The sequence below is a fragment of the Ligilactobacillus sp. Marseille-Q7487 genome, from assembly GCF_949152225.1.
In the GTDB taxonomy this organism is placed as follows: Bacteria; Bacillota; Bacilli; order Lactobacillales; family Lactobacillaceae; genus Ligilactobacillus.
Genome location: NZ_CASCJC010000001.1, coordinates 320,001 through 427,500 on the forward strand (window position 1 = coordinate 320,001; position 107,500 = coordinate 427,500).

The following is a 107,500-nucleotide window of genomic DNA, read 5'->3' on the forward strand; positions in this document are numbered from 1 at the left end:
AAGTCGACGGATGTTGCACAAGAAATTGATCGGATTATCGGTCAAGGTTCTTTGAAGTCAGAAATCACTGATTACTTGCCTTATTCTCCTCGTACTAAACGAATTTTAGAACGTGCAAGTACACAAGCGTTAGCATTTGGTAATAAATTGATTGGAACAGAGCATATATTAATTGCAATTTTGGAAAATCAAGATACATTAGCTGCGAGAATTTTGCTGAATTTAAATGTTGATCCTAAAAATGTTAAACGCTCACTTTATCGTAACTTAGAACGCACTAGATTGCTTAATACAAAGCAAAGACAGCAAATACAAGAGCTACGCAAACAAAAATTAAATGCACTTCCAAAGTCACAAACTCCATTATTGGATGAATTGGCAAGTAATTTAAATGAAATGGCACGTGCAGATTTAATTGATCCAGTGATTGGACGTGATAAAGAAATCAAACGCGTGATTCAAATTTTAAGTCGTCGCACCAAAAATAATCCAGTTCTTTTAGGTGAACCTGGTGTTGGTAAAACGGCAATCGCAGAAGGGTTGGCACAACATATTGTGCGTGGCGAAGTTCCTGAAAATTTAGAACAAAAGCGTGTTATGGTTTTGGATATGGGGACGCTTGTAGCTGGCACTAAGTATCGTGGTGAATTTGAGGATAGATTGAAAAAGATTATTGCTGAGGTAATCAAAGATAGCAATGTTATTTTATTCATTGATGAATTACACACGTTAATTGGTGCTGGTGGAGCAGACGGTGCTATCGATGCTTCTAATATTTTAAAACCAGCACTTGCAAGAGGTAAAGTACAAGTAATTGGAGCAACTACCTTAAATGAATATCAAAAGTATGTTGAAAAAGATCCAGCATTAGAACGTCGCTTTGCTAGCATAATGGTGGAAGAACCGAGTGAACAGCAATGTTTAGAAATTTTACAAGGTATTCGTTTTAAATACGAAAAACATCATAATGTAATAATTGAAGATGAGGCATTAAAAGCAGCTGTTCAGTTGGGAAATCGTTATATTACAAATCGCTTTTTACCCGATAAGGCTATTGATTTAATCGATGAAGCTAGTGCGCGAGTACGCATTCAAAAAATGCCTAAAAATCAGGAATTAGTACAAATTAAACAAAAATTATATAGCGTACAGCAAGAGAAAAAAGCAGCTTTTGCAAATGAAGATTTTACGTTAGCAGCTAAGTTACGTAAACAAGAAAAAGATTTGCAAGAAGAAAAAGAACTCTTACAAGTTAAGCAACTTAAAAAGAACAAAAAAACCAAGCAAGCGAAAGTCACATTAAAAGATGTTGCCGAAGTTGTCGGAAATTGGACTGGGATTCCAGTTAGCCAATTATCTAAAAGTGAAGCCCAAAGACTATTAAATTTAGAAAAGGTTTTACATCAACATGTGATTGGCCAAGACGAGGCTATCAAGGCCGTAGCAAAGGCTTTACGGCGTGCACGCAGTGGGTTGAGTGATCCTAACCGCCCAATAGGCTCGTTCATGTTTTTAGGGCCTACAGGTGTAGGTAAGACGGAATTGGCTAAGACGCTGGCAAATGAAATCTTTGGTTCACCTGAAGCGATGATTCGAATTGATATGAGTGAATATATGGAAAAATATAATACGAGTCGTTTGATTGGTGCTCCTCCAGGTTATATTGGTTATGACGAAGGCGGGCAGCTTTCAGAAAAGGTTCGCAATCATCCTTACTCGGTGGTTTTACTTGATGAAATCGAAAAAGCGCATCCTGATGTCTTTAATTTATTATTGCAAGTTTTAGATGATGGATATTTGACTGATTCTAAAGGACGCAAGATTAATTTTAAAAATACGATTATCATCATGACATCTAATTTAGGTGCGACAGCTTTACGTGATGAAAAAACGGTTGGTTTTGGTAAAGGCGATTTATTGGCAGATCAAGCAGCAATGGAAGTTAAAATCAAAGAGGTTTTGAAAAAGACGTTTAGACCAGAATTTTTGAATCGTATCGATGAAACTGTGATTTTCCATACTTTAGACGAAAAGCAATTACAACAAATTGTTAAGTTACTAAGCCAACAATTGGTTGCTAGATTAGCCAAGTTAGATATTAAATTAAAGATAACCAATGCAGCACTTGTGGCAATTGCTAAAGCTGGCTATGATCCAGAATATGGTGCAAGACCGTTACGCCGGGCCTTACAAGAACAGGTTGAAGATAAGTTGAGTGAAGCTTTGTTAGCTGGCGAGATTACCGGGGGGCAAACGGTGACACTTGGAGCTAAACAAGGTAAGATCATTTTAAATAGTAAATAACTTTTGAAAGTCAGTGTATGAAAATACGCTGGCTTTTTTGTAAGTGTAAGGTTGACATTTTTGCTTAATCTTGGTAAAATACTTTCAGTATAAAACTGTGAATTTATAAATCTGTGTGATATATTGTCCACACAGACTGGTAAAGAAGCAAAAATAGTGAATGTTGGTGACTCAACTGAATCTGTTTTTGGTTTTTTTTTGCCAAAAATTCACTGAAAAGTACTAGAAAATTGTTTTGTAACAAAAATGTAATATTTGTTTTTTTCAGTAACTTTCAGACTTCACAGAAAAATTTTTGAGAGGTGAACAACTTGGCAGGACACATAGTAAAATACGGTAAGCACCGTGAACGTAGAAGTTATTCTCGTATCAAAGAAGTTCTTGATCTGCCCAACTTGATTGAAATTCAAACAGACTCTTATAATTGGTTTTTAGATGAAGGTTTAAGAGAAATGTTTGAAGATATCATGCCAATTGAAGACTTTGCAGGCAACTTATCTTTGGAATTTGTTGATTATAAATTACTTGAAGCTAAGTATTCGGTAGATGAAGCACGTGAACATGATGCTAACTATTCAGCACCATTACACGTAACATTACGTTTAATCAATCATGAAACTGGAGAAATCAAGTCGCAAGATGTTTTCTTTGGTGATTTCCCATTAATGACACGTCAAGGTACTTTTATTATCAATGGTGCTGAACGTGTTATTGTTTCCCAGCTTGTTCGTTCACCAGGGGTTTATTTTAACTCTGAATTAGATAAGAACGGACGTGAAAACTACGGTACAACTGTGATTCCAAACCGTGGTGCATGGTTGGAATATGAAACAGATGCTAAAAATATTGCCTATGTACGTATTGATCGGACACGTAAGTTACCATTGACCGAATTGATTCGTGCTTTGGGCTATGGTAGCGATAGTGAAATCATCGAAATGTTAGGTGAAACTGACTGCTTGATGAATACTTTAGAAAAAGATATCTATAAAAACACAGATGACACACGTGTTGAAGAAGCATTAAAAGATATCTATGAACGTCTACGTCCAGGTGAACCAAAGACTGCTGAATCTTCAAGAAGTTTGTTAACAGCACGCTTCTTTGATCCAAAACGTTATGATTTAGCACCAGTTGGCCGCTACAAAATTAACAAGAAACTTGATTTGAAGACACGTTTATTGAATACGCGTGTTGCTGAAACTTTAGCTGATCCAGATACAGGTGAAATTTTAGTTCAAAAAGATGAAGTTATCGATAAGCATGTAATGGAAAAATTAGCACCATACTTGAAACGTGATGACTTCAAGACCGTAACTTTCCATCCAGCAGAAGATGGGGTAGTTACAGAACCGATGACAATTCAAATCATCAAAGTTTACTCTGAAAAAGATCCTGAAAAAGTAATCAACATGATTGGTAACGCTAATGTTGATATTAAATATAAACACATTACTCCAGCCGATATTATTGCATCTATTAACTACTTCTTAAATCTTCAAGAAGGTTTTGGTAGCACAGATGATATCGATCACTTAGGAAATCGTCGTATTCGTTCCGTTGGTGAATTGTTGCAAAACCAATTCCGCATTGGTTTGACAAGAATGGAACGTGTCGTACGCGAAAGAATGTCAATTCAAGATACTATGACGGTGACACCACAACAATTGATTAATATTCGTCCTGTTGTAGCAGCTATTAAAGAATTTTTCGGTAGTTCCCAATTGTCCCAATTCATGGATCAAACCAATCCGTTAGGTGAATTAGGACATAAACGTCGTCTATCAGCCTTAGGGCCAGGTGGTTTAACGCGTGATCGTGCCGGTTACGAAGTTCGTGACGTTCATTACACACACTATGGTCGTATGTGTCCGATTGAAACACCTGAAGGTCCTAACATCGGTTTGATTAATAATTTGGCTTCTTATGCACGCGTTAATAAATATGGTTTTGTTGAAACACCATATCGTCGTGTTTCTTGGGAAACGCACAAAGTTACCGATAAAATTGACTATTTGACGGCTGATGAAGAAGATAATTATGTTGTAGCGCAAGCTAATTCACCATTAAACGAAGACGGCTCATTCGTAGATGAAGTTGTTATGGCACGTCATCGTGATGACAATATCGAAGTTTCAATTGATAAAGTTGACTACATGGACGTGTCACCTAAACAAGTTGTTGCGGTTGCGACAGCATGTATTCCTTTCTTAGAAAACGACGACTCTAACCGTGCTTTGATGGGTGCTAACATGCAACGTCAGGCTGTGCCTTTGATTCAACCACATGCACCACTTGTTGGGACGGGGATTGAATACAAAGCTGCACACGACTCTGGGGTAGCTTTGATTGCAGATCATGATGGAATTGTTGAATATGTGGATGCACGTGAAGTCCGTGTTCGTCGTGAAGATGGTACATTAGATAAGTACAAATTAATGAAATTCCGTCGTTCAAACGGTGGTAAGAACTACAACCAAACACCGATTGTACGTGTTGGTGAAAGAGTTGAAGCAGATAGTGTCTTAGCCGATGGTCCATCCATGGAACAAGGTGAATTAGCCTTAGGTCAAAACCCATTGATTGCATTTATGACTTGGGATGGTTATAACTTCGAAGATGCGATTGCTATTAATGAACGTTTAGTTAAAGAAGATGTCTATACTTCTATTCATATTGAAGAACATGAATCTGAAGCACGTGGTACTAAATTAGGACCTGAAGAAATCACACGTGAAATTCCAAATGTCGGTGAAGATGCATTGAAAGACTTAGATGAATTTGGGATTGTTCGTGTTGGGGCAGAAGTTAAAGACGGTGATATTTTAGTTGGTAAAGTTACTCCTAAAGGTGTAACTGAATTGACAGCAGAAGAACATTTATTACACGCAATCTTTGGTGAAAAAGCACGTGAAGTTCGTGATACATCATTGCGTGTACCACATGGTGGTGGCGGTATTGTTCAAGCTGTTAAGATTTACACACGTGAATCTGGCGATGAATTAGCACCAGGTGTTAACCCAATGGTGCGTGTTTATATCGCACAAAAACGTAAGTTGCAAGTTGGCGATAAGATGGCTGGACGTCATGGTAACAAGGGGACTGTTTCTGTTGTTATTCCAGAAGAAGATATGCCATTTATGCCAGATGGTACACCAATCGATATTATGCTTTCACCAATGGGTGTGCCTTCCCGTATGAACATTGGACAAGTTTTAGACTTGCATTTAGGGATGGCGGCACGCAAATTAGGTATCCATGTTGCATCGCCAGTTTTCGATGGTGCACGTGATGAAGATATCTGGGGTGCACTAAAAGAAGCTGGTTTACCAAGTGATGGTAAGACTGTGCTTTATGATGGTCGTACCGGTGAAGCCTTTGATAATCGTGTAGCTGTTGGTGTGATGTATTACATGAAACTCGCTCACATGGTTGATGATAAGATTCATGCTCGTTCAATTGGACCTTACTCCTTAGTTACTCAACAACCACTTGGTGGTAAGGCACAATTTGGGGGCCAACGTTTCGGGGAAATGGAAGTTTGGGCCTTGGAAGCTTATGGTGCTGCTTATACATTGCAAGAAATCTTAACCTACAAGTCAGATGATGTTGTTGGACGTGTTAAGACTTATGAAGCAATTGTTAAGGGTGAACCAATTCCAAAACCAGGCGTACCAGAATCCTTCCGTGTGTTAGTCAAAGAATTACAAGCTTTAGGCTTAGATATGAAAGTTCTCGACAATGCTCATCAAGAAATCGAATTACGCGATATGGATGATGATGACGATGATACTAAAACTGTAAAAGATGTTGTTAAACAAGTCCAAGAAAGCCTAGAAGAAGCTAAAAAGACTACTACAACCGAAGAAACAACTGTAGAATAAGAAGAATTTAGAAACTAACGTCAAGAAATCTTATAAAGGAGGTCGGTCCTTTGATCGATGTCAATAAATTCGATAGTATGCAAATCGGTTTGGCTTCACCAGATAAGATAAGAAGTTGGTCTTATGGAGAAGTTAAAAAACCAGAAACTATTAACTATCGTACATTGAAACCAGAAAAAGACGGTTTGTTTGATGAACGCATTTTTGGTCCAACTAAAGATTGGGAATGTGCCTGTGGTAAATATAAACGTATTCGTTATAAAGGAATCGTTTGTGATCGCTGTGGGGTTGAAGTGACTCGTGCTAAAGTTCGCCGTGAACGTATGGGACATATCGAATTAGCAGCACCTGTAACTCATATTTGGTATTTCAAAGGAATTCCAAGTCGAATGGGCCTAGTATTAGACATGAGTCCACGTGCCTTAGAAGAAATCATTTACTTTGCTTCATACGTTGTTACTGATCCAGGTGATACACCACTTGAAAAGAAACAATTGATGACAGAAGCTGAATATCGTGACAAGCGTGCAGAATATGGACAAGGCTTCAAAGCTAGCATGGGTGCTGAAGCCATTAGAACTTTATTGCAAGATATTGATCTTGAAAAAGAATGTGCTGAATTAAAAGAAGAATTAAAGGAAGCAACTGGTCAAAAAAGAACTAAAGCAGTTCGCCGTTTAGACATGTTAGAAGCCTTTTTATCTTCTGGTAATGATCCAGCATGGATGGTAATGGAAACAATTCCTGTTATTCCACCAGATTTACGTCCAATGGTTCAATTAGAAGGTGGACGTTTTGCAACTTCTGACTTGAATGATTTGTATCGCCGTGTTATCAACCGTAACAATCGTTTACAACGTTTGTTAGAATTACATGCACCAGGTATCATCGTTCAAAACGAAAAGCGGATGTTGCAAGAAGCTGTTGATGCATTAATTGATAATGGACGTCGTGGTCGTCCGGTTACAGGACCGGGTAACCGTCCACTTAAGTCTTTATCACATATGCTTAAAGGTAAGCAAGGACGCTTCCGTCAAAACTTGTTAGGTAAGCGTGTTGACTATTCTGGTCGTTCGGTTATCGACGTTGGTCCTAAGCTTAAACTTAACCAAATGGGTATTCCACATGAAATGGCACTTGAATTGTTCAAACCATTTATGATGAAAGAATTAGTTTCGCGTGAAATGGCATCAAACATCAAGAATGCTAAACGCAAGATTGATCGTCGTGATGAAGATATTTGGGATGTTTTAGAAGATGTTATCAAAGAACACCCAGTATTATTAAACCGCGCCCCTACGTTACACCGTTTAGGGATTCAAGCATTTGAACCTAAACTAGTTAATGGTAAGGCTATGCGCTTGCATCCATTAGCATGTGAAGCTTATAACGCCGACTTTGACGGGGATCAAATGGCTATTCACGTTCCTTTGTCAGCTGAAGCTCAAGCAGAAGCACGTTTATTGATGTTAGCAGCGCACCATATCTTAGCACCAAAAGATGGTAAGCCAATTATCTCACCATCACAAGATATGACGATTGGTAATTACTATATTACTTTAGAAGAAGACGGACGCGAAGGCGAAGGTATGATCTTCAAAGACGTCAACGAAGTTCGAACAGCTTATCAAAATAACTATGTTCATTTGCATACACGTATTGGTTTACAAGCATCTTCATTGGCTGCTAAGGGAACACCATTTACTGATTGGCAAAAAGAACGTATCTTGGTAACGACTGCTGGTAAGGCAATCTTTAATGAAATCTTGCCACCAGATTTCCCATATTTAAATGAACCTACCCAAGAAAACTTGCAAGTCAAGACACCTGATAAATACTTCTTAGAACCAGGACAAGATATTCATGAATTCTTGGCAAATCAACCATTAGTTGGTCCATTTAAGTCAGGATTCTTATCCGATATCATTGCTCAAGTTTATAAAGACTACAAGGTGACTGAAACTGCTGAGTTATTGGATAGAATGAAAGATTTAGGTTACTATGAATCAACTAAGTCAGGTTTGACGGTGGGGATTGTCGATGTGACTGACTTGGAAGAAAAACCAGCCATCATCGAACAAGCGCATAAAGATGTTGCAACGGTTGCTAAGCAATTTAGACGTGGGTTAATCACAGAAGATGAACGTTATAACCGTGTAATTGCTATTTGGAATAAGGCTAAAGACGATATCCAAGGCAAATTGATTGAAAAGATGGATCCATCAAACCCAATTCAAATGATGAGTGATTCGGGTGCACGTGGGAACATCTCTAACTTTACACAGTTAGCCGGTATGCGTGGTTTGATGGCTGCGCCTAACGGTAAGACGATGGAATTACCAGTTATCTCAAACTTCCGTGAAGGTTTGTCTGTGATGGAAATGTTTATTTCCTCACACGGTGCTCGTAAAGGGATGACCGATACGGCCTTGAAGACAGCTAACTCTGGTTACTTGACTCGTCGTTTGGTTGACGTTGCACAAGATGTAATCATTCGTGAAGTTGATTGTGGAACCGATCGTGGTTTAGATGTAACTGCAATTCGTGAAGGCAATGAAATGATTGAACCATTGTATGATCGTATTTTAGGACGTTATACGATGAAATCAGTTGTTGATCCAAACACTGGTGAAGTAATCGTACCTGCAAATACTTTGATGGATGAAGAAATGGCTCAAAAAGTAATCGATGCAGGCGTTGAAATGGTAACCATTAGAACAGCATTTACATGTAATACACGTCATGGTGTTTGTGAACGTTGTTATGGTCGAAACCTTGCAACTGGTGATGATGTTGAAGTCGGTGAAGCAGTCGGAACCGTGGCTGCTCAATCTATCGGTGAACCTGGTACTCAATTGACGATGCGTACCTTCCATACCGGTGGGGTTGCTGGTGGAGATATCACGCAAGGTCTTCCTCGTGTGCAAGAGTTATTTGAAGCACGTAATCCAAAAGGTCATGCAGATATCAGTGAAGTAACTGGGACTGTTGTTTCGGTAGAAGAAAACTCAGCTGAACGAGTTAAACGTATCAAGATCCAAGGTGAAATCGAAGAAAAGACTTACGATTTACCATTTACAGCTGTGTTGAAGGTTAAAGAAGGCGATCAAATTCATCGTGGTGAAGCCTTGACAGTTGGTTCAATCGATCCAAAAGAATTAATTAAGGTACGTGATGTACTTTCAACAGAAACTTATATTTTGGCTGAAGTTCAAAAAGTTTATCGTATGCAAGGGGTAGATATCTCTGATAAGCATATTGAAATTATGACACGTCAAATGTTACAAAAAGTGCGGATCATGGATCCAGGTGATACTTCGATGTTGCCAGGTACATTGATGGATATTAGCGAATTTACAGATCGCAACAAAGATACCTTAATTAGTGGTGGTATTCCTGCGACAGCACGTCCTGTTTTACTTGGAATCACCAAGGCTGCTTTGGAAACAAACAGTTTCTTATCAGCTGCTTCCTTCCAAGAAACAACACGTGTCTTAACTGATGCTGCTATTCGTGGTAAGAATGATCCATTAGTTGGCTTGAAGGAAAATGTTATTATCGGTAAGATTATTCCAGCCGGTACTGGTATGAAGAAATATCGTGATATTGTACCAGAAACAATTGGACATTCCGCTAATAGTGTTCGTTCAACTGAAGATGTAGCTAAAGATTTTGATCCAAACACTAAATATACAGTAGAAGATAAATAACACAAAAAAGCCTAGGTTTTAACCTAGGCTTTTTTGTGTTAACTAAAACGTAAGTAAAACAAAAGCAATAATAAGGCGCTACTTAAAAATGGAATAAAAGCAATTTGGTGTTTGTGTTGCCAAAAGCAATAGCACACGGCTAAAATACAAGCTAATAATAACAAGTAAATAGTATAAAAAAAGCCAAGTAAGCAAGCGATAATTAAGATAAAAAAGACATCTGCACTTCCAAGTTTGCCTAAGTAACTCAAAGAGCCTAATAAAACAATTAAGATTAATAGTAAGGACCATTGCGTCTGTAAGCTAAAATAACAATATTTGATACCACAAAGCAAAATAAAGCAGCCACCAAAATACAATAGCTCACTAGCAACGGTTTGAGTATAGTAATCTTGCAAACTCAAACACAAGCACCAAAAAAATAAAGCTAATAATAAAGGCCAATGAATGTAAGCTAGTTGATTTCCTAAAAACGCAAGTGTTAGTCCGCAAAATAATTCCCAAAAAGTGCTTAGCTTAGAAATTTTAGCGTGACAAAAATGACAATGTCCCCTCTGTAATAAATAACCTAGTATCGGAATGAGTTGCCAAAAGGTTAAACGATGATGACAATTATCACAATAAGAAGGGGGATTTAAAATAGAAGTATTGGTAGCATAGCGCTTAGCAAAACAACAAGCAAACGAAGCAAGACAGCTACCATATAAGAATAAAAAACAACTTTTGATCAACATAAAATCACCTCTAGACATAAGTACGAAAAAAATGAAATAATTTTTGAAAAGTGTTTGACATTTAAGGTTAAAACATGTTACTCTGTTTAAGGTGCTTTATGTGAACAGTTCTCTTGAAAAATTCAAGATCGTGCTGGCTGTGAGCAGGTTAGCACACGTAAAACGTACATTGGGACGTTATTTTTTTAAACGAAAAAATGAAACTCCTGGATGTGTGTACTTAAAAACATTATGAAATAAGGAAGGAGGAAGCTTTAGATGCCTACAATTAACCAATTAGTTCGTAAAGGTCGTAAATCTAAAGGTTCAAAATCTAATTCCCCAGCTTTAAACTTTGGGTATAACAGTTACAAGAAAGTTCAAACAAACAACGCTGCACCTCAAAAACGTGGGGTTGCTACTCGTGTTGGTACAATGACACCTAAGAAACCTAACTCCGCTTTGCGTAAGTATGCTCGTGTTCGTTTGTCCAACTTGATCGAAGTTACAGCTTACATTCCTGGTATCGGTCATAACTTACAAGAACATAGCGTTGTTCTTATCCGTGGTGGTCGTGTAAAAGACTTACCTGGGGTTCGTTACCATATCATTCGTGGTGCTTTGGATACAGCCGGTGTTGATGGTCGTTTACAAAGTCGTTCCAAGTATGGTGCTAAGAAGCCTAAGAAATAATTAGACAAAAATAACACTAAATAAATGAGAAAGTAACAAGTATTTGAGGAGGTCATTTTAGATGCCAAGAAAAGGTGCCGTTGCAAAACGTGAAGTACTTCCAGATCCAATTTATAACTCAAAATTGGTTACTCGCTTAATCAACCGTTTAATGTTAGATGGTAAGCGTGGGACAGCTTCAAAAATTTTATACGATGCATTTGATATTATTAAGGAAAAAACAGGTAATGATCCATTAGAAGTGTTTGAAGAAGCAATGAAAAACATCATGCCTGTACTTGAAGTTAAGGCTCGCCGTGTTGGTGGTTCTAACTACCAAGTGCCTATCGAAGTTCGTCCAGAACGTCGTACAACATTAGGTTTACGTTGGTTAGTTAACTACTCACGTTTACGTGGTGAACACACAATGTCCGAACGTTTAGCTAAAGAAATCATGGATGCAGCTAACAATACAGGGGCATCTGTGAAGAAACGTGAAGATACACACAAGATGGCTGACGCCAACCGTGCATTTGCACATTATCGTTGGTAATTTGTTAAAAGATGGCTGTTATATGGTTGCAATAATCCTATAATGGTCATTTTTTTGAATAAAGCCAAAAGAAAAGGTGCTATTTTTTAGCGCAACTCTGTAATATAATAAAAGTGAACGGTTTATAACCGGGTCGCTTATCAATATAGGTATTTAAAATTGGAAGGAGAGAAATTCTCAATGGCAAACAAACGTGAATTCCCATTGGAAAAAACACGTAACATCGGGATCGTAGCTCATATCGATGCTGGTAAGACAACTACAACCGAACGTATCTTGTATTATACAGGTAAGATCCACAAGATTGGTGAAACACATGATGGTGCTTCCCAAATGGACTGGATGGAACAAGAACAAGAACGTGGTATCACAATCACATCTGCTGCTACAACAGCTCAATGGAAAGAAAACCGAATCAACATCATTGATACCCCAGGACACGTTGACTTTACAATCGAAGTTGAACGTTCATTACGTGTTCTTGACGGTGCGGTAGTTGTTTTGGATGCGCAATCCGGTGTTGAACCACAAACAGAAAACGTATGGCGTCAAGCTACAACATACGGTGTTCCACGTATCGTTTTTGTTAACAAGATGGATAAGATGGGTGCTAACTTTGATTATTCATGTGACACAATCAAGGATCGTCTTCAAGCAAATGCTGTGGCAGTTCAAATGCCTATCGGTTCTGAAGAAGACTTTGAAGGTGTTATTGACTTGATTGAAATGAAAGCCGATCTTTATGATGCCGATGAATTAGGAACAGAATGGGAAACTGTTGAAATTCCTGAAGAATACAAGGAAGAAGCAGAATCTCGTCGTGAAGCATTGATCGAAGCAGTTGCTGACGTTGATGAAGAAATCATGGAAAAATACTTGGGTGGCGAAGAAATCTCTAAAGAAGATTTGAAAGCAGCTATCCGTCGTGCAACTTTGAACCTTGATATGTTCCCTGTTTTTGCAGGTTCTGCTTTCAAGAACAAAGGTGTGCAAATGATGCTTGATGGGGTTAACGATTACTTACCATCTCCATTAGATGTTAAGCCATACGTTGCTACAAACCCTGACACAGATGAAGAAATCGATTTGATTGCTGATGATGAAAAACCATTTGCTGGTTTAGCATTTAAGATTGCAACAGACCCATTTGTTGGTCGTTTAACATTCTTCCGTGTTTACACAGGTACTTTAGAAGCTGGTTCATATGTCTTGAACGCAACTAAAGGCAAGCGTGAACGTGTAGGTCGTTTATTGCAAATGCACTCTAACCATCGTAACGAAATTCCTGAAGTATTCTCTGGGGATATCGCTGCTGCTATCGGTTTGAAAGATACAACAACAGGTGACTCTTTAACAGATCCTAAGAACCCATTGATTCTTGAATCTATGGAATTCCCAGAACCAGTTATCCAAGTTTCTGTTGAACCAAAATCTAAAGCAGACCGTGACAAGATGGATGTTGCTTTACAAAAACTTGCTGAAGAAGATCCATCATTCCGCGCTGAAACAAACCCTGAAACTGGTGAAACATTGATCGCTGGTATGGGTGAGTTGCACTTAGATATCATGGTTGATCGTATGAAACGTGAATTCAAGGTTGAAGCTAATGTTGGTGCACCTCAAGTTGCTTACCGTGAAACATTTACACAACAAGTTTCCGCTCAAGGTAAATTTGTTCGCCAATCTGGTGGTAAAGGTCAATACGGTGATGTTTGGATTGAATTTACACCAAACGAAGAAGGTAAAGGCTTCGAATTTGAAGATGCAATCGTTGGTGGTGTTGTTCCTCGTGAATACATCCCATCAGTTGAACAAGGTTTGAAAGAAGCTATGCAAAACGGTGTCTTAGCTGGTTATCCATTAATCGATGTTAAGGCTAAGTTATATGATGGTAGCTACCATGATGTCGATTCTAGTGAAGCTGCCTTCAAGGTTGCTGCTTCCTTAGCATTACGTAACGCAGCTCCTAAGGCTGGTGCCGTAATCTTAGAACCAGTGATGAAAGTTGAAATCATCGCTCCAGAAGATAACTTGGGTGATGTTATGGGTCATGTAACTGCTCGTCGTGGTCGTGTTGAAGGTATGGAAGCCCGTGGTAATACACAAGTTGTTAATGCATTTGTACCATTATCAGAAATGTTTGGTTATGCAACAACATTACGTTCTTCTACACAAGGTCGTGGTACTTTCACAATGACAATGGATCATTACGAAGCTGTGCCTAAGTCAATCCAAGAAGAAATCATCAAGAAAAATGGTGGCAACGCCTAATTTTTGAGATAAATTAAAACTATTAAAGTCCTCTTTGCTGGAATTTCTAGTAAAGAGGACTTTTTGTTTAGAAATTAGCCGGTAAGGTGTTAGGCTAAAAAAGTTTGGGAAATCGGCTTATTACTAATTTTTGCTATAGCTTTGAGATAACTAAAAAGCGTTGGCACTTGACCAACGCTTTTTAATTAGATAAATTCTTTGCTTAAGGTAATAAATTCTTCGATGTCTTTGACAATCATATCAATACCGGCTTGCCAGAAATCGGGTTTGGTTAAATCGACATTTAGATGTTTTTTAGCTAAATCTTCAGTGTTCATGCTAGCCGTGTCGCGTAACAAGGCGATGTATTGGTCTTCAAATGAAGTTTCGCTTTGTAAGGCTTTAGCATAAATTCCCAAACTAAAGAGATAACCAAAAGTATATGGGAAGTTATAAAAGGCAACGTCATCAATGTAAAAATGTAACTTAGCAGCCCAAAATAGTGGATGATAGTTGGCTAAGCTGTTAGCATAGGCTTGCTTTTGAGCTGATACCATCATTTCATTTAATTCATCGGCAGAAACAAGGCCTTGTTGACGAGCTTGATAGAAGTTGTTTTCAAAAATGTAGCGTGCATGGATGTTCATAAACATTGCAATAGCATTTTGAATTTTAACGTCTAATAAATTGAGCTTTTCAGCCGGACTAGTTGCTTGTTTTAAGGTGGCATCGGCAACAATCAATTCAGCAAAAGTACTTGCTGTTTCAGCAACATTCATTGCATATTGTTGATTGAGATGCGGTAAATCCCACATCACGCTACTGTGAAAGGCATGACCTAATTCGTGTGCTAGGGTTGCAACTTCATTGACGGATTCGCCATAAGTCATGAAGATACGCGATTCTTTTGTTTCAGGTAAGCCAGCACAATATCCACCAGGGCGCTTGCCAGGGCGATCTTCGGCTTCGATCCAAGCTTTTTCAAAGGCTTCTTTTGCAAAAGAGGCCATCTTAGGACTAAATTTAGCGAAATTTTCAATGATAAAGTCAGCGGCTTGATCAAAACTATAGCGTCTAGTTGTAAAATCACCAACTGTCACAGGCGCATCTTGGTCTTGCCAGCACATTTGTTCCTTGCCTAGAAGTTTAGCCTTGCAATTTAAGAAGTCTACGAAAGGTTGCTTGTTTTGTGCAATTGTTGCCCACATTTGATCTAAAGTTGCTTGACTTAAGCGGTTATACTCACGGGCCTTTTGTAAATGATCCGAGACATTGTGAAGTTTGTAGTCGGATAGTCTAAATCCATCGATATGATTAAGAGTATCGGCAAATAACGGAGCATAGTTTTGCCAAGCGGCTTCCCATTTGTTGAAAAGTTCTTGACGTAAGGCTGAATCATCAGAACTCATCATCAAGTTAAAGGCTTGCCCAGCTGATAATTGGGTTTCTTGACCATCAAGTACAGTAGTAATCTTGATTTGGGCCACGATGGTATCATAATGTTGACTCCAAGCTTTTAGGCCATCTAGACTCAAGGTATTGATGATATTTTCTTGTTCACTTGGCAATAAATCAGCACCATCTTTGCGGATTTCGTTTAAGCGAAAGGCGATTTGACTTAGTGCACCAGAAGTTAAAGTTTCCCATGTATCTGCTTGAATTTGACCTAGTTTGGTAGCTAAAATGTTGGCTGCTAATTGATAAGCGGGTAATTTAGCAGCCAAAGTACCGGTTAATTGTTTGGCTTTTTGATCTGCGGTGTTAGCAGAATTTAAAGCTTCGATAAAGGTACCACATTGTTCAAGTCCGCCACTGATTTGTTCATCTAAAGAGATGATTTCTTGTAAGGCGTTAACATCTGCCAAAGCGGCATCAAAAGCATTGACTGCCGTAGTAAAAGTAGCAATTTGTTCATCCAACAATTCTAAGCGTTCTTGTAGCTTAGTTGAGGCACTGCCACCAGGGAAAATAGTATCTAGATTCCAAACTAAAGAATAACTCATAAAAAAACTCTCCTTATTATATAGACTAAATGCTCTGGGCTCCTAAAGCATTTTGGAAGTGTCTAAGCGCCCATTGATGACCATCTGGGTCAAAGCTAGCAATTCCATCTTTTGGAATTACTAGTTGATAGTTTAAGTTATACGCGCTAATTGCGGTATGTAAAACGCAAATATCACTGCATACTCCAGTCAAACAAAGTTCGTTGACCTGGCGTTCACGCAAAAAGTTATCCAGGTTAGTATTTTGAAAACTTGAATAACGGTTCTTATCAAAATAGTAGACTTGTGGACTATCTTGGTGTTGCGCAAACCACGTGCCGATTTTACCGTAAAGTTGTTGTCCTTTAGAACCTTGGAGATTATGTGGGGCAAATAACTTTGTTTCGGGATGATAAGGATCATTAGCTTGATGACAATCGGTCGGAAAGATGACATAATCGCCATTAGCAAAGTATTCTTCAATTAAACTTAAAATTTTATCTTCAATTTCTAATCCGGGCTGACCACAAGATAAAGCCCCATCTAATGCGATAAAATCGTTAGTATAATCGATAACCAATAATGCTTTTTTCATAATAAATTAAAAACTCCTTAGATTTCACTTGGTTTATAGTAATAATAGAATATAAAGTCTGGTAGGTAAAGAGAATTTTCTGAAAAAAAGTTAGAAAATCTTATTGGCATATAATTCAAGATTCAAGAAGCTTAATATAACGCTCTTTTTTTGAAAAAAAACTAAAAAAGTTCTTGCATCTAAAATCAGTTTGCGGTATTATGGATAAGTACCTGTGCAAGGGACAGGTGCATGATTTAGTTGTTTAACTTATTAATAAGCTATGATGTGGAAGGTTGCGACACACCCGGATGCTTTGCCACGAGCGTATCGGTAATTTCCACGGAGCTAGTCTTATTTTTAAAATAGACGAAGGAGGTAACAAGATGGCAAAACAAAAAATTCGTATCCGTCTTAAAGCATACGAACATCGCATTTTAGATCAATCCGCAGACAAGATTGTGGAAACAGCAAAGAGAACAGGTGCTCAAATTTCTGGTCCAATTCCTTTGCCAACAGAACGTACTTTATATACAGTTATCCGTTCACCACATAAGGACAAGGATTCTCGTGAACAATTTGAAATGCGCACACACAAGCGTTTGATTGATATCGTAAATCCAACACCTAAGACAGTTGATGCTTTGATGAAGCTTGACTTACCATCTGGTGTAGATATCGAAATCAAATTATAATATTAAACTAAAAAATAAAATTAATTGGAGGTGTACTCATGACCACTAAAGGAATCTTAGGAAAAAAAGTAGGGATGACTCAAGTCTTCACTGAAAACGGGGAATTAGTTCCTGTAACAGTTGTTGAAGTTGGTACTAACGTTGTTTTACAAGTTAAAACTGTGGAAAACGACGGCTACGAAGCTGTTCAATTAGGTTTCGACGACCAACGTGCAGTCAAAGCTAACAAACCTGCTAAAGGTCATGCAGCAAAAGCAAATACTGCTCCTAAGCGCTTCGTTCGTGAAATCCGCGATGTTGAGCTTGGAGAATACAAAGTCGGTGACGAAATCAAGGCTGATATTTTCGAAGCTGGCGACAACGTAGACGTAACAGGTACGTCTAAAGGACATGGTTTCCAAGGCAATATCAAACGTTGGGGACAAAGTCGTGGACCAATGGCTCACGGTTCTCGTTACCATCGTCGACCTGGTTCAATGGGTTCAATCATTAACCGCGTCTTTGCTGGAAAAGTGTTACCTGGACGTATGGGTGGCAATCGAGTAACGATCCAAAACTTGGAAATCGTTAAAGCTGATACAGAAAATGGCGTACTTTTGATCAAGGGTAACGTACCTGGCGCAAACAAGTCATTCGTTACAATCAAGAGTACAGTAAAATAATAGAGGAAGGGAGGAAATTTAAACATGCCTACAGTTGCATTATTTAAACAAGATGGTAGCAAGAATGGTGAAGTTACATTAAATGACGCTATTTTTGGTATCGAACCAAACAACAATGTAGTATTTGACGCAGTGATCATGCAACGCGCATCATTACGTCAAGGTACACACGCTGTTAAGAATAGAAGTGCTGTGCGCGGTGGTGGCCGCAAACCATGGCGTCAAAAGGGTACAGGTCGTGCTCGCCAAGGTTCTATCCGTTCACCACAATGGGTAGGTGGCGGTACCGTATTTGGTCCTACACCACGTTCATACGCATACAAACTTCCACGCAAAGTTCGTCGTTTGGCTATCAAGTCTGTCCTTTCCCAAAAGGTCTTAGATGAAAGCTTAGTAGTTGTTGATGCATTGAGCTTCGAACAACCAAAGACAAAGGCATTTGCAGAAGTTTTAAGTAACTTAGATGTTAAATCCAAAGTTTTAGTAGTTCTTGAAGATGACAACAAGTTAGCTGCTTTAGCTGCACGTAATTTACCAAACGTAACAGTTATCCCAGCAAAAGGCTTGAACGTTTTAGACGTTGTTAACAACGACAAGATGGTCATCACTCAAGGAGCTCTTTCTCAAGTAGAGGAGGTTCTTGCATAATGGAAGCACGCGATGTAATCTTACGTCCAGTTATCACCGAAGCATCTATGGCTGATATGGACAACAAACGTTACACATTTGACGTTGACACACGCGCAACAAAGTACCAAATCAAAGATGCTGTTGAAGAAATCTTTGGTGTGCAAGTTGCTAAAGTTAATGTTATGAATGTTAAAGGCAAAAAGAAACGCATGGGTCGTTACGAAGGCTACACAAAGAAGCGTCGTAAGGCAATCGTTACTTTATCTGCTGATTCTAAAGAAATTACATTATTCAACGAAGAATAATTATATCTATCAATAGGAGGGAAACATAGTGGGGATCAAGAAATTCAAACCAACCTCTAACGGTCGCCGTAATATGACAGGTTCTGACTTTGCTGAAATCACAAAGACAAAACCTGAAAAGTCATTGCTTGTATCTCAAAGCAAGACAGCTGGTCGTAACTCATACGGCCGTATCACAGTACGTCACCGTGGTGGTGGTCACAAACGTCAATACCGTTTGATTGATTTCAAACGTGTTAAAGATAACGTTCCTGCAGTCGTTAAAGCAATCGAATATGATCCAAACCGTTCAGCTAACATCGCTTTAATCGTTTATGCTGATGGTGTGAAATCATACATCATTGCACCTAAAGGTCTTGAAGTTGGCCAAACAATTCAATCCGGTAAGGATGCAGATATTAAGGTAGGTAACTGCTTATCATTAGCTGATATTCCTGTCGGTACAGTTATCCACAACATTGAATTAAAACCTGGTAAAGGTGGACAATTAGTTCGTTCAGCTGGTACATCAGCTCAATTACTTGGTAAAGAAGGCAAGTACGCAATCGTTCGTTTAACTTCTGGTGAAGTTCGTATGATTCTTGTTACATGCCGCGCAACAATTGGTGCTGTTGGTAATGAACAACACGAATTGATTAACATCGGTAAAGCTGGTCGTTCTCGTTGGGCTGGCAAGCGTCCACAATCTCGTGGTTCTGTAATGAACCCTAACGATCACCCACACGGTGGTGGTGAAGGTAGAGCTCCTGTTGGTCGTCCAAGTCCAATGTCTCCATGGGGCAAGAAGACTTCTGGTAACAAGACACGCTCTAAGAAAGCTCGTTCTAATAAATTTATCGTACGTAAACGTAACAAGAAATAATCACTTAGCCTTTGCCGCTTAGTGGTTTGATCCGAAAGGAGGACAAACTTTGAGTCGTAGTTTGAAAAAAGGACCTTTCGTCGATGCTCATTTGATGAAGAAGGTTGAAGCACAAGCTGATCAAGAAAAGAAATCTGTTATTAAGACATGGTCACGTCGTTCCACGATCTTCCCTAGTTTCATTGGCTACACGATCGCTGTATACGATGGTCGTAAGCATGTTCCTGTTTACATCCAAGAAGATATGGTTGGCCACAAATTAGGTGAATTCGTACCAACACGTACATTCCATGGTCATGCTTCTGACGATAAGAAGACAGGTAGAAAATAATACTAAGGGAGGAAAATACCAATGGCTGAACAAATCACATCAGCAAAAGCAACTGCTCGCGTAGTTCGAATCCCTGCACGTAAAGCCCGTCTTGTGATCGATCTTATCCGTGGCAAGAGTGTTGCTGAAGCATTAGGGATCTTGGCTTATACACCAAGATCTGGTGCATATCTTATTGAAAAAGTTTTAAAATCCGCGATCGCAAACGCTGAAAATAACTTTGACTTAGATGTTGAAGATTTATATGTAAGCGAAGCTTATGTTAACGAAGGACCAACTTTGAAACGTTTCCGTCCTCGTGCAAAAGGTTCTGCTTCTCCAATCAACAAACGCACAAGTCATATCACAGTAGTTGTATCTGTAAAATAAGGAGGGATAACGCGTGGGTCAAAAAGTAAATCCAACTGGGTTACGTGTCGGAATCATTCGTGATTGGGACTCCAAGTGGTATGCAGAAAAAGATTTTGCTGCAAACTTACACGAAGATTTGAAAATCCGTCAATATATTCAAAAGAAATTAGCCGACGCTTCTGTCTCTATCGTAGAAATCGAACGTGCTGCAAAGCGTGTTAACGTTTCTATCCATACTGCAAAACCAGGTATGGTTATCGGTAAAGGCGGATCTGAAGTAGAAAAACTTCGTAAAGAATTGAACAACTTAACAGGTAAGAAAATCCACATCAACATTGTGGAAATCAAGAAACCTGATTTGGATGCAAAATTAGTTGGCGAAAGCATCACACAACAATTAGAAAACCGTGTTGCATTCCGTCGTGCTATGAAACAAGCAATCCAACGTACAATGCGTGCAGGCGCAAAAGGTATCAAGGTTCAAGTTGCTGGCCGTTTGAACGGTGCAGATATGTCCCGTGTAGAACGCTTCTCAGAAGGAACTGTTCCATTGCATACTTTACGTGCTGATATTGATTACGCATGGGAAGAAGCAATCACAACTTACGGTAAATTAGGCGTTAAAGTTTGGATCTACCGTGGTGAAGTTTTACCAGCTAAGAAAGAAAATAGCAAAGGAGGGAAATAATCTATGTTAGTACCAAAACGTGTAAAGCACCGTCGTGAATTCCGTGGTAAAATGCGCGGGGAAGCAAAAGGCGGTAAGGAAGTAACATTCGGTCAATACGGTTTGCAAGCAACTGAATCTCATTGGATTACAAACCGTCAAATCGAAGCTGCTCGTATCGCTATGACTCGTTACATGAAGCGTGGTGGGAAAGTTTGGATTAAAATTTTCCCTCACAAATCATACACAGCTAAAGCAATTGGTGTTCGTATGGGTTCCGGGAAAGGTGCTCCTGAAGGTTGGGTAGCTCCTGTTAAGCGCGGTAAAGTTATGTTTGAAATCGCCGGCGTTTCAGAAGAAGTTGCTCGCGAAGCTTTACGTTTAGCTTCCCACAAGCTCCCAGTGAAGACTAAGTTCGTAATACGTGAGGAAGTAGGTGGCGAATCAAATGAAGGCTAAAGAATTAAATGAATTAACCACTGCTGAAATGCTTGAAAAAGAAAAGCAATATAAAGAAGAATTATTCAACTTACGCTTCCAATTAGCTACCGGTCAATTAGAAAATACTGCTCGCTTGAAGGAAGTTCGTAAATCGATTGCACGCATCAAAACAGCGTTGCGTCAAGCAGAATTAAACAAATAAGAATACGAAAGGGAGGCTAATCGCGCATGAGTGAAGGTCGTAACCAACGCAAAGTCTATCAAGGACGTGTCGTTTCTGACAAGATGGATAAAACAATCACAGTTGTTGTTGAAACTTATGTCAACCACAAAGTTTACGGCAAACGTGTTAAGTATTCCAAAAAATACAAAGCTCACGATGAAAACAACGAAGCAAAAGTTGGAGATATCGTAAAAATCATGGAAACTCGCCCATTGTCAGCTACAAAACGTTTCCGTTTATTAGAAATCGTTGAAAAAGCAGTTATTCTTTAATCTAAAGGATAACATTTTGCACTGATTCGTATTCTGATCTAATAACGAAAGGAGGACACATACTGTGATCCAACAAGAAAGTCGTTTGAAAGTCGCTGATAATTCCGGTGCTCGTGAAATCTTGGTTATCAAGATTTTGGGTGGTTCCCGTGTGAAGACTGCAAATATCGGTGACATCATCGTTGCTACTGTTAAACAAGCAACACCAGGTGGCGTTGTCAAAAAAGGCGATGTAGTTAAAGCTGTTATCGTTCGTACAAAGTTTGGTACACATCGTCCAGACGGTTCATACATCAAGTTTGATGAAAATGCAGCCGTAATTATCGGTGAAGACAAATCACCTAAGGGTACACGTATTTTCGGGCCAGTTGCTCGTGAATTACGTGACGGAAACTTCATGAAGATCGTTTCCTTAGCACCTGAAGTATTATAATAACCATCTATCTGGCAAGGAGGTGCACATAAAGAATGTTCGTTAAAAAGAATGACAAAGTTAAAGTTATCGCAGGTAAAGATAAAGGTAAAGAAGGCATTGTAGAACAAGTCTTCCCAGCAAAAGACCGTGTGATCGTTAAAGGTGTGAACATCGTTAAGAAGCATCAAAAGCCAACTAATGCAAATCCTAATGGTGGGATTGTTGAAGTTGAAGCACCAATTCATGTTTCTAACGTTATGCTCATCGATCCTTCTAACAACGAAGCAACTCGTGTTGGCTTCAAGGTAGAAGATGGTAAGAAAGTCCGTGTTTCTAAAAAAACAGGTGAAACTTTAGATAAGTAGTTAGGGAAAGGAGGATACTTTCTTCATGGTTAACCGTTTAAAAGAAAAATATGAAAAAGAAGTCGTTCCATCATTAATGGAAAAATTCAATTACACATCTATCATGCAAGCACCAAAGGTTGATAAGATTGTTATCAACATGGGTGTGGGTGATGCTGTAAGCAACGCTAAGAATTTGGATGAAGCTGTTGAAGAATTGACATTGATCTCTGGTCAAAAACCAGTTATCACAAAAGCTAAAAAGTCAATCGCTGGCTTCCGTTTACGTGAAGGTATGCCTATCGGAGCAAAGGTTACATTACGTGGCCAACGCATGTACGAATTCTTAGACAAGTTGGTTTCTGTATCATTACCACGTGTGCGTGACTTCCACGGTGTAAGTAAGCGTGCCTTCGATGGTCGCGGTAACTACACTTTGGGTGTACGTGAACAATTGATTTTCCCTGAAATCGATTTTGATAATGTTAATAAAGTTCGTGGTATGGATATCGTAATCGTTACAACTGCAAATACTGACGAAGAATCCAAAGAATTATTGACACAGCTTGGAATGCCATTCGCTAAATAAGAGGGGGTTACACACTTGGCTAAAAAGTCACAAATTGCAAAGAATAAGCGTCCTGCTAAGTTCTCAACACAAGAATATACACGTTGCGAACGTTGTGGCCGCCCACATTCTGTATATCGTAAGTTTAAGTTATGCCGTGTTTGCCTACGAGATCTTGCTCATAAGGGTCAAATCCCTGGCATGAAAAAGGCTAGCTGGTAATCCAACAATAGACATGTAAAGGAGGCAAAAACATGGTCATGACTGATCCAATTGCAGACTTCTTAACACGCGTGCGCAATGCTAACATGGCAAAGCACGAATCAGTAGAAGTACCTGCTTCAAAAATCAAGCGTGACATCGCAGAAATCCTTAAAAATGAAGGTTTCGTACGCGATGTTGAATATATTGATGATAACAAGCAAGGTATCATCCGCGTATTCTTGAAATATGGAAAGAACAATGAACGCGTAATCTCTGGTATTCGTCGTATCTCAAAACCAGGTTTACGTTCTTACGTAAAAGCAGATGCAGTTCCTAAGGTTTTAAATGGCTTAGGTATTGCTATCTTATCAACATCTGAAGGTGTTATGACAGATAAAGATGCTCGCGCTAAGAAAATCGGCGGCGAAGTTATCGCTTACGTATGGTAATATAATTTAACCGTAAGGAGGTGTCCATCTCGTGAGTCGTATTGGTTTTAAAGTAGTTGAATTGCCTGCTGGCGTTGAAGTTAAACAAGACGGCAACGTAGTGACTGTTAAAGGTCCTAAAGGCGAATTAACTCGTGAATTCTCTGACAAGATTGCAATCAAAGTAGAAGGTAATCAAGTAACATTTGAACGTTCTGCTGAAGATAATAAGACAAAAGCATTACATGGTACAACTCGTGCTAACTTCCATAACATGGTAGTTGGTGTATCTGAAGGCTTCAAGAAAGAACTTGAACTTCGTGGTGTTGGTTACCGTGCACAAATGAAGGGTAGCACACTTGTATTAAACGTTGGCTACTCCCATCCAGTTGAATTTGCTGAAGAAGAAGGCGTGAAGTTTGAAGCACCTTCTGCAACATCAATCATCGTTTCTGGTATCAGCAAAGAAGTTGTTGGTGACGTTGCTGCGCGTATTCGTGCAACTCGTGCACCAGAACCTTACAAGGGCAAAGGTATTCGCTATGTTGGTGAATTTGTTCGTCGTAAGGAAGGTAAGACTGGTAAATAATAAAAACGCAGCGTAACTCGCTGATAAAATTAATCTAAGAGGTGAAAATTGTGATTTCAAAACCAGATAAGAATAAGACACGTCAAAAACGTCATACACGTGTCCGTGGTAAAATCTCTGGTACTGCTGAGTGCCCACGCTTAAATGTTTATCGTTCAAACAAAAACATCTACGCTCAAGTTATTGATGACGTAGCGGGTGTGACGCTAGTTAGTGCCTCTACTTTAGACAGTGAAGTAAGCGGCAGCACAAAAACTGAACAAGCTGCTTCAGTTGGTGCTGTTGTTGCAAAGCGTGCTTTGGACAAAGGTATCAAAGAAGTTGTATTTGACCGTGGTGGATACCTTTATCATGGACGTGTGTTAGCTTTAGCTGAAGCTGCACGCGAAAATGGTTTAGACTTTTAGGAAAAGGAGGAAATAACGTTTATGGCTTTTATTGATCCAGCTCAATTAGATTTAGAAGATCGCGTTGTTGCGATTAACCGTATCACAAAAGTTGTTAAAGGTGGACGTCGCTTGCGTTTTGCCGCTTTAGTGATTGTCGGTGACCACAATGGCCACGTAGGTTTTGGTACTGGTAAAGCTCAAGAAGTTCCAGAAGCTATTCGTAAAGCCGTTGATGCTGCTCGTAAGAACTTAATCGAAGTTCCAATGGTTGGAACAACACTTCCTCACGAAGTTATCGGTCAATACAGCGGTAGTCGTATCATGTTGAAACCAGCTGAAGCCGGTTCTGGGGTTGCTGCTGGTGGCGCGGTTCGTGCCGTTATGGAACTTGCAGGTGTTGCTGATGTGACAAGTAAATCATTAGGTTCAAACACACCAATCAACGTTGTACGTGCTACAATGGATGGTTTAACACAAATGAAGAGTGCAGAACAAGTTGCTGCTTTACGTGGCGTAACTGTTCAACACTTAGCTAAGTAAGGAGGACAATTTCATGGCTAACTTAAAAGTTACTTTAGTTCGTTCTGTCATTGGACGTCCTCAAAACCAACGCGACATCGTTAAAGGCTTAGGTCTTGGACGTGTAAACAGCTCTGTTGTCGTTCCTGACAATGCAGCTATGCGTGGTGTGATCAGAAAAATCAATCATTTAGTGGACGTTGAATTGGCTAAATAGTCAATATTTAGTTTAATAAGGAGGTGCCAACCTGATGAAATTACATGAATTAAAACCAAGTGAAGGTTCACGCCAAGTACGCAACCGTGTTGGTCGTGGTACTTCATCTGGCAACGGTAAGACTGCTGGCCGTGGTCAAAAAGGTCAAAAGGCTCGTAGCAAAGTACGTTTGGGCTTTGAAGGTGGACAAATGCCATTGTTCCGTCGTATGCCAAAACGTGGTTTCAACAACATCAACCGCAAAGAATATGCGATTGTTAACCTAGACACATTAAACAAATTTGAAGATGGTGCAGAAGTAACACCAGCATTGCTTGTAGAATCTGGTCTTGTTAAAAATGAAAAAGACGGTATCAAGATTTTGGGTAATGGTGAATTGAGCAAGAAACTTGTTGTGAAAGCTCATAAGTTCTCTGCATCTGCAAAGGCTGCTATCGAAGCAGCAGGCGGACAAGCTGAGGTGATTTAATAAGATGCTTAAGACAATGAAGAATGCCTTTGCTGTAAAAGAGATCCGTCAAAAAATCTTATTTACCTTAGGTGTCTTGATTGTATTTCGCTTAGGCACTTATATCACCGTCCCTGGGATCAACGCTAAGGCTTTGACTAGCGTTGCATCTTCAGGGTTAATTAGTATCTTGAATACTTTTAGTGGTGGCGGTTTAACAAATTATTCCGTTCTTGCGATGGGAGTTTCTCCATACATTACCGCTCAAATCATTGTCCAATTGTTACAAATGGACATCGTGCCACGTTTTGTGGAATGGAGCAAGCAAGGGGAAGTTGGTCGTCGTAAACTTAATCAAGTGACAAGATATTTGACGATCGTGCTCGCGTTTATACAATCAATCGGAATCACTGCTGGTTTTAACACTTTAAGTAGTTTGAATTTAGTTAAAGATCCAAGTGTACAAACATACGTGACTATCGGTATCATTTTGACGGCCGGTACGATGTTTACAACATGGCTTGGTGATATGATTACCGAACGTGGTTTAGGTAACGGGATTTCAATGATTATTATGGCCGGAATCGTTGCACGTATTCCAACAGGCATTCATAAGATTTTCAACGAACAATTTTTAGGAGTACCAACTGCTGAATTATGGAAACCAATCTTGTATTGTGTAGCATTGTTTGTAATTATCTTAATCATCGTAACCTTTGTTACCTATGTACAACAAGCAAGCTATAAGATTCCAATTCAATATACAAGAAGATTAGCCGGTGCTAGCGAAAACTCATACCTTCCATTGAAGGTCAATGTAGCTGGGGTTATTCCAGTTATCTTTGCTAGTTCGTTTATTGCAACGCCACAAGCTATCTTGATGGCCTTTACACAAAGTCATAGTGCAGATACTTGGTATCAAGTAATGACTAAGATTTTTAACATGCAAACAGCACCTGGTATGACATTGTATACTGTATTGATTATCTTGTTTACATTCTTCTATGCTTTTGTGCAAGTTAATCCAGAAAAATTATCTGAAAACTTACAAAAACAAGGTAGTTATATTCCTTCGGTTTGGCCGGGTAAAGAAACTGAAAAGTATGTAACAGGTTTGTTGATGCGTTTAAGTTCAGTAGGTTCTTTGTTCTTAGGTTTAGTGGCTTTAATTCCGCTATTAGCTGCAGCAATTTGGGGCTTGGATGAATCCATCGGTTTAGGTGGTACAAGTCTTTTGATTGTTGTGGGGGTAACCTTAGAAACAATGCGTCAAATTAACGGTATGATGATGAAACGTGAATATGTAGGTTTTATCAGATAAAACTTTTGAAAGTTGGTTTAAACAATTTGTTGTTTGAACCAACTTTTTTTGGTTGTTGTAGCAAATTTAAGGTATAATATAGTAGTTATTATTATAAAATATTTGGAGGATGTTCATTATGGCAATGAATCTCATGTTAATGGGACTACCTGGTGCAGGTAAAGGCACACAAGCCGAAAAAATCGTGGACGAATACAAGATTCCACATATTTCAACCGGAGATATTTTTAGAGCTGCAATTAAAAATCAAACTCCAATGGGTATAGAAGCTAAGAAATATATCGATAAAGGTGAATTGGTACCCGATGAAGTTACTAACGGAATCGTTAAGGAACGCTTAGCACAAGATGATGTTAAAGATGGTTTCTTATTAGATGGTTTCCCACGTAACATGGCGCAAGCACAAGCTTTAGAAGAAATTGGTGCACAATTAGGCAAACCATTAGCTGGTGTGATTAACATTCATGTTGATCCTGAATCATTGATGGAACGTTTAACAGGTCGTTATATTTGTCGGGATTGTGGGGCAACATATCACAAGGTATTTAATCCAACTAAAGAAGAAGGTACCTGTGATCGTTGTGGTGGTCATGAGTTTTATCAACGTGAAGATGATAAACCAGAAACAGTTAAGAACCGCTTGGATGTTAACATCAAGATGAATACACCATTACTTGATTTTTATGCACAAAAAGGTATTTTAAATGAAGTAAATGGTAATCAAGATATCGATAAAGTTTTTGCAGATGTCAAAGCAATCTTAGATAATCTAAAATAATAAAAAAACAACCTGAATTAGCATTTTTTAGCAATAAGGCTTGTAAAAACGCCTTGGCTATGGTATGATAATTCAGGTTTATCTTTTCAATAGGCCCAGTTTGCCCTTTTTTAGGACAAGCGGACTTGCGGAAAAAGGTGGGACTCCGTAAAAGCTTCTCACATTTTTACGTGTAAAGTTTTCAAACCAATTTTTAAGGAGGTACTTTTGCGTGGCGAAAGATGATGTGATTGAAATTGAGGGTACGATCAAAGAAACGTTGCCAAATGCGATGTTCAAAGTTGAACTCGAAAACGGGCATGAAATTCTAGCACACGTTTCCGGTAAGATCCGCATGAATTATATTCGTATTCTGCCCGGAGACAAGGTTACTGTTGAAATGTCCCCTTACGATTTGACTAAGGGTCGCATTACCTATCGCTTTAAATAGATTGTACTTCAAAACTATTTAGGAGGTATAATTCATGAAAGTAAGACCATCAGTTAAACCAATGTGCGAACATTGCAAAGTAATCAAGCGCAAAGGTCGCGTTATGGTTATTTGTGATAACCCTAAGCACAAACAACGTCAAGGATAATAATTAATTAGGAGGTGTAATTGTAATGGCTCGTATTGCAGGTATCGATTTACCACGCGACAAGCGTATCGTAATCGGATTAACTTATATTTACGGAATCGGTAATTCCACAGCTAAGAAAGTTTTGGCTGAAGCAGGTGTTTCTGAAGATGTTCGCGTTCGCGATTTAACAGCAGATCAAGAAGATAAGATCCGTGCTGTTGTTGATAAGATCAAAGTTGAAGGTGACTTACGTCGTGAAGTTTCCTTAAATATCAAGCGTCTTTCAGAAATTGGCTCTTACCGTGGTCTTCGTCACCGTCGTCACTTGCCTGTTCGTGGTCAAAATACCAAGAACAACGCTCGTACACGTAAAGGCCCAGCAATTTCAATTGCAGGTAAGAAGAAATAATTTTATTGTAAAAGGAGGTTAGCTATTTCATGGCAGTTAAGAAAACACGCAAGCGTCGTGTGAAAAAGAATATCGAAAGCGGCGTTGCACACATTCATTCAACATTTAACAACACACTTGTTATGATTACAGACGTTCATGGTAACGCCGTAGCATGGTCATCAGCAGGTGCTTTAGGCTTCAAGGGCTCTCGTAAGTCTACTCCATTTGCTGCTCAAATGGCTGCAGAAGCAGCTGCTAAAGGCGCAATGGATCATGGCATGAAGACTGTAGAAGTTGCAGTTAAAGGCCCAGGTTCTGGTCGTGAAGCAGCAATTCGCGCTCTTCAAACAACTGGTCTTGAAGTTACATCTATCAAGGATGTTACACCAGTTCCTCATAATGGATGCCGTCCTCCAAAACGCCGTCGTGTTTAATGTGGGTCAGTTTTCATTTTGAGAAAGAACTCATAATGTTTTCACCAGATTGCACGTTACGTTTTGAAAGGGGTAAAGATAAGAATGATCGAATTTGAAAAACCAAAAATTCACAAAATTGAAGAAAATGAAAACTACGGTAAATTTGTCATCGAACCATTAGAACGTGGTTACGGTACAACTTTGGGCAATTCTTTACGCCGTATTTTGCTATCTTCTTTACCAGGTGCTGCTATTACAGATGTCCAAATTGATGGAGTGTTGCATGAGTTTTCCACTGTGGAAGGCGTTTTAGAAGATGTAACAGCTATTATTTTGAATCTGAAGAAGGTTGCCTTAAAGTTAGATTCTGAAGATGCTCAAACATTAGAAATTGATGTAACTGGTCCTATGGAAGTAACAGCTGGCGACATTCAAGTAGGCAGCGGTGTTGAGGTTCTAAATCCGGATCTTTACATCTGTACAGTAGCTCAAGGAGCTTCTTTCCATGCTCGGATGACTGCTAACAAGGGTCGTGGTTATGTTTCCGCAACAGAAAACAAGGCTAAAGCAGACGATATGCCAATCGGCGTTTTAGCAATCGACTCTATTTATACCCCGATCGAACGTGTCAACTACCAAGTAGAAAAAACACGTGTTGGTCAAAAAAATGATTATGACAAATTAACACTTGATGTTTGGACAAATGCTTCAATCACACCAAGCGAAGCAATCAGTTTATCTGCAAAGATCTTGACTGAACATTTGACTTTATTTGTTGATTTAACCGATGAAGCTAAGAATGCTGAAATTATGGTTGAAAAAGAAGAAACTCATAAAGAAAAGATGCTTGAAATGACGATTGAAGAGTTAGACTTGTCTGTTCGTTCATACAACTGCTTGAAGCGAGCGGGTATCAACACTGTACAAGAATTAACTAATAAGTCCGAAGCTGATATGATGAAGGTTCGTAACCTCGGACGCAAGTCTTTAGAAGAAGTTAAGAACAAGTTGGAAGCTTTAGGGCTATCCTTACGTCATGATGATTAATATTTTCAACTAAAGGAGGGAATCTGTTCATGGCTTACCGCAAATTAGGTCGTACAAGTGCACACCGTAAATCAATGTTACGTAACTTAACAACAGACGTTATTGTTAACGGTAAAATCGTTACAACAGAAACTCGTGCTAAAGAAGTACGTCGTTTCGTTGAAAAAATGATTACTTTAGGTAAAAAAGGTGATCTAGCTTCTCGTCGTCGTGCTGCTGCATTCTTGATGGATGTTGTTGCTGATGTTAAAGAAGATGATGACAAAGTTGTTGTACAAACAGCTTTACAAAAATTATTCGATGACGTAGCTCCTCGTTATAAGGAACGTAACGGTGGTTACACACGTATCCTCAAGATGGAACAACGTCGCGGCGATGCAGCTAAGATGGTTGTGCTTGAATTAGTAGACTAATCCAATAGCTAAATAAAAAAATTGTCACTTTCATGGCGATAACGGGGCGTTACGATGTTGGGTAACACCGAGTCTAGTCCTAAGTACCGTGTCCAGCGGGGAACGGGAACACTTCGTCATGGAAAGTGATTTTTTTATCTTCAAATAATCGTGGGTATAAAGTGAAAAGATAGGTATTCGTAAGTGAATACCTATCTTTTTTTGTAAATAAAAGTACTTTTTTATTATTTTAAGTTAATCAGACAGCTGAATATGGTATGATAAAACTATTAGACTATGGAAAGGTACAGATGAGATGAGTGCAATAATTGAAATCAAGGATTTATGCTTCAGCTATCCTAAAGCACCTAAAAAAACCTTAAATAATATTAATTTACAGATTAAAGCAGGACAATGGGTCGCTTTGATTGGACATAATGGTAGTGGCAAATCAACATTGGCTAAGGCAATTGACGGGTTGTTGGTGCCGCAAAGTGGTCAAATCTTTGTTGATGGACAACTACTCGATGCGCAAAGTGTTTGGGAGATTCGAAAAAAGATTGGGATGGTCTTTCAAAATCCGGATAATCAATTTGTTGGCGCAGATGTCGAGGGCGATATTGCCTTTGGCCTAGAAAACCAAGGGATTGAACGCTCTGAAATGGTTAAACGCGTAAATGAAGCGTTAAAAGCGGTTGATATGCAAGCTTTTGCCAAACACGAACCGGTCCGCTTATCTGGTGGCCAAAAACAACGGGTGGCGATTGCGGGAGTCTTGGCCTTACAGCCTAAAATTGTGATTTTTGATGAATCGACGAGTATGCTTGATCCTAAGGGACGCCACGAGATTATCGACTTGATGCGTAAGCTCAACCAAGAAAAAGGTTTTACCGTGATTTCGATTACGCATGATATCGATGAAGCAGCCTTGGCCGATCGAGTTATCGTGTTAGATGACGGGGTGATTGTGGCAGACGATCAACCGGCTAAGATTTTTGCGCGTGGCCAAGAGCTAATCGAGCTTGGTTTAGATGTGCCGTATCCCGAAAAATTAAAGCAAGCCTTGAAAAATAACGGGGTCGAGGTTTTAGAGCAGTATTTAGATGAAGAAAGAATGGTCGAATGGATATGTCAATTAGTCTTGAAAAATTAAGTTATACCTATCAAAAAAATACGCCATTTGAACATGTGGCGTTAAAAGAGTTGTCTTTAGAGATTAAAGAAGGCAGTTATACGGCAATCATCGGACATACTGGAAGTGGCAAATCAACGTTACTTCAGCATTTAAACGGGCTTTTAAAGCCAACAGACGGTAGCTTAAGCGTCAATGGTAGACGGATCGATGCGCAAACCAAAAGTAAAGAGCTAAATGCCCTGCGCAAAGAAGTGGGCTTTGTTTTTCAATTTCCCGAGGCTCAGTTGTTTGAAGAAACGGTCTTAAAAGATATTGCCTTTGCTCCTAAAAATTTCGGTTTAAGCCAACAAGAGGCAATAGACATTGCCAAGCAAAAGGCGGCTTTAGTGGGATTACCCGCAGAAGTTTTAGAAAAATCACCATTTGAGTTGTCAGGCGGACAGATGCGCAGAGTAGCGATTGCAGGTGTTTTGGCAATGGAGCCAAAGGTTTTGATTTTAGATGAACCAACGGCCGGGCTAGATCCGGTTGGTCGTTTAGAGATGATGGAAATGTTTGCTAAGTTGCATCGTGAACAGCAACTCACGATTATTTTAGTCACGCATCAGATGAATGATGTGGCCGATTATGCCGACCATGTGATCGTCTTAGAAAAAGGGCAGCTCATCGCAGATACGACTCCTAAAGAATTGTTTAGCAACCCTAGCTGGTTAACCAAGCACCACTTGAATTTACCGCAAACGACCCAATTTGCCTGGAAGCTCCAACAACACGGCTTGGCGTTAGACCAACTACCGCTTAGCGCCGAAGAGTTGGCTAAACAATTGGCAAAAATGATTTTAGGAGAGAAAAAGGCATGAGTAAATTAATTTTAGGACGCTATATCAATGGCGATTCATTGGTGCATAAGTTAGATGCACGCGGTAAAATCTTTTTGAGTTTTTATTTTATCGTGATCGTTTTTTTGTGCAATAACTGGCAGTCATATACTTTTTTGTTAGCTTTTGTGTTAGGATGCGTAGGGCTTTCTAAGATTAAACTAGGCTTTTTTATCAAGGGACTTAAGCCGTTGATTTGGTTAATCTTGTTTACGGTTATTTTGCAGTTATTTTTTGCCACGGGTGGCAGTGTTTATTGGGAATTTGGACCGTTAAGAATCACGAGTTTTGGTTTGGTAAATGCCGTCTTTGTATTTTGTCGGTTTGTCTTGATTATTTTCATGTCAACACTCTTGACTCTGACGACGACACCACTCGAGATTGCAGATGGAATTGAGGCTTTAATGATGCCGTTAAATAAATTAAAGGTTCCTGTTTATGAAATTGCCTTAGTGTTATCGATTGCCTTGCGCTTTGTACCAACGTTGATGGATGAAACAGAAAAAATCATGAACGCCCAACGTTCGCGAGGAGTTAATTTTGGCGAAGGAAGTTTGTTGCAACAGATTAAAGCTGTGATTCCGTTATTGATTCCACTGTTTGTAAGTTCATTTAACAGGGCAGAAGATTTAGCAACTGCGATGGAAGCGCGCGGCTACCAAGGCGGAGCAGGCCGGACCAAATATCGTCAAATGATTTGGTCTGTTAAAGACACATTTGCGCTAATAGTATTTTTACTCGTAACCGTCTTATTAGTTTGGTTACGAAAATAAGAAAGGAATAACAGATGACGAAACGTTATATGATAACGCTCGCCTATGATGGCTCAAATTTTGCGGGCTTTCAAGCTCAACCAAAGCAACGTACGGTGCAATCGGTTTTAGAAAAGGCCGTCAACAAGATGAGCAAAGAAGATGAATATATTACGATCTATGGTTCGGGAAGAACCGATGCCGGGGTGCATGCTTTAGGGCAGGTCGTGCATTTTGATTTTCCGCATGATATCTCAGCACAAGGAATGCTAAGAGGCTTAAACAGCATCTTACCGCTTGATTGTGAGGTAGTCGACTGTCAGATCGTGCCAGCTGATTTTCATTGTAGATATGCTGCACATTCAAAACGCTACATGTATCGCGTGAGTCGGGGCTGGTATACGAATCCTTTTAAGCGTCTTTACACCGGACATTACAAATATCCACTCGACGTAAAACGAATCGAAGAAGCTTTACCTGATGTGGTGGGGACCCATGATTTTTCAAGCTTTGTGGCCTCAGGTAGTCAAGCTAAAAATCACGTTCGGACGATTTATGAAGCGACTGTGCGAGAAGATAAAGAAAATGATGAGATAATCTTTGAATTTTGTGGCAATGGTTTTTTGTATAATCAAGTCAGAATCATGGTGGCAGTTTTGTTAGAGATTGGCAATGGACGGCGTGATGTCCATGATTTCTTGCGTTTATACGAGGTGCGCGATCGGAATCAAGCACGCCAAACTGCCCCGGCCAGTGGCCTATATTTAAAAGAAGTTTATTACGGTGATCTGTCACAAAAAGTCGAAGAATTTCAGGAATAGTAATTGACTATTTGCTAGAAAAATCGTAATATAGTATTTGGTATTGTTTGCCCCACAGTAAGCCCCGTTAAATCTTATTGTTTGTCAAACATGCATATAAAAATGGAGGAAATTAAACGTGCGTACAACATATATTGCAAAACCAGGCGAAGTAGAACGTAAATGGTATGTAGTTGATGCTACAGATATTCCTTTGGGACGTCTTTCAGCAACAGTTGCATCTATCTTACGCGGCAAGAATAAACCAACATTTACACCAAACGTTGATACAGGTGATTTTGTTATCGTCATCAACGCGGAAAAGGTTGCTTTGACAGGTCGCAAAGCTACAGATAAGATCTACTACCATCATTCCAATCATCCAGGTGGTTTGAAAGCTCGTACAGCTGGTGACTACCGTGAAAATGACCCTGAAAAATTGATTGCAATGTCCGTAAAAGGCATGCTACCAAAGGGTACTCTTGGTCGTCAACAAGCTAAGAAGTTACATGTTTACCGTGGTGCAGATCACAAACATGCAGCTCAACAACCAGAAGTATTGGATATCACAAACTTAATCTAGGAGGAGATCGAAATTGGCTCAAGTTCAATATAGAGGCACAGGTCGCCGTAAAAACTCTGTTGCTCGTGTTCGCTTAGTACCGGGTACAGGTAAGATCGTGATGAACGGCAAACCTGCAGAAGAATACATTCCATTTGCAAACTTACGTGAAGTTATGGTTCAACCATTTGTTGTAACTGAAACAAAGGATCAATATGATGTTTTAGTTAACGTAAACGGTGGCGGCTTCTCCGGTCAAGCTGGTGCAACTCGTCACGGTATTGCACGTGCTTTGCTTGAAGTAGATCCTGATTTCCGTGGTGTTTTGAAGCGTGCAGGCTTATTAACTCGTGATGCACGTATGAAAGAACGTAAAAAACCAGGTCTTAAGAAAGCTCGTAAAGCTTCACAATTCTCTAAGCGTTAATATCCTTTATATATCAACGTTTCTGGCACTTTCCGATTTTGGGGAAGTGTCTTTTTTTGTACGCTTAGGTACGAAAAAATGTACGAGATTTTGAATTGGCTGTTTTTAAGACCTAGGTCGGACACTATATAATCGTTCTTTTTAGTTTGTTTGATTGTTATTTTAAATAGTTATTTATTTTGCTTTTCGAGCTTCATCTAGGCGTTTCTCGAATTTTTCATAAGTGGAAAGATCGACAACATTTGGGGTATTAACGTATATTTCTGTCGTTTTGATATCCGAATGGGTTAAGGCTTGAGAAATTTGCGCCATTGTTGCACCGCCTTCACGAGCTAACGTACTAAAGGTATGGCGTAGTTTGTGAGGGTTTGTCTGAACCAGTTCCTCATGTCTTCGGCGAATGGATTTTAGCCGATAATTTAAGTAATCCACATGAACCGGAATATTTACTTCGCCACTTCGATTGGCATAAGTGAAAAGAAATTGTTCTTTCGTCTGTTTAATGCCCAACTGTAGCAGTTCTTCCTTTTGTTTTTGCTTCCATTCTTTCAATAGTTTAATAAGGAATGTCGGAATCTTGAACTTCGTGGCTTTGCGCCCTTTTGTGGATTTTAAATTGCCAAACTTATCCTTACTTTGAATCAAACTGACATAACCATTTTCAAAATCAATATGCTTCCACTGAAGGGCATAGGATTCGCTCTTGCGGTCCCCTAGGTTCAACGTTAGCATCAAGAGAACATAGTCTTGCATGATTAGAGAACCATTGCTGTAATCCTCATTCGCTGCGTCTAGCCAATCAATCAATTCTTCGGCTGTCAGTGCTTCACCGTTTAGCTGACGTTCCGCCTTTAGTTGCTGTTTCTTAGGATCACCCACATACCGAATCACTTTTTCAATCCGATTGTATTCGATATACTCTAATAGCTCCGCAATATCAAAAATCTGGTTGACGTAACTTTTGATGATTTTGATATTGGCATAAATTTGGGACTTTTTCATCAAAGCACGAAGCACAAAGTCTTTATTGTCGTTTAAGAACTTGATGGAATATTCACCAAACATCGGTAGAATATGAAGACGGAAGACATCTTTCGTATTGCTAATGGTTGTGGCAGTTGGTATTTGCCTAGATCGTCCAGTAGAACCAGCGATATACATATCCAACCAAACTGTTTCATAAAACTCTTTGAATTTGATATGCCCGTTTAATTCAAATGAACGAGCACTCTTTTCATTAAGCACACGTTGAATTTTTTGAGACAGGTCTTTTTCAGCTTGTTCCGCTTCTTTTTTCGTCCTAAATGTTTTGCGGTAGCGTTCGGTAGTGACACCTAGAATTTGTCGCACCTCCTTGGGGTAAAACACCTCCAATTTGTAGTGGTTGTTTTTCAGTTTAGTAATTGCCATGTTCCTTCCTACTTTCTTATACGCAAACCAGAACGTAGGAATGACTACGTTCTGATTATAAACCGCTTCTAGCGAGTATAGCAATGGAGCCATTCGTCTATAGCTTGCCGATCAAAACGCACAACACCTTGAATCGTGATTTTTGGCAGTCCTTGTTCGACCCATTTATCCAAAGTGTTGTTCGCAATATGGAGATATTGGCAAGTTTCTTTCTTGGTTAAATAGCGTTTGTCGATCGCAGTATCTTGTCGTACTTGATTCACATTGTTTAGAAGAAGTGTGTAAACACTATTTCCTAGCTGTTTCATCTGCTCATCGTTCAGTAAAAATTGAACTTCGTGCATAGGTAACCTCCTTTCTCTAGTAAGAATCTTCATTTTCCAATTCCAGTATTTTTTGTTCGATAAAGGTCTGATCTGTTTCCGTGAATTTTTCTTTTCTTTTGGCTAGTAATTCTCTCAAATAAACTTCTGCTTGTTCTGGGCCATAGGCTTGTAGAAAAGCTTCATAAATCATGGCGAGCGATTTCGAAGTGGCATTTTCTAACCATGCTTTCTTCTTGGAAAAGGTTGGCTTTTCACGAACTACACGTAAGGGGATTTTGGGAATACCCCCCACAAATTTATCCCACCATTTCATGTTCGGCCAACGAGCTTTGTTGTGATAGTTGACGGGGCCTTTGGGTTTGGTCTTGAAGCTGTAGTGGGAAGCTAAAATGCCACGAATTACCGTATTGAGTGGTATTCCTTTCGCAAGCTTTTTTACGGCTTGCCGAGCTTTTTGATCGGTTAACTCCAATTCCCAGCGAACCCACTCGTTGACTTGGGCAATTTCTCCCGTTTTATCGCGTATTTCTTGCTTTTTGTCATAAATCCGCAGTAGTTGTGGCTGAGCGCCAATGTAAAGCGTATGACCAGTCAGAATGCCTTCCTGTAGTTGCCCACTGTTTACTTCCCGAAAGTGGCGGCTTTGAGAGCTGAGTTGGCCGTTCCTCACGTATTTTTGCAAAGTAGATACAGGAGGAGAGGAGCCGTCAAATAAATCCATTGCCAAGTCGGCACGAGTAATGGTTCCTTTGGCTTTTAAAATGGTGGCTAAGAATTTCTGCCAATGCCAACCCTCCACACTAGACATATATTCTTCGTATTGGCGACACCCTTGACCCGATAAGTTTACTAAGAGATTGTGGTGGTGGTCACTTTGGTGAATGATAATATCTGCAAAGGAATAGTGAGAATCGTAAGTGGGAAAAGGACTCCCTTTCTTTTCTGAAGTAAAGTCAGAAAGGGCAATTCCCAGTAAGTCCGCAACTTTTTCCATCGAAGCATCCGGTAATGAAAAACGCAGAAAATCGATCAGACATTCGTTACTTTGCCGGTGTGTTTGGTTCATTCACTTCTCCTAGTTGATAGGAGGTGGCACTGATTTTCAATGCTGCAAATTGCCAGGTGTCAATCATTGGTTGACCTTCTCCCACAAATGACTTTTTCTGAATTTTTCGGGGATAGACATTTAAACCATTAAAACGAATGGGAATCAACTCGCCGTCTTCATAGTTATCTAAAATGGGTAATTCTTCTTGATGCTCGACCACAATGGTAATCGGGGAGCCGAGTTCTGTTCCGCCGTTATTCAGAACCAGTTCGACAAAAGCCCGATCATAGACTTTGAAGGTGAGGGTCATTAGCCCGGTTTCTACACGTTCGCCCACATGGTTCTGTTCACGTTCCATCCGCATTTGAATATCACTTTTGGCTACAACAAAACGTTGCGGGAGTTTGAATTGTTTGAGATCGAAACGTAGACTGGCTAGATTGACAGTTTCTGAATCGTTGAGTGAGATACTGGTTCCTTTTTGGATCATTAATTTTTTTGACATGTGTATTTCTCCTTTGATTTTGAATTTAGTCTTTGTTTTAATTGGTTGAAACAAAGTAGAGTGGGTGCACGAATCAGTTGCATAAAATTTCCTCCCTTCACTAACAAGAACAATTTGGAACCCCCTATTTTCCAAAAAATGTGGAATTTCTCATAATTTTCTTTATGGATGATTTCTCTTCCATTACTACTACAATCTGAGTAGGGCAATTTTTCGAAACAACAGGCAATTGAATTAACTTGTAAGAGATTCTTAAACTATTTGCTCCTTAATCGCCTCATTTCGAAAAAGTTTCTTTTTTGATAAAACACAAAAAAGACGTGTAAACGAACTCGGCTCTGCCGCTGGCAGCCGGTCCGTTCACACGTCTTTTGGTTTTTTATTTAGCTAATTTTGACAAAAATCGAATCTTTGAAGAATGCTCGTGAAGCCTTTTGTAGCAACCATCAGAGGGATTTCCAATGAGTTTGGTACCCCCGTGTTACTAGCGGGGGGAGAAACGTTGCGAGATTGATTGGATTTAGTTAGAAAAAATCTTTTTACTTCTTACTATATTTTTTGTCTTTTTGAATTATTTCTTCAATGTTTTTCTTCGTAACAACTGTTTTTCGAACTTCGCTATCGTACTTAGAGTCAGGATGTGAAATTGAATATCTTACTATATCTAAGTAGCTGTTAACTTGAATTTTTTCACCCTCAAGAGTGTTAATTTCTACACCATCTCCTGAAAGATAGGAAATATCTGCAACATTATTTAGATTAATTTCTTTATTCTCATCACTATAAAACTGAAAGTAGAACTTAAAACCAGAAAACATAATAATCATCGATAAGATTATCTCTCTAATGACAAATCAGATTATGATAATGCAGATAACTTGTATTTTCAAAGTTATTTGAACAAAGAAAAGTATAATACTGTTCAATTAAAACAAGGTAAACAAAAACCACAACCTTAATTGATTGTGGTTTTGCTTTTTTCTTTAAAAGAAGGTTGAAATGAGTGCTAAAATTGCTAAACCACCTTGGGTTAGAATAATTTTTTTATCACTTGTAATACTGCCATATAATGCCACTAAAATAATATAAATTAATAGTAATCTACTAATTTCTATTGGATTACTTGACAGAAAAACACTGTATAATAACCCCACACCAATCAAACCATTATAAATCCCCTGATTTTTAAAAAGCGTGTTTAAAGCTTTGCTTTTCAACTCTTCTTTTGTCATGTTAAATACTCGACTTGTAGCGTCTGAAGTTGTAGCAAACGTTTCTAAATATAGTATATAGAAAAATTCCAAAGCTACTAAAACAATCAATACTGTTGATAAAATTGACATTCTTTCTCCTTTCTTAACTATTTCTTTTGATTACTATCCAACTATACGTTATTTTAAGTGAGTTGTAAAATATCTTGTAACCACCAATTTAATCTAAGGGATTGAACTCGCCGATTGTAAAATTAAGCTAGACAGTTGAAAAAAGCCATTTGTGCTACACTCAAAATAGTTCCGTCGAAAGAATTATAAGGAGTGAGCACAAATGGCCTACACCCATCTTACACCAGACGAACTCGTATTGATAGAGTCTTATTTCCATATACACCAACCCGCTTCCAAAGTCGCGGGACTTCTAAAACGCTCTCGACAAACGATCTACAATGTCTATCACGCATTGGAACAGGGAAAGAATGCGCTGGATTACTACAAACAATACAAGCAAAACAAATCCCGCTGCGGCAGACGCCCCATTGTCTTGCCTGATGATCAAACAAGATACATTCAAAAGATGGTCAATCAAGGGTGGCCACCAGATGTGCTCATCGGTCGTGGCGAGAAAATAATTGATTGCTCGGCGCGCACTTTGTATCGGAAGTTCAAAAACAATGAGTTCAATATTTTGGATTTGCCAATGAAAGGGAAGCGTAAACCCAATGGACACCAAGAGAAACGTGGTAAGCAAGCTTACAAAAGAACGATTCACGAAAGAAACGCCCGCTATCAGAATTTCGATGAAGAATTCGGTCACCTTGAAGGTGACACAATTGTTGGAGTGAAGCACAAAAGTGCTGTGATTACGCTAGTGGAGCGCCTATCCAAAGCAATCATTACCTTAAAACCCGCTGGTAGACAGGCAAAAGACATTGAACTTACATTGAATCATTGGTTTCAAACTTTTCCACCACACCTTTTCAAGACCATCACTTTTGATTGTGGCAAAGAGTTTTCCAACTGGAAATCGATCAGCAATACTAATGATATCGAGATCTTTTTTGCTTATCCCGGAACTCCTTCCCAACGCGGGCTGAACGAACATTCAAACGGGTTGCTTCGTAAAGATGGGCTTCCTAAGTCAATGGACTTCAGAGAAGTCCCCGAATCATTCATTCAGAGTGTCGCTTCTAAAAGAAACCATATTCCCAGAAAATCACTGCATTACAAGACACCATTGGAAGTATTTTTGAGTCATGTGCGTCAGGACGATTTGTCTAGCTTAATTTGACATTTGAGAAGCTTTAATTACTTTAAACTACTATGTAATCAAAAAGGAGTACTTTTATACAGAAAAAATTGATATGAAGTCGCTTTGTATCAGCATTTTATTAGTAAGCAACCTCTAAGGAGTCGTAGGGTATGAATGATGACGAACATTATATAAAATACACCACGAAAATTGAGCGAGAAAAACTTCGAGATACTGCTTTGGCATACTCAGCATTAGATGCAGCAATGCCTTCCGAAGATACGATGAAATTAGTAGAAGAATATGTAGATGGAAATATTGAAATTATTGAGATATTAAAAATAGTCATTGAGAAATATCGCTCGTCTGAATTTGAACGCGAATGAGATATGATGTTGTTCACGGTGACAGTAGATATTCCTAGGTACGATATGTCAAATATAAATAATTGTTGATTTGTTATTTATGTTGAGTAGTCTTGTTCTGGTTTGCGTATTTTTTTGATGTACGTTTTGATGTGCGAGTTGCTTGAAATCAGTTGAAATTGATTGATATAAAGATTTTTAAAAAATCTATAAAACCCTTTAGATTAAACGATAAACAATCGATTTGTGTTATTTATAAGCAAAACCAGGTCTTAAGAAAGCTCGTAAAGCTTCACAATTTAGTAAGCGTTAATCGTTGTTATATCAACGATTTAAAGCACTTCTTGTTTTCAAGAAGTGCTTTTTTTGTTTTTTGGTAATGATTTTGGTAATGACATAGTTCTGGATAGGTAACAATATCGTCATTGGTATAGCTGATAACCGTAAAAGAAACTTAGTTTATAAATTATGGAAATAAACGATACTACAGGATTATTTTTAGTTATTGTAGCATCTCTTTTGCTATAATCTATAAGAAGAAAAGCTTTTGAGGTGATGTATAATGAACGAAAAAAATATTCAAGTAACAGTAAGCGATCAGTTAAAAGCGGAAGCAGAAGAAATTTTAGCCAAGCAAGGACTCACACCAGAAGAAGTTATCAAGATGTTATATAGAAAAATAGTAGTTAGGGGAACTTTGCCAACAGAGTTACTATTAACAGCAGAGGAAGAAGATATTAGATTTTCTAAACTAACAGAGAAAATACCAGTAGAAAGATTAAATACTTACGAAGAAATCGAAGCGTGGTTAAATGAAGAGTAAAAAATTATTAGTAAAAGGAGGTATTTGATGAAGTTGAATGACGTTTTGTATAGACGACAGTATAAAATAGTATTATCTTCTGATATTCCAAGTTTAGATTTGTCTTCTTTAAACAGTCTAGGAATCTGGAGTAATCCGAAAGATAAACATTATGTTTTGACGTTGAAAAATAATGATGACCCTTACAAAGATCCTGCAGTATTTGAAGAGGAGTTTAAAGAAATTACAGGATTAGGTTCGAAAGATTTTAACTTAGAAACAAAGAATGGACCACTTACTTTACAAGGTGCTGTCGATTCTAGTTGGTTTTGAAAACTTATAAATTTTCATTAATATATGAAAAAGATAACCAGTTAAGCTAAGGATATGAACTTTTCATCAATTTAAATTGATAAAATTCCCAAATTTTAATCTTTGAGTTCTCTTTACTGGAGTTTTCCAGTGAGGAGGGCTTTTTTACTATTTATAATACTAATTTGAGGAGATAAAATAAAAAATATTATTTTTAATTAGCGACTCATATATAATTTAAGTAATCAATTTTAGGGAAATTATTGATGACTAGTTAGAAGAAATATATTTAAAAATTGGGGATAGCGGTTGTTGTTAGATTTTTTATAGGTGATTAAAATATTAGGGGAAATTTCAATGTCAAAAGTAAACCAAGAAAATATTATGAATGATGTTTGCAATTTGATTTTAGATATTAATACGCGGCCTGAAGAACGCGAAATTTTGGCGGATTTTAAAAACCAAATGGGAGCTAAAAATGCTTATTTTCCAAAAGAATTATTAAATGTATCGCAGAAATTATAGCAATTAGCTATTAAGAGTTTATCTTAAAGAAGAAAAAATGAGTCCAGCAGTGGGGGAATTTTATCAAAAAATTGCTCATTATGGTCAAATAAACCTAGCTTGGAGCCTAGGAATATTAAAAATATAATAAAATGATTTCAATGAAAACTAAAAAAGAAAGTCTATGAAAAAATTTTTTCGTAGGCTTTCTTTTTGATTACAAACTAAAAGTACCTTAAGCATCTTTTATGAAATAAAAAAAGCCCAAAGTAAGTAACAAGACAAAAGGCAGATAAAGTGCTTGAAAATTTTGCATGACAAACATACAACTTAAGGTTACAAATAATATAAAACTCCCACGCTTTTTTCTTAATTTTACAAGCAAAGGATGATTTCTAAAGACTTTTGAAATTATAAAACCTAGTAATAAAATTAACGCTAAAATTATAAAGCGTATAAAGTTTTCTCCCTAAAAAGTTACGTTATGGAAAACTAAACAAGCTTAACTACATGTAGTTGTTAACATTAAACGTCACGACATATCTGAATTTTTTAATCATTATTAAATTAAAAAAATAGTACGTATCAATTCTTTAAAAAGTACTTAACATGCTAAAAATCAAAAAAGATGACGCCTTAAGACGCCATCTCAATAGTATTATTTAACGATAAAACTTACTTCATAGTCTTTAGTTGCATCGATACGATAAGGAGCTGTGACATCGGTTCCCCAACTATCAATCCCCCCGACACCGCGGACTTTAGCGTAGACGCATAAAACGGTGCGCCGAGCAGGCGGGAGTTCTTCTTGGTGCGTTGCAAATTCGAGTTCTTCGGCTTTATAAGGAAGCGCTGAAAAAGCAAATGGTGCTTGATCTTGCAAGATTTCTAAGCTAAATTCATTTTTTGTTTGATCGGCATTATTTAAAGTTTGCTCACGCACGATTTTTACAGCTTTGCTTTGCATATGCATGCCACATTCTTGCGGAACTAGATAAGGGGTGACTGGCAAGCCTGCGATACGATAAGTGCCAGGGATGCCACCGGCTAAACGATCGGGATAAGTTTCACCGCTCAGTCCTTCGTATTCAAAGTATTTAGCGGGTGTAGGCATGATGAAACGCACTCCGAGTGCAGGTAATTCGGGTAAGCCTGCTTGACCAAAGTAGTGCATGCTGACTTTCATTTCAGCTTGAGCATTAATCGTATAGCTGATAACAACGCTTGTTTGAGGCACTGTATTGATTGCTAATGTAAAAGAGATGGTTATCTCCTCAGCTGTTTCAGCGTTACTGTAGCGATTGTTAGTAGGGGCTGTGGGCAATTGAATTGATTGTCCATCGATTGTGACCGTTGTTTTGCTTAGCTTTTGTTTCAAACTGGCGCCTAACCACATGTTAGACTGAAAATCAAAGCCACAGCCACGGTCATTATCGGTCATAGCACGCCAAAAAACGGGTTTAACTTCCCGATAAAGCCATTCTTTGCCGCCTTTGTTTAAAGATTCGAGGCCGCCTTTCACATAAGAAAAGATATAATGAGTATCTTTGGCCTTAACTCCAAGCGTGTAATCGCCAAAGATAAGGCTAAGTTTATTAGTAGTTGCGGTATTTTCCATAGTAGTACTTGACCTCCTGCATTGCTGGTTTAGCTTGTCCATCGGCAAAGACGATCCCGTTACCAGAAAATTCATAGTCACTTGGCCGATCGTCAAAGTCACCACCGTAACGTAAAACATCTTGTCCGGTGATTTCATCTTTAACGAAGATCGCTTGGTCTTTAAAGTCCCAAATATAGCCACCTTGATACATTTCGTATTTATCGAGTAGTTGCATATAATCATTCATCCCGCCTAAAGAGTTCCCCATGTCATGCATGTATTCGCACAAGATAAACGGTTTTTTAGCCTTAGTCGTCAGATATTCTTCGATAGCTGCAGGATGAGCATACATACAACTCTTGATGTCTGAGATGCAATCTTCAAATTCAGGATTGTTGAAGTTACCTTCATAATGCACTAAGCGTGAAGGATCGACTTGTTTGAAATACTCATTCATCAAGCGTAAGCCTTCTTGGGCATAAGATTCATTGCCTAATGACCAAAAGAGGATACTTGGATGATTTTTAAAGGTTTCAAAGTTGGTTTTAGCACGATCTAACACGGCACCAAACCACTGTGAAATATTTCCCGGAACATTATAAGAAGGCTCGATGCCGACAGGTTTTTGCCAGGTACCGTGCGTTTCAAGGTTAGTTTCTGCCATCAAATGGATGCCGGCTTGGTCGCATAAGAAATACCATGGAATTTGGTTAGGATAATGCGATGTGCGGACACCGTTGATATTAGCTTGCTTGATAGTTTCCAAATCAGCTTGCATATCGGCTAAATCAATCGCGCGGCCTTTGGTGGGATGCCATTCGTGGCGGTTGACACCATTGATGATCAGCCGCTTCCCGTTTAGATACATCACTTTATCTTTTAGACAAATTTCGCGAAAACCAAAGTCATATTCGCTGTATTCGCAAAGTGTCTGGTCTGCGGTGAGCATCTCTAATTGAAGCTTATAAAGATTAGGCTGATAATGATCCCAAAGCAAGATATCGCTAAATTCGCCAAAGTCAAGGGTCGTTTCTTTAGCGAGACCTTGGGTAAGTTGTGTTAAAAGCTGGCCGGCTGGCGTAAGGACGCTAGCTTTTACGACGGCATTTGGTGTGATGTTGTCAAACTTGAGTTGTGCGCTAAGTCGCCCGCTGCGATAATCGGAATTGACAGTTGGTTTTAGCCATAAGTCAGCGAGATGGTTTTGACCAAATGCTAGCAAGCTGACGTTACGAAAAATCCCAAAGAATCTAAAGAAGTCTTGATCTTCAAGGTAAGCGGCCGTACTTCTTTGATAAACCGCCACGGCTAAATGATTGGCCCCATCATAATTAAGATAAGACGTTAAATCAAATTCGCTTGGGGTAAACGAATCTTCGGCATAACCGATGAAGTGACCATTTAACCAGAGATAAAAGGCTTGTTCGACCCCTTCAAAGCGAATAAGCACATTTTTAGTGCGCCAGGATTGTTTTAAGGTAAACTCTTTGCGATAACAGCCGATATGATTATCTAAAGCTTGCGCAAATAAAGTTACTTGGTTTTGGCTGGTAAAAGGAGGCCGTCTGAATTCATGACCTTCCCAAGGATACATCGTGTTGATGTAGTGAAGTTTATTGAAACCAGCCATTTCGATATGCTGGGGAACGGTTATTTGTGTAAAGTCAGTTAATGCAAAATCAGGTTGTTCAAAACCAGTAGGATAAGTGCGGTAATTTTGAGCATAATAAAAATCCCACAGACCGTTTAATGATTGGCTAAGCGATGAGCCCTCAGTTACTTCTTGTTTAGTAGCATACCAGCTATGGTCACTGTGGGCAGGCAGTTGATTGACCCGAAACACTTGCGGATCATCTAGCCATTGTAAGTTAGCTTCCATGTAAGATACCTTCTTTCGATGCGAGAAATCGGCTAAAAGAAAACGGTTTTAGCCATACTTAGTGTATACATTCTTTTGGATGGGTTTGTCAAGTTCTTTTTGTTTAGCATAACAAAAAATCCTCTATAAAAAGAGGCTTTTGTCTTTAGAAACTAAATTCAGGTGCAAAATCACCTTTGTAAGGAACATGTTCTACATAAACGGTTGTTGGTTGGCCATCAAGCCCGGTACCCATTCGTTTATAAGTAAATTTTTGTGGATTAAATTCGGTTAATTCTAAGACTGCACCATATTTGTTTTGACCTAAAGAAACATGGGCACGAATCTTGTTGTTAGCAAGGACTGCAAAGTAGCCGAAGTCGCCTTTAGATTGACCGGTTTGTGGGTTGAAAAATTCATACTTGTTGGTTTTAGCATCAAACTTAGCCAAGCTGATGAATTGTTGGTTTTGTGCGGTCACATCATTGCCATCTTGATCGACAACTTTTTGGCCTTGCCAGAGTGTTTTAGCCAATAAAGCAGCACCGTCAGTCTTTTTTACAATCTTACCGGTTTTAGCGGTTAATTTTTCTTTTGGTGTGCTAAATTTCAGCTTGGTTTTGGTGTAAGGCACGTGTTCGACAAAAACTTCGGTAGGTTGCCCGTTTTGATCTTTGCCCATCCGCTTGTAGGTGAACTTCTTAGCCGAAACTTTGGTCAAATCAACGACGGCTTGATAGTTTTTGGTTTGTGAAATCAAGATGCGTTTCTTACCATCGGCAGTTATAAAGAAGATGCCAGCATCACCGCGCGCTTGTTTGGTCTTCTTGTCGAAAAATTCGTAACGACCGCTGACCTTGTCGTATTTGTCCAGGCCGATAAATTCTTGATTTTCTTTGGTTAAATCGTGGTGTTGCTTGTCATAAACCTTAGTTCCTTGCCAAGCTGTACTTGTTAAAATGTTGGTCTTTTTTTGACCTTGAGTCAGTGTTTTTTTGGCTTGAATTTTATCCGTACCAAATGTCAAAAATAAGCCAACGACACTTAAAAGTGTAATAAATGTTAAAAAATATTTTTTCATTTTTATCCCATCCCTTTATTTTTGATACATTTAGCATAACAGGTTAAAATAAACTTGAACTGGCTAAAAAATGAACAAAAAATGAATAATGAGTTATAGGGGGAGTAAAATGACGATTAAACGGCGGTTTTTGTTGACGTATGTAGGGGCAATTATAATCACGTTAACATCAATTGTGGGAATTTTAGCTTTAAGCTCATATACAACTTTAGGTAAGGTGCCAACATTGACACAAGCCTATAAAATGTTAACGCAACAGCGTGATATAAGTCCTAAAGAAGAAAAAAGTTATGCTGAACTAGTTAAGTTAGCGCAACAAACGCCGACAATTTTAGTAGATCCTCAGGCGGCTAAATTACAAGAAAAATTGGCTGAAATCGAGCAAAAAGGTTTGTTGGTGGCGTTACGCAAGCAGAATCATTTTTCATATTATTCACCGGAATTGGTGGAAAAATCTTTGTATGTCCATGCACCGGCTTATGAATTAAATAATCTGCATCCGACCGGAACTTTAGATAATGCTGGGCGACTGTATCGCTACTTGAAATTTGACTTTCGTTATCCCGACCAAAGTAAGGGGAGCATTTTTATTTTGAAGCGTGAAAGTAATTTGTTTGAGTTTTTTACGCGCTGGGGCATCTGGGTGATTATCACGATTATTGCCTTAGGAATTTGGGCGGCCTGGTGATTAAACCGGCGCTTACAAAAATCAACGATTACGCCGCTAGAACAACTCGGACGGGCCAGCCAAGAGTTTCGGCCCTTGGAATTTGCGCCTAAACAAAAAGTTTCTTATGAAGTCAAACAACTCCAAGAAAGTTTTAATCAATCGTGGTATGAATTACAAGCAGCGGCTAGACAACAAGAACAATCGGAACAAAAGAAAAAAGAATTGCTGGCCAATATCTCGCATGACTTAAAAACGCCGATGACTTCAATCATCGGTTATGTCGAAGGTTTGCTTGATGGAGTGGCCAACACCCCGCAAAAGCAACGACACTATTTAGAAGTCATTCATGCCAAGAGCTTGAGTTTAAATGAGTTATTAGAGGAATTGTTTTTGTATACTAAGCTTGATAGTGGTGAAATGTCGTTAAAATTAAAGAAACTCGATTTGAGTGAACTCGTCAAACAAACGCTGACGCAAGCCGCAAAGGAGCAAGATTTTGAACTACGATTGGTAATCTTAGCTCAACCATTGAATATCTTAGGGGATGCTTTTCAATTGAAGCGCGTCTTGACTAATTTGTTACAAAATAGCTTGAAATTTGCAGATCCTACCAAAGAAAAGTGCTGCATTACGGTGAAATTAAGCCGGGCTGATAAGTTGGCGCGCCTAGATTTTAGTGATAACGGCATAGGAATTGCTAAAGAAGAGTTGGACTATGTTTTTGAAAGATTTTATCGAGTAGATAAGGCACGCAGTATCAAGGGCAGCGGGCTAGGTTTAAGCATTGTCAAACAAATTATTGATAAGCAACAAGGAAAAGTAGAGTTAACCAGCCAATTACATGTTGGAACGACGGTAAGTATTTATTTGCCGTTAGTAAAAAAGGAGGGGACAGATGAACGCTAAAGTATTAATAATTGAAGACGATACAAGCATTGCGCAACTGCAACGTGATTATTTAGAGATTAATGGTTTTACCGTTGAATTGGTAAACGATGGGCAAAGTGGCTTGAATTTGGCTTTAAAACAAGAATTTGATCTGATTATTGTTGATGTCATGTTGCCAGGGCTTGATGGCTTTGAAATCTGTCGGCAAATTCGCCAACAAAAACAAACGCCAATCATGATTGTTTCGGCTAAAAAAGAAGATATCGATAAGGTGCGTGGACTAGGGCTAGGAGCTAATGATTATTTAAGCAAACCATTTAGTCCAAATGAATTAGTGGCGCGTGTCAAAGCGCATATCACGCGTTATCGCAGCGTTACTACAGCTGTTAGTGCCCCCATTTTAGAAAATAAGGAACTTAAAATAGAGCTAGCGGCCCATAAGGTTTTTGTTTTAGAAAAAGAAATCACCTTAACGACTAAGGAATATCAATTGCTGGTCTTTTTGATGCAACATCCTAATCGGGTCTGGCAAAAAGAACAATTATTCGAACAAGTCTGGGGGATGGATTCGTTGGATACAGAAGTGTCGACCGTGGTCGTGCATATCAAACGGATTCGTGCAAAGTTAAGGCAAGCAGGCTTAAATGAAGGGCCAATCGAAACCTTGTGGGGCAGTGGCTATCGTTTTAATAAAGAGGTGTGAAGATGAATTATCAAGATATAAATGCAAAAGTAATCGATAAATGGTGTAATGAAGGCTGGCAATGGGGTCAAGCTATCAGTCACGAACAATATGTAGCCGCTAAAAACGGCCATTGGGAGATGTTATTGACTCCCACCAAACCGGTTCCACACGAATGGTTTGGCGATTTAAAAGATAAAGAAGTCTTTGGTTTGGCAAGCGGTGGCGGTCAACAGATGCCAATTTTTGCCGCTTTAGGTGCTAAGTGTACTGTTTTAGATTATTCAAAACAACAATGTCAAAGTGAACAAGAAGTTGCACAACGTGAAAACTATGAGATTAAGATTTTGCAAGCCGATATGACTAAACCATTGCCATTTGCCGATGAGAGTTTTGATTTAATTTTTCATCCAGTGTCAAACTGTTATGTCAAAGAAGTTAAGCCAATTTTTAAAGAATGCTATCGAATTTTAAAGCCGGGTGGGATCTTTTTAGCCGGCTTGGATAATGGAATTAATTATATTTTTGATGAGCAAGAAGAAAAGATTAAATATAGTTTGCCATTTGATCCGACAAGTAACGAACAAGTCTATCAAGATAGTCTGAAAAACGATTGGGGAATTCAGTTTTCCCATACGCTAGAAGAACAAATTGGCGGTCAGCTCGAAGCCGGCTTTGTCTTGACTAACTTGTACGAAGATACCAACGGTGAAGGAAAATTACACGAACATAATGTACCATCATTTGTGGCAACAAGAGTGGTGAAAAGATGATAAGTTTATTGAAACTCAAATATTTTGTTGATGTAATTGAGACTGGCAGTTTTACTAAAGCAGGTAAGAAAAATCATATTGCTCAAACAAGTGTTACACAGCAAGTCAGAGAAATTGAAAAGTATTTCCAATGTACTTTAATTAATCGGAATGTTTTACCTGTTAGACCTACTAAAATAGGTGAAAGTCTATATCTTGAAGCTAAAAAGTTATTATTACAATATGAATTGCTAGAAAAACAAATGCAAGAAAAGCTGAATCAACAAGGCCCATTGAAAATAGCATATACTTCGGTAATCGATATGCAATTATTAAATAAGCTTCTCACTGGAAAAAATTCAGCAGAGCCATTGATGCTTCAAAAAGTTAAATTGGAGAATGCAGCGCGTGGTTTATTACAACGTGATTATGATTTTGTGATAACTTTTGATTCAGAATTTTACGATGAAGAAAAAATTACAACTTATGAATTAGCGGCTGGTAAATATGTAATAGGTGTATCTATTGATCATCCATTGGCAACAAAAAAAGAAGTTACTTTAAAGGATGTATATAAGTATCCTTTGATTATGCTAAATAAAGAAACTATCGGGAAATCTTATGATATTATGTTAGAACGTTCACAAAAAATTGGTATAAAACCGCAAATTGTTCAAACAGCAGATGATGTGGAAAGTGAAATTTTCATGATTGAGCATCAAAATTTAGTGGGTTTTTTCCCTGAAAATTATCCTTTGAGTAGCGATAAAAAAAGTTTGATATTTGTTCCTGTTGTTGATACACCACATGTTTATAAGATTGTTTTGGCTTATCTAAGAGAAGAGCTTTCAAGTAAACAACAAGCTTTTTTACAGCATATTCATCAGATATAGGTTTTTCCTATACCTAATCAAAAACCGATATTTCTATTTGTGTTAAATTTCACATATAATATAAATATAATTTGAATATCTGGAGGTATGTTGAAATGACTAAAGTAATTTTAACTGGTGTTGATGGTAATTTAGGGAGCCAAGCTGCTAAGGATTTATTAGCGATTGCTCCAAAAGAACAATTGATTTTTGTAGGTTATGCAAAAGAAAGTTTAGAGCCATATGCTAAACAAGGAATAGATGTGCGTCAAGCAAACTTTAATGAGTATGCTGGTTTACCAGAAGCATTTGCTGAGGGCGATGTTTTAGCGTTAATTTCAATGCCTTTCGTAGGAGCTAAACGCCAAGCAGCACATCGCAATGTAATTGATGCAGCTAAGGCGGCTGGAGTTAAAAAGATTATCTATACTTCATTAGTCAATGCTGCTGATCCAACTAATCCAAGTGTTGAAAAAATTGATCATGCCTACACTGAAAAGTATATTGAAGAAAGTGGATTAGATTATATTTTCTTACGGAACTCTCAATATGCAGAAGCGATGATTACTAATTATTTTACTTATGTTAAACTTGGTAGCCCGCTAACTAATAATCAAGGTGCAGGCAAGATGGCGTATATTTCGCGTAAAGATTGTGCTAAAGCTGTAGCTTATGCGTTATTAGCAGATGATGTGCATCAACAAATTTTAAATATTAACGGTGCTAAAACAATGACGATTGCAGAATTTATTGAAATTGGTAATCAACAAACAGGAAATCATGTAACCTATCAAGAAATTAGCGATGAAGAAAATTATGCTGTTTTTGATGCGATGGGGGTTCCAAGAACAACTGATGGTGAGTTTAAAAAAGGTTCAGAGGCACCGTACAGTTCCGAAGGAATGGTAACTTTTGGTCAAGCAATTCGTGAAGGTAAGATGGACACATGGACTGATGATTTTAAAAAGTTAACTGGTAGTGAACCAATCACCGTAGATTATATGTTTGCACATAATGAAGATTTTCAGGTTGGTGAAAGACATTCATTAGATAAATAAGAAAGAAATGATGTGTACCTAGTTTTCTAGACGCGTTAAAATTTAATAAATTATTCCATGGATGTTTCCCTGTGTTTTACAGGAGGCATCCATTTTGTTTTGTCTTGAATCCTTTTGTTTGTAGTAATCGATATATTTTCTCTAACTCTTACAACATTATCTTTATTTATCTTAAAGTAATAAGTAGGTAAGTAGTGCATAAAAATTCCCCCTCCTTAATGGAGTGTCCAGTAAAGAGGGAAAATATTAAAAGACTTGAGAGTTTTTTATATGCAAATTTATTTTGTATTAATGATTTTTTGAAGTAAATGGTATACTTATATTATCTAAAATCTACATAGAGGATATGCAAAAATGACAATTGAAAAAAAGTTGATGCAAGGGTTTAAAAATTCACAAATTGATAGAAGTCAGTATCAAGGTAATTTAGCTTACGAATCTCAATTTATCTCAAACGATCCCACAAAGGGGACAAAGGTATTAAGTGTAATTGAAAGTGGTTTAAAGAATTGTAAAGAATTTTATATAAGTGTAGCATTCATAACAATGAGCGGGTTAGCTCCGTTACTTCAGGTTTTAAAGGAGCTAGAAAGAAGAGAAATACCCGGTAAAATTTTAACGACTGATTATTTAAATTTTAGTGAACCACGAGCATTAAAAAAACTTAGTGAATTAAAAAATCTTGAAGTTCGTCTGTATGAAACGAGTGGACAAAAAGAAGGTTTCCATACTAAAGGATATATTTTTAAAAAAGAAGAATTGTATCAAATTATTATTGGCAGTTCAAATATGACACAACAGGCCTTAACCATTAATAAAGAATGGAATACTAAGATTGTTTCTTTAAAACAAGGTGGTATTGCTCAAGATGTATTAGGCGAATTTAATGATTTATGGAATTCTTCAAAAACAAAGTACTTAACTCAAGAGGTTCTGGAACAATACAAATTACGTTATCAAGTTATTCAAGAACAAAAGAAAAGCATTGCTAGTTCGAGAATTCCTGATCTAATGGCTTATCGCTTAGAACCAAATTCGATGCAGATTCATTTTATCAAAAATTTAGAGCAACTAATAATGAATGCTCAAGATAAAGCATTGTTAATTTCGGCAACAGGAACTGGGAAAACATATGCATCGGCATTTGCGATGAGACATTTAAACTTTAAAAGAGTTCTGTTTTTAGTTCATAGAAATCAGTTAGCTAAACAAGCTAAAGTATCATATAGTAAAGTTTTTGCAGATAAAGTTACGTATGGTTTAGTTGATGGTAATCATAAGGAATTTGATAAAGACTATATTTTTGCGACTGTACAAACTTTAGGACAAAATTTGCAACGTTTTTCACCCACACATTTTGATGCGATTATTTACGATGAAGCACATCATGCATCAGCTACAATGCATCGTAAGATAATGGATTATTTTAAGCCTAAGCTTAGTTTAGGGATGACAGCAACTCCGGATAAGCGTGATATGCGCAAGGAAAATGATATTTATGAATTATTTGATCATAATATTGTTTATGAAATTAGGTTGCAAGAAGCGATGAAAGAAGATTTGTTGTGTCCATTTCATTATTTTGGAATTGCAGATGAACCACATGTTGCAGATTTAGGCATGGAAGATAAAGAAGTTCCATTTAGATATCTAACTTCGGATGAACGTGTTAAACATGTTATGCAGCAGGCAAACTATTATGGATATAGTGGTGAACGAGTAAAGGGGTTAATTTTTTGTAGCACGATTGCTGAAGCAAACGAATTGTCTGTAAAATTTAATCAAGCAGGTTGGAGGACTGCTGTTTTAACTGGGCAAGATTCTGATGTAATTAGAATGCAAACGATTGAGAGATTAGTGAAAAAACAAGGGCCGGATACCTTAGATTATATTTTATCGGTGGATGTTTTTTCTGAAGGAGTAGATATTGTCGAAATCAATCAAGTGATAATGTTACGCCCTACAGAGTCCCCAATTGTTTTTACGCAACAATTAGGACGTGGTTTGCGCAAAGATGATGATAAGGAATTTTTAGTTGTATTAGACTTTATTGGTAACTATAAAAATAATTTTATGATACCGATTGCTTTATCTGGGGATCGTAGTTATAACAAGGATAATATTCGAAGATATTTATTGGAAGGGACACGAGTTGTTCCAGGTTGTTCGACAATTCATTTCGATGAAATTTCTAAGAAACGGATTTTTACAGCAATTGACAATGCTAATTTTAGCGACTTGAAGTTACTCAAACAAAACTATTTCAATTTAAAGGATAAGCTAGGTAGAATTCCACATTTACAAGAATTTGATGAATTTGGGGAAATGGATGTTTTGCGTATTTTTGATAATAATTCCTTAGGTTCTTATTATATGTTTTTAAAGAAATACGAGCCTGATTTTAAAGTAATTTTACCAGATGACGCAGAGGAAATGTTAAGATATGTTTCTAAGAAATTTGCTAGTGGTAAAAGAGTTCATGAACTTGAGTTGTTAAGAATTATGCTGGTAGAAGAGCATAATTTATTGGCTAAATTAACGTTGGCATTAAAAGAACAATATCAATGTGAGATGGATGCTAATTGTCGGGTCAACATTATTAATCAGATGACTAATAATTTTTTAACAGGTACGGGAAAAAACACCTATACGCAGTCTATTTTTATCGAACCAGATGATAAAGATCCGCATGATTATCAGATAGCAAAACAATTTAAGCACTTATTAGAGGATCAAGTTTTCTATAATTTGATGAAGGAACTGATTGATTTTGGTATTGCGCGTTATGAACAAAATTATAGTGAAAGGTATCAAGATACCAATTTTGTTTTATATCAAAAATACACATATGAAGATGTTTGTCGCTTGTTAAATTGGGAATTCAATGAAGTGTCTGTCAATATTGGTGGTTATAAATTCAATGAAAAGACGAAAACATTCCCTGTTTTTATTAACTATGATAAGGAAGAGGATTTAACGGATACAACTAAATACGAAGATCGATTTTTGAGTGCAAATCATTTAATCGCTATTTCAAAAAGTGGCCGGACATTGGCATCAAACGATGTGCAGAAATTTTTGAACTCACAAGAAGAAGGAATAAGCGTGCAACTTTTTGTTCGTAAAAATAAGGATGATAAAATTTCAAAAGAGTTTTATTATTTAGGGAAGATGACCCCTACGCAATTTGTAAAAGAATTTACGATGCCTAATACGACAAAAACAGCGGTGGAAATCGGATGGCATTTAGAAAATGAAATTCGTGAAGATTTATATGAATATATTACAAGCAAATAGGAGCTAAAAATATGAAAACAATCAATGTAGTTGCAGCAATTTTAATTCATGAGAAAAAAGTTTTTGCAACGCAAAGAAACTATGGTGAATTTAAAGGTGGCTGGGAATTTCCAGGCGGGAAAATTGAACCAGGTGAAGCCCCACAAGCTGCTTTACGTCGTGAAATGAAAGAAGAATTAGCACTAGAGATAAGCGTAGGTGAATTGATAGATACTATTGAATATGATTATCCTAATTTTCATCTTTCTATGCAGTGTTATCTTTGTAAAATTCAAGCAGGTAAGGCAATATTATCTGTACACGATGAAATTAAATGGTTAGATGAAGAGAATTTATATAGTGTTGATTGGTTACCTGCGGACGTAGGTTTACTGCCTAAGATAAAAAATTATCTTGATTAAGAACAAAACCCAAGCTTACATTTGTTGGCTTGGGCTTTTTTATAGATAAAAGACTAAAAAAATTTAATAAAATATTATAGTAAAGGCTACCAACATTACTTTATTGAACTTTTTATGTGAATTTGATATCAATCTAAAATTGTTTTATATGGGTATAAAAAGAATGTAATTCCGTTTGCTTGTGATAAATATTACAATCTTAATGTAAACAGAAGAAAAGGAGCGAAAGTTATGTATTCAATAAAAATGTTTGGTGTCAGAGAAGAAGAAATTACCATTGCACAAAACTGGGCTGCAGAAAATAATATTAAGCTTAGTATGACAAAAGAAATTTTGACGATGGATAATTTAGCAGAAGTTAATGGCTTTGATGGGATTTCCTTGAGTCAAGTAGGACGTTTACCAGATGAAATCTATCCAAAATTAGCACAGATGGGAATCAAGCAGCTCGCTCAACGTAGTGCTGGAGTAGATATGTATAACCTTGAATTGGCTAAAGAAAATGGCATCATTATTACTAATGTGCCAAGCTATTCACCAGAATCGATTGCTGAGTTTACAGTGACGACGGCTTTAGAATTGATTAGACGCACAGAAAAGATTCGCCAACGCGTGGCTAGTCATGATTTTTCATGGGAACCGATTATTCGGGGCCGTGTTTTAGGTAATATGACTGTAGCTGTGATTGGTACTGGACGAATCGGACAGATTACAGCCAAACTTTTTAAAGGTTTTGGTGCTAAGGTAGTCGGCTATGATTTGTATCCAAACAAAGAATTAACAGATATTTTAGAATATCAAGATACTTTAGTAGATGCCGTAAAGCAAGCTGATGTGATTTCTTTACACATGCCAGCCGTTAAAGAAAATTATCATGCTTTTGACTATGCAATGTTTAAAAACTGTAAAAAAGATGCGCTTTTATTAAATATGGCGCGCGGTTCATTAGTTGATACAAAGGCCTTACTACAAGCCTTAGATGAAGGTTTATTGCAAGGGGCAGGTATTGATACGTATGAATACGAAGCACCTTACATGCCAAAAGATTTCAGCTCAAAAGAAATTACAGATGAACTTTTCTTGGCATTAATTAATCATCCTCAAGTCATTTATACACCACATATTGCTTATTACACCGATGAAGCTGTTAAAAATTTGGTTGAAGGTGGCTTGGATGCAACATTAGAAGTTTTAAACACAGGAGACGCTAAAACCCGCGTTAATTAAGGAGTCGTTATTATATGAATCAGCAAATTAAAGGTAAAGATTTTTTAATGAATATTTTAAACGGTCTGGCAATTGGGACCGTAGTAGTTTTGATTCCAGGAGCTTTATTATCAGAATTATTTAAGGCACTCTTGCCAGCAGCACCATATTTAGGTGTGGCGATTAATGCTTTAACTATGTCAAATTCCATGATGGGATTAGTTGTAGGGATTATGATTGGAATGAACTTTAAGTTTAGTCCAATCCAATCTGCTAGCGTTGGAATTGCAACGATTTTTGCTAGTGGTGCAGTACAATTTAACAATGGTCAGATGATTTTATCCGGAACGGGTGATGTTATTAACATGGGCTTGACAGCTGCAATGGCTGCGTTAATTATCTTATTGTTTGGAAACAAATTAAAGTCTTATACAATTTTAGTTATTCCAGCACTAGTATTAATGGTTGCCGGAACAATCGGGTATATGATTTTGCCTTACGTTAAAATGATTACAACTTTAATCGGGCAAGGTGTAGCACATTTATTAAACTTACAACCAATTTTGATGTGTGTCTTATTAGCCGTTATTTTTTCAATCTTGATTGTCTCACCAATTACAACGGTCGGAATTGCCTTGGCAATTTCTTTGGCTGGAGTTGGCTCAGGTGCAGCTAATATTGGTATTTGTGCAACTGGCTTTGGTTTTGCAATTATGGGGTGGCACGTTAATTCTAAAGGTACTAGCTTAGCGCATTTTATCGGTTCACCAAAGATGTCGATGGCCAATGTTGTTAAAAAACCCCTGATCTTACTACCAATCATTTGTTCAGCAGCATGTTCAGGGGTAATCGCAGCACTTTGGAATATTCAAGGAACACCAATGTCAGCTGGCTTTGGATTTAGTGGATTAGTTGGTCCAATTAATTATATTAATTTAGCTAGTGGTGGCTGGAGTGCATTTAATATTATCAAGGCAATCATTGCTTTTGCGCTAGCTCCAATTTTCTTTAGCTTCGTGTTCAAATATCTTTTCACTAAGGTTAAACCAATTTTAAAAGAAGAAGATTACTATTTAGATATTTAATTTTGTTTAATACACGTAATAAAATCACTCACAGCCGAGGAACAGACGTAATTTTTACGCAAGGCGATACCGATAGGATAAAAGTTATTCTTATCATCAAGCTTAAGCCAAGTTACGTCTGGAACTCGGCTTGATTTTTGCAATTCGCTAGGTAAGATACAAATTGTATTTAGTCGTGTTAAACTGTGAACTAAAACTTCCCAATCGCTGTGTGTAAATAAGATGTTAGGTTGAAAACCCAAGGCAGAAGTTGGATTTTCTAAGAGACGGCCTAACATGTAATCATTTGTCAATGAACTAAATTTTTGTCCTTCGAGTTCTTTAAAAGAAACGGAGGATTTTTTGGCTAAAGGGTTAGAATTAGGGACAACAACACTGACAGAATAACCATTGACGGTTGTTTGCAGAGGCTCAATTTCAATATCTTTTTCAATTAATGGAAAAGATAACAACCCAATATCGATAACTTCACTTTGTAAAAGTTTTTGTAAGCGATGAGAACCTTCTTGAATTAAGCGTAATTCGACATTTGGATGTGTTGCAATAAATGTTGAAATTTCTTGCATAAATTGGATCGCAAATAAAACTGTTAAACCAACCTTAATAGTTTCGTGTTGTTTTTTAGTATGACTCTTAATTTCATCTAGCATTTGGTCAAATTGCTCGACTATTTCTGTTCCGCGCTCATATAACAGTAAACCAGTGGTTGTTAAGTTGAAAGTTTCATTTGTTTTTTGAATCAATGGTGTTTCGAGTTCTTCTTCTAGCTGTTTGATTGTATATGATAAAGCTGGTTGTGTGATAAATAAGTTTCGAGCCGCCGCCGAGAGATTTTTAGTGTTGGCAACTTCGATAAAATAACGTAATTGACGGATATCCAAGCTAAAACGCTCCTTTAAATTTTTTTAATAATGTATCTGTCTAAAAAGTTTCGTTTTTATCTTAACATATTTATCCATGAACTTCTAAAAATATTCTGAATACCATAAAACTTCTTGATTTTCAGTAATTGTGCTTTGTGATATAGTAGATAAGAAAAGTAACGGGAGGAAAAGTCAATGTCAGAATTAAGATATCGCAGTGTCTTTGACATTATTGGACCAATCATGATCGGTCCAAGTAGCTCACATACTGCCGGAGCGGCACGTATCGGTAAGGTTGTAGGGAGTATTTTTGGTGAAAAACCAGATAAAGTAGATATTTATTTGTATGAATCGTTTGCTAAAACTTACCGTGGTCACGGAACAGATATTGCTTTGGTTGGCGGTTTACTTGGAATGGAGCCAGACGACAATCGTTTGCAAGATTCTTTAAAAATTGCACATCAACAAGGAATCGAAGTCTTCTTTATTCCTAAAAAAGAAAAGGCGCAACATCCCAACTCGGTGCGCTTTGTGCTGACAAAAGGCGACAGAAAAATGTCAGTTACCGGAATTTCGATTGGTGGAGGTAATATTCAAATTTCGGAATTAAATGGTTTTAAGATTTCTTTGACAATGGGTACACCAACCATTGTAATTGTGCAACAAGATGTGCCAGGTATTATCGCTAATGTGTCACAGATTTTGTTTGAAACTAATACTAATATTGGTACGATGACCGTTACCCGTGAATCCAAAGGTGAAAAAGCAATTACGATTATTGAAGTAGATTCACCGCAAGTAGAACAAACACTCAAACGTTTGCGTAAGCTTGCTAATATTTATAGTGTCAATTACTTTGATTAGGAGGAAATTAAGATGTTTTATACGATTGCAGATTTACTTGCACAAGCTAAAGATTATCCTTCGATCGCTGAAATGATGATTGCCGTTGAAATGGAAAATACGGGGCGGAGTCGCACAAAAATTTTAGAATTGATGGAAAAAAATCTTGCTACTATGGAACAATCAGTGGCTAAAGGTGTAGCGGGAGTAACTTCAATTACGAAGTTAACCGGTCAAGATGCGCCTAAATTAGATCGTTATTTAAAAGAAGAAAAGCCCTTATGTGGAGAAACTTTGTTAAAGGCAGTTAGAAATGCAATTGCTGTTAATGAAGTTAATGCTCAAATGGGGCTGATTTGTGCAACACCTACTGCAGGTAGTGCTGGAGTAGCTTCTGGGGTTTTGATGGCAGTACGTGAAACGTTAAACTTAGATCGCAAACAACAATTAGACTTCTTGTTTACTGCTGGTGCATTCGGCTTGGTAATTGCTAATCAAGCTTCAATTAGTGGAGCAGAAGGTGGTTGTCAAGCCGAAATAGGTTCAGCTAGTGCGATGGCTAGTGCAGCACTTGTTTGTGCTAAAGGTGGAACTAATGAGCAAGCAGCTCAAGCAGTTGCAATAACCCTAAAAAATATGATGGGGTTAATTTGTGATCCGGTTGCAGGTTTAGTGGAGGTTCCATGTGTTAAACGTAATGCTTTAGGGGCTTCACAGGCAATTGTTTCAGCTGAAATGGCTCTAGCAGGTATTACTAGTGTAATTCCACCAGATGAAGTGGTCTTAGCGATGCATCGTGTGGGGATGCAGATGCCATCAATCTTTAAGGAAACCGCAGAAGGTGGATTGGCTACGACACCAACAGGTTTGCGCTTAGCCAAAGAAATATTTGGTGAAGAAAATCAAAAATAAGAAGGTTTTAAAATGCAAAAGACATATACTGTTGAAGGTATGAAATGTGATGGTTGTAAGGAAAACGTCATTAAGCTATTGAGTCAAGTGGCAGGCGTTGATGAAGTTCAAGTGGATTTAAAGACCAAAAAGGTAACTGTTAGTGGAACAGCAACTAAAAAAGAGCTAAGTCAAGCCCTAGAAGGTAGTAATTATCATTTTAAACGTGGTTTGTTTGGCTAAAATTAATTAACAAAAAAGCAGTAACTCATCTTTCAAAATGAGTTACTGCTTTTTATTATTTCAAAATATCTTTTGGATTTAAAATCATTTTTTGATCGACTACAGGAATACGACGTTTCTTTAAGAACAATGGAACCTTTTCAACTTTAACATCACTAAACTCTAATCCAAACCACTGAACTGGAGTGGTAGTGTGATTTTGTAAGAAAATACGTGCCGAGATTAAAGCACGTTTCCAAGCTGGAAGCAATGTGTTTGGTGAAAGCAATTCGCGAATAACCACGAAACAAAAATCACCGATATTACGTTTGCCCATCGTCGTATATTTTTGTGGTTGTTCATCGATAATATCTTGATCCATCAACTCTTGCACGATTTGACGCAAGTATAAGTTGATACTGTGATCAGTTTTAAAACCAAGGAACAATTGTAAGTTAACAATGTTACGTGTTCCCATCATGTTGACAGTATAGTAATTCGTATAAGGTTCATTAGTAGTATTGACTGTTACAAACCAATAAACATTTGCACGCTTAGGTTTCTTATCTAAGATTGAATATAAGATTTCACGTTTAATCGAGTAATCTTTTTTAACTTTAGCTAGCATGACTAAATTACTCATATACAACGGAACAGATTCATCTTTTGATAGTTCTTGTAATTGATCTTTGTAATCAAGCAAGGATACTGTTTCAGATTCATCCAATAAATCATCACGAATTCTATTACCGTAATACCAGATAACCATAACAGCGACGATTGCTAAAGTTAAGATAACAGTCACAAATCCACCGTGTAGGAATTTGACTAAACTTGTGATTAAAAAGATTGTTTCGATGCATCCAAAGAAAATAACTGTCAGTAATGCTACCGCTTTTGGTACTAAATCAGACAAGTATTCATAAAGCAACATAGTAGTCATTAACATTGTTAACGTAATTGCAAGCCCATATGCAGCTTCCATATGATGAGAGTTTTGGAAGTAAAGAACAATCATGATGGTTAATACACAAAGTAACCAGTTGACTTTAGAAATATAAACTTGACCTTTTAAGATATTTGGATGTTCAATACGCATTCTTGGTAAAATCTTAAGCCCAATTGCTTCTTCAACCAAGGTAAATGAACCGCTAATTAACGCTTGTGAAGCGATGATAGCTGCTAAAGTTGCTAAAACAACCCCAAATAAATAAAAGCTGTTTGGTAACATATTGAAGAAAGGATTGAAGTTTGTTGATAATTCGTGACCTTCATACATCTTTTTAATCAGCCAAGCACCTTGTCCAAAGTAATTAAGAATTAGGGAAGTAAATACGATTGGCCAAGTTAAATAAATGTTATTTCGTCCAACATGTCCCATATCAGAATACAAAGCTTCAGCCCCAGTAGTAGCAAGGAAAATACTACCTAAAATAAAGATTCCGACTTTATTATGTGGATCAAACAAGACTTCGATTGCATAAACTGGTGAAATTGCTCGTAAAACAGTCCAATCATGGCTCATGTTATAAAGTCCAAAAAGACCAATAAAGCCAAACCATAAAATCATGACAAAGCCAAACATTTTACCGATTGAACTTGTACCAAATCTTTGTACTAAAAATAACACTAATAAGATGGTAACAGTACAAATGATAACGGCGCGTTGATTTGGAATAGGAATACTATTTCCAAATTTAAGTCCTTTTAATCCTTCGATAGCTGTCGTTACTGTAACAGCAGGTGTCAAAGTTCCATCAGCTAATAAGGCAGCCCCTCCGACTAAAGCGGGAATAATTAACCATTTTTTCTTTTTACGTACTAATGCATATAACGCAAAAATACCACCTTCACCGTGGTTTTCAGCACGTAAAGCAATTAAAACGTATTTTATTGTGGTAATAATAATTAATGTCCAAAAAATTAAAGATAAACAGCCTAAAACATAATTTTCAGTGAGCTTATGGACGCCACCAGCGTCTCCAATCAAGGCGTTCATGGTGTAAAGCGGTGAAGTACCTATATCTCCATAAACAATCCCCAAGGTGATGATCATCTCTAAGAGATAATTCTTCTTTTGAGGTTTCAACTATATGTTCACTCCTTTTATTAGTAGCGTATTAATAAATTATATAGTAGACTTAATCGATGATTTTTTCAAGCATAGAATACTATTTAGTGAAAAATTTAGCATATTTTTTAGTAAGAATGAGTATTAAAGAAAACCTAGCAAGAAAATTTTACTAAGAAAAAAGAAAGAAATTTTAGTAAAGTATACAATATTTCCCAGGAAATATTGTTAATTACTTCGTTTTGACTTACAATCTAGATAAAATGATATACATATAAAGAGGGAAATAAGAATGACAAAAAAACAAGTACAGTTGGTAACATTTGGTTTGTTGTTAGCTTGTGCTATGTCTGGGCTAGATGGAACGATTATTAACACCGCATTACCAGCTATTATCAGTGATTTACACGGTATTGAATACATGGGGTGGCTTGTTGCAGTATTTTTGTTAGGAATGTCGGTTTTTACACCATTGTGGAGTAAGTTAGGCGAAAAATTTGGTAATAAGTTAGCTTTCCAATTGGCGGTTACCTTATTTATTATCTCATCATTTTTACAAGCTTAAGCTACTAATATATGGTTTTTTATCATGGCTAGAGCGCTTATGGGAATCGGTGCTGGAGGAATGGGGGCCATTCCATATATTATTTTGGCTCAACTCTATCAAGATATTCAGCAGCGTTCACGTTCTTTGGCGTATGTCTCAGCCAGTTTTAGTGTGGCCTCCATCATTGGGCCACTTGTTGGAGGAATATTAGTTGATTGGTTTAGTTGGCATTGGGTTTTTTATATTAATATTCCTTTAGGATTGATTTCAATAGGAATTGTACAATTCTTCTTTAAAGAAGAGTTTATTAAAAAAGCAGCGCGTTTTGATGCGTTAGGTTCGACATTATTAATTGTTAGTTTACTGTTGATTTTAACCGCTATTCAAATGTCAACACTACTTTCTAAAATCCAAGTTGGTTTGTTATTTTTAAGTGGCATGGTATTACTAGGTCTGTTAATAACAGTAGAAAAACATGCTAAAGATCCAATTTTGCCGGGAAGTATCTTCAAAAATAAGTTATTAGTCTTTGATTTTGTTGTTTTTTCTTTGATTTGGGGTTCACAAATTTGTTATAGCATCTATGTTCCAATGTGGGCTCAAGGATTATTGGGCACGATCGCTTTAATTGGAGGTTTAACCCAAATTCCAAGCTCAATTTTTGATTTTATTGGTTCACAATCAGCTAATTTTTTGAATGAACGTTACAAATCAGTTAATTTAACTGTTGCAATTGGTGGTTTAGCAATTTTAGTTGCAATTTTGATTTTAAGTTTAGCCTCAGTTAACTTAGCTTATTTTTGGTTGCTATTTTGTGGGATTTTCTATGGCTTTGGTGTTGGTTTAGTCTTTAACGCTTTACAAATTAAGGTGCAAGAAGATGCTGGAACAAAAGATTTAGCAGTAGCGACTTCATTTAGCTTTTTGATACGGATTATGGCTCAAACCTTGATGTCGGCAATTTATGGATTGACATTAAACCAAGCATTGTTGTCTGGTGTTAAACAAACAAAAGGGCAGATAAGTATGGCGATGCTTAATAAATTAAGTGATGCGGCGACTAGTGTAGAATTACCAAGTAAATTATTACCAACGATGCGTCGAATTTTACATCAAGGAATTCATAATATTATGTTACTAGCAGCATTGTTACTAGTAATATCATTATTGTTATTGATTTGGGCACATAAAAAAGAACAAATTAAAAACCTTGATAAATTAACTGATTAGGTTAATTTATCAAGGTTTTATTCTTCATCAAGTTCAGCTTTTTTAACCTCAGGTGCGTATAATTCATAGACCCGATTATCAGCCTCATCAAAGACACTTACCGGTAAATTATTCACAGCACTGATACGTAGATGATAACCATAATTATCTAAAAAGACTAATTCATTACTATCGAGCTGTTCAACTTTTCCTAATAGTTGACGTCCATCTAGAGCAATGGTTAATTCGACAGAAATTTCTAATTGATGTACCTTATGACTTAATTCGTCTGTAAACATCCAGGTGCCGGCATAAATCAATGGGAGGGCTGGCTTAACACTAGCACGCTTTTTAGTGACGGTATGAACCATCTTGCCAATTCCTGTTACAAGCGGTGTAATGCCGCCAATGATTGTTAAGCCTTTGCGTTTCATTTTGCTCCTCCTTTAAATTTACATCTACTAAATAAATATACCACCAAATCTCAAATAAACATAGTATTTAAGCTGATTATGACATAAATGAAATATTTGTTTAAAAATAGCAATATTTCCACTAAAATCAAAGAAAATAAAGGCTAAATGAGCATGAATCACAAATATTTGGTAAAATAAGACAAGGATTAAGACAAATTGGAGGTCTGCCAAATGCTAAAATTAGGAATCATCGGAACAAATTGGATTACTGATCAATTTATTCAAGCAGCACATGAAACGGGGGAATGGCAATTAACCACCGTTTATTCACGGACAATTGCAAAAGCTAAGGAATTTGGACAAAAATATCTACAAGTGACAGAATATTTTGCTGATTTAGACGAATTTTTTACACAAGGCAGTTTTGATGCTGTGTATATTGCATCTCCTAACAGTCTGCATTTTCAACAAGTTAAACAAGCAATTGCGGCCAATAAGCATGTGATTGTGGAAAAACCAGCCTTTTCCAATCTTTTTGAGATGAAAGAAATCTTGCATTTACTCAAACAAAAACCAGAAGTATACTTTTTTGAAGCTGCACGTCATATTTATGATCCAAACTTTCAAGCGGTCAAAGAAGCTGTGCAAAACTTGCAGGTAATTCAAGGAGCCAATTTGACTTTTGCACAATATTCATCACGTTATGATGCGGTATTAGCTGGACAAGAGCCAAATATTTTTTCACCGCGTTTTTCTGGTGGATGCTTGCAAGACTTGGGTGTATATCTAGTATATTGTGCTATTGCATGGTTTGGGATGCCAGCAAGCTGTGAATATCATCCAACAATGTTATCAACAGGTGTGGATGGTAAAGGTGTGGCGTTATTGCATTATCCACAATTTGATGTAACCTTATCGATGGCTAAGACCGTTAATTCACACATGCCTGGGGAAATCTATGGCCTAAAAGAAGTTATTCATTTAGATCATTCGGCTAATATTGCTCAAGCTTATGTGGATGATGGTCAAGGTAATGTGACGCAGATTTCACAAACACCTACACAAAATCCAATGTTTGACGAAGCAAAAAGCTTTGCACAAATGTTAAAAGATCCAGCTTCATTAACAAATAAGCAACGCCAAGAAGATTTGTTGGCTTTAAGCGTACAAGTCAACGAAGTTTTATATCAATTGCGCCAAAGTGCTAAGATTGTGTTTGAAGCGGATTACAAATATTTAGATACTACGGAGTAATTCTATATGAATCCAAAATTTAGTTTACAGATGCAACAAGAAGACTTTAATGAATTGACGCCGATTCAAGCAGCTGTCTATGAGCCACTATCTAGTGGAAAAAATGTCTTAGGGCTAGCGCCAACGGGTTCAGGTAAAACTTTGGCTTATGCGTGGCCATTACTTGAAAAATTACAACCTAAACAAGGTAGTCAGCTGTTGATTATTGCACCTTCTCAAGAATTAGGAGCTCAGTTAAATAACGTTTTAAGTCCCTGGGCTAAATTACTTGGCTTAAATACAATGTCAATTATTGGAGGCGCCAATGTTAAACGCCAAATCGAAAAGCTAAAAAAACGTCCTGAAGTAATCATTGGAACCCCAGGACGCTTATTGAATTTGATTGCTGATAAAAAACTAAAGTTACACTTATTAAAAGCAATTGTTATCGATGAAGCTGATGAACTTTTAGGTCAAGAAGAAACTTTGACTGCTTGTCGTAAATTGGTGAGTTTTGCTCCAACCAATACACAGTTAGCCTTCTTTTCGGCAACTAAAGCACCTGTTTTAACAGAATTAGAGCGATGGTTTGGAGCAGAAGTTGAGATTTATGATGTTTATGGACAAAAACATCAGCAAGGTGAAATCATTCATTACTTAGTTGAAGTTCCAACACGTAAAAGAGTCGATGCTTTACGCAAATTAGCACATATGCCTGACTTTTATGGATTAGTGTTCTTTAAACAAAGTGCAACCTTAAATGAAACGGCTAAACGTTTGCAATATCACGGTGTTAAAATTGCAACTTTAACAAGTGAAGGACGCCAAACGCAACGTGCACAAGCTTTAAGTGCTTTGCGAAAGCGTGAAATTAAGCTCTTATTGACAACTGATTTAGCGGCACGTGGATTAGATATTGCCAAATTACCAGCAGTAGTCAACTTTGATTTACCCAAAGATACTAACACCTATATTCACCGTGTCGGACGAACCGGACGTATGGGACAAGATGGTGTGATCGTCAACTTGGGCAATGAACATGATTTGCGGATGTTTAAACAATTAATCAAAGACTTAGATTATGATTTACGTCCAGGTTATCTTTATCAACAACACATTGTGGATGATTTAGAAACAGCAAAAGAACAATTAGCATCAGAAGTAGTAAAGAAAACTAAAGTTAAAGCCAAAGAAGCCAAGGCTATTCAAGAACCAGCAGTTAAAAAGCATAAGAAGAAACGCAAACGTGATCAAAAAAATAAAGGGATGCGCCGTAAAAAAGCTTAGCTAAATGTTACGCAATGTTATTTTGATACAAAATAATCTTTGAAAAAAATCACTCAAAAGTAGAACTGTAAGTTTTGCCTTTGAGTGATTTTTTATTAATTAAAGGGTGATAATTTAAAAAGTAGTTGAAATGCTGCGAATTTGGTGATTGAAGCCTTGCACTTCTAAGATAAATTGACTATACTAAAAAGAGCTGTATATGGCTTTTTTGCGTTTGTAGCTCAGCTGGATAGAGCAACCGCCTCCTAAGCGGTAGGTCATCGGTTCAAATCCGATCAAGCGCATCTAAATTAAAAAGAAGTATGTTGTAAAATTTACAACGTACTTCTTTTTTTCTTGTTAAGATAAGTTTCGATTACTTTAGCAAAGAAAATGGCGCTACAAGCACTTAAACCCAGAGGTAAAAAAGCTGAAGTATTTAAGTGACAAACTTCAAATAACATGAACAATGCCATTAATGGGGCATGCTGGGTAGCGGTTAAAAAACCAACCGCGCCGATTAAAGCAATTTGAGGTAGATAAATTTGACCAAAGAGTTGATAATAGCCAAGGCCAAATAAAATACCAAAACAAGCACCTGCTGCAATTGAAGGAGTCAACGTGCCACCATAAGCTCCAGCATAAAGGGATAAACATGTAATTAATAATTTACTAATAATTCCAAAACACATTAACCAAATTAAATGTTCTGTATTTAAAGAACTATTAAAAGCTAGTTGCGCCAATCCACGACCATTTCCCATAATTTGTGGAAAAAAGCTTGCAACACTTCCTGTTAAAAGTGCAACTAAAGGCAAACTTACAAAAACTCTTTTAGAGGTAATTTTTTGTTGGCCTGCTCGTTGCATCCATTGGCGGAAAATACCACCAATAATGCCCATTATTGCTCCTAATATGAGCGCTAAAGGTAACAGACAAAGTTCAAAATTTTTTGTACTTATAAGATAATATGGACTAAATCCTTTCTCTAAGCCACCGATACTGGCAGCAATAATAGCCATTGGTAAACTAACTATGATTGCTTTAGGGGTGATTTTTTTGTAGAGTAATTCTAAGCAAAAAAGCATTCCAGTAATTGGTGCTAAATAAACTCCAGCAAAACCAGCACCAGCAGCTGCAGCAATTAGCAATTTTTGTTCGTCAGCTGTTAAAGTTTTAGGATTAAGTGTTGTTAGTTTTTGAGCAAACATTGCACCAAGTTCACGAGGAGCTAATTCACGGCCAACGCTTCCACCTACACTAACATAAAAAATTTGAGTGAAAGCATGGATAATTGTGGTAAAAACCCCCATTTGGCTACCGGTTAAAGCTTGTTTAATTGAAGTTGGACGTTTTTTTCGTTGTAAAAGATACCAGATGAAAGCCGCAATAATTCCGCCAATAAAGACTGAAAGTAAGCGATTTGTAGGTGAAATCAAAGTACTTACAGGAAATGAACTAGTTTCATGGAATTTTAAAAAAAGTTGTTCGAAAAAGATTAAAAATTTGTCTAACGCAATTGCACTAAGACCGATTAATATACCTAAAATCAAAGTATAAGTTCCTAAAATAAGTTGTTTTTTAGTAATTATATTCATTGTTTGCCTCCATTTTTCCCTCAAAAACTAGTCTATCAAAAAAAACAACGATTTTATAGAGTTAAGATATACTAAAATGAATAATTGATATATGTAAAAAAATAAAGAGAAGGTCTATTAACGTAGACTTTCTCTTTATTAGTGTTGCACCGATAATAGAAGTATATCTATTTTACAGTGAGCTTATTTAACGATTATGCCCAATCGCCGTTTCTAAAGACTGGAACACGTGTGCCGTCTTCTTTGATACCATCGATATTCATGTCGGCAGAACCAACCATAAAATCAACATGAGTTTGACTTAAGTTAAGACCATGTGCCTTTAATTCTTCATCATTCATCTTTGTGCCACCTTCGAGGTTGAATGGATAAGCAGCCCCTAAGGCTAAGTGATCGCTAGCATTTTCATCAAATAAGGTGTTAAAGAAGATGATACCTGATTGTGAGATTGGTGATGGATCTGGCACTAAGGAAACTTCACCTAATGAGCGTGCACCTTCATCGATTTCTAAGAGATGATCTAAGACTTCTTGACCTTTCTTAGCGGTTGCTTCGATGATGCGGCCGTCTTTGAAGGTAAATTTCATATCTTCTAAGATGCTACCAGCATAGCTTAATGGTTTGGTTGAAGTGATATAACCATCGATACGACGGCAATCAGCAGAAGTGAAGACTTCTTCGGTTGGCATGTTAGCCATAAATTCAACGCCTTCTGGAGTAAAGCTACCAGCACCTTCCCAAAGATGACCTTTAGGCAAACCAATCGTGATGTCTGTAACAGGTGAAGTGTAGTGTAAGGCAACAAATTGTTCTTTAGTCAACCAAGCTGCTTTTTCGCGCAATTTTTGATCGTGTTCTTTCCAAGCTTGGATTGGATCTGGAGTATTGATGCGGGTAGTCTTGAAGATTTCTTCCCACAAACGATCGGCAGCTTCTTGGCCTTTTAATTCAGGGAAAACTTTTTCGGCCCATTCAACTCCGGCTGCAGAAACCACAGTCCAGCTTAAGTCGTTATTTTGGGTAGCTTTACGTACGATGTTTAAAGCTTTACCAGTAGCAGCTTGGTTAGTTGCGATACGTTGTTGATCAACACCAGCAAAACCATTTGGATCTTCAGAAACTACAGAGATACGTGCGGCTTTTTTAGCTACGATGTATTCAGCTTCTTTAACCAAGTATTCAGGGACATTTTCTAGGCGTTCTTGGCTAGCAAATTCTAAGAATTGGCGTGAAGTAAAGGTATCATTCCATTTAACAATAACTTCACCAGCACCAGCTTTATAAGCTTCTTTAACCAATAAGCGTGCTAATTGTGTTTGATCAACAGAAATGTAGATGACTACAGCTTGACCTTTTTGAACGTTGACACCGACTTTAACAATTAATTCGGCATATTTTTGTAATTTTTCAGCGAAATTAGCGATAGACATAAGAAGAACCTCCTATAAAAGTAAAATTATGATAACTAAATGATAGCATAATTAGCATTGAATGTGTTAATTAATCTTAGGACAGTTGCTTAACAAAGTCTAGTAACTTTGGTATACTCAACAAGAAAGCATTCCAAAATAGTGAGGAAAACTATGCGAAAAATCAAAGTAATGACGGTTTTTGGAACACGGCCAGAAGCAATTAAAATGGCACCTGTCGTTTTAGAATTAAAGAAACAACAAGATAAATTTGAAGCAATTACTGTTGTGACGGCGCAACATCGGCAAATGCTTGATCAAGTGTTAGCTATTTTTAAAATTACACCGGATTATGATTTAAATATTATGCATCAACGTCAAACTTTAAATGATATTACAGTTGCAGTCTTACAACAATTAGATGCTATTATTAAAGAAACTAAGCCAGATATCATTTTGGTTCATGGCGATACAACGACAACTTTTGCAGCTAGTCTAGCAGCCTTTTATAATCAAGTTGCAATCGGGCATGTTGAAGCAGGCTTGCGGACATGGAATAAGTATTCGCCTTATCCTGAAGAGATGAATCGGCAGTTGACTGATGTGTTAAGTGATTTATATTTTGCGCCAACAAGTCAAAGTCAACAAAATTTATTATTAGAAAATCATCCAAAAGAAAATATCTATGTTACAGGTAATACGGCGATAGATGCGTTGCAATATACTGTGGTTAAAGATTATCAACATCCAATTTTGGAAAACTTAGCACCTGATAAGCGCTTGATTTTGGTGACAATGCATCGGCGTGAAAATCAAGGTGAGCCGATGCGCCAAGTGTTTAAAGCGATTAAAGAGGTTGTCTTGGCTAATCAAGATATTGAAGTCGTCTATCCGGTTCATTTAAGCCCAAGCGTGCAAGCTGTGGCACATGAAATTTTTAATGATGTTGCTCAAGTTCATTTAATTGAGCCACTTGATGTCGTTGATTTTCATAATTTAGCTGCGCGCAGTTATTTTATTATGAGTGATTCAGGTGGGGTGCAAGAAGAAGCGCCATCGTTAGGGAAACCCGTGTTAGTTTTACGTGATACAACGGAACGGCCAGAAGGCATTGCAGCGGGAACGTTAAAATTAGTTGGGACAAATCCAACAGAAGTTAAACGCCAAATGCAACATTTATTAGATGATCAAGTTGCCTATGAAAAGATGGCCCAAGCCCAAAATCCATATGGTGATGGCAAGGCAGCTCAAAAAATTTTGGCAGCTATCGTTAAACATTTTAGCTAGTTAAGTGAACCTTAACATTTAATGAAAATTAGGAGTACTAGAAATTCTATTATCCCAGTAAAATTCAAAAAGCACAGATTTATGAAAGATAAGATTTCATAGATCTGCGCTTTTTTTAGTTAGTGTTTTTATAAAATTTAATTTTAAAACGTTCTAATAGCCAACAAAGCAAAGTTAAAATAATGCCAAGCAAACTGATTTTAGCACCTAAAAGTAAGCCAGGTGTCTGATAACTAAAGGTTACTTGATGTTTACCAGCATTAAGTTTTACACCGATAAAAGCCTGATTAGTTTTTAAGACCGGCACCTTTTGACCATCAACGTTAGCCGTCCACCCTTTAGAATATGGAATTGAAGAAGTCAAGATACCAGCTGAAGTAGTCGTGATGTTTCCGCTAACTTGATTGGTTTTAAAGGTTAAGTCTTGTAAAGCATTTTGCTGAATTTTTTGGACTTCCTTAGTATAGGTTTGGTTTAGTGGAATAGCGACAACTTTTAGTTTAAAATGATATGTTCCTAATTTAGACGGTGTTAGTTTTAAACTAGTAGGTAAGCCATCGTTAAAATAACCGATATTCATCGTGGTGTCTTTAACAACTTTATAAAAAGATAAAGCACTTTGCTTAGGTTGGGTAATTTTTTCAGTACCTAGATTTGAAGTAACACTCAAAGAAAAACTATTATCAGGCGAGCCTTGCAAGATACTTGTCCGTAGATATTTGTAAGAAGCAAGGCTACTATTGCTTGCTAAAAATCCTTTGGTTAAATCGTTTGTTTCTTTTTGAGTTTCAAGTTTAACTTGTTTATCTAAGCTAAATGGTTGATAACTAATATCACTTAATTCTAGATGCAATTCGCTTGATTTTAGCAAGTTTAAAGTTGCTTGATCGTCTGGTAATTGTAAGATAATTTGATATGTTTCAGCAGGATCTTCTTTAGTTAAAGAGCTTGGATCAACGAGATTGCCACGACTAGAAATGATTTGATAGTCTAAATCAATCACTTGCTTTGTTAAATTTGCTTGTGTCAAAGAATGTGCAATTTGTTTGTCAACAACTACACCGCTAGCTAAGGCTCGCTCTTTTTGTGAAGAAGAAAGCTTAGCATATTGTTTTGGTGTGATAACTCTATTTTGGAAGTAAACCAAAGGAAAAGCATTATCCGTGGAAAACATCCGAACTTGTTGATCTTTAGAAGTTTGCTGATTAATATCACTAACTTTGCGAGTTGCCTTAGTTAACGTATAGTCAGCAGGAATCTTGTCATCATTTGGTTGATTAAGTTGATTAAATAGATATTTAACACCTAAAAAGTTATTCAAGATTGTTCGATCATCAATTTGAGCTAACGGAATATTGGCTTCATATTGTAAATTTTGCATATTATTGGCAAAAATGCCGACAAATTTATTTTGAATTGAATAATACGAGCTGATTTGATTGACCGAACTGTTTAAGGCGTTATGCAAGTGATAATTTGCGCCTAAATCATAATTTTGACTGGTGGTTGAAACACGATATTGATCGGTAGCAGTCAAATCTTGGTCTAAACCAAAGAATCGGTTAGTTTGTAACTTATCATAAGCTCCAGTAGCTAACATCTCATCAGAATAACCACCATTATAAGGTGCTTCATAATAAAGTGCATTTAAACAAACGTTAGCCAAGATAATTAATAACAGCGCCTTTTGGTTATCACCAAAAAAGTTTTGTTTGGCAAGATAAATTCCACCTAGACTGATAAATAAAAACAGCATCGGAATGAAAAGTTTTTCATCACTTTGAAAGTAATAAATAGTACTGCAAATAGCGGTATAGATAAGCAAACTAAAAGTAAAGTAGCGTAACATTTTAGGACTGAGACTTTTGATTTTGTTTAATAATAGACAAACGCTCAAAGAAACGGGTAAAACCAACATTAAGGTCCAACGATTTGAGGGTGACATCATACCGTTAAAAAATGCACCAAAACATGGGAAAGCCAACATGACTAAGCTTAGACCAAAGACACTAGTTAAAAGTGGATATGTTTTAGCTTTGGCCAAAACGTATAAAATGGCAAAAAAGCTGATACTTGCAAAACCTAAAGCACTCCAAAAGTAAAAATCACGGTTACCACCATTGATTAATTGTGAAGGTAAGGCTAAATAATAATAGAGTGGATAAACCTTCAAACCATTAGCAAAAGTAGTAGCACTGCGCGTCGAATTAGTTACTGCTAAGATTTCAGGAATTAACATAATAGCACTCATTAGTAAGCTTAAAATAGTTGCTAAGGCTAACTTAGCTATCATCTTAGGCCAATCTTTTTGTTGACGATAATAAATAAAAAAGCGCAATACAAGATAAATAAAGGCACCAATTCCTAAAACAAAGGCAAAATAGTAATTGCTAAGCAACATCCAAGTAAAAATAAAGGTTAAAAACCAATGACTTTTACCTTGTAAAATGCGCTCGATACCTACGATTAATAGCGGAAATAAAATAAAAGGTGTAGTAAAAAAAGGCTGTGCAATATTTGAATACAATAAGAATGCATTAAATAAGTAAACCAATGCACCACTGACAATGATTTTTTGGCTGAAATTAAAATGACGTGCCAAAAAACAAAAGGCTAAACCAGCACAGTATAAACGAAAAACAATCAAACATTGATAGCCCAAAACAACTTTGCTAGCAGGAAATAAGATAATCAGATATGAAAAAATATCTCCTAAAGAATAATACGAATAAACTTGAAAAGTATCACTACCCAAGCCCATTTTAAAAGACCATTGTTCGAGTGGTTCAAAGGGATGGTGTAAAAAATCCAAAACGGCACTGCGGAAATTTTGTAATAACGGTAAGTGTTGATTGGCCCCATCAAGATACCAAATTAATTCATGTCCGGTAATTAAGTAAGTTCCATACACAAAAAAAGCTACAACTAAAAACGCTAATGTATAGTTTAAATAAACTTTGGAACTTGTTTTTTGTTTGAATGAAAAGTACACAAAAAAACCTCCCTTCATCGTATTTTACCTAAAATTAGATTAAAAAGACAATAAAGCGAAGTTTTTTAAGAATTTTCTTAAGAACGATCTTTGAAAATAAATAGTTTACTAAAAAGATAGTTTAATAAAACGATAACGACTTGATCGATTAGTTTTGTTAAATTGCTGTTGAGGGCTAAAAGCGAAACCCCAATATACATGATGGCAGCATCGAAGAAAAAAGAAACAATCCGATAAAAGAAAAACCACCACATTTCAACTAAAAATGCTTTAATTGTAGGTGTCTTTGATTCAAAAACCCAAAGTTTGTTAGTAACAAAGGCAAATAATACCGAAATAAACCAAGCAATAAAATTAGCAATCTGATAATAGATGCCCAATTTGGTATCAAAAATATAAAAGGTTATTAAATTTACTAAGGTTGTTAGTCCACCAAAGAAAAGGTAAGCCAAGACACTTTTATATTTGACGAATAAATCTTTAATTGTTTCCATTAGATTCCAGCACTCTTAACTAATTCATTAGCGAAATTTTCAAGTTTTTCGATGTCTTCTGGACTATCAGGAGCGAGGTTGATTTTTACATTAGCTGCTCCTTTAGTTGCTTTGGCTTGAGCAAAAGCTTGATCAAATTTATCAACAGCCATACCGTAGTATTCACCATAAAAATCATCTCCAGAACCAGCAACTCCATAGATTTTGCCACTTAAATCAGCTTCTTGTAAATCTTCAAAAAAGTCCAAACCTTCATCGGGTAAACTACCTTCATCATAAGTGTATGAACAAACGATACAAATATCGGCATCTTCAAAATCACTAACATCAGCTTGCGAAATTTCAGTCATTGAAACTTCAAGGCCTCTTTCTTCTAAAGTATCAGCGATAATGCTTGCAATATCTTCGTTGTTTCCTGTAATAGTCGCATAAACAATTTTAGCTGTAGCCATTAAAAAACCTTCTTTCTTTATATCTCGTGTATTAGTATAACATAAGGCGATGAAGAGTAGTTGAATGTGACAAAAATTTGCATAACGGTAAGGATAAGTTATAATTAGTAGGGATTAATTAATTGGAGGATTTAAAATGATTACAATTAAATCAGCACGAGAAATTGAAGAAATGGCTAAATCAGGAGCAATCCTTGCGGGATTTCATCGCGGATTGCGTGATTTGATTAAACCAGGAATTTCGAGTTGGGAAATTGAAGAATTTGCTTTGGATTATTATAAAAAACATGATGCCATTCCTGAACAAATCGGATTTGAAGGCTATAAATATGCAACATGTGTCAGCGTCAATGATGAAATTTGTCATGGATTTCCACGTAAAAACTTAATTTTAAAAGACGGTGATTTAGTTAAAGTCGATACAGTAGTGAATTATCATGGTGCGATGAGTGATTCATGCTGGAGTTATGTTGTTGGTAAATCTACACCTGAATTGGATCGTTTGATGGAAGTTACTAAAAAAGCTTTATATCTAGGAATCGATCAGGCTAAGGTAGGAAATCGTATCGGGGATATCGGTGCTGCAATTCAACATTTTGTTGAAGATGAAAACGGCTTTGGTGATGTGCGCGAATTTATTGGTCATGGTATTGGGCCGACAATGCACGAAAGTCCTAATGTACCGCATTATGGAGAAGCAGGAAAAGGCTTGCGGTTGCGTGAAGGAATGACGATTACAATCGAACCGATGGTTAACATGGGAAGCTGGGAAGCTGAAATGGATGATCCAAACGGCTGGACAGCACGAACAATGGATGGTAGTGTTTCTTGTCAATTTGAACATACTATTGCAATTACGAAAGATGGTCCTAAGATTTTAACGTCACAAGATCCCGAATTCGATGCTAAATATTTACTTAAATAAGTAAATCCAAAAAATGTTTTACTGATTTTTAAGTAAACACTTATAATTTTATTCAAATCCTTGTAATTATTTTGGATATTGATATAATATCTATTATAGAACCAAAAGTTTAAACGGTCTCATTATTAAGTGTTAGCCGTTTTAAAAGGAGATAACATAAATGAAAGTAAGAAAAGCAGTCATTCCAGCTGCCGGTTTAGGAACACGTTTCTTACCTGCAACAAAAGCTTTAGCAAAAGAAATGTTACCAATTATTGATAAACCAACAATCCAATATATTGTTGAAGAAGCTAAGAAATCAGGAATTGAAGATATTTTAGTTGTTACTGGTAAAGGTAAGCGTCCTATCGAAGATCATTTTGATTCTGTGCCTGAATTGGAACAAAACCTTAAAGAAAAAGGCAAAACTGATTTATTGCGTTTAGTTGAACAAACAACAGATATCAATTTATATTTTATTCGTCAATCTCATCCACGTGGTTTAGGAGATGCAGTTTTGATGGCTAAAGACTTTGTTGGCAACGAACCATTTGTCGTAATGTTAGGCGATGATATCATGGAAGATAAGGTGCCTTTGACAAAACAATTAATGGATCGTTATGAAGCAACACATGCCTCAACTTTGGCTGTTATGAAAGTTCCACATGATGAAGTTAACAAATATGGAATTATCGAACCAACAACGCAACCACAACCTGGTTTATATGATGTTAAAAAATTTGTTGAAAAACCAGATGTTGATAAAGCGCCATCTGATTTAGCCATTATCGGTCGTTATTTATTAACACCTGAAATCTTTAGCATGTTAGAAACGCAAAAACCAGGTGCAGGTAACGAAATTCAATTAACAGATGCAATCGATCGTTTGAATAAAATTCAACGTGTGTTTGCGCATGAATTTAAGGGTGAACGTTATGATGTCGGTTATAAATTTGGCTATCTTAAGACATCAATTCAATTTGGTTTACGTCATCCAGAAGTTAAAGATGAACTTGAAGCTTATATCAAAGAATTAGCTAATAGTTTTGAAAAAACTAAAAAATAATGACTAAAGAAAGCCGCTTTGTCATTATCAGCTTAATAAAGTAGGCACTAAAGGTTAAAGTTTTTGAGCTCTCTTTACTGGTTTTTCCAGTGAAGAGGGCTTTTTTGTTGTTATATACTAACCCTAAAATTTAATAACTTAGGTGAAGTATGTTAGAATAATGAAGAATTATAATTTTCAATTATTACAGATAGTAGCGGGAAGGCTTGAAAAAAATCTAGTTCTTGCTTATAGTAGAAAGGTTGATTTAGAATGGGAGGTGGAAATTTTTGAAAAAGCTAGTGCGCTTTGATTTAAAAAAATTTTGGCAGCTATTAACGAAAATTTTTATACAAGGTAATATTAGTAGCGCAGCAACCGTAATTGCTTATTATTCATTGTTAGCTATTTTTCCAATGATTATTTTTATTGGTAATATTTTACCGTTGCTAGATATTAAAAGCTCAACGGTCATGCCTTATTTAGCAGTCGCATTGCCTAAAGCTATTTACAAATTATTGGGTCCAACAATTAAAAGCTTTTTAGATAGTGGATCAGGCAGCCTAGCTTCGATTTCAGGGGTGTTGACGATTTGGGCGGCTAGTCGTGGAATTAATGCAGCCAAAAGATCATTTAACTTTGCATATGGTGTTGCACAAAATCAAAGTGCCATCTTAACGAGGGTGTTATCGTTTGTTTTAACAATTTGTTTTGGCGCACTCGTAGGTATCTTATTGTTGGTCTTTAGTTTTGGCCAGATGATTTTAGAATATCTAATGCCATTGTTTAATATTTCTAACGAGTGGCTACATTGGTTTACACGATATAAATGGCCAACAACCTTTATTGTGATTTTTATAGTTATTAGTATCAGTTATTATATTTTACCTAATGCTAAATTACATTGGCGCCTAGTTTGGCCAGGTGCATTATTAGCTACACTTGGATGGATGATCTTAACACAAGGCTTTTCATTATACATTAGTTACTTTGCCCGCTCAGTATTGGGGTATGGAGCTTTGGGGACATTTATTGTATTATTGTTGTGGTTACATTTTTCAAGTTGGGTAACCATGATTGGGGCTGTATTTAATGCAACTTTGGAATATTATATGTACGGTAAAATTGAAGCCAAAACACTTGGTATAAAAAAATTATTACAAAAAAACTAGTAAAAAGAGTTTTAGTTTTCAAAGTAATCCTAAACAACTTTGAAGAACACTCTATTTACTAGTTTTTTAATTTTCAGTTGAAATAGTATTTAAAACTTGTTCAATATCACTTAGATCAAAGCCTTTACGATATAAAAATTGTTTAGTCTTTTGCAATCGTTGATAACCATCGTAACGTTGATTTTTATTCCAGGCTTTTAATGCTTGTTTTTTCAATAATTCCAGTTGTTCTGATGGATCGACTTGAATCTGATGTTGTGCAAGAAGTGAATCGATTAAACTTGAATTAAATCCTTTGACTAAAAGAGCTTGTTTAACTTTTTGCTTTTGACGTAAAGCTGATTCATTTTGATATTTGCGCATTAATTTTGGAATTAGGTGGGTAAGATTTTGCTGTTGTTGTTCGAGTGGAAATTCAGTTAAAGCTTTATCAATTAAGTTTTCGCCAATTCCTTTTTGACGTAAGAGATTGCGAATCACTTTAGGTCCCTTATCGCTAGTTTTAGCCATTGTCCTTACAAAACTTTGTGCGTATTGTAAATCATCAATTAAGCGATTAGCTTGTAATTTTTGTAGAACTTGTTTTAAGGCAATTTCAGTTGAGTTTTTTTGTTTTAAATAAGTTTCAATTTCAGCTTGGCTGCGTAATTGATAAGATAAGTATCCCAAAGCTTGTTGATATAGAAAATCGACTTCTTTAGCTGCAGTAATTTCACTTAAAACCTCTTTAGTCAGTTCTTGACCCTTATGAAGATTAAAAGCGATTAAGACTTCTTCACTGACACTAAAACTATATTGACCATCTAGAAAAATATTAAAATAACCTGGTTTTTTTTGCGTTGAAATTTTAGTAATAATTGCCATTTAATGCCTCCAGCAAACTAACTTTAAATTAATTATAATCTTTTTACATAAGATTTGCGAATGAAGATGGTATAATCGAACTAAGATTTAGATTTAAGGAGAAAGTTAACTGTTACTAAAAATATAGAATAATGTAGAAAAATGTGTTATAATAAACCATGGAAAGAAATAAAAATGTGGGTGGTTATTATGACAATGTTAAAACCAAAAGAAATGGCTGAACGTTTAGGAGTTACAGTCAGAACTTTGCAAATTTGGGACAGTAAGGGTGTGTTAAAAGCATATCGGACTCCCACAAATCGAAGATATTATACTGAAGAACAGTATTTAAACTATATTGGTAAATCAGAGTTAAACAAACGTAAAATGGTTGCTTATGCTAGAGTATCGACAAATGGTCAAAAAGATGATTTAAAAAATCAAATTGACTTTATTAAGCAATACGTTAACGCTAAAGGCATCATCTTAGATGAAACAGTTACCGATATTGGTAGTGGGCTTAACTATAATCGCAAAAAGTGGAATAAATTACTAGAAGAAGTAATGAATAATCAGATTGATACGATTTACATTACCTATAAAGATAGATTTATTCGTTTTGGTTATGAGTGGTTTGAACGATTATGTAAAATGCACAATACTAAGATTGTGGTATTAAACAACGTTGAAACCAGTCCAATGCAGGAAATGATTGATGATATGGTAAGTATTATACACGTATTTTCCTGTCGTTTATATGGTTTACGTAAATATAAGCACGAACTAGAAAATGACAAATCTTTGAAAAGTGGTGGAAATGATGGTGCTAAGAACTCAAAAAGTTAGACTTTATCCTAATAAAACTATGCAAAAAATCTTAGATGAGTTGTGCGATTATCGGAGATATTGCTGGAATGCTGGTTTGGCTTTATGGAACGATATGTATGAAGAAGCACTAATCTTAGATGATAAGCGTTTCAGACCAAATGAATACAAGGTTCGCAACGAGTTAGTGGCTAATAAAGCTGATTGGCAATATCGTTTTTCCGCTCGTTGCTTACAACTAGCAATTAGCGACTTAGACAAGGCTTGGAAGAACTTTTTTGATAAGGCACAAGTTGATTGGGGTAAACCACACTTTAAGTCAAAGAAAGCCCCTAGACAGGGATTTAAGACTGACCGTGCTACGATTATTAAGGGTAAATTGCGTCTAGATAAACCACACGGAATTAAGAATTGGTATGACATTCGCACGAGTGGTGCTAAATCGTTAACTGGTAAATTAAAAGTCGTTTCAATTTACCGTGAAAATGGTAAGTATTGGGCAAGTTTACCTTTTGAAATCGAAGTGGCAAACAAAGCTAAAACTGGAAATAAAACCGCAGTTGATATTAATGTCGGACATTTCAATTACACTGACGGTCAAATTAATGTTTTACCTAAACAATTAAATTACCTTTATCAACGTATCAAATATTATCAAAAATCTTTGTCAAAAAAGCGTATAGTAAATGGTAAACAAGCAATGCAAAGCCATAATTATGTTAAAACGAAAGCCAAGTTACAACGTGATTATCGCAAGGTTGCCAATATTCAACGTGACCTTATTCAAAAGTTCACTACAAAACTAGTTACTAATTACGATAAAATCGCAATTGAAGATTTACAGGTTAAACAAATGCAAATGAATCATGTGGCTTCAAAAGGTTTGCAAAGGTCTTTATTTAGCTATTTCAGACAAGTTTTAACCTACAAGTGTGAATGGTATGGTAAAGATTTGCTTATCGCTGATAAATACTATCCAAGCACACAAAGATGTTCTAGATGCGGTTATGTTAAAACTGGTGATGACAAAATCAGTTTAGCTGGTAACCAAAAACATAATACAAAACATAATGAATATATTTGTTATGAATGTGGCAATGTTATGGATAGAGATATAAATGCAGTTTATAATCTTTTGGCTTTAATATAAAGAAAAACGGGGTGGGCTACACCCTTAAACTGTAAGAGTTAGTCACTGTCATTACCCTCTAGTTAGGATATGGGAATACTAATGTTGACGACAGTAAATAAAATTAGGAAAGGAAAACTATATAATTCTTTCTAACAATGTAGAAGAACGTATTTAAACTTCTATATTGTTCTACATTTTATATAGCAGAGTATTTGTGAATAAAAAAGAAACCTCTAAAAACCAGCCTCTGTTAAAGATAGGGCAACGTTTTTATTTAACAATCAAGCGTTTAGGAATCAATGGTGAAGGAATTGGATATTATAAAAAGAAGATTGTTTTTGTTCCAAATGCTTTACCTGATGAAGTAATTGTGGCTCAATTGACCCAAATTAAGCCTAAATATCTTGAGGCTAAAATTCGTCAAATTAAACAAAAAAGTCCTTATCGTGTGAAGCCTAAAGATGCTTATGATGTGGGAGGAATTGAATTAGCGCATTTAGCGTATGATAAGCAATTAGAATTTAAACGAGATATAATTATACAGGCGCTTGAAAAATTTAAACCACAAGGATATCAAAAATATTTAGTTAAAGAAACCTTAGGAATGGATAATCCATACGAGTATCGCAATAAGGCACAATTTCAAGTGCAAAAAAATCAAGATGGTCAAGTTATTGCGGGATTATATAAACCAAATAGTCATATTTTAGTTGATTTACCGACTTTTTGCACCCAACGACCATTGACAATGAAAATCATGCGAACCTTATGTCAAATCTTAACAGAACTTGATTATTCAATTTATAACGAAAAAAAACATCAAGGCTGTTTAAAAACAATTGTTGTCCGTGAATCATTGGCTAAACATAATGCGCAAGTTGTTTTTGTTACTAAAGATGTAACACTTCCTAAACAAAAACAATTACTACAAGCGATTGCACAACAGCTACCTGAGGTTGTTTCGGTTATGCAAAATATTAACCCAGCTAAAACATCATTGATTTGGGGCGAAGAAACGCGCTTGCTAGCTGGAAGTGATCATTTAGTGGAAACCTTAGGCGAAATTACATTTAAGTTATCAGCTCGAGCTTTCTTTCAGCTAAATCCTCTTCAAACTAAAGTATTATATGATGAAGTCAAGCAAGCCTTGGATTTACAAGTAAGTGAAACTTTAGTTGATGCATATTGTGGTGTAGGAACGATTGGACTTTATGTTGGACAAGAAGCTAAAAAAATTTTGGGGATGGATGTAATTGCTGAAGCTATTGCTGATGCTAAACAAAATGCAAGCCAAAATGGTATCACTAATGCACATTATGAAACAGGAACAGCAGAAGAAATATTGCCTAAATGGAATAAGCAAGGTTTTATTTCTGATGCCTTAATTGTTGATCCACCGCGAACTGGGCTGGATGATAAGCTTTTGAAGACCATTTTGCAATATCCACCTAAAAAATTGGTCTATGTTTCATGTAATGCTTCGACACTGGCACGTGATTTGGTGGAATTAACTAAAAAATACCGTGTCAAATATTTACAGCCAATTGATATGTTTCCACAAACGGCTCGAACCGAATGTGTAGTAAAACTGGAATATCAAGGTGTTTTAAGCAAATAATTGGGATTTTTGAATGAAATGATGATATGATGAGCTAAATCGTAATTAGTGCAAAATAGATATAGTGCTAAAAAAGATTAATAAAATTTAGGAATTGACTCTTTTTTTTGGTATAATAACATTGAATATCGGTGTAGCGCACACCTGTGTTTATATCAAACAGGGGGTGGTCATATGCGTCATTCGAATGGACCAAGAGAAGGCGAATTTATCACCATGAAAAGTTATAAACACGACGGCAGTTTACATCGAACGTGGCGAGACACGATGGTGTTGAAGACTAGCGAAAATTCGCTGATTGGATGTAACGACCATACTTTAGTGACTGAAGCTGATGGTCGACGGTGGATTACACGCGAACCAGCATTAGTGTATTTTCACAAGCACTACTGGTTTAACATCGTGACAATGATCCGCGAAAATGGAGTTTCTTATTATTGTAATTTAGCTTCACCGGCTATATTGGATAAAGAAGCTTTGAAATATATAGATTACGACTTGGATGTGAAGGTCTTTCCAAACGGTGAAAAAAAATTACTAGATGTGGACGAATATGAAGAGCACGGTAAACAGTGGAGTTATTCGCTGGAGATCGATAAAATCTTGAAATATAATGTTCGTGTTTTAGTTGATTGGATTGAACATGAGAAAGGTCCGTTTTCCAAAGAATATGTCGAAATCTGGTATAACCGCTATTTAGAATTGTCGCGTCGACAGTAAATTACCGGTTTATAACGAACTGATCCTGTAGTGACGGTAATTGATTAGTGATTATTGTCATTGCGGGATATTTATTTATTTTGGGTGGATTAGGGAGGAAATTAAAATGTTTTTTACACACGATAAAAAACGACGATTGATGTATTGGTCATTAGAACTATTAATCGTAGCAGTTTTAATCTGGGTATGCACTAAGATTAACTTTGTATTTGAACCAATTTGGACCTTTTTTTCAACTTTATTTGCGCCGTTTTTAGTAGCTGGCTTTTTATTTTATCTGCTAAATCCTGTGGTTGGCTTTTTGAGTAAAATTAAGTATAAAAAATTTAATATTTCTAGAAATTTAGCAATTGCTATAGTTTTTATCTTGTTATTTGCAGTAGTTGGAGTAGCGATTTCGGTTTTTGTACCAAGTATAATCACGCAAGTTCAAGAATTAGTCAAAGGCATTCCTAAGTATGTTAAAGATGTCCAAGAATTTGTTGCTTCACTTTCTAAACAAAAACAACCAAGTTGGCTAGCTCAATTAGACGTGCAAAGTTATGTAAAACAATTTGAAAATACAGTTTTAGGTATGGTCAAAGGTTTTATGTTTTCTTTAACAAACAGCATTGGTTCAGTTATTAGTACTTTGACTAGTGTGACAGTGACGATTATCACAGCTCCATTTATTTTGTTTTATATGTTGAAAGATGGCGAAAAGCTATTACCAGCGCTTAAAAGTTGGTTGCCAGTTAAGCGAATTGATCGTGTAGAAAGTTTGTTATTACAAATGAGTTACACCATTTCACGCTATATTGCTGGTCAAGCCTTTGAATGTTTCTTTGTAGGAACTTGTTCAGCGATTGGATATAGTTTAGTTGGAGTACCATATGCTTTATTGATAGGCTTGTTTGCAGGAATTACTAACATGATACCTTACCTTGGACCATATATTGGCTTAATTCCAGCCTTATTTTTAGCATTTTCGATGTCATTAAAGACGGTTATTTTAGTTTGTGTTGTATGTTTAGTTGTACAACAAATTGATGGTAATTTGATTTATCCAAATGTGATCGGAAAGTCTTTAGATATTCATCCCCTGACAATTATTATTATTTTATTAGTAGCTGGTAATTTAGCCGGTTTATTAGGTATGATTTTAGGTGTACCGTTGTATGCTTTGGTTAAAGTTTTAGTCAAGTTTTGCTTCGATGTGATTAAAGTTGATTCTGAGGCGCATGAAAATCAAGAATAAACAAATTGAGGTGTAACTGGTGACAAATAAGTATATTTTAACGTCGATTATTGATAAGAATAATAAAGATGCTGGCCCTAAGGCAAAACGTGATATCGATTTTTTTTTAAGCCAGGAAGGATATCAAAAACTGGATTTAAATTTACCGACTAAACGTATAGCAAAAATTAAATATGTTTTATTTAAGCTTAAGCGTGTTTTTAAAAAGCTAGAAATTGATGAAATTATCATCCAGTATCCGATTTATTCAATGTTTTTGACGCAAAAAATCATCCAAGCAATTAGAAAATACAGTCATGGGAAAATTTATTTTATTGTACATGATATTGAAACCTTACGTGATCAAAAAGATAATGCTAAATTTATTCGTGACGAACGAGAACTTTTCAACAATGTTGATGGCTTAATTGTGCATAATCGCAGTATGAGACAATGGTGTCAAGATAACGGGATTAAGACACCTATGGTTGAATTAGGTTTATTTGATTATTTAAATGAACAAGATTTGCAAGAAAATGATGCTTATAAAGGCTCGTTTTGCTATGCGGGAAATCTCCAAAAGGCTGATTTTTTAACCAAACTTATCTTAGTAGATACAACTTGTGCGGTGTTTGGAAATAACCAAGCATCAAGCTATCCTCGAAATGTCAACTATCAAGGAAGTTATTTGCCTGAAGAATTACCTAAGTATCTTAAACAAAATTTTGGCTTAGTTTGGGATGGCGATAGTTTGGAGACTTGTACAGGGATTTTTGGTGAGTATACAAAATATAATGCTCCACACAAAACTTCGCTTTATTTAAGTACTGCAATTCCAGTGATTGTTTGGCAAAAAGCAGCAGTGGCAGAATTTGTAAAAGAACAAAATGTCGGTATTGTTGTAAATAATTTGACAAACATTGAGGAAACTTTGCAACAAATCACGGCAAAACAATATCTTGAATTAAAACAAAATGCAATGAATGTAGCAGTAAAATTGCGTCAAGGTGCATTTATCAAGCAAGCTTTACACAAGCTTAAACAAAAGGTTGCTTGCTAGATAAAATCTTTTATGATATGTTGAAAATGTAAATAAATATAGATGAGGAAGCAAATAGTATGACAGAAAAAATTGCAGTTTTAGGTGCTGGCTCATGGGGAAGTATCTTAGCAGGAGTCCTAGTTGAAAATGGCCATCAGGTTCATTTGTGGTCAAATATGCAAGAGCAAGCAGATGAAATCAATCAAAAACATACCAACGAGCATTATATACCAGGACATAAATATCCTGAAGCTTTGTATGCAACTACGGATTTGTTAGAAGCTGTCAAAGATGCTAGTGTTGTTTTGTATGTTGTTCCAACTAAGGTGATTCGCTTAGTTTCTAAGCAATTAGTCGAAGTTTTAGCTCAGTTAGATTCTAAACCATTATTAGTTCATGCAAGTAAAGGTTTGGAACTAGGAACGCATAAACGAATTTCAGAGGTTATTTTAGAAGAAGTTCCAGCAAAATATCATAGTGGTATGGTAGTGTTATCTGGTCCAAGTCATGCTGAAGAAGTTGCGCGCAAAGATATTACCTTAATTACTGCAGCTAGTGAAGATTTAGCTGCAGCACGCAAGGTGCAAAGGTTATTCATGAACGATTATTTGCGTATCTATACTAACGATGATGTAATCGGTGTTGAAATGGGAGCGTCCTTTAAAAACGTGATTGCGATTGGTGCAGGTGCGTTACATGGGTTAGGTTATGGTGATGATGCCAAAGCAGCTTTGATGACACGTGGATTAGCAGAAATTAGTCGTTTAGGGGTGGCTTTTGGAGCCAAGCCACTGACTTTTATTGGCCTTTCTGGAGTTGGAGATTTAATTGTAACTTGTACTAGTGTTCATTCTCGTAACTGGCGTTGTGGTGATCAATTAGGACAAGGAAAACCATTGAGTCAAGTTATTGAAGATATGGGAATGGTGATTGAAGGCATCAACACATGTAAAGCTGCTTATGAGTTAGCACAAGAAAAAAATATTGAAATGCCAATTGTTGAAGCTATTTACAATGTTTTATACAAAGATGCCAACGTCAGTCAAGAGATTGCTTGTTTAATGCATCGTGAAGGTAAGGCTGAAGGTAATTAAAAATAAAGTCGAAAGACCATTTATATAGGTTTTTCGACTTTATTTTTTATTATATAGCTGTCGTTTATATGCATTTTTGAGTTTTTTAGTATTGGTAAAAATGAACCATTTACTAAAAAAGTAATTCAAAATACCAACTAAAACCTGGTCTATAAGCTTGATTAAATCAGGATGAAGTTTAGTTAAATGCATTCCTAACATCATTATTAAACTATCTAAGAAAAAAGAGACAAGACGGACAGTAAAAAATGCAGTCAGTTCACGCATAAATTTGGAAAATGAAGTATAATTGGAATGAAACACAAAAGTTTTAGTAGTAAAAAATGAAAATAAAATAGCACACAAATAAGCTAAGACATTAGCACTTAAGTAATACATGTTTAAGACTTGAAATAAAATATGAAAGACTAAGATATTTACTGCACTAGCTAATGTTCCAAAAAGTGTGTAGGTTAAAAAGCTGCGATATTTTTGATAAATTTTGTTCATGGAAAAGACTCCTAACTATCTTTGCAATTATACGTAGTTTTGTAAGAAAAGTAAAATTTAAAGAGATTTTTTGAGATCGGAAGGTTTTTGTATGGCGAAAATTGAATTAAAATATATTACTAAGAATGCACCATTACAAACAGAAATAAAAGAAACCAAAAACTTTTTGTCAATGCAACCCAAAAAACATTTTTGGGAATTATGCGGAATTTCATTTAGCGTAAATTATGGTGAAGCTGTTGGAATTGTAGGCATTAATGGTTCGGGCAAGGGTTCATTGTTGCGTATCATTGCTGGTTTAGAACGGCAAACAACGGGTTTTATTACGACTAAAAGTAAGGTTAATTACGCTAATATTACTTATAATTTAGATTTTGAAGCAACAGGATTAGAAAATATCCGACAAAAAATCAACGAAGCCAACATTGACAATTTTAAAGGTGATCATTTAACTAATGCGATTATCAATTTTACAGAGATTGGACAATGGCTTTATAGACCAGTTAAATCGTATTCATTAGGCATGAAAGCACGATTAGCGTTAGGAATGGCACTGTTGATCGAACCTGATTTAGTGTTGGTTGATGATATTTTATATTTACTTGACCGGATGTTTTATCAAAAGGTTGCAAAAAAAATTCAGATGTTAAAAGATACCGGTGTTTCATTTTTAATTACCGACACACGCGGATTAATGCTTGAAAGTTTTTGCGAGCGAACATTGTGGTTAGAATTTGGCGTACAAGAAGACTTTGGAGCCACACGAGATGTTTTACCACAATTTGATTATTATTTAGACTGGTATAATGGCTTAGATCTACCAGAAAAAAATAAGTATTTAGCTAAAAAGCAAGCAGAACAGTCGGATTTTGATGTTTCAAAGATTTATGAACAATTTAAAGTGGAACAATTTCAACACGGTTATACACGTAAAGACGAAGCCAGAATGCGTAAAGCTTTTTATGTTGAACGTGGTGTAGATCCAGTAAGTGGGGATGAAGATAGTGAATTAGCTAAGCAAAAGGCAAGCAAGGAGTTAAAAAAGGCTACGAAATTTTCTAGAAAAGGTTTGTTTGCAGTAGTTGCTTGTTTGATAGTAGTAGGAATTGGTGGATGGTGGTTACTTTCTGGCAAACCACTGGCTTTAACCAAAAAACAAGCTAAAGAATCTAGTCGGATTGCTAGCATCCAAAAAGCTGAGCAAAGTTCTTTGGCTCAAAAAAGTGCAGCCAAAAAAGTTAGCAGCAGTAAGGCTAAAAAGATACAAGAACAACAAACTGCTACACCCCAAGTTACACAAAGTAGTGTAGCAAGCGAGAGTTCTCAAAGCTCGCAAAGTTCTCAAAGTAGTACCGAACAAAGCTCAAGTAGTAGTATACAAGAACAAACGCAAGATATTACAGTGCAAGATGGGGATACTATGGGTGAATTAGCTAGCAAATATAATACAACAGTTGCAAAAATTCAAGAACTCAATAATCTAGGGCAAAGTACAGATTTGACTGCAGGAGCAACAATTAAAGTTCCCAAATAAGGTAAAAGCGGAGTATAATAAAATAAATGTGATATTTGGAGAGTGATTTTTTATGAATGCCGACCCGGGACAGCAGTTATGGTTACTGGGAATAGTTTTTCTTAGTTTAGTATTGATTATGTTATTTTCTTGCGCAGAATGTGTCTTAAACGTTTTGGGCAAACAACAATTAGAAAGTTTAGCCGACAAACAAGATACAAATAAAAAGGCACGTCTATTGACGTTAGCAAAAGATGTGACACGGTATTTGCGTAGCTTAAGGCTAGCTAAGGTAACTTTTTCAACGTTAGCAGTTGTTTTATTAGAAGTTGTAGCGTTGATGTATAGTAGTATGTGGAGCCATTTATTTTTATATTCATTAGGGATTTGTTTAGTGTGGACGATTGTGCGTGATGTTTTAGGGGAAAAACTTCCTAAACAACTCGTGTTAAAAGATCCTAAAAAAGCTGCTCCACGTCTAGCAAGTTTTACTATATGGGTGAGTGTTTTGCTTAGTCCATTAGTGTTTATTTGTAATTTGTTAAGTCAGCTATTTGAAAAACAAGATGATAATCAAGCCGACTATAAGAAGGCTTCGTGGCAAAATATCGTTGAATTAATTGAGGATGGTCGCAATAACGGCGAACTAGACAATGATGACTTTGAAATGATCGATGGTGTAATTTCAATGCATGATAAGATGGCACGAGAAGTGATGGTGCCAAGAATTGATGCATTCATGATCGATATTACAAATGATAATAATCGAAGTATTGATGATATTTTGCAAATGGATTATTCACGTGTACCGATTTATCATGAAGATAAAGACAAAGTTATCGGGATTGTGCATATTAAAAATTTAATTAAAGCAGCTAGACGTTTTGGTTTTGATCATGTAACGATTCGCCAAGTGATGCAACCAGCCTTTTTTGTGCCTGAAACGATTACTATTGATCAGCTTATGTATGAGATGAAAAAAACACAAAATCAAATGGCAATCTTGTTAGATGAATATGGTGGTGTCGTAGGCTTAGTAACCCTAGAAGATTTGATTGAAGAAATTGTAGGCGAAATTCAAGATGAATCTGATGAACCACAACAAGATATTCAAAAATTAGCTGATGGACAATATTTAGTAACAGCACGTTTGAGCTTAGATGATTTTAACGATGAATTTGGCTGTGAACTAGAGATGAATGATGTCGATACTATAGGTGGGTATCTGATTGGACGTTTAGGTGTGATTCCTGCCAAAGGTGATGAACAAGTGATAACAACGGCTGATGAGCTTAAATTACAAGTGGCTAAGATGCAAGGCGATCGTATTTTAGATATTAAAGTTTTCTTATCGCCTAAACTTAATCAATATCGCTTACAACGAGAACAAGAAAAACAAGCTCTTCAAAATAAAATGGGCTTAAGTTAGTTTTAGCGAAGTGTTTAAGACACTTCGTTTTTTCTTATTTGCCTAAGCGGTTGAAACTTTAAAAGGATATAGTGTAAGATAGAGTATGATATTTTAGACAAGCATAAAAGAGGTAGACATGAATAAAGAAGAATTAAAACAAGCAATTCAAATGCGGCGAACATTTGCGATTATCTCGCACCCCGATGCCGGAAAAACAACAATCACTGAGCAATTATTGCTATTTGGGGGTGTTGTTAGATCTGCAGGGACTGTTAAGGCGAAAAAAACGGGGAATTTTGCTAAATCAGACTGGATGGAAATTGAAAAGAAACGTGGAATTTCTGTTACGAGTTCGGTGATGCAATTTGATTATGCAGGTAAACGAGTTAATATTTTAGATACACCAGGACACGAAGATTTTTCAGAAGATACTTATCGGACTTTGATGGCTGTTGACTCTGCTGTGATGGTTGTGGATTCGGCTAAAGGTATTGAACCGCAAACTAAAAAGCTTTTCCAAATCTGTAAAATGCGTGGAATTCCAATTTTTACATTTATCAATAAATTAGACCGTGATGGACGGGAACCATTGGAATTAATTGCCGAACTTGAAGAGGTTTTAGGAATCGATGCTTATCCAATGAACTGGCCAATCGGGATGGGGAAAGGTTTGCAAGGTTTGTATGACATCTTTAATCATCGGATTGAACTGTATCGAAAAGAAGATCAATCGCAAAGTTTCCTAGAGTTAGATGAAAATGGTGAAATTGTCGGACAAGCACCACTTAAAGAAGAAAGCATTTATCAACAAGTTTTAGAAGAAATTGAGTTGGTTAAAGAAGCTGGAAATGAATTTGATGAAGCAAAGATTGCAGCAGGTAAGTTAACACCTGTTTTCTTTGGATCAGCGTTAACTAATTTTGGGGTAAAAACTTTCTTGGATGCTTACTTGCAATTTGCACCGCAACCAGGTGCACACAAAACCGAAGATGGAACTGCTGTAGAGCCAGTCAATGAAAATTTTGCTGGTTTCATCTTTAAGATTCAAGCTAATATGAATCCTAACCATCGTGATAGAATTGCTTTTGTGCGAATTTGTGCAGGCGAGTTTGATCGTGGAATGGATGTTGTCTTGAATCGGACAGGCAAAAAGATTCGTTTATCCAATTCAACCCAATTTATGGCTGATACACGTGAGACAGTTGAAAATGCCGTAGCAGGAGATATCATTGGGTTATATGACACAGGTAATTTCCAAATTGGTGATACGATTTATACCGGTAAAAAAGCTGTTCAATTTGAAAAATTACCACAATTTACACCGGAACTTTTCATGCGAGTAACTGCTAAAAATGTGATGAAACAAAAATCTTTCCATAAAGGAATTCAACAATTAGTACAAGAAGGAGCCGTGCAACTTTATCAAAGTTATAGTACTGGTGATTATATTTTAGGTGCGGTTGGACAATTGCAATTTGAAGTGTTTCAATTCCGAATGGCTAACGAATATAACTCAGAAGTTGTGATGACACCGATGGGAAGAAAGATTGCACGCTGGATTGATCCAGAACAACTCGATGAAAAGATGTCGAGTTCTCGTAACTTATTGGTTAAAGATCGCCATGGTGATCCATTGTTTTTGTTTGAAAATGAGTTTTCTGAACGTTGGTTTAGTGATAAATATCCAGATGTAAAATTAACTGCAAAGCTATAATAAAAAGCACATTCTTCAATTTGAAGAGTGTGCTTTTTTAATCGATAAATTTAAGATATTGTTTGATAATCCAACCTTTGTTGGCGATAAGATACCAATCTAGTCCATGAATTGTTACGTGTTGCTTTAAACTTACCTTACTATGATCGCTAATTTTAGCTGTCGGTTTACCGAATGGCTGATCATAGACAGTTAGTTTTTTATTAGGAACATAATCAATTATTGCTTTGGTTGGTGTATTTAGTTGGCCTAACATTTGCCAATCAGCACTTAAATTAGGTGAAGCATTTTGAACTTCGCTAAAAGCATTTGAATCATCTTTAATCCAAACATTTCCCCCCATGCAATGCCACCAAGACTCATCGGCTAATTGAATAGATTCAAATGTTTGCCAAATTGTTCCTTTGGCTAACGTAATCTTTAATTCCTTACCAGCCGGAGATGCAAAACATTTAACAAAGGTGTTCATTTGGAGACATTTTTGTTCATAAATAACTTTAAGCCATTCTTTTTTACGATAAAAGAAAGTAGCTATTTTTTGTTTTCTTTCAAATACCCCACGTAATTGGCCTTCAGCACGTAATAGAGTATAGCCGGCCAATTCTGGTGAAACCAATGAATATTTTTCTTGCATCTTGCCACTGATAAACTGAGGCTCTTGTAAAAGATGAAAATCGTCAATGTCACGACAAAATAACCATAACACTCCAGCATCTTGAGCACGATAAATCAATGTTACTAAGCCATAATCATCTACTAAAGTTGTCGTAAACCCTTTAATTTGGGTGAGATTATAGTTTTTAAATTCCTTAAATTCTATATGTACTGCACTATGTTTTTGTCCGTAAATCAACTCGGGTGCGCATAAATCTTGTCCAGCTTCATTTCGATACGTAATCAACAAAGCAACTTGTTTTGCTGTTGTTTTAGTATGCATGGGTTTAAAAGATTCAGACTGTACTGTTGTTTTGGCAGAAGGTGCCGAATTTGTGGTATCAGTCTGTGGCACGCTTATTTTTTTATCGTATGTAGCAGCAGATTGCTTAAATTGTTTACGATAAGTACGACGCTTATTAAATTTTTTAGAAAGATTATGCCACAGTCCCAAAAATGCCACTATTTAGTCCTCCTAACTTCTAGTCTTATCCAATTATACCGTAAATTAGCTTAAATTACTTGTAATTGGATATTAATTTTATCTCTAACTATCTCCTATTATAAAAGTTTCATATGTTTGCTACAACTAAAAATCCCACCATAAAACTTATAGAAGTATTTTAGATTATCTGTATAAATACATCTTTATAATCATTTAACTAATTTATTTTACCATGAATATATTACGATTGGTTGATTTTGGCTATAACAATATAATTTAAAGAATATAAATACTTAAAAAGCAGTTAATCTCAAGACCAACTGCTCTTTATATTTTATACATCACTTAAATTATTGATATATCCTTAACTCTCTTTAATAAATAAAAGTAAGTACTAATCTAACAAGCTTCAAGAGATTTCTTAAATATATCGAAATATTACTAGTTACTGCTGTAAATTTATCACAAATACTTTTTGAAATTTTAGTTGAATTATTAGTGTTCAAGGCTAACTTCGACTAGATTTGGTGTTTTAGTAACCGTTGCACGATTTGCCTCTTCACCAAGAAGCTTTTGTGAAACAAAGGTAATTTCTTGGTCGGTGATGGGACGAACCTTGTTTGAAATAATGATTTCAGCGATATCAAATTTCTTTTTGAAAACAACCTTAGAATTGCCTAAGGAATAAACTTTGATAAAGTGGACGGGTGAATGTAACAACTCATGACGAATCGTTGTTGCATAACTATTGGTCACGTCAATCAGGTTCATAATTTTTCCTCCTTTTCGTTACTATCCTCTAATATACATTATATATTAAATTGTGTTTAGTAAAAACATAATATATGAAATAAATTGAGATGAATATTAAAAAGTGTCGCTCTTAGCATAAAAAATAGCTACCAAGACTGAAATGAACCTGGAAATTAAAAAGTGATTCATTCGAGTCAGGTAGCTATTTTTTATTAATCTTGAGTGGCATTAGGTGCGTTAATGACGATTTGATCGTCTACGACACTAGCCATAAATTGTTTGGCTGTTGGATTATCTAAGTAATAATCCGCAATTTTATCTTCAATTTGTTCTTGAATGACACGTCTTAAAGGACGAGCTCCCATTTGTGGGTTATAACCTAATTTAACAAGTTTTTCAGCAGTTGCTTGATCATAAGCGAAATGAAGTCCTTGAGTTTGCAAGGTTTCATCAACTTGAGTTAGTAATAGCGCAACAATTGTCAACAAGTTTTCTTTTGAAAGAGGGGTAAATTCGATAATATCATCGAAGCGATTCAAAAATTCAGGCTTGAAATATTTTGAAAGCTTATCGGTAATTGCATGTGTGGTTTGATTAGCAGTAGCCCCAAATCCGACACTAACAACTGAATCACCACTTCCGGCATTTGATGTCATGATGATGATGGTATCTTTAAATGAAACCGTACGACCTTGCGAATCAGTCAAACGTCCATCATCTAAAATTTGTAAAAACATATGCATGACATCTGGATGAGCTTTTTCTACTTCATCCAATAATAAAAGACTATATGGATGACGCCGAACTTGTTCGGTTAACTGACCAGCTTCTTCATAACCTACATATCCAGGAGGAGAACCAATTAATTTTGATACCGAGAATTTTTCCATATATTCACTCATATCAAAACGAATCATTGCATCTTGAGAACCAAACAGTTCTTTAGCAAGTTGTTTAGCAGTTTCGGTTTTACCGACACCGGTTGGTCCAACGAATAAAAATGATCCGATTGGACGCCCGGATTTATTAAATCCAATCCGGTTGCGCCGAATTGCACGAGCTAATTTAGCAACGGCTTCATCTTGTCCGATAACATGCTTTTCTAAATTACTTGCTAAATCTTTTAGCTGTTGTTTTTCTTGGGCTTTGAGTTCACCAACAGGGATATTTGTCTTTTCTTCGACAATTTTTTCCATATCATGTTCGCTAACAATTGGTGCATCTTCGTCAGTGACACTATTTTGCTTCATTGTATTAAATTTAGTAACTTGATCACGATAATAAGCAGCTTGTTCATAGTCTTCATCTTTAAGGGCTGCTTGTTTTTTATTTTCAGCATCAGTAATTTTTTCATCGATTACTTCTGGTGAAAGTGTATGAATAGTCAAATTCTTCTTAGAACCTGCTTCATCTAATAAATCGATCGCCTTATCTGGTAAGAAGCGATCTTGAATATAACGAGCTGAAAGTTTAACAGCGGCTTGAATTGCTTGTGGTGTATATTTAACGTGATGATAAGCTTCATATTTAGCTTGAATACCTTCTAAAATCCTAATTGTTTCAGTAATTGAAGGTTCATCAACTTGAACTGGCTGCAAACGGCGAGCCAAGGCAGCGTCTTTTTCGATTGTCCGAAATTCATTAAGTGTCGTTGCTCCAACGAGTTGTAATTCTCCACGAGCTAAAGCTGGTTTTAAGATATTCCCAGCATCCATACTTCCTTCGGCTTTCCCAGCACCGACGATTTCATGAATTTCATCGATAAATAAGATGATTTCAGGATGTTGCTTAAGTTCTTGCATCAATTGTTGCATCCGTTCTTCAAATTGACCACGGATACCGGTGCCTTGAACTAATGAAACCACATCTAAACGCACGACCCGCTTGTTTAAAAGCTTTTGAGGTACATCGCCATCGACAATTTTTTGAGCTAATCCCTCAACAACAGCAGTCTTACCGACACCTGCTTCACCAATTAAAACTGGATTATTTTTAGTGCGACGATTCAAAATTTCGATTACGCGTGCGATTTCTTGATCACGTCCAATAACTGGATCAATTTTGGCATTTTTAGCTTCATTTGTTAAATCCAAACCAAATTGACTTAAAAGGGATTTATTTTTCTCTTGAGCTTGATTAGGCATTTGAGAGAAGTTTTCATTGTTTGTAGGATTTTGATTTTGACTAGCCTTAGGCATAGTGAAGTTAGCTGAATCAAAAAGATTACGTAAATTATCTAAACCTAAAAAATTAGAATAGTTGTTGTTTTGTGTACGCAATGATTGATAACAGCGTTGGCAAAGATCAACTGATGCTTGGCGTCCATTAATGTTAGTAGTTAAATGAATCGTTGCCGGATTTTGTTGGCAATTTTGACATAACATGATACAGTCACATCCCTTCTGAAAAAATCTTAGATCATTGTTTGACCAATTTTGACCTTTATATATTTATTATACGAGCTTAGTGTTAAACTGCAAGTAAAAACTCTTGCATTTTTACTTTTAGTCACTAAACTTAAAGATAAGCTAAGAATTTATTCGGAACTTTAGGAGGATTAAATGACGCAAGATTATCAAGAATTATTAGAAAAACTACGTACAAATGAAATACAAGATTTATTGATTAAAGCTGATGAATTTATGACTTTTCAACCGTATTTTATGAATTATTCACATAAAAAAAATATTGTCGGCAAGGCCTTGCGGGGGGGCGATATCTTGTATCATTACGATGATGGTAGCCAAAAATAGGTGAAACAGAATGTTTGAAATGTAGCGCTCTCAAGCGATGATTGCGAAAACAAAAACTTGTTTTGCGCAATGATTCATGTTACTATTTTCTTAATGGGTGGACAACTCGCGCCGATTTTTGGAACTAGAAATAATGAAAACGTGTTCGTTTTTCTAGGTCTCATTTTCATAAGTTGTTCGTCTAAAAAATTAAATATCTCAAAGGAGAATGATACAAAATGGAAAAGAAAGATTTTCACGTAATTGCAGAAACAGGGATTCACGCACGTCCAGCAACATTGCTTGTGCAAGCTGCTAGCAAGTTTAACTCTGACATCACATTGGAATACAATGGCAAGTCAGTTAACTTGAAATCCATCATGGGTGTTATGTCTTTAGGTGTAGGCCAAGGTGCAGACGTAACAATCTCTGCTGAAGGTGCAGACGAAGCAGAAGCAATTGCAGCAATTGTTGAAACAATGAACAAGGAAGGACTTGCTGAATAATGACGAAAATGTTAAAGGGGATCGCAGCTAGTGATGGTATTGCAGCTGCTAAGGCATATATGCTTGTCCAACCCGATTTGTCATTTTCTGAAACAAGCATTGCAGATCCTGAAGCAGAAATTAAGCGTCTTGACGATGCTGTAGCTACATCTAAGACAGAACTTGAAGCTATTAAGGCTAAAGCAGCTGAAAACTTAGGTGCGGAAGAAGCAGAAGTTTTTGAAGCTCACTTGACTATTTTGGCCGATCCAGAATTGTTAGGTCAAATCAAAGACAAGATTACATCTGATAAAGTGAACGCAGAAGCTGCTTTGAAGAGTGTTACAGACATGTTTATTTCCATGTTTGAAGCAATGACAGACAATGCTTACATGCAAGAACGTGCTAGTGACATTCGTGACGTTACTAAACGTATCTTAAGCCATTTGTTAGGCGTAACTTTACCTAACCCAGCTTTAATTAACGAAGAAGTTGTGATTATTGCGCATGATTTGACACCATCAGATACAGCTCAATTAGATCGCAACTTTGTTAAAGGTTTCATTACAGATATCGGTGGTCGTACCTCACATTCGGCTATCATGTCACGTACTTTGGAAATTCCTGCAGTTGTTGGTTCTGGTAACGCAACAAGTGAAGTTAAAGAAGGCGATGTTGTTATCATTGATGGTATCAACGGGGATGCTTTAGTTAACCCAAGTGAAGCGCAATTAGCACAATATCAAGAAAAAGCTGCAGCATTTGCAGCTCAAAAAGCTGAATGGAAGCAATTAAAAGATGCTAAAACTGTAACCGCTGATGGCAAAGAAGTTATCTTAGGCGCAAACATCGGAACACCTAAAGATGTTGAAGGTGCTAACGATAACGGTGCTGAAGCAGTTGGTTTGTTCCGTTCAGAATTCTTATACATGGATGCAAGTGAACTTCCTGGTGAAGAAGATCAATTCGTTGCTTATAAAGAAGCTTTAGAAGGTATGAACGGCAAGCAAGTTGTTGTTCGTACAATGGATATTGGTGGGGATAAGGAATTACCTTACTTACCACTTCCTGAAGAAGAAAATCCATTCTTGGGTTATCGTGCCGTTCGTATCTGTTTAGAACGTCAAGATATCTTTAGAACACAATTACGTGCTTTGCTACGTGCATCTGCATTTGGTCGTTTAGCAATTATGTTCCCAATGATTGCAACGGTTAAAGAATTCAAAGATGCTAAAGCTATCTTTGAAGAAGAAAAAGCTAAGCTCATCAGTGAAGGTGTAGCTGTTTCTGATGACATCGAAGTAGGTATGATGATGGAAATCCCAGCTGCTGCAATGATTGCAGATAAGTTGGCTAAATATGCTGACTTCTTTAGTATCGGAACAAACGATTTGATCCAATACACAATGGCAGCAGACCGTGGTAACGAACGCGTATCTTACCTATATCAACCATATAACCCATCAATTTTACGCCTCATCAAAAATATCATCGATTCTTCTCATAAAGAGGGTAAGTGGACTGGTATGTGTGGCGAAATGGCCGGTGACCAAGTTGCTGTACCGTTATTGTTAGGTCTTGGTTTAGATGAATTCTCCATGAGCGCAACTTCAATCTTGAAGACACGTAGCTTGATGAAGAAGCTTGATTCTGCTAAGATGCAAGAATTAGCTGATAAAGCTGTTAATGAATGTGAAACAACTGAAGAAGTTGAAGCTTTGGTTGCTGAATATACAAAATAATTAATTCTTTAAGAAGTTGATAAACGTCAGCTTTAAAAAAGTCTCACAGTAATTTTTGCTGTGAGATTTTTTGGCTCTCTTTACTGGTTTTGCCAGTACGGAGAGCTTTTTTGTTTAATAAACACAGATGCAAAGAATTATGTATATAAATTCTTTTTTAAATGTTAATTGTGATATTTTTCTTATAAAAATATGATTACTAGAGTTTTTAATAGCGGTAGTAATTTAATTCTTCTTTAAACATTACTTTACAAACTATATTATATAACGTATAATATAGTGAATCATATATTTAGATATATACTACTTAAGAATTGTTATGTTTTTTTCTCAAGAAAAGGGCTTAACGTTGCAATAGTTGCGGTAAAACAATATAATTAACAGAGACTAGAGAGGTAATTTTAGAAAGGGGGATACTCGTGAATATCGGATTGTTTACAGATACTTATTATCCACAAGTTAGTGGAGTAGCTACATCAATTAAGACTTTACGCTCACAATTAGAACGTCAAGGTCATAATGTTTATATTTTCACAACAACAGATCCTAATGTTGATAAAAGTATCTATGAGCGTAATATTTTCCGCTTTACAAGTATTCCGTTTGTTTCATTTACGGATCGAAGAATTGCGATTCGGGGGATGTTTCATGCGTATCAAGTTGCTAAAGAATTAAACTTGGATATCGTGCATACACAAACTGAATTTTCAATGGGCTTAATTGGTAAATTTGTTGCTAAGAATTTAAAGATTCCATGTGTTCATACATATCATACAATGTATGAAGATTATTTGCATTATGTAGCCAAAGGTAAGCTACTAAGGCCATATCACGTTAAACAAATGACTAAGACATATTGTTATCATATGAGTGGGGTAATTGCTCCAAGTACACGCGTTTTAGATACCTTATTGGCATATGGTGTTAAAGAACCAATTAGCATTATTCCAACAGGTGTTGATTTGAGTAAATTTCAAACCAAACAAGATGAAAATTTACGGGCAAAATATCAATTAACAGCAGATACGCCATTGATTTTAACATTGAGTCGCTTGGCGTTTGAAAAAGATATTGATAAATTAATTGCTGTGTTACCTGATATTTTAACTAAAGTTCCACATGCTAAATTGATGATTTGTGGAGATGGGCCAGCTAGAGAATCTTTGCAACAACAAGTTACGGACTTAGGCTTAACTCAACAAGTGATTTTTACTGGTGAAATAGACAATGATGAAGTTGCAAATTATTATCGTATGGCAGATGTATTTGCATCGACTTCAGTTTCAGAATCACAAGGCTTAACTTATATTGAAGCTTTAGCGGCAGGTGTTAAGGTTGTTGCACAACATAGTCCATACACCGATGAGTTATTAGATAATCCAAACATTGGACAAACTGTTGCGACAAAAGAACAACTTGTTGCAGTGATCAGCGAATATTTGTTATATCCTAAACGATATAATGATCCAGAACCGTTGCAAGCAAAATTAATGGCTATTTCAGCTGAAAATTTTGGGATACAAGTAATGGATTTTTATCATGCAAGTCGAAAAAGGTATCTTGCTAATTTAACTAGTCGTGCAGGAGAACGGATATAGGCGCTAAATTTAAAGGGGTTTTTGAATGCTTAAAATTAACATGTTTTCTTCGGCTGATAAGGTGAAAGGCCAAGGAGTGGGCAGTGCTTATAACGAATTAGTTGAACTTTTAGAAAAATTTTTTCCAAATGAGCTAAAAATAACAATTAATCAGTTAAAAAAAGTTGATATTAGTCATTATCATACAATTGATCCACAGTATTATTTAGCGAGTTTTTTACCTAATCGTGGTGTTAATGTTGGGTATGTTCATTTTTTACCTGAAACGATTGAAGGTAGTTTGCAATTACCTAAAGTAATTAAATGGATTTTTTATAAGTATATGATTGCATTTTATAAGCGAATGGATGCCCTTGTAGTAGTTAATCCAACGTTTATTCCTAAATTAACAGCTTATGGAATTGAAAAACAAAAGATTACGTATATTCCCAATTTCGTATCAACTAAGACATTTTATCCACAAACCAAGCAACAAAAGTTGGATTTGCGCCAAAAATATACTATAGCTGAAGATAAATTTGTTGTACTCGGTGTAGGCCAAGTACAACAACGAAAAGGTGTGTTAGATTTTGTGCAATTAGCCAAAGAAAATCCAGATATGCAATTTATTTGGGTTGGCGGATTTTCATTTGGGAAAATGACTGATGGATATCAACAATTGAGTAGGATTGTGGATAATCCACCAGCAAATTTATTGTTTACGGGAATTGTTGATCGTCAAAAGATGAATGAATATTATAATATTGCTGATATTTTTTTATTACCGTCTTATAATGAACTGTTTCCGATGAGTATTTTAGAAGCATTTAGTTGTAATGTTGCGGTTATGGTGCGTGATTTGGAGTTATATGATGCTGTAATTTCAGGTTACTATGAACCAGCACAAGATGTTGAACAGATGGGGTTTAAGTTAAATGAACTTAAGGATTCACCTGAAAAATTAGCACTTTTACAACAAAAATCAAAAAAAGCAGCAAGTTATTACTCTGAGCAACGATTAGCAGAGATTTGGAAAAAGTATTACGCTAAGCTTGTAGGAGAATAGTGAGATGACTAGGAAAAATAAGATTACATTAGTTTTAATGTTAATTCTTGGCGGATTGATTATGTGGTATTCTATGCGCAAAGTGCCATTTGAAAATTTAATGGTAGACATTTTTAATTTGCGTTGGGAATGGCTATTAGTTGCAGTTTTATGTATGTTGATATCTTTTGGGATTGAGGCGGTAGTGGTTCAATTGCTATTAAAAGAGAAACATGCCGATTTTGGATTTAAAAATGCTTTACGCGTGCCATTAATTGAACAACTTTTTAACGGGATTACACCTTTTGCAACTGGTGGTCAACCGGCCCAGCTTTTTGCTTTAGTTCAATCTGGAGTTGATGCAGGAAAAGCAACCTCAATTTTGTTGATGAAGTTTATTGTGTATCAAGCAATGATTGTTGTAAATTTTGTTTTTTGCTTGTTGTTAGGATTTCATTATCTTGAAAGCAAACTACATGTCTTAGCTTTGTTGGTTATTTTTGGCTTTTTGATTCATTTTACGGTAATCATAGGTTTATTGTTGGTGATGTATTGGTATAAATTTACCAAAAAGATGGTGCATATTTGCTTGTTACCGTTAAAACTTTTGAAAAACAAAAGCTTATATCCTAAGTGGGAAGAAAAAATTGATGTTAAAATTGATTCATTTTATCAAGAAAGTCTACGTCTTAAAGAAGATAAAATGATGATTTTTAAAATATGCATTTTGACTTTGATTCAGCTAATGTTTTATTATGTGATTCCATATTTTATTTTATTAGCTCTAGGAATTACACATGCTAATATTTTAATGGTGACTACGCTACATGTTTTGATTGTAATGGTGATTTCGTTATTTCCGATTCCAGGAGGAACAGGGGGCGCAGAATACAGCTTTTCTATTATTTTTGCGACTTTCCTACACGGAGGGGCTAAATTAGTTTTAGCCATGATTTTATGGCGCTTAATCACCTATTACTTGGGGATGTTTTGTGGTATTGTAGCTTTAGTTGTTAAGCCACAAAAAAAACGTTCTTAATAAAGTTGTAATGTTTTTTCTTAACTTAACTATCGCTATCTTTTGCCAGATACGGTATAATCAAAGCGGTGCATTAACTTGCTAAAAATAGCAAAGCAAATTGCGCAGTTTCAAACTGCCTAAGATAAGTCTAGTGAGACTATGCAAACTTTTTAGGAAAGAGGCGTGTTAAACGATGGAAAATTCACAACTTGTAGCAATTATTTCGCGACTAGATGCGATGATTAAAAGTGCCAATGGTGAGGCGCAATCACGGCGTTTTGAAAAAGATGGCCAAGAAAGATGTTTTGTGACTTACGATCCACAAACAGAAACTTTTGAGCTAGAAGAACTTTCCAATCATCAAAAGTTCGAATTTGATAATATCGACTTAGCAACGTTGGAAATCTATGATTTGCTCGACTATTAAACTAATTATTAAATAATTGTGAAGATGGGGGGCGTTATGTTCCCCTTTTTGCTATTTTAAACTATAATCTATTTTCAGAAATACTAATTAACATGGAGGAAAACAAATTGCGTTTAGTAAATAAAATCCGGGATATTTTGAGTACCCGTGTAGGTTTTTTCATCTTAACAATTGTGTTGTTTTGGTTGAAAACGTATTGGGTTTATCAAAGTAAGTTTTCTTTGGGGATTACTAACAACATGCAAAAGTTCTTGTTAGTAGTTAATCCAATTCCGGCTGCTTTATTAATCTTTGGAATTGCTCTTTACTTTAGAGGGAAAAAAGCATATTGGATTATGATGATTATCAATTTAATTGAATCATTATGGTTGTTTGCTAATACCTTATACTATCGTGAATTTTCTGATTTCTTATCTTTTGGAATCATTAAATCCTCAGGTTCAGTTGCAAATAACTTAACTTTAAGTATCAGCGAAATCATTCATCCAAGTGACTTTTTAATTTTTGTAGATTTTGTTGTCTTATTAGTGTTGTTATTAACCAAATTCATTAGAATTGATTATCGGCCATTAAAGAAACGCTATGCGCTATTTGTTTCAATGGCTGCAATTGTTTTGTTTGCTTTTAATTTAACTTTAGCGGAAAAAGACCGTTCACAACTTTTAACTAGAACATTTGATAATAACTATATTGTTAAATATTTGGGGTTGAACTTTTATGCTGGTTATAATGCATACCAAACGCATAAGGAAAGTTCAACGCGTGCTAATGCAAGCAGCAGCGATATGGATCAAGTCTTGAAATACTTGAAAAAGAACCGTGTTGGGGCAAATATGGAATATTTTGGACAAGCTAAAGGTAAAAATGTATTTATCTTCCACTTAGAAAGTTTCCAACAATTCCTAATTAACTATAGGGTCAATGGCCAAGAGGTTACACCAAATATTAACAAGTTTTATACTGACTCCAATACCTTGTCATTTGATAATTTCTTTAATCAAGTAGGACAAGGTAAGACATCTGATGCGGAAACAATGCTTGAAAACTCATTGTTTGGTTTACCATCAGGTTCAGTTATGACTTCTTATGGGACGTCTAATACCTTCCAAGCCTTACCAGCAATGTTGGATCAAAGAGGTTACACTACAGCTGCATTTCACGGTGATGTAGGTAGTTTTTGGAATCGCGATAATACCTATAAGTCTTGGGGATATCAATATTTCTTTAGTGAAGATTATTATGACAATAAAACAAATTATAGTATTGGTTACGGCTTAAAAGATAAGATTTTCTTGCAACAATCAGCTAAATATATCGAACAATTGCCACAACCGTTTTATGCTAAATTGATTACCGTAACTAATCACTACCCATATGAAATAGACAAGCAAAATCAAAATATCGAAAAAACAACTACCGGAGATAAGACTGTTGATGGTTATGTACAAACTGCACGCTATTTAGACGATGCATTTGGCGAGTTTATGTCTTATTTGAAGAAGGTTGGTTTATATGATAACTCTATGATTGTTGCTTATGGAGACCATTATGGTATTTCAAATAATCATAAAAAAGCAATTGCTCAACTTTTAGGGTTAGATTCTGTTTCTGATTATGATTTAGCAATGTTCCAAAAGGTTCCATTTATGATTCATATGCCTGGTTTGAAAGGTGGTATCAATCATACCTATGGTGGTGAAATCGATGTGATGCCAACATTGATGGATCTTTTAGGGATTAAAAACACAGATACTATTCAATTAGGTAATGATTTGTTGGCAAAAGATCGCAATCAAACCGTTGTATTTAGAAACGGGGATTTTGTATCGCCAAACTTTAGCAAGATTGGTAGTAAAGTATATAATAATCAAGGACAAGATGTCACAGATAGTTTGACTGCAGAGCAACAAAAAGAAGTTGATACGCAACAAAAGTATGCAGATGAAACATTATCATTATCTGATAAAATTGTAACAGGTGATTTGTTACGTTTCTATACACCTAGTGGCTTTACTAAAGTAGATAAATCGCAATTTAGCTATAAGTATAGTAATGGGATTAAGCAACTTAAAGAAGCACGTCAAAAGAATAGGACAAGTGTTATAGATAAGAATGGTGGTAAATCTACACAAGATTTATATCAAACGGATGCGCCTGAATTGAAATAACAATATCACAAAGAGGTTCTAGAATAGTGTAAGTTTTAGACTTTTTGGATAGAGTAGTCAGCAAAGATTAAAGTTATTAATTTTGATTTTTGAGCTCTCTTTACTGGAGTTTTCCAGTGAAGAGGGCTTTTTTGCTTGCTTTTTGTGATAAGCATAAAGCAGATTTTGATAATATTCATAGGCTTATTTTAATTCGTTGGAAGGAAATAACCTCATTTTTTTATTAAATAACTCCACTGAAACTTCTGCCATTTTTTAAATGTGGTAAAGTCTAATCTTTCTTCTGGCTTTAAAAATAATCTGTATAAAGATTTTAGCTGCCGATATTTAGCTTGGCTAGGATTTTTTGGGTTTAATTACTTCATGATTTGTTTGCAGACACCGTCAAAGGCACGATTTAAGTGTTGAACAATATGGAAACGTTTGGTATTTGGAAAACATTCTTTAATCAAAGAATAATAAGCGACATTCATATCAGTAACGATATAGTGCACACCCAGACGAATAAGCAACTAAGTCCTTTTTCCTGTAATTATGCAAGATATCAAAGAGCTCACCTGTATCTTTGTCCATATAATTTAAATTTTAGTCAATTCTTCTAAAATAGCGTAGTGAACTTATTTTGAAATAAAGCACGAAGGATTAACTAGCTAAGTTCGTGCCGTAAAATATCTTTGGCAAGACCGATAATGATAACGTTGATTTTTAAGCGCAGGTAAGTTTTTTTATTTGCACAACGATTCAAAAGAATCATTGAAGTTTTCTTACCATTTTATTTTAACGGATATTTTCATATGTCTGTTTTTGTTTTTTACCAAAAAATTAGGACCGCGTTTTTTAATATTTAAGTTAGTCTGAATAAATTTTTTATTGTATTGGAGGTTTAAGCAATTAATTAAGAAAGTACATAAGTAAATTTGATGAAGTTTGAAAGTAAGTAGCCTGGTCATTTAAGAGTTTTGATTGTAATTTTTACTAGGATAAAAAATATGTGATTTTTTAAAATTAAATTTCAAAAAGTGTTGACTTAAATTAATAAAGTTGATAATATATTACTTGTCGCTGAGATGT

109 protein-coding genes, 1 tRNA gene and 1 pseudogene (1 of these 111 running past the window's edge) are annotated in these 107,500 nt (G+C 36.4%); 85 read left to right on the forward strand and 26 right to left on the reverse strand.

Going from position 1 to position 107,500, the window contains the following annotated elements:
• From QM017_RS01470 to rpoC, 3 genes are all read left to right on the forward strand, one after another.
• Positions 1 to 2,304: the 3' portion of an ATP-dependent Clp protease ATP-binding subunit gene (locus QM017_RS01470; RefSeq protein WP_282708637.1), read on the forward strand. It extends 162 nt beyond the left edge of the window; 2,304 of the gene's 2,466 nt are visible here — the last part of the coding sequence; its start codon lies off the left edge, out of view; its stop codon occupies positions 2,302 to 2,304.
• 302 nt (positions 2,305 to 2,606) lie between these two features.
• Positions 2,607 to 6,188, forward strand: a complete 3,582-nt coding sequence (locus tag QM017_RS01475) for a DNA-directed RNA polymerase subunit beta (RefSeq protein ID WP_282708638.1) — start codon at positions 2,607 to 2,609, stop codon at positions 6,186 to 6,188.
• A gap of 50 nt (positions 6,189 to 6,238) precedes the next feature.
• Positions 6,239 to 9,898: a DNA-directed RNA polymerase subunit beta' gene (gene rpoC, locus QM017_RS01480; protein ID WP_178197443.1), complete on the forward strand. Its 3,660-nt coding sequence runs from the start codon at positions 6,239 to 6,241 to the stop codon at positions 9,896 to 9,898.
• A 38-nt stretch (positions 9,899 to 9,936) separates the two neighbouring features.
• Here the strand turns inward: rpoC and QM017_RS01485 are convergent, their stop codons facing one another.
• Positions 9,937 to 10,632, reverse strand: a complete 696-nt coding sequence (locus QM017_RS01485; protein ID WP_178197445.1) for an A24 family peptidase — start codon at positions 10,630 to 10,632, stop codon at positions 9,937 to 9,939.
• A gap of 258 nt (positions 10,633 to 10,890) precedes the next feature.
• Here QM017_RS01485 and rpsL point away from each other — a divergent pair, with 258 nt between their 5' ends.
• The 3 genes from rpsL (at position 10,891) to fusA (ending at position 14,107) form a co-directional block, all read left to right on the forward strand.
• The gene (gene rpsL / locus QM017_RS01490) at positions 10,891 to 11,304 is read left to right on the forward strand and encodes a 30S ribosomal protein S12 (protein WP_178197447.1); all 414 of its coding nucleotides are present in this window, start codon (positions 10,891 to 10,893) and stop codon (positions 11,302 to 11,304) included.
• 61 nt (positions 11,305 to 11,365) lie between these two features.
• Positions 11,366 to 11,836: a 30S ribosomal protein S7 gene (gene rpsG / locus QM017_RS01495; protein WP_178197449.1), complete on the forward strand. Its 471-nt coding sequence runs from the start codon at positions 11,366 to 11,368 to the stop codon at positions 11,834 to 11,836.
• A 180-nt stretch (positions 11,837 to 12,016) separates the two neighbouring features.
• Positions 12,017 to 14,107 (forward strand): elongation factor G, encoded by a 2,091-nt coding sequence (gene fusA / locus QM017_RS01500; protein ID WP_178197451.1) that lies wholly within the window; start codon positions 12,017 to 12,019, stop codon positions 14,105 to 14,107.
• A 185-nt stretch (positions 14,108 to 14,292) separates the two neighbouring features.
• Here the strand turns inward: fusA and QM017_RS01505 are convergent, their stop codons facing one another.
• Positions 14,293 to 16,089 carry a M3 family oligoendopeptidase gene (locus QM017_RS01505; RefSeq protein WP_282708639.1) on the reverse strand — a complete coding sequence of 599 codons (1,797 nt, stop codon included), beginning with the start codon at positions 16,087 to 16,089 and terminating at the stop codon, positions 14,293 to 14,295.
• A gap of 25 nt (positions 16,090 to 16,114) precedes the next feature.
• Entirely contained in the window at positions 16,115 to 16,663 is a 549-nt protein-coding gene (locus tag QM017_RS01510) for a cysteine hydrolase family protein (RefSeq protein ID WP_178197455.1), read from the reverse strand.
• A 365-nt stretch (positions 16,664 to 17,028) separates the two neighbouring features.
• Here QM017_RS01510 and rpsJ point away from each other — a divergent pair, with 365 nt between their 5' ends.
• The 35 genes from rpsJ to rpsI all read left to right on the forward strand — a co-directional run bounded on the left by rpsJ (position 17,029) and on the right by rpsI (position 35,661).
• Complete coding sequence (rpsJ, locus tag QM017_RS01515) at positions 17,029 to 17,337, forward strand: 30S ribosomal protein S10 (protein ID WP_282708640.1); 309 nt, start codon at positions 17,029 to 17,031, stop codon at positions 17,335 to 17,337.
• 38 nt (positions 17,338 to 17,375) lie between these two features.
• On the forward strand, positions 17,376 to 17,999 hold the full coding sequence (rplC, locus tag QM017_RS01520; RefSeq protein WP_178197459.1) for a 50S ribosomal protein L3: 624 nt from the start codon (positions 17,376 to 17,378) through the stop codon (positions 17,997 to 17,999).
• Positions 18,000 to 18,023: 24 nt separating this feature from the next.
• Positions 18,024 to 18,647 (forward strand): 50S ribosomal protein L4, encoded by a 624-nt coding sequence (rplD, locus tag QM017_RS01525; RefSeq protein WP_178197461.1) that lies wholly within the window; start codon positions 18,024 to 18,026, stop codon positions 18,645 to 18,647.
• Positions 18,647 to 18,934, forward strand: coding sequence for a 50S ribosomal protein L23 (rplW, locus tag QM017_RS01530; RefSeq protein ID WP_178197462.1), 288 nt, complete (start codon positions 18,647 to 18,649; stop codon positions 18,932 to 18,934). The genes rplD and rplW overlap by 1 nt, the downstream gene beginning before the upstream one ends.
• Before the next feature lie 28 nt (positions 18,935 to 18,962).
• A complete protein-coding gene (gene rplB, locus QM017_RS01535) occupies positions 18,963 to 19,796 on the forward strand; it encodes a 50S ribosomal protein L2 (RefSeq protein WP_178197464.1) in 834 nt (277 codons plus the stop codon).
• A gap of 49 nt (positions 19,797 to 19,845) precedes the next feature.
• Entirely contained in the window at positions 19,846 to 20,127 is a 282-nt protein-coding gene (rpsS, locus tag QM017_RS01540; RefSeq protein WP_178197466.1) for a 30S ribosomal protein S19, read from the forward strand.
• Positions 20,128 to 20,148: 21 nt separating this feature from the next.
• Complete coding sequence (gene rplV / locus QM017_RS01545; RefSeq protein ID WP_178197468.1) at positions 20,149 to 20,496, forward strand: 50S ribosomal protein L22; 348 nt, start codon at positions 20,149 to 20,151, stop codon at positions 20,494 to 20,496.
• A 13-nt stretch (positions 20,497 to 20,509) separates the two neighbouring features.
• On the forward strand, positions 20,510 to 21,166 hold the full coding sequence (gene rpsC / locus QM017_RS01550; protein ID WP_178197470.1) for a 30S ribosomal protein S3: 657 nt from the start codon (positions 20,510 to 20,512) through the stop codon (positions 21,164 to 21,166).
• A gap of 3 nt (positions 21,167 to 21,169) precedes the next feature.
• On the forward strand, positions 21,170 to 21,604 hold the full coding sequence (gene rplP / locus QM017_RS01555) for a 50S ribosomal protein L16 (RefSeq protein ID WP_178197472.1): 435 nt from the start codon (positions 21,170 to 21,172) through the stop codon (positions 21,602 to 21,604).
• A complete protein-coding gene (gene rpmC / locus QM017_RS01560; RefSeq protein WP_178197475.1) occupies positions 21,594 to 21,788 on the forward strand; it encodes a 50S ribosomal protein L29 in 195 nt (64 codons plus the stop codon). The genes rplP and rpmC overlap by 11 nt, the downstream gene beginning before the upstream one ends.
• A gap of 26 nt (positions 21,789 to 21,814) precedes the next feature.
• Positions 21,815 to 22,081, forward strand: a complete 267-nt coding sequence (gene rpsQ / locus QM017_RS01565; protein ID WP_282708643.1) for a 30S ribosomal protein S17 — start codon at positions 21,815 to 21,817, stop codon at positions 22,079 to 22,081.
• A gap of 64 nt (positions 22,082 to 22,145) precedes the next feature.
• Complete coding sequence (gene rplN / locus QM017_RS01570; RefSeq protein WP_282708644.1) at positions 22,146 to 22,514, forward strand: 50S ribosomal protein L14; 369 nt, start codon at positions 22,146 to 22,148, stop codon at positions 22,512 to 22,514.
• 35 nt (positions 22,515 to 22,549) lie between these two features.
• On the forward strand, positions 22,550 to 22,861 hold the full coding sequence (gene rplX / locus QM017_RS01575; RefSeq protein WP_282708645.1) for a 50S ribosomal protein L24: 312 nt from the start codon (positions 22,550 to 22,552) through the stop codon (positions 22,859 to 22,861).
• Between the two features lie 25 nt (positions 22,862 to 22,886).
• Positions 22,887 to 23,429, forward strand: a complete 543-nt coding sequence (gene rplE, locus QM017_RS01580) for a 50S ribosomal protein L5 (protein ID WP_282708646.1) — start codon at positions 22,887 to 22,889, stop codon at positions 23,427 to 23,429.
• Positions 23,430 to 23,444: 15 nt separating this feature from the next.
• Complete coding sequence (locus QM017_RS01585) at positions 23,445 to 23,630, forward strand: type Z 30S ribosomal protein S14 (RefSeq protein WP_003701320.1); 186 nt, start codon at positions 23,445 to 23,447, stop codon at positions 23,628 to 23,630.
• Positions 23,631 to 23,662: 32 nt separating this feature from the next.
• Positions 23,663 to 24,061: a 30S ribosomal protein S8 gene (rpsH, locus tag QM017_RS01590; protein ID WP_282708648.1), complete on the forward strand. Its 399-nt coding sequence runs from the start codon at positions 23,663 to 23,665 to the stop codon at positions 24,059 to 24,061.
• A 31-nt stretch (positions 24,062 to 24,092) separates the two neighbouring features.
• On the forward strand, positions 24,093 to 24,629 hold the full coding sequence (rplF, locus tag QM017_RS01595) for a 50S ribosomal protein L6 (RefSeq protein ID WP_282708649.1): 537 nt from the start codon (positions 24,093 to 24,095) through the stop codon (positions 24,627 to 24,629).
• 41 nt (positions 24,630 to 24,670) lie between these two features.
• Entirely contained in the window at positions 24,671 to 25,036 is a 366-nt protein-coding gene (rplR, locus tag QM017_RS01600; RefSeq protein WP_282708651.1) for a 50S ribosomal protein L18, read from the forward strand.
• Between the two features lie 21 nt (positions 25,037 to 25,057).
• Positions 25,058 to 25,558, forward strand: a complete 501-nt coding sequence (gene rpsE / locus QM017_RS01605; RefSeq protein ID WP_178198315.1) for a 30S ribosomal protein S5 — start codon at positions 25,058 to 25,060, stop codon at positions 25,556 to 25,558.
• Between the two features lie 13 nt (positions 25,559 to 25,571).
• Positions 25,572 to 25,754 (forward strand): 50S ribosomal protein L30, encoded by a 183-nt coding sequence (rpmD, locus tag QM017_RS01610; RefSeq protein WP_003696799.1) that lies wholly within the window; start codon positions 25,572 to 25,574, stop codon positions 25,752 to 25,754.
• Between the two features lie 34 nt (positions 25,755 to 25,788).
• On the forward strand, positions 25,789 to 26,223 hold the full coding sequence (gene rplO / locus QM017_RS01615; protein ID WP_178198314.1) for a 50S ribosomal protein L15: 435 nt from the start codon (positions 25,789 to 25,791) through the stop codon (positions 26,221 to 26,223).
• A 4-nt stretch (positions 26,224 to 26,227) separates the two neighbouring features.
• Positions 26,228 to 27,523: a preprotein translocase subunit SecY gene (gene secY, locus QM017_RS01620; RefSeq protein WP_178198313.1), complete on the forward strand. Its 1,296-nt coding sequence runs from the start codon at positions 26,228 to 26,230 to the stop codon at positions 27,521 to 27,523.
• A 118-nt stretch (positions 27,524 to 27,641) separates the two neighbouring features.
• Complete coding sequence (locus QM017_RS01625; RefSeq protein ID WP_178198312.1) at positions 27,642 to 28,301, forward strand: adenylate kinase; 660 nt, start codon at positions 27,642 to 27,644, stop codon at positions 28,299 to 28,301.
• Positions 28,302 to 28,512: 211 nt separating this feature from the next.
• Positions 28,513 to 28,731: a translation initiation factor IF-1 gene (infA, locus tag QM017_RS01630; protein WP_178198311.1), complete on the forward strand. Its 219-nt coding sequence runs from the start codon at positions 28,513 to 28,515 to the stop codon at positions 28,729 to 28,731.
• A gap of 34 nt (positions 28,732 to 28,765) precedes the next feature.
• Complete coding sequence (gene rpmJ, locus QM017_RS01635; protein ID WP_003696792.1) at positions 28,766 to 28,879, forward strand: 50S ribosomal protein L36; 114 nt, start codon at positions 28,766 to 28,768, stop codon at positions 28,877 to 28,879.
• 25 nt (positions 28,880 to 28,904) lie between these two features.
• Complete coding sequence (gene rpsM / locus QM017_RS01640; protein WP_178198310.1) at positions 28,905 to 29,270, forward strand: 30S ribosomal protein S13; 366 nt, start codon at positions 28,905 to 28,907, stop codon at positions 29,268 to 29,270.
• Between the two features lie 29 nt (positions 29,271 to 29,299).
• Positions 29,300 to 29,686, forward strand: coding sequence for a 30S ribosomal protein S11 (rpsK, locus tag QM017_RS01645; protein ID WP_178198309.1), 387 nt, complete (start codon positions 29,300 to 29,302; stop codon positions 29,684 to 29,686).
• Positions 29,687 to 29,770: 84 nt separating this feature from the next.
• On the forward strand, positions 29,771 to 30,715 hold the full coding sequence (locus QM017_RS01650) for a DNA-directed RNA polymerase subunit alpha (RefSeq protein ID WP_178198308.1): 945 nt from the start codon (positions 29,771 to 29,773) through the stop codon (positions 30,713 to 30,715).
• A gap of 29 nt (positions 30,716 to 30,744) precedes the next feature.
• The gene (gene rplQ, locus QM017_RS01655; protein ID WP_282708659.1) at positions 30,745 to 31,128 is read left to right on the forward strand and encodes a 50S ribosomal protein L17; all 384 of its coding nucleotides are present in this window, start codon (positions 30,745 to 30,747) and stop codon (positions 31,126 to 31,128) included.
• A gap of 295 nt (positions 31,129 to 31,423) precedes the next feature.
• A complete protein-coding gene (locus tag QM017_RS01660; protein WP_178198306.1) occupies positions 31,424 to 32,260 on the forward strand; it encodes an energy-coupling factor ABC transporter ATP-binding protein in 837 nt (278 codons plus the stop codon).
• Positions 32,236 to 33,102, forward strand: a complete 867-nt coding sequence (locus tag QM017_RS01665; protein ID WP_178198319.1) for an energy-coupling factor ABC transporter ATP-binding protein — start codon at positions 32,236 to 32,238, stop codon at positions 33,100 to 33,102. Before QM017_RS01660 ends, QM017_RS01665 begins: the two co-directional genes overlap by 25 nt.
• Positions 33,099 to 33,893 carry an energy-coupling factor transporter transmembrane component T gene (locus tag QM017_RS01670; RefSeq protein WP_282708660.1) on the forward strand — a complete coding sequence of 265 codons (795 nt, stop codon included), beginning with the start codon at positions 33,099 to 33,101 and terminating at the stop codon, positions 33,891 to 33,893. The genes QM017_RS01665 and QM017_RS01670 overlap by 4 nt, the downstream gene beginning before the upstream one ends.
• Before the next feature lie 14 nt (positions 33,894 to 33,907).
• Complete coding sequence (gene truA / locus QM017_RS01675) at positions 33,908 to 34,693, forward strand: tRNA pseudouridine(38-40) synthase TruA (RefSeq protein ID WP_178198304.1); 786 nt, start codon at positions 33,908 to 33,910, stop codon at positions 34,691 to 34,693.
• A gap of 118 nt (positions 34,694 to 34,811) precedes the next feature.
• The gene (rplM, locus tag QM017_RS01680; protein WP_178198303.1) at positions 34,812 to 35,255 is read left to right on the forward strand and encodes a 50S ribosomal protein L13; all 444 of its coding nucleotides are present in this window, start codon (positions 34,812 to 34,814) and stop codon (positions 35,253 to 35,255) included.
• A 13-nt stretch (positions 35,256 to 35,268) separates the two neighbouring features.
• Positions 35,269 to 35,661 (forward strand): 30S ribosomal protein S9, encoded by a 393-nt coding sequence (gene rpsI, locus QM017_RS01685; protein ID WP_178198302.1) that lies wholly within the window; start codon positions 35,269 to 35,271, stop codon positions 35,659 to 35,661.
• Between the two features lie 174 nt (positions 35,662 to 35,835).
• Here the strand turns inward: rpsI and QM017_RS01690 are convergent, their stop codons facing one another.
• The 6 genes from QM017_RS01690 to QM017_RS01715 all read right to left on the reverse strand — a co-directional run bounded on the left by QM017_RS01690 (position 35,836) and on the right by QM017_RS01715 (position 40,293).
• A complete protein-coding gene (locus tag QM017_RS01690) occupies positions 35,836 to 37,071 on the reverse strand; it encodes a site-specific integrase (protein WP_137598940.1) in 1,236 nt (411 codons plus the stop codon).
• Positions 37,072 to 37,139: 68 nt separating this feature from the next.
• Entirely contained in the window at positions 37,140 to 37,415 is a 276-nt protein-coding gene (locus QM017_RS01695) for a helix-turn-helix domain-containing protein (protein ID WP_048603186.1), read from the reverse strand.
• 16 nt (positions 37,416 to 37,431) lie between these two features.
• Entirely contained in the window at positions 37,432 to 38,463 is a 1,032-nt protein-coding gene (locus tag QM017_RS01700) for a replication initiation factor domain-containing protein (RefSeq protein ID WP_282708661.1), read from the reverse strand.
• On the reverse strand, positions 38,438 to 38,950 hold the full coding sequence (locus QM017_RS01705; protein ID WP_137598938.1) for a hypothetical protein: 513 nt from the start codon (positions 38,948 to 38,950) through the stop codon (positions 38,438 to 38,440). Before QM017_RS01705 ends, QM017_RS01700 begins: the two co-directional genes overlap by 26 nt.
• A gap of 539 nt (positions 38,951 to 39,489) precedes the next feature.
• On the reverse strand, positions 39,490 to 39,777 hold the full coding sequence (locus QM017_RS01710; protein ID WP_282708662.1) for a hypothetical protein: 288 nt from the start codon (positions 39,775 to 39,777) through the stop codon (positions 39,490 to 39,492).
• A gap of 156 nt (positions 39,778 to 39,933) precedes the next feature.
• Positions 39,934 to 40,293, reverse strand: a complete 360-nt coding sequence (locus QM017_RS01715; RefSeq protein ID WP_033918653.1) for a DUF1304 domain-containing protein — start codon at positions 40,291 to 40,293, stop codon at positions 39,934 to 39,936.
• A 202-nt stretch (positions 40,294 to 40,495) separates the two neighbouring features.
• On the opposite strand from QM017_RS01715, the gene QM017_RS01720 reads away from it, so the two are divergent.
• The 5 genes from QM017_RS01720 (at position 40,496) to QM017_RS01740 (ending at position 43,420) form a co-directional block, all read left to right on the forward strand.
• Positions 40,496 to 41,455 carry an IS30 family transposase gene (locus QM017_RS01720; protein ID WP_033918654.1) on the forward strand — a complete coding sequence of 320 codons (960 nt, stop codon included), beginning with the start codon at positions 40,496 to 40,498 and terminating at the stop codon, positions 41,453 to 41,455.
• Positions 41,456 to 41,586: 131 nt separating this feature from the next.
• Complete coding sequence (locus QM017_RS01725; RefSeq protein ID WP_033918655.1) at positions 41,587 to 41,802, forward strand: hypothetical protein; 216 nt, start codon at positions 41,587 to 41,589, stop codon at positions 41,800 to 41,802.
• Positions 41,803 to 42,343: 541 nt separating this feature from the next.
• Positions 42,344 to 42,604: a type II toxin-antitoxin system RelB/DinJ family antitoxin gene (locus QM017_RS01730; protein ID WP_178198301.1), complete on the forward strand. Its 261-nt coding sequence runs from the start codon at positions 42,344 to 42,346 to the stop codon at positions 42,602 to 42,604.
• A 27-nt stretch (positions 42,605 to 42,631) separates the two neighbouring features.
• On the forward strand, positions 42,632 to 42,916 hold the full coding sequence (locus QM017_RS01735) for a hypothetical protein (RefSeq protein WP_282708664.1): 285 nt from the start codon (positions 42,632 to 42,634) through the stop codon (positions 42,914 to 42,916).
• 336 nt (positions 42,917 to 43,252) lie between these two features.
• On the forward strand, positions 43,253 to 43,420 hold the full coding sequence (locus tag QM017_RS01740; protein ID WP_282708665.1) for a bacteriocin immunity protein: 168 nt from the start codon (positions 43,253 to 43,255) through the stop codon (positions 43,418 to 43,420).
• 637 nt (positions 43,421 to 44,057) lie between these two features.
• Here QM017_RS01740 and QM017_RS01745 read toward each other — a convergent pair.
• From QM017_RS01745 to QM017_RS01755, 3 genes are all read right to left on the reverse strand, one after another.
• Complete coding sequence (locus QM017_RS01745) at positions 44,058 to 45,017, reverse strand: beta-galactosidase small subunit (RefSeq protein ID WP_282708666.1); 960 nt, start codon at positions 45,015 to 45,017, stop codon at positions 44,058 to 44,060.
• Positions 44,995 to 46,878, reverse strand: coding sequence for a glycoside hydrolase family 2 TIM barrel-domain containing protein (locus tag QM017_RS01750; protein WP_282708667.1), 1,884 nt, complete (start codon positions 46,876 to 46,878; stop codon positions 44,995 to 44,997). Before QM017_RS01750 ends, QM017_RS01745 begins: the two co-directional genes overlap by 23 nt.
• 145 nt (positions 46,879 to 47,023) lie before the next feature.
• The gene (locus tag QM017_RS01755) at positions 47,024 to 47,938 is read right to left on the reverse strand and encodes a DUF4822 domain-containing protein (protein WP_349238455.1); all 915 of its coding nucleotides are present in this window, start codon (positions 47,936 to 47,938) and stop codon (positions 47,024 to 47,026) included.
• Positions 47,939 to 48,047: 109 nt separating this feature from the next.
• Here QM017_RS01755 and QM017_RS01760 point away from each other — a divergent pair, with 109 nt between their 5' ends.
• The 10 genes from QM017_RS01760 to QM017_RS01805 all read left to right on the forward strand — a co-directional run bounded on the left by QM017_RS01760 (position 48,048) and on the right by QM017_RS01805 (position 58,849).
• Positions 48,048 to 48,626: a hypothetical protein gene (locus tag QM017_RS01760; RefSeq protein WP_282708668.1), complete on the forward strand. Its 579-nt coding sequence runs from the start codon at positions 48,048 to 48,050 to the stop codon at positions 48,624 to 48,626.
• Positions 48,627 to 48,701: 75 nt separating this feature from the next.
• Positions 48,702 to 49,514 carry a HAMP domain-containing sensor histidine kinase gene (locus tag QM017_RS01765; protein ID WP_282708669.1) on the forward strand — a complete coding sequence of 271 codons (813 nt, stop codon included), beginning with the start codon at positions 48,702 to 48,704 and terminating at the stop codon, positions 49,512 to 49,514.
• Positions 49,504 to 50,199 carry a response regulator transcription factor gene (locus QM017_RS01770; protein ID WP_282708670.1) on the forward strand — a complete coding sequence of 232 codons (696 nt, stop codon included), beginning with the start codon at positions 49,504 to 49,506 and terminating at the stop codon, positions 50,197 to 50,199. Before QM017_RS01765 ends, QM017_RS01770 begins: the two co-directional genes overlap by 11 nt.
• A 2-nt stretch (positions 50,200 to 50,201) precedes the next feature.
• Positions 50,202 to 50,951, forward strand: a complete 750-nt coding sequence (locus QM017_RS01775; protein ID WP_282708671.1) for a class I SAM-dependent methyltransferase — start codon at positions 50,202 to 50,204, stop codon at positions 50,949 to 50,951.
• Complete coding sequence (locus QM017_RS01780; RefSeq protein WP_178198289.1) at positions 50,948 to 51,823, forward strand: LysR family transcriptional regulator; 876 nt, start codon at positions 50,948 to 50,950, stop codon at positions 51,821 to 51,823. Before QM017_RS01775 ends, QM017_RS01780 begins: the two co-directional genes overlap by 4 nt.
• Positions 51,824 to 51,918: 95 nt before the next feature.
• Positions 51,919 to 52,860, forward strand: coding sequence for an NAD(P)H-binding protein (locus QM017_RS01785; RefSeq protein WP_282708672.1), 942 nt, complete (start codon positions 51,919 to 51,921; stop codon positions 52,858 to 52,860).
• 354 nt (positions 52,861 to 53,214) lie between these two features.
• Positions 53,215 to 56,157, forward strand: a complete 2,943-nt coding sequence (locus QM017_RS01790) for a DEAD/DEAH box helicase (RefSeq protein ID WP_282708673.1) — start codon at positions 53,215 to 53,217, stop codon at positions 56,155 to 56,157.
• Positions 56,158 to 56,168: 11 nt separating this feature from the next.
• Positions 56,169 to 56,558: a (deoxy)nucleoside triphosphate pyrophosphohydrolase gene (locus tag QM017_RS01795; RefSeq protein ID WP_282708674.1), complete on the forward strand. Its 390-nt coding sequence runs from the start codon at positions 56,169 to 56,171 to the stop codon at positions 56,556 to 56,558.
• A gap of 231 nt (positions 56,559 to 56,789) precedes the next feature.
• Positions 56,790 to 57,785: a D-2-hydroxyacid dehydrogenase gene (locus QM017_RS01800; protein WP_282708675.1), complete on the forward strand. Its 996-nt coding sequence runs from the start codon at positions 56,790 to 56,792 to the stop codon at positions 57,783 to 57,785.
• Positions 57,786 to 57,799: 14 nt separating this feature from the next.
• Complete coding sequence (locus tag QM017_RS01805) at positions 57,800 to 58,849, forward strand: PTS sugar transporter subunit IIC (protein ID WP_178198284.1); 1,050 nt, start codon at positions 57,800 to 57,802, stop codon at positions 58,847 to 58,849.
• Here QM017_RS01805 and QM017_RS01810 read toward each other — a convergent pair.
• Entirely contained in the window at positions 58,846 to 59,730 is an 885-nt protein-coding gene (locus QM017_RS01810; RefSeq protein WP_282708677.1) for a LysR family transcriptional regulator, read from the reverse strand. The genes QM017_RS01805 and QM017_RS01810 overlap by 4 nt on opposite strands.
• 177 nt (positions 59,731 to 59,907) lie before the next feature.
• Between QM017_RS01810 and sdaAB the strand changes: the two genes are divergently transcribed.
• The 3 genes from sdaAB to QM017_RS01825 are packed head-to-tail and all read left to right on the forward strand — an operon-like array spanning position 59,908 to position 61,689.
• The gene (gene sdaAB, locus QM017_RS01815) at positions 59,908 to 60,576 is read left to right on the forward strand and encodes an L-serine ammonia-lyase, iron-sulfur-dependent subunit beta (protein WP_282708679.1); all 669 of its coding nucleotides are present in this window, start codon (positions 59,908 to 59,910) and stop codon (positions 60,574 to 60,576) included.
• 12 nt (positions 60,577 to 60,588) lie between these two features.
• The gene (gene sdaAA, locus QM017_RS01820) at positions 60,589 to 61,467 is read left to right on the forward strand and encodes an L-serine ammonia-lyase, iron-sulfur-dependent, subunit alpha (RefSeq protein ID WP_178198281.1); all 879 of its coding nucleotides are present in this window, start codon (positions 60,589 to 60,591) and stop codon (positions 61,465 to 61,467) included.
• 12 nt (positions 61,468 to 61,479) lie between these two features.
• On the forward strand, positions 61,480 to 61,689 hold the full coding sequence (locus QM017_RS01825; RefSeq protein ID WP_178198280.1) for a heavy-metal-associated domain-containing protein: 210 nt from the start codon (positions 61,480 to 61,482) through the stop codon (positions 61,687 to 61,689).
• Positions 61,690 to 61,744: 55 nt separating this feature from the next.
• On the opposite strand, the gene QM017_RS01830 is transcribed toward QM017_RS01825, so the two are convergent.
• Positions 61,745 to 63,724, reverse strand: a complete 1,980-nt coding sequence (locus tag QM017_RS01830) for a KUP/HAK/KT family potassium transporter (protein ID WP_282709544.1) — start codon at positions 63,722 to 63,724, stop codon at positions 61,745 to 61,747.
• Positions 63,725 to 64,031: 307 nt separating this feature from the next.
• Here QM017_RS01830 and QM017_RS01835 point away from each other — a divergent pair.
• A pseudogene (locus QM017_RS01835) lies at positions 64,032 to 65,516 on the forward strand (MFS transporter).
• 17 nt (positions 65,517 to 65,533) lie between these two features.
• Here QM017_RS01835 and QM017_RS01840 read toward each other — a convergent pair.
• On the reverse strand, positions 65,534 to 65,929 hold the full coding sequence (locus QM017_RS01840) for a DUF4828 domain-containing protein (RefSeq protein WP_282708680.1): 396 nt from the start codon (positions 65,927 to 65,929) through the stop codon (positions 65,534 to 65,536).
• Between the two features lie 213 nt (positions 65,930 to 66,142).
• Here QM017_RS01840 and QM017_RS01845 point away from each other — a divergent pair, with 213 nt between their 5' ends.
• The 3 genes from QM017_RS01845 (at position 66,143) to QM017_RS01855 (ending at position 68,715) form a co-directional block, all read left to right on the forward strand.
• The gene (locus QM017_RS01845; RefSeq protein ID WP_282708681.1) at positions 66,143 to 67,165 is read left to right on the forward strand and encodes a Gfo/Idh/MocA family oxidoreductase; all 1,023 of its coding nucleotides are present in this window, start codon (positions 66,143 to 66,145) and stop codon (positions 67,163 to 67,165) included.
• Between the two features lie 6 nt (positions 67,166 to 67,171).
• Entirely contained in the window at positions 67,172 to 68,431 is a 1,260-nt protein-coding gene (locus QM017_RS01850; RefSeq protein ID WP_282708682.1) for a DEAD/DEAH box helicase, read from the forward strand.
• A 210-nt stretch (positions 68,432 to 68,641) separates the two neighbouring features.
• Positions 68,642 to 68,715: transfer RNA gene (locus QM017_RS01855), tRNA-Arg, on the forward strand.
• A 30-nt stretch (positions 68,716 to 68,745) separates the two neighbouring features.
• Here the strand turns inward: QM017_RS01855 and QM017_RS01860 are convergent.
• Entirely contained in the window at positions 68,746 to 70,008 is a 1,263-nt protein-coding gene (locus QM017_RS01860; RefSeq protein WP_282708684.1) for a chloride channel protein, read from the reverse strand.
• Positions 70,009 to 70,202: 194 nt separating this feature from the next.
• Entirely contained in the window at positions 70,203 to 71,438 is a 1,236-nt protein-coding gene (locus QM017_RS01865; protein ID WP_282708685.1) for an aminopeptidase, read from the reverse strand.
• Positions 71,439 to 71,591: 153 nt separating this feature from the next.
• On the opposite strand from QM017_RS01865, the gene wecB reads away from it, so the two are divergent.
• Positions 71,592 to 72,704: a UDP-N-acetylglucosamine 2-epimerase (non-hydrolyzing) gene (gene wecB / locus QM017_RS01870; protein ID WP_178198273.1), complete on the forward strand. Its 1,113-nt coding sequence runs from the start codon at positions 71,592 to 71,594 to the stop codon at positions 72,702 to 72,704.
• Between the two features lie 115 nt (positions 72,705 to 72,819).
• Here the strand turns inward: wecB and QM017_RS01875 are convergent, their stop codons facing one another.
• From QM017_RS01875 to QM017_RS01885, 3 genes are all read right to left on the reverse strand, one after another.
• Positions 72,820 to 75,696 carry a YfhO family protein gene (locus QM017_RS01875; protein WP_282708686.1) on the reverse strand — a complete coding sequence of 959 codons (2,877 nt, stop codon included), beginning with the start codon at positions 75,694 to 75,696 and terminating at the stop codon, positions 72,820 to 72,822.
• A 77-nt stretch (positions 75,697 to 75,773) separates the two neighbouring features.
• Positions 75,774 to 76,190: a GtrA family protein gene (locus QM017_RS01880; protein ID WP_282708687.1), complete on the reverse strand. Its 417-nt coding sequence runs from the start codon at positions 76,188 to 76,190 to the stop codon at positions 75,774 to 75,776.
• Positions 76,190 to 76,642 carry a flavodoxin gene (locus QM017_RS01885; RefSeq protein ID WP_282708688.1) on the reverse strand — a complete coding sequence of 151 codons (453 nt, stop codon included), beginning with the start codon at positions 76,640 to 76,642 and terminating at the stop codon, positions 76,190 to 76,192. Before QM017_RS01885 ends, QM017_RS01880 begins: the two co-directional genes overlap by 1 nt.
• A gap of 136 nt (positions 76,643 to 76,778) precedes the next feature.
• Here QM017_RS01885 and map point away from each other — a divergent pair, with 136 nt between their 5' ends.
• From map to QM017_RS01900, 3 genes are all read left to right on the forward strand, one after another.
• Positions 76,779 to 77,567 carry a type I methionyl aminopeptidase gene (gene map, locus QM017_RS01890; RefSeq protein ID WP_282708689.1) on the forward strand — a complete coding sequence of 263 codons (789 nt, stop codon included), beginning with the start codon at positions 76,779 to 76,781 and terminating at the stop codon, positions 77,565 to 77,567.
• A 160-nt stretch (positions 77,568 to 77,727) separates the two neighbouring features.
• Positions 77,728 to 78,612, forward strand: coding sequence for a UTP--glucose-1-phosphate uridylyltransferase GalU (galU, locus tag QM017_RS01895; protein ID WP_178198268.1), 885 nt, complete (start codon positions 77,728 to 77,730; stop codon positions 78,610 to 78,612).
• A gap of 269 nt (positions 78,613 to 78,881) precedes the next feature.
• Positions 78,882 to 79,763, forward strand: coding sequence for a YihY/virulence factor BrkB family protein (locus QM017_RS01900; RefSeq protein WP_282708690.1), 882 nt, complete (start codon positions 78,882 to 78,884; stop codon positions 79,761 to 79,763).
• A gap of 66 nt (positions 79,764 to 79,829) precedes the next feature.
• On the opposite strand, the gene recX is transcribed toward QM017_RS01900, so the two are convergent.
• A complete protein-coding gene (gene recX, locus QM017_RS01905) occupies positions 79,830 to 80,627 on the reverse strand; it encodes a recombination regulator RecX (protein ID WP_282708691.1) in 798 nt (265 codons plus the stop codon).
• 189 nt (positions 80,628 to 80,816) lie between these two features.
• Here recX and QM017_RS01910 point away from each other — a divergent pair, with 189 nt between their 5' ends.
• From QM017_RS01910 to QM017_RS01940, 7 genes are all read left to right on the forward strand, one after another.
• Positions 80,817 to 81,452 (forward strand): IS607 family transposase, encoded by a 636-nt coding sequence (locus QM017_RS01910; protein ID WP_282708520.1) that lies wholly within the window; start codon positions 80,817 to 80,819, stop codon positions 81,450 to 81,452.
• Positions 81,427 to 82,581 carry a transposase gene (locus tag QM017_RS01915; RefSeq protein WP_282708522.1) on the forward strand — a complete coding sequence of 385 codons (1,155 nt, stop codon included), beginning with the start codon at positions 81,427 to 81,429 and terminating at the stop codon, positions 82,579 to 82,581. The genes QM017_RS01910 and QM017_RS01915 overlap by 26 nt, the downstream gene beginning before the upstream one ends.
• 196 nt (positions 82,582 to 82,777) lie before the next feature.
• Positions 82,778 to 84,181, forward strand: a complete 1,404-nt coding sequence (rlmD, locus tag QM017_RS01920) for a 23S rRNA (uracil(1939)-C(5))-methyltransferase RlmD (RefSeq protein ID WP_282708692.1) — start codon at positions 82,778 to 82,780, stop codon at positions 84,179 to 84,181.
• Between the two features lie 174 nt (positions 84,182 to 84,355).
• Positions 84,356 to 84,901: a DUF402 domain-containing protein gene (locus tag QM017_RS01925; RefSeq protein WP_178198264.1), complete on the forward strand. Its 546-nt coding sequence runs from the start codon at positions 84,356 to 84,358 to the stop codon at positions 84,899 to 84,901.
• Between the two features lie 106 nt (positions 84,902 to 85,007).
• Complete coding sequence (locus tag QM017_RS01930; protein WP_282708693.1) at positions 85,008 to 86,138, forward strand: AI-2E family transporter; 1,131 nt, start codon at positions 85,008 to 85,010, stop codon at positions 86,136 to 86,138.
• A gap of 19 nt (positions 86,139 to 86,157) precedes the next feature.
• On the forward strand, positions 86,158 to 87,177 hold the full coding sequence (locus tag QM017_RS01935) for a galactofuranosyltransferase (protein WP_282708694.1): 1,020 nt from the start codon (positions 86,158 to 86,160) through the stop codon (positions 87,175 to 87,177).
• 59 nt (positions 87,178 to 87,236) lie between these two features.
• The gene (locus QM017_RS01940; protein WP_178198263.1) at positions 87,237 to 88,253 is read left to right on the forward strand and encodes an NAD(P)H-dependent glycerol-3-phosphate dehydrogenase; all 1,017 of its coding nucleotides are present in this window, start codon (positions 87,237 to 87,239) and stop codon (positions 88,251 to 88,253) included.
• Positions 88,254 to 88,292: 39 nt separating this feature from the next.
• Here the strand turns inward: QM017_RS01940 and QM017_RS01945 are convergent, their stop codons facing one another.
• On the reverse strand, positions 88,293 to 88,742 hold the full coding sequence (locus QM017_RS01945) for a GtrA family protein (protein ID WP_282708695.1): 450 nt from the start codon (positions 88,740 to 88,742) through the stop codon (positions 88,293 to 88,295).
• A gap of 91 nt (positions 88,743 to 88,833) precedes the next feature.
• On the opposite strand from QM017_RS01945, the gene QM017_RS01950 reads away from it, so the two are divergent.
• The 3 genes from QM017_RS01950 to QM017_RS01960 all read left to right on the forward strand — a co-directional run bounded on the left by QM017_RS01950 (position 88,834) and on the right by QM017_RS01960 (position 93,380).
• Positions 88,834 to 90,276 (forward strand): ATP-binding cassette domain-containing protein, encoded by a 1,443-nt coding sequence (locus QM017_RS01950; RefSeq protein WP_282708696.1) that lies wholly within the window; start codon positions 88,834 to 88,836, stop codon positions 90,274 to 90,276.
• 52 nt (positions 90,277 to 90,328) lie between these two features.
• Entirely contained in the window at positions 90,329 to 91,684 is a 1,356-nt protein-coding gene (locus tag QM017_RS01955; RefSeq protein WP_282708697.1) for a hemolysin family protein, read from the forward strand.
• Positions 91,685 to 91,802: 118 nt separating this feature from the next.
• The gene (locus tag QM017_RS01960; protein ID WP_282708698.1) at positions 91,803 to 93,380 is read left to right on the forward strand and encodes a peptide chain release factor 3; all 1,578 of its coding nucleotides are present in this window, start codon (positions 91,803 to 91,805) and stop codon (positions 93,378 to 93,380) included.
• Positions 93,381 to 93,417: 37 nt separating this feature from the next.
• Here the strand turns inward: QM017_RS01960 and QM017_RS01965 are convergent, their stop codons facing one another.
• From QM017_RS01965 to QM017_RS01975, 3 genes are all read right to left on the reverse strand, one after another.
• Complete coding sequence (locus tag QM017_RS01965; protein WP_178198258.1) at positions 93,418 to 94,497, reverse strand: MucBP domain-containing protein; 1,080 nt, start codon at positions 94,495 to 94,497, stop codon at positions 93,418 to 93,420.
• A 477-nt stretch (positions 94,498 to 94,974) separates the two neighbouring features.
• On the reverse strand, positions 94,975 to 95,250 hold the full coding sequence (locus tag QM017_RS01970; RefSeq protein ID WP_178198257.1) for a DUF1827 family protein: 276 nt from the start codon (positions 95,248 to 95,250) through the stop codon (positions 94,975 to 94,977).
• A gap of 194 nt (positions 95,251 to 95,444) precedes the next feature.
• Complete coding sequence (locus tag QM017_RS01975; RefSeq protein ID WP_282708699.1) at positions 95,445 to 97,616, reverse strand: ATP-dependent Clp protease ATP-binding subunit; 2,172 nt, start codon at positions 97,614 to 97,616, stop codon at positions 95,445 to 95,447.
• A 177-nt stretch (positions 97,617 to 97,793) separates the two neighbouring features.
• On the opposite strand from QM017_RS01975, the gene QM017_RS01980 reads away from it, so the two are divergent.
• From QM017_RS01980 to QM017_RS02015, 8 genes are all read left to right on the forward strand, one after another.
• The gene (locus QM017_RS01980) at positions 97,794 to 97,985 is read left to right on the forward strand and encodes a hypothetical protein (protein ID WP_178198255.1); all 192 of its coding nucleotides are present in this window, start codon (positions 97,794 to 97,796) and stop codon (positions 97,983 to 97,985) included.
• A 218-nt stretch (positions 97,986 to 98,203) separates the two neighbouring features.
• Positions 98,204 to 98,470, forward strand: coding sequence for a phosphocarrier protein HPr (locus QM017_RS01985; protein WP_178198254.1), 267 nt, complete (start codon positions 98,204 to 98,206; stop codon positions 98,468 to 98,470).
• Entirely contained in the window at positions 98,470 to 100,191 is a 1,722-nt protein-coding gene (ptsP, locus tag QM017_RS01990; protein WP_282708700.1) for a phosphoenolpyruvate--protein phosphotransferase, read from the forward strand. The genes QM017_RS01985 and ptsP overlap by 1 nt, the downstream gene beginning before the upstream one ends.
• A 419-nt stretch (positions 100,192 to 100,610) precedes the next feature.
• A complete protein-coding gene (locus tag QM017_RS01995) occupies positions 100,611 to 101,789 on the forward strand; it encodes a glycosyltransferase family 4 protein (protein ID WP_178198252.1) in 1,179 nt (392 codons plus the stop codon).
• Between the two features lie 25 nt (positions 101,790 to 101,814).
• Positions 101,815 to 102,834, forward strand: a complete 1,020-nt coding sequence (locus tag QM017_RS02000; protein WP_282708701.1) for a glycosyltransferase family 4 protein — start codon at positions 101,815 to 101,817, stop codon at positions 102,832 to 102,834.
• A gap of 4 nt (positions 102,835 to 102,838) precedes the next feature.
• Positions 102,839 to 103,852, forward strand: coding sequence for a lysylphosphatidylglycerol synthase transmembrane domain-containing protein (locus QM017_RS02005; RefSeq protein ID WP_178198250.1), 1,014 nt, complete (start codon positions 102,839 to 102,841; stop codon positions 103,850 to 103,852).
• 175 nt (positions 103,853 to 104,027) lie between these two features.
• The gene (locus tag QM017_RS02010; protein WP_282708703.1) at positions 104,028 to 104,261 is read left to right on the forward strand and encodes a YkuJ family protein; all 234 of its coding nucleotides are present in this window, start codon (positions 104,028 to 104,030) and stop codon (positions 104,259 to 104,261) included.
• A gap of 92 nt (positions 104,262 to 104,353) precedes the next feature.
• Positions 104,354 to 106,429 (forward strand): LTA synthase family protein, encoded by a 2,076-nt coding sequence (locus QM017_RS02015; RefSeq protein WP_282708704.1) that lies wholly within the window; start codon positions 104,354 to 104,356, stop codon positions 106,427 to 106,429.
• Positions 106,430 to 106,785: 356 nt separating this feature from the next.
• Here the strand turns inward: QM017_RS02015 and QM017_RS02020 are convergent, their stop codons facing one another.
• Positions 106,786 to 106,941 carry a transposase gene (locus tag QM017_RS02020; RefSeq protein ID WP_282708706.1) on the reverse strand — a complete coding sequence of 52 codons (156 nt, stop codon included), beginning with the start codon at positions 106,939 to 106,941 and terminating at the stop codon, positions 106,786 to 106,788.
• Between the last annotated feature and the right edge of the window lie 559 nt (positions 106,942 to 107,500).

Coding starts and splice junctions, on each gene's coding strand:
- QM017_RS01690 (WP_137598940.1), bottom strand. CDS start 37,071: ATGGCAATTACTAAACTGAAAAACAACCACTACAAATTGGAGGTGTTT.
- rpsL (WP_178197447.1), top strand. CDS start 10,891: ATGCCTACAATTAACCAATTAGTTCGTAAAGGTCGTAAATCTAAAGGT.
- truA (WP_178198304.1), top strand. CDS start 33,908: ATGACGAAACGTTATATGATAACGCTCGCCTATGATGGCTCAAATTTT.
- QM017_RS01790 (WP_282708673.1), top strand. CDS start 53,215: ATGACAATTGAAAAAAAGTTGATGCAAGGGTTTAAAAATTCACAAATT.
- rplC (WP_178197459.1), top strand. CDS start 17,376: ATGACCACTAAAGGAATCTTAGGAAAAAAAGTAGGGATGACTCAAGTC.
- QM017_RS01695 (WP_048603186.1), bottom strand. CDS start 37,415: ATGCACGAAGTTCAATTTTTACTGAACGATGAGCAGATGAAACAGCTA.
- QM017_RS01715 (WP_033918653.1), bottom strand. CDS start 40,293: ATGTCAATTTTATCAACAGTATTGATTGTTTTAGTAGCTTTGGAATTT.
- QM017_RS01940 (WP_178198263.1), top strand. CDS start 87,237: ATGACAGAAAAAATTGCAGTTTTAGGTGCTGGCTCATGGGGAAGTATC.
- rpmC (WP_178197475.1), top strand. CDS start 21,594: ATGAAGGCTAAAGAATTAAATGAATTAACCACTGCTGAAATGCTTGAA.
- QM017_RS01760 (WP_282708668.1), top strand. CDS start 48,048: ATGACGATTAAACGGCGGTTTTTGTTGACGTATGTAGGGGCAATTATA.
- QM017_RS01945 (WP_282708695.1), bottom strand. CDS start 88,742: ATGAACAAAATTTATCAAAAATATCGCAGCTTTTTAACCTACACACTT.
- QM017_RS01725 (WP_033918655.1), top strand. CDS start 41,587: ATGAATGATGACGAACATTATATAAAATACACCACGAAAATTGAGCGA.
- QM017_RS01985 (WP_178198254.1), top strand. CDS start 98,204: ATGGAAAAGAAAGATTTTCACGTAATTGCAGAAACAGGGATTCACGCA.
- QM017_RS01885 (WP_282708688.1), bottom strand. CDS start 76,642: ATGGCTACAGCTAAAATTGTTTATGCGACTATTACAGGAAACAACGAA.
- QM017_RS01650 (WP_178198308.1), top strand. CDS start 29,771: ATGATCGAATTTGAAAAACCAAAAATTCACAAAATTGAAGAAAATGAA.
- QM017_RS01960 (WP_282708698.1), top strand. CDS start 91,803: ATGAATAAAGAAGAATTAAAACAAGCAATTCAAATGCGGCGAACATTT.
- QM017_RS01880 (WP_282708687.1), bottom strand. CDS start 76,190: ATGGAAACAATTAAAGATTTATTCGTCAAATATAAAAGTGTCTTGGCT.
- rplQ (WP_282708659.1), top strand. CDS start 30,745: ATGGCTTACCGCAAATTAGGTCGTACAAGTGCACACCGTAAATCAATG.
- map (WP_282708689.1), top strand. CDS start 76,779: ATGATTACAATTAAATCAGCACGAGAAATTGAAGAAATGGCTAAATCA.
- sdaAA (WP_178198281.1), top strand. CDS start 60,589: ATGTTTTATACGATTGCAGATTTACTTGCACAAGCTAAAGATTATCCT.
- QM017_RS01660 (WP_178198306.1), top strand. CDS start 31,424: ATGAGTGCAATAATTGAAATCAAGGATTTATGCTTCAGCTATCCTAAA.
- QM017_RS01720 (WP_033918654.1), top strand. CDS start 40,496: ATGGCCTACACCCATCTTACACCAGACGAACTCGTATTGATAGAGTCT.
- QM017_RS01970 (WP_178198257.1), bottom strand. CDS start 95,250: ATGAACCTGATTGACGTGACCAATAGTTATGCAACAACGATTCGTCAT.
- rpsH (WP_282708648.1), top strand. CDS start 23,663: ATGGTCATGACTGATCCAATTGCAGACTTCTTAACACGCGTGCGCAAT.
- QM017_RS01750 (WP_282708667.1), bottom strand. CDS start 46,878: ATGGAAGCTAACTTACAATGGCTAGATGATCCGCAAGTGTTTCGGGTC.
- recX (WP_282708691.1), bottom strand. CDS start 80,627: ATGGCAATTATTACTAAAATTTCAACGCAAAAAAAACCAGGTTATTTT.
- QM017_RS01975 (WP_282708699.1), bottom strand. CDS start 97,616: ATGTTATGTCAAAATTGCCAACAAAATCCGGCAACGATTCATTTAACT.
- QM017_RS01700 (WP_282708661.1), bottom strand. CDS start 38,463: ATGAACCAAACACACCGGCAAAGTAACGAATGTCTGATCGATTTTCTG.
- rpsQ (WP_282708643.1), top strand. CDS start 21,815: ATGAGTGAAGGTCGTAACCAACGCAAAGTCTATCAAGGACGTGTCGTT.
- rpmJ (WP_003696792.1), top strand. CDS start 28,766: ATGAAAGTAAGACCATCAGTTAAACCAATGTGCGAACATTGCAAAGTA.
- QM017_RS01785 (WP_282708672.1), top strand. CDS start 51,919: ATGACTAAAGTAATTTTAACTGGTGTTGATGGTAATTTAGGGAGCCAA.
- sdaAB (WP_282708679.1), top strand. CDS start 59,908: ATGTCAGAATTAAGATATCGCAGTGTCTTTGACATTATTGGACCAATC.
- QM017_RS01735 (WP_282708664.1), top strand. CDS start 42,632: ATGAAGTTGAATGACGTTTTGTATAGACGACAGTATAAAATAGTATTA.
- QM017_RS01915 (WP_282708522.1), top strand. CDS start 81,427: ATGGTGCTAAGAACTCAAAAAGTTAGACTTTATCCTAATAAAACTATG.
- QM017_RS01730 (WP_178198301.1), top strand. CDS start 42,344: ATGAACGAAAAAAATATTCAAGTAACAGTAAGCGATCAGTTAAAAGCG.
- rplO (WP_178198314.1), top strand. CDS start 25,789: ATGAAATTACATGAATTAAAACCAAGTGAAGGTTCACGCCAAGTACGC.
- rpsK (WP_178198309.1), top strand. CDS start 29,300: ATGGCAGTTAAGAAAACACGCAAGCGTCGTGTGAAAAAGAATATCGAA.
- QM017_RS01770 (WP_282708670.1), top strand. CDS start 49,504: ATGAACGCTAAAGTATTAATAATTGAAGACGATACAAGCATTGCGCAA.
- QM017_RS01625 (WP_178198312.1), top strand. CDS start 27,642: ATGGCAATGAATCTCATGTTAATGGGACTACCTGGTGCAGGTAAAGGC.
- rplE (WP_282708646.1), top strand. CDS start 22,887: ATGGTTAACCGTTTAAAAGAAAAATATGAAAAAGAAGTCGTTCCATCA.
- rplX (WP_282708645.1), top strand. CDS start 22,550: ATGTTCGTTAAAAAGAATGACAAAGTTAAAGTTATCGCAGGTAAAGAT.
- QM017_RS01925 (WP_178198264.1), top strand. CDS start 84,356: ATGCGTCATTCGAATGGACCAAGAGAAGGCGAATTTATCACCATGAAA.
- QM017_RS01755 (WP_349238455.1), bottom strand. CDS start 47,938: ATGAAAAAATATTTTTTAACATTTATTACACTTTTAAGTGTCGTTGGC.
- QM017_RS01865 (WP_282708685.1), bottom strand. CDS start 71,438: ATGTCTATCGCTAATTTCGCTGAAAAATTACAAAAATATGCCGAATTA.
- QM017_RS01860 (WP_282708684.1), bottom strand. CDS start 70,008: ATGAATATAATTACTAAAAAACAACTTATTTTAGGAACTTATACTTTG.
- QM017_RS01745 (WP_282708666.1), bottom strand. CDS start 45,017: ATGGAAAATACCGCAACTACTAATAAACTTAGCCTTATCTTTGGCGAT.
- wecB (WP_178198273.1), top strand. CDS start 71,592: ATGCGAAAAATCAAAGTAATGACGGTTTTTGGAACACGGCCAGAAGCA.
- QM017_RS01950 (WP_282708696.1), top strand. CDS start 88,834: ATGGCGAAAATTGAATTAAAATATATTACTAAGAATGCACCATTACAA.
- QM017_RS01800 (WP_282708675.1), top strand. CDS start 56,790: ATGTATTCAATAAAAATGTTTGGTGTCAGAGAAGAAGAAATTACCATT.
- QM017_RS01845 (WP_282708681.1), top strand. CDS start 66,143: ATGCTAAAATTAGGAATCATCGGAACAAATTGGATTACTGATCAATTT.
- QM017_RS01795 (WP_282708674.1), top strand. CDS start 56,169: ATGAAAACAATCAATGTAGTTGCAGCAATTTTAATTCATGAGAAAAAA.
- rpmD (WP_003696799.1), top strand. CDS start 25,572: ATGGCTAACTTAAAAGTTACTTTAGTTCGTTCTGTCATTGGACGTCCT.
- rpsE (WP_178198315.1), top strand. CDS start 25,058: ATGGCTTTTATTGATCCAGCTCAATTAGATTTAGAAGATCGCGTTGTT.
- QM017_RS02010 (WP_282708703.1), top strand. CDS start 104,028: ATGGAAAATTCACAACTTGTAGCAATTATTTCGCGACTAGATGCGATG.
- rpsJ (WP_282708640.1), top strand. CDS start 17,029: ATGGCAAAACAAAAAATTCGTATCCGTCTTAAAGCATACGAACATCGC.
- QM017_RS01850 (WP_282708682.1), top strand. CDS start 67,172: ATGAATCCAAAATTTAGTTTACAGATGCAACAAGAAGACTTTAATGAA.
- rpsG (WP_178197449.1), top strand. CDS start 11,366: ATGCCAAGAAAAGGTGCCGTTGCAAAACGTGAAGTACTTCCAGATCCA.
- QM017_RS01710 (WP_282708662.1), bottom strand. CDS start 39,777: ATGATTATTATGTTTTCTGGTTTTAAGTTCTACTTTCAGTTTTATAGT.
- rplD (WP_178197461.1), top strand. CDS start 18,024: ATGCCTACAGTTGCATTATTTAAACAAGATGGTAGCAAGAATGGTGAA.
- QM017_RS01910 (WP_282708520.1), top strand. CDS start 80,817: ATGACAATGTTAAAACCAAAAGAAATGGCTGAACGTTTAGGAGTTACA.
- QM017_RS01705 (WP_137598938.1), bottom strand. CDS start 38,950: ATGTCAAAAAAATTAATGATCCAAAAAGGAACCAGTATCTCACTCAAC.
- QM017_RS01670 (WP_282708660.1), top strand. CDS start 33,099: ATGAGTAAATTAATTTTAGGACGCTATATCAATGGCGATTCATTGGTG.
- rplW (WP_178197462.1), top strand. CDS start 18,647: ATGGAAGCACGCGATGTAATCTTACGTCCAGTTATCACCGAAGCATCT.
- galU (WP_178198268.1), top strand. CDS start 77,728: ATGAAAGTAAGAAAAGCAGTCATTCCAGCTGCCGGTTTAGGAACACGT.
- QM017_RS01505 (WP_282708639.1), bottom strand. CDS start 16,089: ATGAGTTATTCTTTAGTTTGGAATCTAGATACTATTTTCCCTGGTGGC.
- secY (WP_178198313.1), top strand. CDS start 26,228: ATGCTTAAGACAATGAAGAATGCCTTTGCTGTAAAAGAGATCCGTCAA.
- QM017_RS02015 (WP_282708704.1), top strand. CDS start 104,354: ATGGAGGAAAACAAATTGCGTTTAGTAAATAAAATCCGGGATATTTTG.
- rplP (WP_178197472.1), top strand. CDS start 21,170: ATGTTAGTACCAAAACGTGTAAAGCACCGTCGTGAATTCCGTGGTAAA.
- QM017_RS01840 (WP_282708680.1), bottom strand. CDS start 65,929: ATGAAACGCAAAGGCTTAACAATCATTGGCGGCATTACACCGCTTGTA.
- QM017_RS01980 (WP_178198255.1), top strand. CDS start 97,794: ATGACGCAAGATTATCAAGAATTATTAGAAAAACTACGTACAAATGAA.
- ptsP (WP_282708700.1), top strand. CDS start 98,470: ATGACGAAAATGTTAAAGGGGATCGCAGCTAGTGATGGTATTGCAGCT.
- QM017_RS01780 (WP_178198289.1), top strand. CDS start 50,948: ATGATAAGTTTATTGAAACTCAAATATTTTGTTGATGTAATTGAGACT.
- QM017_RS01955 (WP_282708697.1), top strand. CDS start 90,329: ATGAATGCCGACCCGGGACAGCAGTTATGGTTACTGGGAATAGTTTTT.
- QM017_RS02000 (WP_282708701.1), top strand. CDS start 101,815: ATGCTTAAAATTAACATGTTTTCTTCGGCTGATAAGGTGAAAGGCCAA.
- QM017_RS01825 (WP_178198280.1), top strand. CDS start 61,480: ATGCAAAAGACATATACTGTTGAAGGTATGAAATGTGATGGTTGTAAG.
- rpsM (WP_178198310.1), top strand. CDS start 28,905: ATGGCTCGTATTGCAGGTATCGATTTACCACGCGACAAGCGTATCGTA.
- QM017_RS01930 (WP_282708693.1), top strand. CDS start 85,008: ATGTTTTTTACACACGATAAAAAACGACGATTGATGTATTGGTCATTA.
- QM017_RS01665 (WP_178198319.1), top strand. CDS start 32,236: ATGTCAATTAGTCTTGAAAAATTAAGTTATACCTATCAAAAAAATACG.
- QM017_RS02005 (WP_178198250.1), top strand. CDS start 102,839: ATGACTAGGAAAAATAAGATTACATTAGTTTTAATGTTAATTCTTGGC.
- QM017_RS01510 (WP_178197455.1), bottom strand. CDS start 16,663: ATGAAAAAAGCATTATTGGTTATCGATTATACTAACGATTTTATCGCA.
- QM017_RS01485 (WP_178197445.1), bottom strand. CDS start 10,632: ATGTTGATCAAAAGTTGTTTTTTATTCTTATATGGTAGCTGTCTTGCT.
- rplV (WP_178197468.1), top strand. CDS start 20,149: ATGGCTGAACAAATCACATCAGCAAAAGCAACTGCTCGCGTAGTTCGA.
- QM017_RS01775 (WP_282708671.1), top strand. CDS start 50,202: ATGAATTATCAAGATATAAATGCAAAAGTAATCGATAAATGGTGTAAT.
- QM017_RS01830 (WP_282709544.1), bottom strand. CDS start 63,724: ATGATCATCACCTTGGGGATTGTTTATGGAGATATAGGTACTTCACCG.
- fusA (WP_178197451.1), top strand. CDS start 12,017: ATGGCAAACAAACGTGAATTCCCATTGGAAAAAACACGTAACATCGGG.
- QM017_RS01805 (WP_178198284.1), top strand. CDS start 57,800: ATGAATCAGCAAATTAAAGGTAAAGATTTTTTAATGAATATTTTAAAC.
- QM017_RS01740 (WP_282708665.1), top strand. CDS start 43,253: ATGTCAAAAGTAAACCAAGAAAATATTATGAATGATGTTTGCAATTTG.